The organism is Rossellomorea sp. H136, from assembly GCF_056838065.1.
The window spans coordinates 461374-576716 of record NZ_CM166371.1; the positions used below are offsets into that span (position 1 = coordinate 461374).

General features: G+C 42.7%; 112 protein-coding genes and 1 riboswitch (2 of these 113 only partly in view). Of the genes, 75 read left to right on the top strand and 37 right to left on the bottom strand.

The annotated features are described in order from the left end of the window. A protein-coding gene (gene thrB / locus ACYH0O_RS02385; RefSeq protein WP_482630974.1) for a homoserine kinase crosses the window boundary here: on the top strand, nt 1-875 show its 3' portion. It extends 61 nt beyond the left edge of the window; 875 of the gene's 936 nt are visible here — the last part of the coding sequence; its start codon lies off the left edge, out of view; it ends in the stop codon at nt 873-875. Between the two features lie 54 nt (nt 876-929). Here the strand turns inward: thrB and ACYH0O_RS02390 are convergent, their stop codons facing one another. Beyond that, entirely contained in the window at nt 930-1235 is a 306-nt protein-coding gene (locus ACYH0O_RS02390; RefSeq protein WP_482630975.1) for an AbrB/MazE/SpoVT family DNA-binding domain-containing protein, read from the bottom strand. A gap of 183 nt (nt 1236-1418) precedes the next feature. Here ACYH0O_RS02390 and ACYH0O_RS02395 point away from each other — a divergent pair, with 183 nt between their 5' ends. Genes ACYH0O_RS02395 through ACYH0O_RS02405 form a run of 3 tightly spaced genes read left to right on the top strand, consistent with a single transcriptional unit; the run spans nt 1419 to nt 5135 of the window. Next, a complete protein-coding gene (locus tag ACYH0O_RS02395; RefSeq protein ID WP_482630976.1) occupies nt 1419-2579 on the top strand; it encodes a cation:proton antiporter in 1161 nt (386 codons plus the stop codon). 60 nt (nt 2580-2639) lie between these two features. Next, on the top strand, nt 2640-3986 hold the full coding sequence (locus ACYH0O_RS02400; protein ID WP_482630977.1) for an ATP-binding protein: 1347 nt from the start codon (nt 2640-2642) through the stop codon (nt 3984-3986). A 15-nt stretch (nt 3987-4001) separates the two neighbouring features. After that, nucleotides 4002-5135, top strand: a complete 1134-nt coding sequence (locus tag ACYH0O_RS02405; protein WP_149154448.1) for a DEAD/DEAH box helicase — start codon at nt 4002-4004, stop codon at nt 5133-5135. 96 nt (nt 5136-5231) lie between these two features. On the opposite strand, the gene ACYH0O_RS02410 is transcribed toward ACYH0O_RS02405, so the two are convergent. Next, entirely contained in the window at nt 5232-6848 is a 1617-nt protein-coding gene (locus ACYH0O_RS02410) for an amidohydrolase (RefSeq protein ID WP_482630978.1), read from the bottom strand. 176 nt (nt 6849-7024) lie between these two features. Here ACYH0O_RS02410 and ACYH0O_RS02415 point away from each other — a divergent pair, with 176 nt between their 5' ends. Continuing rightward, the gene (locus tag ACYH0O_RS02415; protein ID WP_482630979.1) at nt 7025-7570 is read left to right on the top strand and encodes a GNAT family N-acetyltransferase; all 546 of its coding nucleotides are present in this window, start codon (nt 7025-7027) and stop codon (nt 7568-7570) included. 905 nt (nt 7571-8475) lie between these two features. On the opposite strand, the gene ACYH0O_RS02420 is transcribed toward ACYH0O_RS02415, so the two are convergent. Further along, the gene (locus ACYH0O_RS02420; RefSeq protein WP_482630980.1) at nt 8476-8712 is read right to left on the bottom strand and encodes a hypothetical protein; all 237 of its coding nucleotides are present in this window, start codon (nt 8710-8712) and stop codon (nt 8476-8478) included. Nucleotides 8713-8967: 255 nt separating this feature from the next. Here ACYH0O_RS02420 and ACYH0O_RS02425 point away from each other — a divergent pair, with 255 nt between their 5' ends. After that, complete coding sequence (locus tag ACYH0O_RS02425; protein WP_482630981.1) at nt 8968-11220, top strand: UvrD-helicase domain-containing protein; 2253 nt, start codon at nt 8968-8970, stop codon at nt 11218-11220. Nucleotides 11221-11388: 168 nt separating this feature from the next. Here ACYH0O_RS02425 and ACYH0O_RS02430 read toward each other — a convergent pair whose 3' ends face one another. Then, nucleotides 11389-11529, bottom strand: a complete 141-nt coding sequence (locus tag ACYH0O_RS02430; RefSeq protein WP_172655744.1) for a hypothetical protein — start codon at nt 11527-11529, stop codon at nt 11389-11391. Between the two features lie 264 nt (nt 11530-11793). Here ACYH0O_RS02430 and ACYH0O_RS02435 point away from each other — a divergent pair, with 264 nt between their 5' ends. Continuing rightward, complete coding sequence (locus ACYH0O_RS02435; RefSeq protein WP_220154057.1) at nt 11794-11886, top strand: putative holin-like toxin; 93 nt, start codon at nt 11794-11796, stop codon at nt 11884-11886. 174 nt (nt 11887-12060) lie between these two features. Here ACYH0O_RS02435 and kynB read toward each other — a convergent pair whose 3' ends face one another. Both kynB and kynU read right to left on the bottom strand, forming a co-directional pair. After that, nucleotides 12061-12684 carry an arylformamidase gene (gene kynB / locus ACYH0O_RS02440; protein ID WP_482630982.1) on the bottom strand — a complete coding sequence of 208 codons (624 nt, stop codon included), beginning with the start codon at nt 12682-12684 and terminating at the stop codon, nt 12061-12063. 25 nt (nt 12685-12709) lie between these two features. Beyond that, complete coding sequence (kynU, locus tag ACYH0O_RS02445; protein ID WP_482630983.1) at nt 12710-13993, bottom strand: kynureninase; 1284 nt, start codon at nt 13991-13993, stop codon at nt 12710-12712. Nucleotides 13994-14222: 229 nt separating this feature from the next. On the opposite strand from kynU, the gene ACYH0O_RS02450 reads away from it, so the two are divergent. From ACYH0O_RS02450 to ACYH0O_RS02460, 3 genes are all read left to right on the top strand, one after another. Further along, nucleotides 14223-15596, top strand: coding sequence for a sigma-54 interaction domain-containing protein (locus tag ACYH0O_RS02450; RefSeq protein ID WP_482632484.1), 1374 nt, complete (start codon nt 14223-14225; stop codon nt 15594-15596). Nucleotides 15597-15727: 131 nt separating this feature from the next. Beyond that, a complete protein-coding gene (locus ACYH0O_RS02455) occupies nt 15728-17113 on the top strand; it encodes a YjiH family protein (protein ID WP_482630984.1) in 1386 nt (461 codons plus the stop codon). Nucleotides 17114-17686: 573 nt separating this feature from the next. Further along, nucleotides 17687-19009, top strand: coding sequence for an aspartate aminotransferase family protein (locus tag ACYH0O_RS02460; protein WP_482630985.1), 1323 nt, complete (start codon nt 17687-17689; stop codon nt 19007-19009). A gap of 60 nt (nt 19010-19069) precedes the next feature. On the opposite strand, the gene ACYH0O_RS02465 is transcribed toward ACYH0O_RS02460, so the two are convergent. Together ACYH0O_RS02465 and ACYH0O_RS02470 are read right to left on the bottom strand one after the other, a co-directional pair. After that, complete coding sequence (locus ACYH0O_RS02465) at nt 19070-20479, bottom strand: sodium:solute symporter family protein (RefSeq protein WP_482630986.1); 1410 nt, start codon at nt 20477-20479, stop codon at nt 19070-19072. Between the two features lie 553 nt (nt 20480-21032). Then, nucleotides 21033-21884 (bottom strand): MurR/RpiR family transcriptional regulator, encoded by an 852-nt coding sequence (locus tag ACYH0O_RS02470; protein ID WP_149154437.1) that lies wholly within the window; start codon nt 21882-21884, stop codon nt 21033-21035. A gap of 309 nt (nt 21885-22193) precedes the next feature. Here ACYH0O_RS02470 and ACYH0O_RS02475 point away from each other — a divergent pair, with 309 nt between their 5' ends. The 10 genes from ACYH0O_RS02475 to ACYH0O_RS02520 all read left to right on the top strand — a co-directional run bounded on the left by ACYH0O_RS02475 (nt 22194) and on the right by ACYH0O_RS02520 (nt 31429). Beyond that, nucleotides 22194-23537 (top strand): GntP family permease, encoded by a 1344-nt coding sequence (locus tag ACYH0O_RS02475; RefSeq protein WP_482630987.1) that lies wholly within the window; start codon nt 22194-22196, stop codon nt 23535-23537. 88 nt (nt 23538-23625) lie between these two features. Continuing rightward, complete coding sequence (gene gntK / locus ACYH0O_RS02480; protein WP_482632485.1) at nt 23626-25137, top strand: gluconokinase; 1512 nt, start codon at nt 23626-23628, stop codon at nt 25135-25137. Nucleotides 25138-25278: 141 nt separating this feature from the next. Further along, nucleotides 25279-25998: a YebC/PmpR family DNA-binding transcriptional regulator gene (locus tag ACYH0O_RS02485; protein WP_149154435.1), complete on the top strand. Its 720-nt coding sequence runs from the start codon at nt 25279-25281 to the stop codon at nt 25996-25998. Between the two features lie 227 nt (nt 25999-26225). Then, a complete protein-coding gene (locus ACYH0O_RS02490; protein ID WP_482630988.1) occupies nt 26226-27497 on the top strand; it encodes an ATP-grasp domain-containing protein in 1272 nt (423 codons plus the stop codon). A gap of 43 nt (nt 27498-27540) precedes the next feature. Further along, the gene (locus ACYH0O_RS02495) at nt 27541-29505 is read left to right on the top strand and encodes a hypothetical protein (RefSeq protein ID WP_482630989.1); all 1965 of its coding nucleotides are present in this window, start codon (nt 27541-27543) and stop codon (nt 29503-29505) included. Between the two features lie 110 nt (nt 29506-29615). Then, a complete protein-coding gene (locus tag ACYH0O_RS02500) occupies nt 29616-29810 on the top strand; it encodes a hypothetical protein (protein WP_149154432.1) in 195 nt (64 codons plus the stop codon). Nucleotides 29811-29823: 13 nt separating this feature from the next. After that, entirely contained in the window at nt 29824-29985 is a 162-nt protein-coding gene (locus tag ACYH0O_RS02505; RefSeq protein ID WP_426891163.1) for a hypothetical protein, read from the top strand. Continuing rightward, the gene (locus tag ACYH0O_RS02510) at nt 29960-30178 is read left to right on the top strand and encodes a hypothetical protein (protein ID WP_482630990.1); all 219 of its coding nucleotides are present in this window, start codon (nt 29960-29962) and stop codon (nt 30176-30178) included. Before ACYH0O_RS02505 ends, ACYH0O_RS02510 begins: the two co-directional genes overlap by 26 nt. A gap of 157 nt (nt 30179-30335) precedes the next feature. Then, on the top strand, nt 30336-30989 hold the full coding sequence (locus ACYH0O_RS02515; RefSeq protein WP_482630991.1) for an oxidoreductase: 654 nt from the start codon (nt 30336-30338) through the stop codon (nt 30987-30989). Between the two features lie 14 nt (nt 30990-31003). Then, nucleotides 31004-31429, top strand: a complete 426-nt coding sequence (locus ACYH0O_RS02520; protein ID WP_482630992.1) for a DUF1284 domain-containing protein — start codon at nt 31004-31006, stop codon at nt 31427-31429. Nucleotides 31430-31489: 60 nt separating this feature from the next. On the opposite strand, the gene ACYH0O_RS02525 is transcribed toward ACYH0O_RS02520, so the two are convergent. After that, nucleotides 31490-32344, bottom strand: a complete 855-nt coding sequence (locus ACYH0O_RS02525) for a TetR/AcrR family transcriptional regulator (RefSeq protein ID WP_149154429.1) — start codon at nt 32342-32344, stop codon at nt 31490-31492. A gap of 164 nt (nt 32345-32508) precedes the next feature. Between ACYH0O_RS02525 and ACYH0O_RS02530 the strand changes: the two genes are divergently transcribed. The 3 genes from ACYH0O_RS02530 to ACYH0O_RS02540 all read left to right on the top strand — a co-directional run bounded on the left by ACYH0O_RS02530 (nt 32509) and on the right by ACYH0O_RS02540 (nt 39283). Further along, on the top strand, nt 32509-35652 hold the full coding sequence (locus ACYH0O_RS02530; protein WP_482630993.1) for an efflux RND transporter permease subunit: 3144 nt from the start codon (nt 32509-32511) through the stop codon (nt 35650-35652). 294 nt (nt 35653-35946) lie between these two features. Continuing rightward, a complete protein-coding gene (locus ACYH0O_RS02535; protein WP_482630994.1) occupies nt 35947-37263 on the top strand; it encodes an oligosaccharide flippase family protein in 1317 nt (438 codons plus the stop codon). A gap of 133 nt (nt 37264-37396) precedes the next feature. Then, complete coding sequence (locus ACYH0O_RS02540; RefSeq protein WP_482630995.1) at nt 37397-39283, top strand: cation:proton antiporter; 1887 nt, start codon at nt 37397-37399, stop codon at nt 39281-39283. Between the two features lie 25 nt (nt 39284-39308). On the opposite strand, the gene ACYH0O_RS02545 is transcribed toward ACYH0O_RS02540, so the two are convergent. Then, a complete protein-coding gene (locus ACYH0O_RS02545) occupies nt 39309-39443 on the bottom strand; it encodes a hypothetical protein (protein WP_262481601.1) in 135 nt (44 codons plus the stop codon). A gap of 74 nt (nt 39444-39517) precedes the next feature. After that, nucleotides 39518-40240 carry a TspO/MBR family protein gene (locus ACYH0O_RS02550; RefSeq protein ID WP_482630996.1) on the bottom strand — a complete coding sequence of 241 codons (723 nt, stop codon included), beginning with the start codon at nt 40238-40240 and terminating at the stop codon, nt 39518-39520. A 174-nt stretch (nt 40241-40414) separates the two neighbouring features. Here ACYH0O_RS02550 and ACYH0O_RS02555 point away from each other — a divergent pair, with 174 nt between their 5' ends. The 11 genes from ACYH0O_RS02555 to ACYH0O_RS02605 all read left to right on the top strand — a co-directional run bounded on the left by ACYH0O_RS02555 (nt 40415) and on the right by ACYH0O_RS02605 (nt 51778). After that, nucleotides 40415-42202, top strand: coding sequence for a M3 family oligoendopeptidase (locus tag ACYH0O_RS02555; RefSeq protein ID WP_482630997.1), 1788 nt, complete (start codon nt 40415-40417; stop codon nt 42200-42202). 597 nt (nt 42203-42799) lie between these two features. Beyond that, nucleotides 42800-43144, top strand: coding sequence for a lmo0954 family membrane protein (locus tag ACYH0O_RS02560; protein WP_148967341.1), 345 nt, complete (start codon nt 42800-42802; stop codon nt 43142-43144). Nucleotides 43145-43158: 14 nt separating this feature from the next. Next, entirely contained in the window at nt 43159-43812 is a 654-nt protein-coding gene (locus ACYH0O_RS02565) for a PspA/IM30 family protein (protein WP_482630998.1), read from the top strand. A gap of 268 nt (nt 43813-44080) precedes the next feature. Then, the gene (gene liaF / locus ACYH0O_RS02570) at nt 44081-44812 is read left to right on the top strand and encodes a cell wall-active antibiotics response protein LiaF (RefSeq protein ID WP_482630999.1); all 732 of its coding nucleotides are present in this window, start codon (nt 44081-44083) and stop codon (nt 44810-44812) included. Continuing rightward, nucleotides 44809-45858, top strand: a complete 1050-nt coding sequence (locus ACYH0O_RS02575; protein WP_482631000.1) for a sensor histidine kinase — start codon at nt 44809-44811, stop codon at nt 45856-45858. Before liaF ends, ACYH0O_RS02575 begins: the two co-directional genes overlap by 4 nt. Beyond that, nucleotides 45851-46483, top strand: a complete 633-nt coding sequence (locus ACYH0O_RS02580; protein WP_148967345.1) for a response regulator transcription factor — start codon at nt 45851-45853, stop codon at nt 46481-46483. Before ACYH0O_RS02575 ends, ACYH0O_RS02580 begins: the two co-directional genes overlap by 8 nt. 251 nt (nt 46484-46734) lie before the next feature. Continuing rightward, nucleotides 46735-47664 (top strand): hypothetical protein, encoded by a 930-nt coding sequence (locus tag ACYH0O_RS02585; protein ID WP_482631001.1) that lies wholly within the window; start codon nt 46735-46737, stop codon nt 47662-47664. A gap of 83 nt (nt 47665-47747) precedes the next feature. Further along, a complete protein-coding gene (locus ACYH0O_RS02590; RefSeq protein ID WP_482631002.1) occupies nt 47748-48392 on the top strand; it encodes a DUF4129 domain-containing protein in 645 nt (214 codons plus the stop codon). 23 nt (nt 48393-48415) lie between these two features. Next, nucleotides 48416-49546, top strand: a complete 1131-nt coding sequence (locus ACYH0O_RS02595) for a DUF4350 domain-containing protein (protein WP_482631003.1) — start codon at nt 48416-48418, stop codon at nt 49544-49546. Further along, nucleotides 49543-50469: an AAA family ATPase gene (locus ACYH0O_RS02600; RefSeq protein WP_482631004.1), complete on the top strand. Its 927-nt coding sequence runs from the start codon at nt 49543-49545 to the stop codon at nt 50467-50469. Before ACYH0O_RS02595 ends, ACYH0O_RS02600 begins: the two co-directional genes overlap by 4 nt. Further along, a complete protein-coding gene (locus tag ACYH0O_RS02605) occupies nt 50420-51778 on the top strand; it encodes a DUF58 domain-containing protein (protein WP_482631005.1) in 1359 nt (452 codons plus the stop codon). The genes ACYH0O_RS02600 and ACYH0O_RS02605 overlap by 50 nt, the downstream gene beginning before the upstream one ends. On the opposite strand, the gene ACYH0O_RS02610 is transcribed toward ACYH0O_RS02605, so the two are convergent. Further along, nucleotides 51770-52732, bottom strand: coding sequence for a stage II sporulation protein M (locus ACYH0O_RS02610; protein ID WP_482631006.1), 963 nt, complete (start codon nt 52730-52732; stop codon nt 51770-51772). The genes ACYH0O_RS02605 and ACYH0O_RS02610 overlap by 9 nt on opposite strands. A 104-nt stretch (nt 52733-52836) precedes the next feature. Between ACYH0O_RS02610 and ACYH0O_RS02615 the strand changes: the two genes are divergently transcribed. Further along, entirely contained in the window at nt 52837-53640 is an 804-nt protein-coding gene (locus tag ACYH0O_RS02615) for an RDD family protein (protein ID WP_482631007.1), read from the top strand. Between the two features lie 184 nt (nt 53641-53824). On the opposite strand, the gene ACYH0O_RS02620 is transcribed toward ACYH0O_RS02615, so the two are convergent. Next, the gene (locus ACYH0O_RS02620; RefSeq protein ID WP_149154416.1) at nt 53825-54112 is read right to left on the bottom strand and encodes a hypothetical protein; all 288 of its coding nucleotides are present in this window, start codon (nt 54110-54112) and stop codon (nt 53825-53827) included. A 186-nt stretch (nt 54113-54298) separates the two neighbouring features. Beyond that, nucleotides 54299-55099 (bottom strand): VLRF1 family aeRF1-type release factor, encoded by an 801-nt coding sequence (locus ACYH0O_RS02625; RefSeq protein WP_482631008.1) that lies wholly within the window; start codon nt 55097-55099, stop codon nt 54299-54301. A gap of 133 nt (nt 55100-55232) precedes the next feature. Between ACYH0O_RS02625 and ACYH0O_RS02630 the strand changes: the two genes are divergently transcribed. After that, on the top strand, nt 55233-55649 hold the full coding sequence (locus tag ACYH0O_RS02630; protein ID WP_482631009.1) for a GNAT family N-acetyltransferase: 417 nt from the start codon (nt 55233-55235) through the stop codon (nt 55647-55649). Nucleotides 55650-55812: 163 nt separating this feature from the next. Further along, entirely contained in the window at nt 55813-56046 is a 234-nt protein-coding gene (locus tag ACYH0O_RS02635; RefSeq protein WP_482631010.1) for a hypothetical protein, read from the top strand. Nucleotides 56047-56288: 242 nt separating this feature from the next. Here the strand turns inward: ACYH0O_RS02635 and aldA are convergent, their stop codons facing one another. Together aldA and ACYH0O_RS02645 are read right to left on the bottom strand one after the other, a co-directional pair. Continuing rightward, complete coding sequence (gene aldA / locus ACYH0O_RS02640; protein ID WP_482631011.1) at nt 56289-57737, bottom strand: aldehyde dehydrogenase; 1449 nt, start codon at nt 57735-57737, stop codon at nt 56289-56291. Between the two features lie 174 nt (nt 57738-57911). Beyond that, entirely contained in the window at nt 57912-58937 is a 1026-nt protein-coding gene (locus ACYH0O_RS02645; protein ID WP_482631012.1) for an NADP-dependent oxidoreductase, read from the bottom strand. 106 nt (nt 58938-59043) lie between these two features. On the opposite strand from ACYH0O_RS02645, the gene ACYH0O_RS02650 reads away from it, so the two are divergent. Beyond that, a complete protein-coding gene (locus ACYH0O_RS02650; protein ID WP_482631013.1) occupies nt 59044-59976 on the top strand; it encodes a phosphotransferase in 933 nt (310 codons plus the stop codon). A 26-nt stretch (nt 59977-60002) separates the two neighbouring features. Here ACYH0O_RS02650 and ACYH0O_RS02655 read toward each other — a convergent pair whose 3' ends face one another. After that, nucleotides 60003-60506, bottom strand: coding sequence for a peroxiredoxin family protein (locus tag ACYH0O_RS02655; protein ID WP_482631014.1), 504 nt, complete (start codon nt 60504-60506; stop codon nt 60003-60005). Between the two features lie 170 nt (nt 60507-60676). On the opposite strand from ACYH0O_RS02655, the gene ACYH0O_RS02660 reads away from it, so the two are divergent. Both ACYH0O_RS02660 and ACYH0O_RS02665 read left to right on the top strand, forming a co-directional pair. Next, complete coding sequence (locus ACYH0O_RS02660; protein ID WP_482631015.1) at nt 60677-60979, top strand: phospholipase; 303 nt, start codon at nt 60677-60679, stop codon at nt 60977-60979. 317 nt (nt 60980-61296) lie between these two features. Continuing rightward, a complete protein-coding gene (locus ACYH0O_RS02665) occupies nt 61297-62019 on the top strand; it encodes a 5-formyltetrahydrofolate cyclo-ligase (RefSeq protein ID WP_482631016.1) in 723 nt (240 codons plus the stop codon). A gap of 147 nt (nt 62020-62166) precedes the next feature. Here the strand turns inward: ACYH0O_RS02665 and ACYH0O_RS02670 are convergent, their stop codons facing one another. The 3 genes from ACYH0O_RS02670 to ACYH0O_RS02680 form a co-directional block, all read right to left on the bottom strand. Next, entirely contained in the window at nt 62167-62724 is a 558-nt protein-coding gene (locus ACYH0O_RS02670; protein WP_482631017.1) for a beta-class carbonic anhydrase, read from the bottom strand. Between the two features lie 26 nt (nt 62725-62750). Beyond that, nucleotides 62751-63284, bottom strand: coding sequence for a hypothetical protein (locus tag ACYH0O_RS02675; RefSeq protein WP_482631018.1), 534 nt, complete (start codon nt 63282-63284; stop codon nt 62751-62753). A gap of 85 nt (nt 63285-63369) precedes the next feature. Further along, nucleotides 63370-64020, bottom strand: a complete 651-nt coding sequence (locus ACYH0O_RS02680; protein ID WP_482631019.1) for a cobalamin B12-binding domain-containing protein — start codon at nt 64018-64020, stop codon at nt 63370-63372. 347 nt (nt 64021-64367) lie between these two features. Here ACYH0O_RS02680 and queF point away from each other — a divergent pair, with 347 nt between their 5' ends. The 9 genes from queF (at nt 64368) to ACYH0O_RS02725 (ending at nt 73925) form a co-directional block, all read left to right on the top strand. Continuing rightward, a complete protein-coding gene (gene queF, locus ACYH0O_RS02685) occupies nt 64368-64865 on the top strand; it encodes a preQ(1) synthase (RefSeq protein WP_034761195.1) in 498 nt (165 codons plus the stop codon). 127 nt (nt 64866-64992) lie between these two features. Then, nucleotides 64993-65892: an EamA family transporter gene (locus tag ACYH0O_RS02690; protein ID WP_482631020.1), complete on the top strand. Its 900-nt coding sequence runs from the start codon at nt 64993-64995 to the stop codon at nt 65890-65892. Between the two features lie 256 nt (nt 65893-66148). Further along, the gene (locus ACYH0O_RS02695) at nt 66149-66997 is read left to right on the top strand and encodes a YitT family protein (protein WP_482631021.1); all 849 of its coding nucleotides are present in this window, start codon (nt 66149-66151) and stop codon (nt 66995-66997) included. Nucleotides 66998-67123: 126 nt separating this feature from the next. Next, entirely contained in the window at nt 67124-68761 is a 1638-nt protein-coding gene (locus tag ACYH0O_RS02700) for a DUF2339 domain-containing protein (protein WP_482631022.1), read from the top strand. A 79-nt stretch (nt 68762-68840) separates the two neighbouring features. Beyond that, complete coding sequence (locus ACYH0O_RS02705) at nt 68841-68954, top strand: RAxF-45 family protein (protein WP_482631023.1); 114 nt, start codon at nt 68841-68843, stop codon at nt 68952-68954. Between the two features lie 229 nt (nt 68955-69183). Then, nucleotides 69184-71061, top strand: coding sequence for a ribosomal protection-like ABC-F family protein (gene abc-f / locus ACYH0O_RS02710; protein ID WP_482631024.1), 1878 nt, complete (start codon nt 69184-69186; stop codon nt 71059-71061). Between the two features lie 88 nt (nt 71062-71149). Continuing rightward, a complete protein-coding gene (locus ACYH0O_RS02715) occupies nt 71150-72130 on the top strand; it encodes an NAD(P)/FAD-dependent oxidoreductase (RefSeq protein WP_482631025.1) in 981 nt (326 codons plus the stop codon). Between the two features lie 97 nt (nt 72131-72227). Next, complete coding sequence (locus ACYH0O_RS02720) at nt 72228-72743, top strand: GNAT family N-acetyltransferase (protein WP_482631026.1); 516 nt, start codon at nt 72228-72230, stop codon at nt 72741-72743. 102 nt (nt 72744-72845) lie between these two features. After that, a complete protein-coding gene (locus ACYH0O_RS02725; RefSeq protein ID WP_482631027.1) occupies nt 72846-73925 on the top strand; it encodes a nitric oxide synthase oxygenase in 1080 nt (359 codons plus the stop codon). A gap of 38 nt (nt 73926-73963) precedes the next feature. Here the strand turns inward: ACYH0O_RS02725 and ACYH0O_RS02730 are convergent, their stop codons facing one another. From ACYH0O_RS02730 to ACYH0O_RS02760, 7 genes are all read right to left on the bottom strand, one after another. After that, nucleotides 73964-74194, bottom strand: coding sequence for a hypothetical protein (locus tag ACYH0O_RS02730; RefSeq protein ID WP_482631028.1), 231 nt, complete (start codon nt 74192-74194; stop codon nt 73964-73966). 87 nt (nt 74195-74281) lie between these two features. Further along, nucleotides 74282-74455, bottom strand: coding sequence for a hypothetical protein (locus ACYH0O_RS02735; protein WP_482631029.1), 174 nt, complete (start codon nt 74453-74455; stop codon nt 74282-74284). Nucleotides 74456-74585: 130 nt separating this feature from the next. Beyond that, on the bottom strand, nt 74586-74936 hold the full coding sequence (locus tag ACYH0O_RS02740) for a hypothetical protein (RefSeq protein WP_482631030.1): 351 nt from the start codon (nt 74934-74936) through the stop codon (nt 74586-74588). A 9-nt stretch (nt 74937-74945) separates the two neighbouring features. Continuing rightward, nucleotides 74946-75077, bottom strand: coding sequence for a hypothetical protein (locus tag ACYH0O_RS02745; protein WP_482631031.1), 132 nt, complete (start codon nt 75075-75077; stop codon nt 74946-74948). A 298-nt stretch (nt 75078-75375) separates the two neighbouring features. Continuing rightward, complete coding sequence (gene mreBH, locus ACYH0O_RS02750; RefSeq protein ID WP_034761217.1) at nt 75376-76380, bottom strand: rod-share determining protein MreBH; 1005 nt, start codon at nt 76378-76380, stop codon at nt 75376-75378. Between the two features lie 498 nt (nt 76381-76878). Next, nucleotides 76879-78537, bottom strand: coding sequence for a methyl-accepting chemotaxis protein (locus ACYH0O_RS02755; protein ID WP_482631032.1), 1659 nt, complete (start codon nt 78535-78537; stop codon nt 76879-76881). Nucleotides 78538-78559: 22 nt separating this feature from the next. Further along, nucleotides 78560-79537: a BMP family lipoprotein gene (locus ACYH0O_RS02760; RefSeq protein ID WP_482631033.1), complete on the bottom strand. Its 978-nt coding sequence runs from the start codon at nt 79535-79537 to the stop codon at nt 78560-78562. 133 nt (nt 79538-79670) lie between these two features. On the opposite strand from ACYH0O_RS02760, the gene ACYH0O_RS02765 reads away from it, so the two are divergent. Further along, nucleotides 79671-79910 carry a hypothetical protein gene (locus tag ACYH0O_RS02765; protein ID WP_482631034.1) on the top strand — a complete coding sequence of 80 codons (240 nt, stop codon included), beginning with the start codon at nt 79671-79673 and terminating at the stop codon, nt 79908-79910. A gap of 166 nt (nt 79911-80076) precedes the next feature. Here the strand turns inward: ACYH0O_RS02765 and ACYH0O_RS02770 are convergent, their stop codons facing one another. The 4 genes from ACYH0O_RS02770 to ACYH0O_RS02785 form a co-directional block, all read right to left on the bottom strand. Then, nucleotides 80077-80580: an acyl-CoA thioesterase gene (locus tag ACYH0O_RS02770; RefSeq protein WP_113968670.1), complete on the bottom strand. Its 504-nt coding sequence runs from the start codon at nt 80578-80580 to the stop codon at nt 80077-80079. Between the two features lie 92 nt (nt 80581-80672). After that, nucleotides 80673-81866 carry a NupC/NupG family nucleoside CNT transporter gene (locus tag ACYH0O_RS02775; RefSeq protein WP_149154390.1) on the bottom strand — a complete coding sequence of 398 codons (1194 nt, stop codon included), beginning with the start codon at nt 81864-81866 and terminating at the stop codon, nt 80673-80675. Nucleotides 81867-82003: 137 nt separating this feature from the next. Beyond that, a riboswitch (purine riboswitch) is annotated at nt 82004-82105 on the bottom strand. A gap of 217 nt (nt 82106-82322) precedes the next feature. After that, nucleotides 82323-82451, bottom strand: a complete 129-nt coding sequence (locus ACYH0O_RS02780; protein WP_079530789.1) for a YflJ family protein — start codon at nt 82449-82451, stop codon at nt 82323-82325. Nucleotides 82452-82748: 297 nt separating this feature from the next. Further along, entirely contained in the window at nt 82749-84038 is a 1290-nt protein-coding gene (locus tag ACYH0O_RS02785; protein ID WP_482631035.1) for an MDR family MFS transporter, read from the bottom strand. A 181-nt stretch (nt 84039-84219) separates the two neighbouring features. Between ACYH0O_RS02785 and ACYH0O_RS02790 the strand changes: the two genes are divergently transcribed. Then, nucleotides 84220-84807, top strand: coding sequence for a DUF6944 family repetitive protein (locus ACYH0O_RS02790; RefSeq protein WP_482631036.1), 588 nt, complete (start codon nt 84220-84222; stop codon nt 84805-84807). 340 nt (nt 84808-85147) lie between these two features. Here the strand turns inward: ACYH0O_RS02790 and ACYH0O_RS02795 are convergent, their stop codons facing one another. Next, a complete protein-coding gene (locus ACYH0O_RS02795; protein ID WP_149154386.1) occupies nt 85148-86380 on the bottom strand; it encodes an aminopeptidase in 1233 nt (410 codons plus the stop codon). Between the two features lie 236 nt (nt 86381-86616). On the opposite strand from ACYH0O_RS02795, the gene ACYH0O_RS02800 reads away from it, so the two are divergent. Continuing rightward, nucleotides 86617-87009, top strand: a complete 393-nt coding sequence (locus tag ACYH0O_RS02800) for a hypothetical protein (RefSeq protein ID WP_482631037.1) — start codon at nt 86617-86619, stop codon at nt 87007-87009. Between the two features lie 149 nt (nt 87010-87158). Here the strand turns inward: ACYH0O_RS02800 and ACYH0O_RS02805 are convergent, their stop codons facing one another. Continuing rightward, on the bottom strand, nt 87159-87614 hold the full coding sequence (locus tag ACYH0O_RS02805) for an RrF2 family transcriptional regulator (RefSeq protein ID WP_427597900.1): 456 nt from the start codon (nt 87612-87614) through the stop codon (nt 87159-87161). A gap of 161 nt (nt 87615-87775) precedes the next feature. Here ACYH0O_RS02805 and hmpA point away from each other — a divergent pair, with 161 nt between their 5' ends. Next, the gene (gene hmpA, locus ACYH0O_RS02810) at nt 87776-88990 is read left to right on the top strand and encodes an NO-inducible flavohemoprotein (RefSeq protein ID WP_482631038.1); all 1215 of its coding nucleotides are present in this window, start codon (nt 87776-87778) and stop codon (nt 88988-88990) included. A 203-nt stretch (nt 88991-89193) separates the two neighbouring features. Here the strand turns inward: hmpA and ACYH0O_RS02815 are convergent, their stop codons facing one another. After that, the gene (locus ACYH0O_RS02815; protein WP_482631039.1) at nt 89194-89364 is read right to left on the bottom strand and encodes a hypothetical protein; all 171 of its coding nucleotides are present in this window, start codon (nt 89362-89364) and stop codon (nt 89194-89196) included. 202 nt (nt 89365-89566) lie between these two features. Between ACYH0O_RS02815 and ACYH0O_RS02820 the strand changes: the two genes are divergently transcribed. After that, nucleotides 89567-89944, top strand: coding sequence for a DnaJ family domain-containing protein (locus ACYH0O_RS02820; RefSeq protein WP_482631040.1), 378 nt, complete (start codon nt 89567-89569; stop codon nt 89942-89944). A 37-nt stretch (nt 89945-89981) separates the two neighbouring features. Here ACYH0O_RS02820 and ACYH0O_RS02825 read toward each other — a convergent pair whose 3' ends face one another. Both ACYH0O_RS02825 and ACYH0O_RS02830 read right to left on the bottom strand, forming a co-directional pair. Next, nucleotides 89982-90167, bottom strand: a complete 186-nt coding sequence (locus ACYH0O_RS02825) for a histidine kinase (RefSeq protein WP_148967385.1) — start codon at nt 90165-90167, stop codon at nt 89982-89984. Nucleotides 90168-90215: 48 nt separating this feature from the next. Next, nucleotides 90216-91697 (bottom strand): methyl-accepting chemotaxis protein, encoded by a 1482-nt coding sequence (locus tag ACYH0O_RS02830; RefSeq protein ID WP_482631041.1) that lies wholly within the window; start codon nt 91695-91697, stop codon nt 90216-90218. Between the two features lie 177 nt (nt 91698-91874). On the opposite strand from ACYH0O_RS02830, the gene motA reads away from it, so the two are divergent. The 15 genes from motA (at nt 91875) to ACYH0O_RS02905 (ending at nt 109086) form a co-directional block, all read left to right on the top strand. After that, a complete protein-coding gene (motA, locus tag ACYH0O_RS02835) occupies nt 91875-92672 on the top strand; it encodes a flagellar motor stator protein MotA (RefSeq protein ID WP_482631042.1) in 798 nt (265 codons plus the stop codon). Beyond that, nucleotides 92647-93450 (top strand): flagellar motor protein MotB, encoded by an 804-nt coding sequence (gene motB, locus ACYH0O_RS02840; RefSeq protein WP_482631043.1) that lies wholly within the window; start codon nt 92647-92649, stop codon nt 93448-93450. Before motA ends, motB begins: the two co-directional genes overlap by 26 nt. A gap of 333 nt (nt 93451-93783) precedes the next feature. After that, entirely contained in the window at nt 93784-95175 is a 1392-nt protein-coding gene (locus ACYH0O_RS02845; protein ID WP_482631044.1) for an alanine/glycine:cation symporter family protein, read from the top strand. Nucleotides 95176-95413: 238 nt separating this feature from the next. Continuing rightward, nucleotides 95414-96364, top strand: coding sequence for an ABC transporter permease (locus tag ACYH0O_RS02850; protein ID WP_149154378.1), 951 nt, complete (start codon nt 95414-95416; stop codon nt 96362-96364). Beyond that, the gene (locus ACYH0O_RS02855; protein ID WP_482631045.1) at nt 96357-97307 is read left to right on the top strand and encodes an iron chelate uptake ABC transporter family permease subunit; all 951 of its coding nucleotides are present in this window, start codon (nt 96357-96359) and stop codon (nt 97305-97307) included. The genes ACYH0O_RS02850 and ACYH0O_RS02855 overlap by 8 nt, the downstream gene beginning before the upstream one ends. Then, on the top strand, nt 97304-98065 hold the full coding sequence (locus tag ACYH0O_RS02860) for an iron ABC transporter ATP-binding protein (protein WP_482631046.1): 762 nt from the start codon (nt 97304-97306) through the stop codon (nt 98063-98065). The genes ACYH0O_RS02855 and ACYH0O_RS02860 overlap by 4 nt, the downstream gene beginning before the upstream one ends. Before the next feature lie 20 nt (nt 98066-98085). Then, complete coding sequence (locus tag ACYH0O_RS02865) at nt 98086-99036, top strand: siderophore ABC transporter substrate-binding protein (RefSeq protein ID WP_482631047.1); 951 nt, start codon at nt 98086-98088, stop codon at nt 99034-99036. A gap of 1 nt (nt 99037) precedes the next feature. Beyond that, nucleotides 99038-99346, top strand: coding sequence for an antibiotic biosynthesis monooxygenase family protein (locus tag ACYH0O_RS02870; RefSeq protein WP_482631048.1), 309 nt, complete (start codon nt 99038-99040; stop codon nt 99344-99346). Between the two features lie 121 nt (nt 99347-99467). After that, on the top strand, nt 99468-100562 hold the full coding sequence (locus ACYH0O_RS02875) for a carbohydrate kinase (RefSeq protein WP_482631049.1): 1095 nt from the start codon (nt 99468-99470) through the stop codon (nt 100560-100562). Nucleotides 100563-100596: 34 nt separating this feature from the next. Further along, a complete protein-coding gene (locus ACYH0O_RS02880) occupies nt 100597-101514 on the top strand; it encodes a pseudouridine-5'-phosphate glycosidase (RefSeq protein WP_482632486.1) in 918 nt (305 codons plus the stop codon). Between the two features lie 95 nt (nt 101515-101609). Further along, a complete protein-coding gene (locus ACYH0O_RS02885) occupies nt 101610-104087 on the top strand; it encodes a PAS domain-containing protein (protein ID WP_482631050.1) in 2478 nt (825 codons plus the stop codon). A 280-nt stretch (nt 104088-104367) separates the two neighbouring features. Next, nucleotides 104368-105684 carry an FAD-dependent oxidoreductase gene (locus tag ACYH0O_RS02890; protein WP_482631051.1) on the top strand — a complete coding sequence of 439 codons (1317 nt, stop codon included), beginning with the start codon at nt 104368-104370 and terminating at the stop codon, nt 105682-105684. Continuing rightward, a complete protein-coding gene (locus ACYH0O_RS02895; protein ID WP_482631052.1) occupies nt 105681-106670 on the top strand; it encodes a class I SAM-dependent methyltransferase in 990 nt (329 codons plus the stop codon). Before ACYH0O_RS02890 ends, ACYH0O_RS02895 begins: the two co-directional genes overlap by 4 nt. Before the next feature lie 508 nt (nt 106671-107178). Beyond that, nucleotides 107179-108486, top strand: a complete 1308-nt coding sequence (locus tag ACYH0O_RS02900) for a lysine N(6)-hydroxylase/L-ornithine N(5)-oxygenase family protein (RefSeq protein ID WP_482631053.1) — start codon at nt 107179-107181, stop codon at nt 108484-108486. 84 nt (nt 108487-108570) lie between these two features. After that, nucleotides 108571-109086, top strand: a complete 516-nt coding sequence (locus ACYH0O_RS02905) for a type 1 glutamine amidotransferase domain-containing protein (RefSeq protein ID WP_482631054.1) — start codon at nt 108571-108573, stop codon at nt 109084-109086. A gap of 71 nt (nt 109087-109157) precedes the next feature. On the opposite strand, the gene ACYH0O_RS02910 is transcribed toward ACYH0O_RS02905, so the two are convergent. Beyond that, nucleotides 109158-109379: a DUF1128 domain-containing protein gene (locus ACYH0O_RS02910; protein WP_149154367.1), complete on the bottom strand. Its 222-nt coding sequence runs from the start codon at nt 109377-109379 to the stop codon at nt 109158-109160. Between the two features lie 166 nt (nt 109380-109545). On the opposite strand from ACYH0O_RS02910, the gene ACYH0O_RS02915 reads away from it, so the two are divergent. The 6 genes from ACYH0O_RS02915 to ACYH0O_RS02940 form a co-directional block, all read left to right on the top strand. After that, a complete protein-coding gene (locus ACYH0O_RS02915) occupies nt 109546-110040 on the top strand; it encodes a low molecular weight protein-tyrosine-phosphatase (RefSeq protein ID WP_482631055.1) in 495 nt (164 codons plus the stop codon). Next, a complete protein-coding gene (locus ACYH0O_RS02920; protein WP_482631056.1) occupies nt 110027-110446 on the top strand; it encodes a hypothetical protein in 420 nt (139 codons plus the stop codon). Before ACYH0O_RS02915 ends, ACYH0O_RS02920 begins: the two co-directional genes overlap by 14 nt. A gap of 17 nt (nt 110447-110463) precedes the next feature. Further along, a complete protein-coding gene (locus ACYH0O_RS02925) occupies nt 110464-111306 on the top strand; it encodes a YihY/virulence factor BrkB family protein (RefSeq protein WP_426892893.1) in 843 nt (280 codons plus the stop codon). 121 nt (nt 111307-111427) lie between these two features. Next, on the top strand, nt 111428-113164 hold the full coding sequence (locus ACYH0O_RS02930) for a LytS/YhcK type 5TM receptor domain-containing protein (protein ID WP_482631057.1): 1737 nt from the start codon (nt 111428-111430) through the stop codon (nt 113162-113164). Beyond that, nucleotides 113161-113883 (top strand): LytR/AlgR family response regulator transcription factor, encoded by a 723-nt coding sequence (locus ACYH0O_RS02935; RefSeq protein ID WP_482631058.1) that lies wholly within the window; start codon nt 113161-113163, stop codon nt 113881-113883. Before ACYH0O_RS02930 ends, ACYH0O_RS02935 begins: the two co-directional genes overlap by 4 nt. A gap of 334 nt (nt 113884-114217) precedes the next feature. Then, a protein-coding gene (locus ACYH0O_RS02940) for a carbon starvation CstA family protein (RefSeq protein ID WP_149154362.1) crosses the window boundary here: on the top strand, nt 114218-115343 show its 5' portion. Its footprint extends 323 nt past the window's final position; 1126 of the gene's 1449 nt are visible here — the first part of the coding sequence; the start codon lies at nt 114218-114220; its stop codon lies off the right edge, out of view.

The following is a 115343-nucleotide window of genomic DNA, read 5'->3' on the forward strand; positions in this document are numbered from 1 at the left end:
GAGCTGGATTTGATTCTCTGGGCTTGGCGTTAAATGTATTTTTAACCGTTGAGGTACATGAAGCAGAAGATTGGCAAGTGATCCCCCTTTCTTCTGCCCTCGAGGTCTTTCCGACTGATGAGACACATTTTATAGTAGAGGTCGTGAAAGAGGTGGCAGATGACTATGGTAAGAAGCCGTCTCCTTGTCACCTCTACGTGTCGAGTGACATTCCGTTAACGAGAGGGTTAGGCTCCAGCGCAGCAGCGGTTGTGGCTGGCATTGAGCTTGCCAATGCCCTGTGTGAGCTGAATCTGACACAGGAAAAGAAACTGGCACTTGCAAATCGATTTGAAGGTCATCCAGATAACGTGGGAGCATCACTATATGGCGGGTTTGTGGTCAGCTGTCAACATGATAAGGGTGTGAGTCTTTTATCGGTTCCTAATCTTCCCGTTGATGTGGTGTGCGTGATTCCTAAAGCTGAACTGAAAACATCGGATTCCCGAAATGTACTCCCTGAGAGTCTTTCCTTTGAAGAATCCGTGGAAGCCGGAGCGATTTCAAACGTACTGGTGGCGGCATTTCTAACAGGAGATTGGGAAACTGTTGGGAAAATGATGAAGCGAGACAGGTATCATCAGCCCCACCGAAGAAAGCTGCTTCCTCACTACGATGCAGTAGAAGAGGTAGCGGGACGTTTCGGGGCATTCGGTGTCGCCTTAAGTGGTGCCGGGCCGACGATCGCCTGCTTTGTAGAACGGGAAGCAAGTGAATGGCTCTCACGTCAGCTGGAACAGTCCTTCCCCAGCATGAACGTCCGCAAATTATCCATCTCCCCATCAGGAAGCAGCATCACCATCGAACAACCAAAGGTCCGTCCCTCGTCGCTTTGAAACATGCGAGGGACGGACCTTGTTTGGTGGAGGTGAAAAGCTTGGTTCGTATTGTTATTTTTCTTTTGAAATCATAAAATAATTTTCTGTTTCATTTACGATTAGGTAGTAGGATGATTGATGGGTCATGCCCATTTCTTCTCGGAGTTCTTTTGGGATGTGGACGGTTCCTTTTTCTGAGACGTAGCGCTTGTTATGAGTAGATTCTTTGACAGCTCGCTTAATATATATACAGTTGTTTTGGTAGACGAGTTCTGCAAGTTTTCCTGGAACCAGTCCAAACTGTTCTCGCCATTTGTGTGGGAGGGTAATCGTACCACTTTTACTGAATATTTTGCTACCATACTCCGTGCCCAACATGTAGCATCACCTGCCTTCACTATCATTGCTTCTCTTTTTTCCTCTTCCATAAAAAAATAAACACAATTTTAAATAAACGGGAAAAAGGTTGCGGTGCGTTTAATGAGAGGGTGTTCAGTGGAATAAAAAGGTATGAACCCTATTTTGGAGGTGTGAATCATCGATCCAATCCAAATTCTGTTTTTGCTTGTAATCGGCTACAGTGTTTTTACCATTGATAAAAAGAAAAAGAATGTTCCTGTTCCAGTAGTTTTACTTCTGTTTGGAATAGGGTTGTCGTACGTACCTGTTTTTTCTGACGTCAACTTAACGAAAGATATTATTTTTGAATGGTTTCTGCCATCCTTATTATTTATTTCTGCATATCAATTTTCAACCAAAGCCTTAAAAAAGCATGTTGGAATCATTTCTATCCTTAGTACAGTGGGGATTATCATTACGACCGTCTTGATGAGCCTGCTTTTTTATTACGGTTTGCATCCGTGGCTTTCCATTTCGTATGTAGAGGCTCTATTAATCGCAACGATCCTGACGCCTACGGATCCTGTTTCTGTTGTGTCTATATTAAAGGAATCTTCCAATCATCAGGACATAGCAGATGTTGTAGAAGGTGAGTCAATGATCAATGATGGCACAAGCATCGTGCTCTTTACAGTTGTGGCAGGAGTCTACTTTGGGGAAGAATCCATTTCAGTGCCTTCTTTTCTTTTGGAATTTCTATTGGTTTCCCTAGGGGGAATCGCAATTGGTGTGTCACTCGGTTGGCTGGCGAGTAAAGCCATCCACTTCACAACTGATTCCAGATACCAGATCATGCTTAGCATCATTCTTGCTTATGGAACCTTTTACATAGGGGAAGAGCTTGGTGTCTCAGGCGTACTGGCTACTGTATTCTCAGGGATCATGCTTTCGTATGAATACGGAAGAACAATTAAAGAACATCATTTTAGAAAGGATCTGGATGGTTTCTGGACCGTCATGGAACCGACCATTCTAACCTTTTTATTCCTATTAATAGGGATCCAGGCGACACAGTATTTGTCTTTCTCATTAATCGGGTGGATCTTCTTCCTATTTATTCTCTCCTTGGTGGTTCGCTATGTTATTATTATTGGTGTTGTCAAAATGAAAAAAACTTGGAGAAAAACGTACGGATGGAAGGAAGTATTCATATTAACTTGGTCCGGTATTAAAGGGACTATGTCTGTCGCCTTGTTACTAAGTATAGATGGACAAGGGCCTCAACTGCTCCATTCATTGACATTTGGAGTCATTCTGCTTTCTCTCATCATACAAAGCATAGGAATTTACCCTTTGACGACTTTCTTCCTGAAAGGAAAATAAGTCATCAAAGAATTTATGATAAATTGGTAAGAACTGAGAAACCCTAGGAGAAAGACTATTTTGAATTTAGGTGAACTCTCAACGATGAAACAAGCAAAAGACATTGCCTTGAAAATTTCCGTCACCTATGTGCTATTAGGCATCCTGTGGATTGTATTATCCGACTACTTTTCCATGATCATTGCTCATGAAAAACTCAGCATGTATATTTATTTTCAGCGCTATAAAGGCTGGTTATTTACACTTGTAACAGGTATGATCATTTTTTTATTAGTGTATCGGAGAACCAGTGAATTAATAATCTCAAATGAAAAGTTGAAGAAAAAAGAGAAACAGCTTCAAATCAGAAATCAGCATTATCATTCTCTATTTGAACAAAATCCGGATGCTGTCTTAGAACTTAGCCTGGATGGCAATGTGGTATCTGTGAACTCTGAAGCTGAAGGATTACTGGAATCAACTCATGAACAGTTGAAAGAAGTGAAATTCAGTAAATTTTTGGATGAAGTCGAGATGAAAAGAGTAACGGAGTACTTCTTCCAAACCTTCAAAGGCTGGGCGTCAACCTTTGAAACGACCATTCATTTAGCCAATAACAACCGGAAAATACTGCGTTGTTCACTTGTACCGATTATTGTTAATCGAAAAGTGACGGGGATATTCGCCATTGCAAGGGATATCACCCTCCATCGGGAAAATGAAGAAATGGTGATAGCATCCGAAAAGCTTTCTGTCATTGGCCAGCTGGCTGCGGCTGTCGCACATGAAATCCGCAATCCCCTTACATCCCTTAAAGGGTTCATCCAGCTTATGCAAATCAGTAATCGAATAAACCATGATCATTTGGATATCATGCTCTCTGAAGTCGATCGGATTGACTTGATCTCAGGGGAGATGCTGATACTGGGTAAACAGCAGGAGTTCGATCTGCGTCGTGAAAAACTGGATGATATTCTGAAACAAGTACTGGTGCTGATGGAAGCACAGGCTCATCTAGATAATGTATCCATTCAATATAAAAACCTGGCGGAAAAGCCCCTGTACGTATTGGGTGAAGGAAATCAACTCAAACAGGTGTTCATTAACATTATTAAAAATGCAGTTGAATCCATACCTGATAACAAGGATGGAAATGTTTCGATTACATTGGTCACCCGAGGCGATGATGCCCATGTTGTAGTGGCGGATAACGGAGTAGGCATGGAACCGGAAAGAATCGGCCATCTTGGAGAACCATTCTATTCAACGAAAGAAAAAGGAACGGGTCTGGGACTGGCCGTCTGTCAAAAGATCATTGAACGACATAAAGGACATATACACTTTCAAAGTGAAAAAGAAAAAGGAACCGCAGTGGAAATCAGCTTGCCAATCGTGGACGAAGAGATTCCTGCTGCCTCTGCCGATTAAGAAAGGACAAATAGCATGAACTCAATTTCAACCATTATCAATACCCCATCAATCCAAAAAAACTGGGAAGAATCAGGATTCACTTCTTTAACTCCTGTACAGGAGCGCGTGGTACCTCTCATTATGGAAGGGAAAGATGTTGTTTGTGAATCACCGACCGGGACAGGGAAAACGTTGGCGTATCTACTTCCAATCATCCAAGCCATTGATCCATCAAGAAAACAGGCTCAAGCTGTGATACTTGCTCCATCAAGAGAGCTTGTCATGCAAATCCACCAGGAAATCCAGAAATGGGCGAAGGGAACCGACGTAACGAGTGCTGCTTTCATTGGAGGAGCAAACATTAAAAAGCAAGTCGAGAAGCTGAAGAAAAAGCCACATATTGTAGTGGGAACAACAGGTCGTTTGATCGAATTGATGAAAATGAAAAAGCTGAAGATGCATGAAGTGAAAACCATCGTCGTCGATGAGTTCGACTTAATGATTTCTTCAGAACACATCCGTGAGGTAAAGGATATCATTAAAGCTACTTTAAAAGAGCGTCAGGTTCTATTCTTCTCGGCCACTTTATCAGACGAAACCGAGAACGTAGCGGAATCACTATTGCAAAACCATGAAATCGTCAAAATGGAAGCGAACCTGGATAACCCGAAAGTGGATCATGTGTATGTGTACAGCGAGCTGAGAGATAAAATGGAAGCTCTAAGAAGCATCTCATACTTCAAAGGAATCAAGGCCCTTGTATTTTTCAATCAACTGGAAAAGCTCTCTGAAATAGAAGAAAAACTGAAATATAAGGGAGTCGAACTGGAAGTATTGGCAGGGGAATCAAACAAGATGGAGCGTAAGCAATCACTGGACCGCTTCCGTTCAGGGAAAGTATCCATGCTTCTGACAACAGACGTTGCGGCACGTGGCCTTGATATCACAGACGTCACACACGTTGTCCATTACGACTTCCCAAGCGATACGAAACAATACATTCACCGCTCAGGAAGAACCGGGCGCATGGGAGCGGAAGGAACCGTCATCTGCCTTGTATCCAAACGCGAACTGAGCTTCCTCGAGAAACTGAGCAAAGAACTCAACCTCCCATTCCAAGAAAAAACCATTCGAGGCGGGGGACTACAAGCACCAGAACAAAAATAAGATGAATAGTGAGAGGTCCGTCCCCAGTTTTTGAGGGACGGACCTCTGTTTTTTGGCTCTGGAATTGGTGATGTCTACCTACCCCAAATTTTAACCTTATCTTTCATACACGACATTTCCATCCATGATGGTCATCCAAACACCAGTCTCCAGCATTTCCTCTGATTCTACTTCAAATAAATTCCGGTCTAAGACGACTAAATCCGCTTTCTTTCCAACTTCGATGGTTCCTAAGTCGTGTTCTCTAAAGTTACCGTAAGCAGGGGATTTCGTGTAATGCATCAGAGCATGTGCCATTGAGATTTTTTCGTAAGGGTTCCATCCTCCATGTGGTGTGCCGTCTTCATGTTTACGTGTAATCGCCCGGTAAAGACCAAGCATGGGATTCAAGTCTACAATCGGAAAGTCCGTTCCGAAGGCGATACTGGCCCTATGATTCTGCAAGGAGCCAATTGGCCAGGTGAAGCGAGCCCTCTCAGGACCCAGCCTGTCTAAATAGGCATGGGTATCCATGGACCCTGATGTCAGGTGTTCAGGCTGAATGGATGCAATGACGCCTAACTTCTCAAACCGACCGAAGTCACTTGGATCGCAAACTTCAATATGCTCGATTGTATGGCGGGAATCCCGCATGCCATTTACACTTCGGGCATGCTCATACAAATCCAGGCCCAATCGGACCGCTGCGTCTCCACATGCGTGTAGGCGGATCCTGAAACCTTCCCGGTCAGCAGCATCAATCCATTCTTGGTACACAATAGGATCATAGATGGTGCCGCCTGTTTCAGAAGGACGGTCAAGGTACGGCTGAAGTAAAAAGCCGGTATAGGTGAGGGGGACACCATCCAGGAACTGCTTCAAGCCGGAAAATTGAAGCTTATCGGATTGATACTTTTCCCTGAATTGAATACCACGCTCAAGGTTTCCGTCCAAAACATCCAAAAAATGAATTCTCGTCGTCAGTGTTCCTTTTTCCTCAAAGGTCCTATAAAAAGCTGGATCCCCTAAAGTATATCCGGGAAGAGGAAGCATGTCAGAAACAGAGGTTATGCCGTAGGATGAAGTCTTTTCCAACATCCCGTTCATCAGCCTGGTTTTCACTTTTTCATCAAACGAAAAAGCTTCAATGACATACTGAACAGCCGTCTCATACAAAAAGCCGGTCGGCTCCCCATGATGGTCTTTTTCAATCTTTCCAAAAGGAGGCTCGGGTGTATCACGGTGAATTCCTAATTTCTGAAGAGCAGCTGTATTCAGCCAAGCGCTATGAGCTTCTTCATTCAGAAGCACAACGGGACGGTGGGGAATGTACTGATCCAGAGAGTGACGGGAGGGAATAGCCTGACCTGGCCAGCGCACATGATGCCAGCCGAATCCAAGGACCCATTCATCGTTCGGGTGGTCCTTTGCAAACTGCGCAACCATTTTCGCTGTAGCTTCTTCTGAATAGCCGAATGTCAGCTGACAGAACCCCTCGAACATTGCCCCTAAAAACAAATGAAGATGAAAGTCATGAAATCCTGCCGTCACAAGGCGGTTTCCAACATCCCATGTTTCTGTCGACGGTCCTGTAAAGCTTTCCATCTCTGAGCGGGGACCAACTCCAATAATACTGTCATCCCGAACAGCCACGAACCCATCAAAGGGGGACAAAGCATTTCCGGTAAATATGGCTTTACTTACAATGATTTTATGAGCTTTATGATCCAACATCGCTTCTCCAATCCTTTTCAGCTTATTAAATCGATTGTAACCAGAATAAGGAAAGAATACAAACCAACGCTTCTCATCACGAGTATAAGATTTTATGAGAAATTCAATTTTCAAGAAGGCATTAAAAAATACAATGTTGAATAATAAAAGAGAACAAGAAGAAAAGGAGAATGATTATGCTGACAAGAACCTTTCCGGTGCTTGAAACAGAAAGATTCCGCTTAAGAAAGATGGAAGAAGAGGATGCTCCCCAAGTATTTGACTATTTTTCAAAAGATGAAGTCACTCGTTATTATGATTTAGATTCGTTTCAAGAAGAAAAACAAGCCATTGAAATCATCAACAGATGGAACGGGAGATTTCAGAAAAATGAAGGGATCAGATGGGGGATTGCTTTAAAAGAAACAGACGAAATCATTGGAAGCTGCGGTTTTCATCAGTGGGAAAAAGAACACTTTAAAGCCGAGGTGGGATTTGAGGTTCATCCAACCTATTGGAGACAAGGGGTCATGTCCGAGGTATTAAGACCGATCCTGCGGTACGGTTTTGAAGAAATGTCCCTTAATAGAATTGAAGCTTTTTATGATCCGGAGAACACGGCTTCAAAGAAATGTCTTGAAAAAGCAGGGTTTATGTTCGAAGGAATATTGAGAAAAGCGGCATTTGAAAAGGGAATCTTTTGTGATGCAGCTGTTTGCTCCCTGTTAAAAGAAGAGTTTTAAACAAAATTTAAGACGCTGCTTATGTCTATATCACATAAACAGCGCCTTAACTTAAGTAAACCTTATTCAATTAACTTTACTATCCTTTCTTACTAATACACATACTTAACATTCTTTTGAATTAATGGTATTGCATGTATTATTTAGTTTATTTTCTCCTGCCGCTGATTTTCCCACACGCCCACATGTTACGAAGATAGTTTTCACGGGCTATCTTCTTGCGTACCATGATGTTAGCATGCTTCGCTTACACTCTTCATTGGAATCATCTCCTGAAATAAGATTGCGCATTCCCGCATATCCACACATCTTGAAATCAGTTTTCACGGGCCGATCTCAAAAGCGAGATGTGATGCTGACATGCTTTGCTAGCTTACTTCATTGGAATCACGCCTTCCTTTAAAGTTTGTGTTTGTAAATCTTTTATTAATTATATATTAACAAATTCTAAAATTAATGCAAATGTTCAGAATAATCAATATAATGCGATTTGGGCTGTTTTTAACGATGAAATAGTCGGTTATCTTACTTTATCTCAATCTTTCTTGTTATTTGAAAATCATTTTTATTAGTCCTAAAAAGTACATTCTACAAAACCTTGACCGTTCCTTTCCGCTGCAGGCGCTCGCTTTCCGCGGGGCGTGAGTTGAGCCTCCTCGGGCTTTGCCCTGTGGGGTCTCAACTTTCCCGCTTTTCCCACAGGAGTCGAGCACCTTCCGCTCCAATCCACTTTGTGCTTCTTCATTATTTGTCACTTATAAGAATAAGGAGTAGAAAGACCAAACACTAAAAATCATTTAACAAAGTATTGAACGTCACTTTAAAAGCAGGCATTCTACAGAGGAACAGCACGTAGTTCCTCCCTCATTAAAAATAAATTCATGAATTGTGAGAAAAAACTGTCGTTATTCCAATCTTCTATTAAGATAGTACTTTTCCAAGTCCATTTCCCGGTTCACAAGCAGTTCCATTTCTTTGAGATGATGTGTTTCCACCACAGGATCAATGTGACACCAGTGAACTTTATTTACGAAGTAATAGTTTCTGATCTTCCTTAGGTTGACTAGGGAGTGGGGGAAAAGGTCAAATTCTGCTTTTATACTGTTGAAGCGGGTAAAGCCCCATTTTGTTAGATTCATCATTTATCACCTAATGTTCTATTACCTTTTCTATCAATATGTTAATCCCCGGGGAGCATATCTGATTTAAACAAACGTTTGATTAGTCTTTCAAAACATTTATTCTACTAGGGTTCAAGGGATTAAACAGTCGTTTAATAGTATGGACATATCCAGTATTCTATCCCTATCATCCTGAGATTGTCATTGCTATTTTTGAAGAGCTCTTGTTATGATGAGAAGGTTATGAATCGTAAAGAAAAGCTAGGAGAATGAGCTTTGAATAAAGTATTAACCAACTATTCTATTTATCCATATGAAGCGGAAAAGAAGGAAATCCCGGTAGCACCACTCAATAAGGGAGACACGACGAAACAGCTGATATCCTCCCATGAAGAGGATGCTTTTTTCTTTCGGACGATGGAGGAAGCAGGCATTCATTTGAATGCTTCTCAGATAGAGGCTGTGCGTCATGTGGTGGGCCCGTGCTTAACCCTGGCTGGTGCAGGGACTGGAAAGACAACAGTCCTCGTTTGCCGGGCAGGTTACTTGATGACTGTGAAAAATATTGAGCCGAGAAATATTTTACTCGTGACATTTACAAAGAAAGCGGCGGAAGAAATGAAGCAGAGGATTTCAAGTCTGCCGGGGACGGAAGCTGGAGGACAGGTTCATGCCAGCACGTTTCATGCCCTGTTTCTTTATTTACTTAGATCCCGTCATTACACACAAGAGGTGATCGGGAACGAGCGCTATAAACAAATTATCCTGAAGCAAATTCAGAGAGAAATGAAGATATATGATCCTTATGATGCAGAGACGCTCCTCGCAAAACTCTCTCATTATAAGTTGAATCAAAAAGATATCAGGGATCTTCCACAGAAATCCAAGTCGGAAAAAGAAGTGCGTGACATTCTCTTAAAATATGAAGAGTGGAAGCGGATGAATCATAAAATGGATTTCGATGATATATTGACAGAGGCATATCAATTATTACTTTCGAATCCTAACCTTTTGACCTCTCTTCAGCACCGTTTCCAGTACGTGATGGTCGATGAATTCCAGGATACGAATCTCGTACAATATGAGCTTATGAAGTTGATTGCGGCTCATCGGAATTTGTTCGTAGTAGGAGATGATGACCAAACGATCTACACCTTTAATGGTGCCAGAAACGAATTTATTTTGGATTTTGATGAAGAGTTCCCGGATGCAAAGGTTGTAACTTTGAAAGAGAACTACCGATCGGATGCCTATATCATCGGGTTGGGCAATAAAGTGATCGGACAGAATGAACACCGTCGTGTTAAGGAGCTTATCGCCACTAAGGTGGAAGGACAAAAGCCTCTTTATTCAAGACCGGCTACTGCAGATGAAGAGGCCGTCTGGATCACAGAAGAAATCCATCGGTTAATAGGAGAAGGATATACATATGGGGATATGACGATTCTTCACCGCACCATGAGCAGCGGGCGGGCAGTCTTTGAGCAACTGCTATTAAAGGAGATTCCTTTCACGCCTTATAATCAAAAGGATTCCCTCTTCTATGAAAACTGGACGGTGAAACCGGTGGTGGATTACTTGCGGTTATCGATTGTTCCCAGGAACTTCTCAGCCATGGAATCACTGCTGCCGACTCTATTTATAAGAAGGGACCGGGGGATGGCTCATATTCTGGAGGAAGATCGTATAGAGAGAAAGAAATATCCTCTCATCCATTTAACGACATTATCAGGATTGAAGCCGTTTCAGGTAAAGAATATAAAAGAACGGATGAAATTTCTAAAGTCGATCGGAGACCAGTCACCGGAAGCTGCGATCAAACGGATCAGGAAAGAGTTCTATCATCAATACATTGATGCCCAGGAATCACATGTGGTAACAGAACAGAAGGAACTCATTAAAGAAATGCTGGACGAACTTGAAGGATCGGCGAAGCGCTTTGATACGATTTCGAGTTTTATTACCTTTATTGATGAGATGAAAGCAAAGTATGAGGAAATCTATTCAAATCAGAGTCAAAAAAAGAACACAAACAGCGTATCGTTAATGACGATTCACCGTTCTAAGGGCTTGGAGTTCCCCGTCGTGTTTTTGATCGGTGCAATTGAAGGAAACCTTCCTCATAGCTCAGCGCTGAATGCCAATAAGCTTGAAGATAAGGTATACAAAGATCCGAATCAAAAAGAAAAGGCTTTGAGTGCAATAGAAGAAGAAAGACGGCTTGCGTATGTAGCCATCACGAGGGCGAAAGAGAAATTGTTTATTTCTTCTCCTGCCTATTATCAAGGTGAACAGCGAAAATGCTCCCGTTTTATTGCAGACTTATTTACGAATACTCCCCACACGGATCAGCCGAAGTCAAATAAAAAGGCGAGGAGTGGGAAGTTGAGTAAGATCTTGGCCTGGGTTTGCACAAATACCAAGTGCATTGCCTGGCAGCGACCGGAAACCCATGAAGATACGGAATCCAAGGTTTGTCCCCTATGCTCAAGTTCAATGAAACTGGGTGAAAAGGAAATCACTGAATAAAAAGAGCCCGAGCGTCCTTAGAGAGAGGATGTCCGGGCTTTATGCTTTGCTGATCGATCGCATTCTTAAAGATATCAACCGTTCTTTCATTTTATCAACCGTATTTTCAAGATATCGACCGTTCTACAAAAAATGACAAATTTCGCTAGCGGTCTTAAATACAAATCATCATTGCGAAAAATGATCATGATCATGAGAATCGATTTTTTTCGAATCATTTGAATCCAAAGCTTGTCTTAAGAAATAAATAAGAATACCCAAAACCATTCCAAGCATCACGACTAAACCCAAAGTGATGGTAATTCCCATTGTACCGCCTCCTTTTTTTAACATAGCTATGGTCCATTTTTTATCATTTTAAACATCTATATTGTTAGTCTATGAAAAGAAGAAGGGAATATATGCGATTTAAAACAATTTATAGACGGGATCAATTCAGTAAAAAGGAACTATTTTCTAAATATGCTCAGAATTATAGAACATACGTTCGTTTTTGTGTTAAAATATGTGTACGGTGTACATAGCTGGGTGGGCAAGAGGCAGCTCCCTTAAGATGGGAGGTGATGAGCAGGAATGATCGAAACGGCAGACGTACTACAACTGATGATTGCCTTTGGTACATTAACAGTAGCAATAATCGCAGTCACGCAACAAAAAAAGAAGTAACCCACCCACTATGACAACTGCAAGGGAAAGGTTACTTCTATCTTATTAAAGGATAAATTGCTCACGGCAATGTATACTGTCAGAGTTCTGGTGGCAGCCAGGACTCTGTATTTAAGCAATGAACTTTTCTATTATATTATACAAAATGAAGGGAAAACCTGTAAAGGAATCTTATCAAGTTCGATCCATTAAAATGGCTCGGACGGGAGATCCATCTCCTTCTTTAAGAGCGAGGGGAAGGGCTACCAATTCATACCGTCCAGGCTCTACGTGGTCAAGGACAATCCCTTCCAATATTCCGATGTCATGTTGCCGTAATGAATGGTGAGCAGTCAGCTCTTTACTATCCAATGGATCCACTGAAGGAAGATCCACTCCAATCAAATCAATCCCTTTTTCCTTCAAAAAAGGTGCGAGCTCTTTCGCAATGGGAGGAATGCGTTCAGGAAACTGCTTGGGATTCTTCCAGGCATTCGTCTTGAAAAGCACCTTCTTAACTCCTGAAAAGTCGACCTTATCCAGTAGTTCACTACTTATTTCTGCAGCATTCTCCACCGATACAACGATGGCTGGCCCCATAAACCTCTCTAATGGCAGGTCCAATATTCTCTTTCCAGCTTTGTCAAAGTGGAAGGGAGCATCGACGTGTGTTCCAGTATGAGAACTCATGGTAAGCTGACCGACATTCACGGATCCCGTTTCCTCCTTTGTCCAATTCAATGAGAAAGAAAAGGGAGTGTCCCCTGGCCAGACAGGAGTGTCATTGTGTAAAGGGCGGGAAATATCAATGATCTTCAAACGGTCTCATCCTTTCTAAAAGAAGTTACGCTACAACATTCCGCGTATTTTCAAACTTCTTATATTCTTCCTTGTCCATGATGGTTTTCAAGATTTGAATGGTCTCCCACACATCTTCATAGGAAGAATAGAGAGCCACGGGAGCCAGTCGAATCACATTTGGTGAACGGAAGTCAGGTGTGACATTGTTCACCTTCAAGGCTTTACAAATTCTTGCCGCCTCTTCATGCTTTAAACTAATGTGCCCGCCTCTCTGATCATCTTCAAGTGGGTTACAGATTGTAAACCCATACTGTGAAAGCTCTTGTTGAAATAGATCCATCATAAATCGTGTAAGCGAAAGGGATTTTCTTCTCAGATTCTCAATGCCGGCTTCTTCAAATAACTCCAGCGAGCCAAGTAAAGGAGCACTGCTTAATATATGCGGGGTCCCAATTTGGAAGGCACCTGCAGAATCTGCATGGGTCAACGTATGATCCATATCAAACTGCTTATCCTTACGGGAGCTGAACCATCCGGAAAGACCAGGTTTTTTCCCTTTATGCCTGTTATGAACAAATAATCCGCCTACACCACCCGGGCCACTATTTAAATATTTGTAATTACACCACACAGCAAAGTCTACTCCGTCATCATGTAATTGATGGGGAAGAGCTCCAATCGAATGGGCCAAATCGAATCCAATCACAATGCCACGTTTATGGGCTGCGCTCGTCAATCGCTTCATATCCAGGAGTTGTCCGCTTCGATAGAGAACGGATGGTAATAGAATCAGAGCAATATCATCCGTCATATCCCTGATGATGTCCTCTTCTCTTAATGTGTATCCGTCTCTGCTTTTTACCTGAATAAGATGTTCATCAGGGGTGTAACCTTTTAACTCCAGCTGACTTTGAACAGCGTAAATATCCGAAGGGAAAGTCAATTCATCGGCTAAGATTTTGGTGCGTTTTCCATCAGGTTGATAGAATGTAGCGAGTAACTGATGAAGGTTCGTCGTAATGGAACCCGTCACAATCACTTCTTCCTTTTCTGCCCCAACTAAAGGGGCTGTCATTTCACCAAGCTTTTCAGAATAATAGAACCATGGCTCCTGCCCATCCATCCAGCCATCGATTCCATGTTCCTTCCAATCTTCCAATGACGTAAATAACGCCTTTTCTGCCCGTTTTGATAATAAGCCTAAGGAGTTCCCATCCATATAATAGTGATTTTTCTTTATGTAAAACTCATTCCGGAAGTGGGCCAATGAATCCTGCCTGTCCAGTTCCTTAGCGTGTTCCAACGTCAACTTCTCTCCATCTGTCATCCCTATCCCACCTTAAACAGTCTTACCAAAATGATAATCTAAATGGTTCGAATAGTAAAATAATTTCTTGACCTAGTAGAATAAAAGGTATTTAATATTGAATAATCTATTCAAAAATGTATAAAAAGTCAAAAAACTTTGGTATAAATGAATTAATATAAAATTTTTCAGGATAATTATTCATTATTGAATAATTTCAAGACTTACAAAGGGGTTGCTGTCTTTGACTATAAAGAAAAAAAGTTGGAATGAAAATGAGGCGATTCTTCATTCGCTGCAAGATGATATTTTAGTAACCAATACAGATGGGATTATCTTGAAAGTGAGTGACGCAACCGGGGATATTTATAACGTGAACTCGGCAGACATGGTAGGGAAATCTGTATATGATCTGGAAAAAGAAGGGGTTTTTTCTCCGATATTAACTCCGATCGTTCTAAAAGAAAAGAAAAAAATAACGTTGGTCCAGACGAGTAAAGAAGGCAAGAAACTGCTCGTTACAGGGATTCCGGTATTCAATGAAACCGGTGAGCTAGTGAGAATCGTAAGCTATTCCCATGATGTAACGGAATTATTGAATTTGAAAAAGTATTTAACGGAAATGGAAGATGAGATGGAGAGGGTGAAAAGCGAGCTTGAAATCCTTAGGAGCCGTCATTACTATTCGGAAGGGATCATTGCCTCGAGTGATGAGATGAAAAAGGTGTTACAGATTGCCCTGCAAGTAGCAGAAGTCGATGTGAACGTCCTCCTGCTGGGGGAATCCGGTGTCGGTAAGTCCCATATAGCGAAATTCATACATAACAAAAGTCAACGAAAAGGCGGCCCGTTCATTGAGGTCAATTGTGGAGCGATACCAGACTCGTTATTTGAAGCAGAATTCTTTGGGTATGAACCCGGGTCTTTCACGGGAGCGGACCGCAAAGGGAAAGTAGGTTTAGCAGAACTCGCTGAAGGCGGCACCCTGTTTTTAGATGAAATAGGGGAACTATCTCTATCGAACCAGGTCAAAATTCTAAAGTTCATTCAGGAGAAACAATTTTATCGCGTAGGCGGTACGAAGCAAAAAAAGGTTGACTTCAGGGTACTGGCAGCTACGAATAAGGATTTAGAGGCGGCTGTTGAGGAGAAAGAATTCAGGAGGGATTTATTCTTCCGTTTGAATGTGGTTCCTATTACGATTCCTCCATTGAGAGAGAGAACATCAGACATTATTACGATGATCGATTACTTTGTAAATCATTTTTGTGAAAAATATCAGCGCCAAAGAGAGCTAGATGAAGGAGTTGTTCATCAGTTGTTGATTCAAGATTGGAAAGGGAATGTCAGAGAGCTAATGAATATAATTGAAAGGCTGATTGTGACATCTTCCAAGCCATTAATTGAAATGGAAAACCTGCCTGGTCCATACATAAAGCATAGTGCTGATATTTCAGGATTTGAGTACAATGGTCAATCATTAAAAGACATTCTTGAATCGGTCGAAGAACAAGTATTAAAGAATGCGAGGGAGAAGTATAGGACTACTACTCAAATGGCTCAAAACTTGGGAATCAGTCAACCTTCAATAGTCAGAAAACTTCAAAAATACAAAATAAAATAGTATATTGGCATGAAACTTGCAAGTAATAAGGTGAAAAGAACAGAAAGGTGAAGAAAGGGGATATTAATACGACGCATAAGTGATTCTCGAATGATTAGGGGTTATGGATAAATTTTAAAGGGGTGTTGACAATGGAAGTTGGAAAACAAAGTGTTAGTCAATTAGAAACCCGGTCAGGCAGAACGTCAAGAGAAGCAATGAAGTTTATCATTCCGTCCTTGTTAGGAGTACTGTTGTTCCTTGTTCCTGTTACATATGATGGGAACATGACAATCGGGGTCGGAATATTTGCTTCTTATTTTCAAGGGATGCTCGAAGGTGTACTGCCATTTTTCATGACAGTGGTTTTTGGTGTATCAGCTCTTATGGCTATTTATACGAAAATGTTTAAACCTCAGTGGATTGTAAACCACTCGTTCTTTAAAGGATTATTTGACGTAGGATTCTTTTGGATTGCTATTCGCGTCCTGGGTTCGATATTTGCGGTGATGACGGTAAATGGAATGGGTCCCGCGTGGATCATTTCTGACTTTACGGGAGGAACCGTATTGTATTCATTAGTTCCTGTCTTAACGACTTGGTTTTTATTTGCAGGCTTATTGATGCCCCTGCTTTTAGATTTTGGACTGATGGATTTCTTCGGTACCCTGCTGCAGAAAATCATGAAGCCTCTTTTCCAATTGCCGGGACGATCGTCCATCGATGCCCTTGCATCCTGGATGGGGAGTGGTACCGTCGGCGTACTGATTACAACGAAACAATTTGAAGAAGGCTACTACACAAAGCGGGAAGCAGCAGTCATTGCCACAAACTTTTCCGTTGCTTCAATCGCTTTCAGTCTTGTGATTGTCAGCTTCATCGGATTGGAATCAATGTTTGTTCAACTGTATGCGACAGTGGTTATTGCAGGGATAGCAGCTGCGGTCATATGCCCGCGTATTCCGCCCCTTTCCCGAAAGAAAGACACGTATTATGAGCCGGTTGGCATGCAAATCTCCGAAACCGTTCCTGAAAATGTATCCCGTCTTCAATGGGGCTTTGAAAAAGCGGTAGAAAAAGCATCAGAAGTGAAAAGTGTCGGAGAGGTAACGAAAAAAGGATTCCAGAACGTACTGGATATCTGGTTTGGCCTTATTCCTTTGGTGATGGCCCTTGGAACTATTGCTTTAATAGTAGCGGAATATACTCCTGTGTTTGACATATTGGCGTATCCGATTATTCCACTATTAGAGCTATTGCAAATTCCGCAGGCGGGAGATGCGGCTCCCGCCATGATCGTTGGTTTCGCAGACATGTTTTTACCTGCTGTAGTAGGGAGCGGAATTGAGAGTGAGTTAACAAGATTCGTCATTGCCGCCATGTCTTTGACTCAATTAATTTACATGTCTGAGATTGGTATTCTATTAATCAAATCCAAGATTCCGGTCAGCTTTTTAGATTTATTCATCATTTTTATCCAACGTACGATTATTACTTTACCTATCGTCGCTTTATTGGCTCATTTCTTCTTTATGTAAGGCTCATTTCGTTAAGTTTGTTGTTATTTTAGAGAAGAAAGTAATAGTTGATTTCCGCTACAGGATGCTCGCTTTCCGCGGGGCTGGCGGTGAGCCTCCTCGGCTTCGCCTGTGGGGTCTCACCTGTCCAGCTATTCCCGCAGGAGTCGAGCATCCTTCCGCTCCAATCAACTTTCTGAGCATGTATCCTTAATAGAAATCAATAATAACAAGAATTTTAGCAAACAAACTTATTCAAGGTGAGTAGAGATTGATTTCCCTTTTATAAAAGAAGAATTATTTTTTCTAGTTACATTGTTTTCTTGCACATCTTTAAAGCTCTGTCACAAAAATTCTATTTAAAGATGGTAAGGGGAACTGCGCAGACTTCGGTGGATTTTGGGCATGTCGAGACCACGTTCGGCTAAGCTGAGTAGGCTCATCCGAACGCTAGCTGCAAGCGGACCCGTTCTCCTCACCATCTAGCACATGCTAATTGACAGAGCCTTGCAGAGCTTATGTTAAAAAGCAACAATCCTTGAGAAAAGAACGTTATGTAAAAATTTGTCAGTCACATATATGGAGGTTACTAGAATGAAACAAACATTTGAACAGCTTATTCAAAATATGCCTAATCGTCTGGCACCCAGTATGGCAAAAGATCACCCGAACTTACCGGTAGTGAAAGAAGAGGGGTGCTATTACTACGGGTTGGACGGAAAGAAATATCTTGATTTCACCTCTGGAATTGCCGTAACGAATGTTGGACATCGTCATCCAAAAATTGTACAAGCGATTAAAGATGCAGCAGATGGGCTTATGCACGGTCCATCAGGTGTCATCATGTATGAATCGATCCTTCGATTGGCTGATGAACTGGCGGAGATTCTTCCAGGAGACTTAGATAGCTTTTTCTTTGCCAATAGTGGTACAGAAGCGATTGAGGGTGCAATCAAGCTGGCGAAATATGTAAAGAAGCGTCCATATGTTGTTTCCTTCACCGGCTGTTTTCACGGTCGTTCACTTGGTGCGTTAAGTGTCACGACTTCTAAGAGTAAGTATCGAAAGTTTATGCAGCCATCCGGCCTGACTTATCAGGTTCCATATGCGAATGAACGAGAGTGTCCAAAGGGACTTGATTCCGTTCATTATGTTGTTGAGAAGCTTGAAAAGGATTTCGAAACTCTCTTTAATCATCAGGTCACTCCTGAAGAGGTAGCGTGTGTCATATTAGAACCTGTCCTTGGTGAAGGTGGGTACATCGTTCCTCCGAAAGCTTGGCTCAAAAAAGTAAGGGAGATATGTGATCGTCACGATATTTTACTGATTTTCGATGAAGTCCAAACAGGTTTTGGACGTACGGGGAATTGGTTTGCAGCTCAAACCTTTGATGTAACACCGGATATTATGGCGATTGCAAAAGGGATTGCCTCGGGGCTTCCCCTGAGCGCGACTGTCGCATCGAATAAGCTCATGAAACAATGGCCTCTTGGGAGCCATGGGACGACGTTTGGTGGAAATCCGATTGCGTGTTCCGTTGGACTTGCTACATTAGAAGTCATGAAGGAAGAAAATCTTCTCGATAATACGAAAACAATGGGGGCTTATGCCATTTCCAGACTCGAGCTTTTGATGGAGAAACATAACGTGATCGGGAGCATTCGATCAGTCGGACTGATGATTGGCATTGAAATCGTTCATCCTCAAACAGGAAAACCAAATCAGGAAGGCTTAATGGATATTCTGGATCGTGCTTTGGAAAAAGGCGTATTATTCTATCTATGCGGAAATCATAGTGAAGTGATCAGGATGATTCCACCGCTTACTGTGACAAAGGAACAAATAGATACTGGACTTCGCATGCTGGATGAAGCATTGAGTGAGTATGAGGCTACATTGATGAGTCATTTCGATTAAACTTAAAGGCCGGATTCAAGGTACATAACTGTACCTGAATCCGGCCTTTTTACCATGACATTATGCAGTTTGTTGTAATTGAGCATCATTCTTGTTAGATGTCATAAGAGTCACGACGATCAACACAATAATGGCTAACGGAACCGCAATGACGACACTGTTTAGATCAAATGGTTTCTGAAGGACGATCTCCCAAACCAATGTGGAAACTACCCCTGCAATCATGGAAGAAACGCCTCCGGCTGCATTCACCCGTTTCCAGAAGAATACGGCTAAAACGGCCGGAGTGATGCCTGCACCATAAACAGTGTAAGCATACATTTGAACATCCAGTACACTTGGGAAGTAATTAATGATAATGAATGCTAATGCACCAAGTACAACAATGAACATCTTGGTGATTTTCAACTGTTTATCATCAGAAGCATTTGGATTGATATATTTTCCGTAAATATCATATGTCAGATTCGTTGCAGCAGACAATAAATACGAATTTCCTGTTGTAATGATAAAGGAAGCCGCTGCTGCCAAAAGGATTCCCCCGATTCCAATCGGCATCGCAATCGTCGTGGCCATTAGCGCCATTCCTGGATCGATATCCGGGAATAGAGAACGGGATGCAAAGGCGATTAAGGAGATGGCAGGAGAAATGATGATCATGGCTATAAGCCATCCAATCTGTCCTTTTCTTGATGAAGAATCTCCTTTAGATGAAGCCAGCCGCTGGTACATGTTTTGGTCACCCAGTAACAAAAATAGAGAAGGCAATAAATAACCGATCAATTGAATGATAGATAAGTTGCCCGTGGCTGACATATGGGATGCAGGGACATTTTTAACAATTTCATCCCATCCCCCAGCGATGAAGAAAATAGTGGGAACGGTAATGATTAAACCACCGACCATGAGAAAACCACTTAGTGCATCTGTTTGAGATACAGAACGCAAGCCACCGATCATCGCTAGAAAAACAATCAAGGCAGCTCCAATGGTCGTACCAAGACCAACTGACATGCCTGTTGTTAAATTAAGAATAAAACCGAAACCTTTCATCTGATAAGAAACAATTCCTACATACGCTAAGATAATAATGACACTCGAAAGATTTCGTGCAGTGGAACCATATTTTTCTTCCAGGATTGCCGAAACCGTATATTTACTGAATGCACGAATTTTTGGTGCGACGAGGTAAAGGATACCGATTCCCACAAGGGTCGGAATCATGAGCATTAAGGAAGGAATAATTCCAAAGCTGTATGCTACAGATGTTTCTCCTCCGGAAATACTTCCGCTTCCAGTCCATGTTGCAAGCAGTGTACCCATTAATACAAATGGACCAAGACTTTTTCCAGCGAGAATAAAATCATTGCTGTTGGATACTTTCTTAGACATATACGTTCCAATCCCAATCATGAGTACCGCATATATCCCAATAAACCATAATAAATGAGGATTTTGTTGTAATTCCATAAAACGATCATCTCCTGAACAGTATTTGTTCACGCGAGAGAACGTTGATTCATTTCTTAATCACAATTTTGATCACCGGTGAAAAGTTAAACACATTTTTAGCCTGAAAAGAAGGTAGAAAGGTTCTACCTGCCAATTAAAAATCTAAAGCTACCCGAAAAAAGTTTAGAGGTTGTAAGAGGCTTTGAAAATGTCTTTCGTTGTGATGTTTTTTATGAATGCTTGTCTCACGTAAAAACATTTCTTATTAACCTTAGCATAAATTCATTTCGATAAAAAATGGTTGAAAAGCTTGATTTGACAAGATTTTCAGTTGTCAATCACAAGATGGGGAAAAATGGGATTGGAGCTAAGCCTATACGGGTCAATTGGTGCAGGAATAGAAGGAATTATTTGAAATTTAAAATAAATCAAGGCGTGGAAAAACAACAAAATCAATCTTTATACCTATTTTCAAGCGTGGCTAAATAGGTATAAATGCTTATATCATCAGGTTGAGTTATAGTAAATGATGGTATTAAAAAGGTCGATCAGTTTTCACTGATCGACCTTTTTACAGCCTTTTTACAGAAATGGCTTTGCGCATTTTTCTCAGTGCATCCTGACCTTCCATTTCTCTCTGCATCATCAGATTGACATAGAGAGCATCAATTAATGTTAATTGAGCAATACGGGAAGATAGTGCTTCTGAACGATAGTCGGTTTCCTCTGACACGGTGAAGAGGGACGTATCGACCCCCTGGCTTAATGGAGATTTTGCAAAATTGGTGATGCAGATTGTCTTTGCACCGGTTTCTTTGACAATGTCAAGAACTTGGAGAATATCTTTTGTTGAACCGGAATGGGAAATGAATACAGCACAATCTTCACTCGTCATTTGGGAAGCGGTCATAAGCTGAATATGGCTGTCACTTGCAGCATGAACACGTATGCCGGTCCGAATGAATTTATGATAGGCGTCAAGGGCGATGACGCCTGATCCGCCACTGCCGAAAAATTCGATTGATCGGGCATTTGTCATTATTTCCACAGCTTTTGTAAACTTTTTCTCATCGACTACCATCAATGTGTCTTCAATGGTTTTGATATTTGATCGGAATACTTTTGTGGCAATGGTTTGAGTTGAGTCCCCTTCATCAACCCGCTCGTGTATGTCCTTAAGCCCCGTCACGATTTCTGAGGCAAGGGCAATTTTCATCGCTTGATAACCTTTAAAGCCGATTCGCTTACAAAAACGGAAGACAGTGGAATCCGCGACTCCTAAATCTTCTGCCAAACCATTAATCGTCGAATGGATGATCTCAGTTGGATTTTCAAGTATATAGTCGGCAATTTTTTTCTCGGTCACGCTAAATTGAGGATAGTGTGAACGTATACTCGCTAAACAATGCTGATGTTGACTCATAGACATCACTCCTGTAAGGGTTTTCATAATTTTATTATACAAGAATACTAGAAAAATAAAAAATAATTTCTGTAAACGGTTGCAAAAAGAAAAATATTTTTTATAATAGAGATATACAGAAAATAATTTTCCTGGTTATCTTAAACTTCGAAATGAACTTTCTTTAAGCCATTTCTGTTAAGTAGATCAGAGAGTAGAAGTTACATAGAGGAAATTGTAAACGTTTTACTTTCCCGGGTAGTCAGGATCAATCGTTATAAAAAAATCTGGCAGCCAAGCTGCCGTCATGAATGAAAGGTAGGGATAGAGATGTCTGATCAAATGCTTATTTTAGTTGCATTAGCCGGAATTTTTCTTCTATTATTTTTAGTTATCAAAACGAAGCTTCATGCTTTCGTTGCCCTATTATTAGTAAGTTTAATTGTAGGGATCGCCGCAGGGATGCCTCTTCAGGAAGTTGTAGCTTCGATACAAAGCGGAATGGGCGGGACCCTCGGATTTGTCGCTGTCGTTGTTGGTTTAGGTGCAATGTTCGGTCGTATGCTTGAAGTTTCAGGGGGAGCGGAACGTTTGGCTCAAACCCTGATTAATAAATTTGGTGAAGATAAAGCCCAGTGGTCGTTAGGTATTACAGGTTTCTTAGTAGCCATACCGGTATTCTTCGATGTCGGATTCATCATTCTTGTACCGATCGTATATGGTTTGGCAAAGAAAACTGGAAAGTCGCTATTATACTATGGGATTCCTTTACTTGCAGGACTTGCTGTAACACACAGCTTCATTCCGCCAACACCAGGACCGATTGCTGTAGCTGATTTAATTGGTGCTGACCTTGGCTGGGTTATTTTATTCGGTACACTTGCCGGTATTCCATCCATGATTATCGCTGGTCCACTTTTTGCAAAATACATTTCGAAACGGATCCATGCAGTGGTTCCGGATTATATGCAAGTGGAAGAGATCGAGTACGATAAAGAGCTTCCGAGCTTTGCAATGATTGCGTCACTTATCTCGATTCCTTTAGTGTTGATCTTATTGAATACGCTATCGGGTGTTCTATTAGATGAAGGTAATACAATTCGTTCAATCTTAACGTTCCTTGGTCATCCGTTCGTAGCGTTAACGATTGCGACTTTATTGACGTTTACATTATTAGGAACGAGACGTGGGTATTCCCGTCAGGAAGTTCAGGATATTGCGACAAAAGCACTTGAGCCGGCTGGAATCATCATTCTTGTTACAGGTGCCGGTGGAGTGTTCAAGCAAGTTCTGATCGACTCAGGTGTCGGTGAAGTACTTGGTGAAATGATGGCAGGTTCAAGCTTGCCTCCGATTGCCCTTGCTTTCTTAATCGCAATGGTGGTACGGGTTGCACAAGGTTCAGCCACTGTCTCCATGGTCACGGCAGCGGGATTAATGAGTCCATTAATTTCCACTCTTGGCTTAGAAGGGCCGGTCCTTGGCTTAATGGTCATTTCCATCGCTGCAGGAGCAACCGTATTCTCTCATGTAAATGATAGCGGATTCTGGTTAGTGAACCGTTATTTTGGATTAGATGTGAAAGATACGTTAAAATCATGGACGATGATGGAAACGCTCATCGGATTTGTAGGGTTTGCCGTAGTATTCATTATAGGGATTTTCATTGGTTAAAATAGGATAGAATATAGTGGAAGAGGGAAGAGCCATGTCGCTTCTTCCTTTTCTCTATTATTTAGGAGGAACGAAGATGTCAGAATTCATGATTGGTGTCGATATCGGGACAACCAGTACAAAAGCAGTACTTTTTAATGAAAAGGGAGAAGCGATCGATCGTCATGGGGTCGAATATCCATTACATACACCAGCACCGGGAACCGCTGAACAGGATCCCGAAGAAATCTTCCGTGCCGTCATCAGTTGTATAAAGGAAGTGACCTCAAAAACAAGTGAGAAAATCTCGTTTGTGTCGTTCAGCTCTGCTATGCACAGCTTGATCCTGGTAGATGAGAATGACCAGCCACTGACTCCTTCCATTACTTGGGCTGATAACCGAAGTGCCGAATGGGCGGATAAGATAAAAAAAGAAATGAATGGTTTAGAGATTTATCGGAGAACAGGGACTCCCATACACCCGATGTCCCCTCTTGTAAAGCTTGCCTGGCTGCAGCATGAAGAACCGGAATTGTTTTCCAATGCAGCTAAGTTCATATCCATTAAAGAATTTGTGTTCCATCGCTTTTTCGGAAAATATGTCGTAGATTACTCAATCGCTTCTGCAACAGGAATGTTTCACCTGGAAAATCTGGCTTGGGATGAAGAAGCGTTGAAGGTGGCAGGTGTTACAAAAAATCAACTTTCAATTCCTGTCTCAACGACAGAGAGCTTAGTTGGATTGAAACCCGAGTATACGGACATGATGGGCTTATCAGCCGACACACCGTTTGTCGTCGGAGCAAGTGACGGAGTCCTATCGAATCTTGGCGTCAATGCCATCGAACCGGGTGTTGTAGCCGTTACGATCGGAACGAGTGGTGCGATCCGTGCTGTAACGGACCGTCCCGTAACGGATCCGAAAGGACGTATTTTCTGTTATGCCTTGACGGATAATCATTGGGTGATTGGCGGCCCTGTCAATAACGGTGGCATGATCTTCCGTTGGGTGCGGGACGAACTGGCTTCTGCAGAGGTTGAAGTGGCGAGCCGGTTAGGAAAAGATCCTTACGAAGTTCTTACGGATATTGCATCTAAAGTAGAACCGGGCTCGGAAGGGTTGCTCTTCCATCCATATATGGCCGGGGAGCGGGCCCCTCTTTGGAACGCAAAAGCACGTGGTTCATTCTTTGGACTCGGTATGCATCACAAAAAGGAGCATATGATCCGTGCAGTGTTAGAAGGAATTGTCATGAATTTATACAGCGTTCTTCTGGCACTGGAAGAATTAATCGGAACACCGAAAAGGGTCCAGGCAACGGGTGGGTTTGCCCGCTCGAAAATTTGGCGTCAAATGCTCGCTGATGTATTTGATCAGGAAGTGGAAGTGCCGGAAAGCTTCGAAAGCTCATGTCTTGGAGCGGTTGTACTTGGAATGTATGGCAGCGGGATGATCGACTCACTGGAAGAAGTGAGTGAAATGGTCGGTTCAGTACATTCCCATCAGCCTGATCCGAAAGCAACGGAGGCTTATACGAAAATCATGCCAATCTTTATTCGCGTTCCACGTTTGTTGGAAGAAGAATATGAAGCGATAAGTGCATATCAGGAAGGGAGCTGACTCATCTGAGTCGGCTTTTTTTCAGGCAGTGGTAGGAAGAATCACTTCAACAAAAATAGTTGTTTTCATGTATAATAGAAACGAAAATACCTTTTAAGATTGAAAGTATCTATAGATAAATGTGAAAGAGAGTGAATCAATATGGGACGTAAATGGAATAACATTAAAGAAAAGAAAGCGTCTAAGGATGCGAATACTAGTCGTATTTATGCGAAGTTCGGTCGTGAGATCTATGTTGCCGCAAAGCAAGGCGAGCCGGATCCAGAACTGAACCAAACACTGAAATTTGTTCTTGAGCGTGCGAAAACATACAGTGTACCGAAACATATCGTCGACCGTGCCATTGAAAAAGCAAAGGGTGGTTCAGAAGAAAACTATGATGAACTTCGCTATGAAGGCTTTGGACCAAATGGCTCCATGGTCATTGTTGATGCCCTGACGAATAACGTAAACCGTACAGCTTCAGAAGTACGTGCTGCTTTCGGTAAAAACGGCGGTAACATGGGTGTGAGCGGATCGGTTGCCTACATGTTCGACGCAACAGCCGTAATCGGTATTGAAGGGAAATCAGAAGAAGAAGTAATGGAGATCCTGATGGAAGCTGATGTGGACGCACGTGATATTATCGAAGAAGATGAATCTGTGATCGTTTACGCTGAACCAGATCAATTCCATGCTGTTCAAGAAGCGTTTAAAGGTGCCGGTATCACTGAGTTTACAGTAGCGGAACTGACAATGCTTGCGCAGAATGATGTCGAACTTCCAGAAGACGGTCAAGCTCAATTCGAAAAAATGATTGATGCAATTGAAGATTTGGAAGATGTTCAGCAGGTATATCATAATGTTGATTTAGGTGAATAATAGAATGAAGGACCTCTGATGCTGGGCGCATTAGGGGTTTTTTTGTTGGGAGAAAGAATGGATCTTTATGATAGAGTTGGTTGCTGAGAACCTATCTCTGATTATGTCACTTTATCACTTTATTTGTCGAATAGATTGAAAATTCAGTAAAAAACTTCATTCTCCATATCTGCTTTGTTATGCTAAAGAGGAATCTGAATAAATACGTGACAAGGGGAGAGGAAAATATGGGACTAGATCAACTTGAATTACAGCAAGCAGAACAGAACGTGGATCGAAAGGAAAAAACCAAACCCTATCTAACGGCATTGATCGGTTGGAGTCTGCCGGCAATCGAAGCGTGTACGAAGCTTAATAGGCCTTTTGTCGTTGTTGGCCCGCCTGATTTTGAGGCATATGCAGAAAAACATGATATTGCCTTTATCGGCTGGGACTTCGATCGATTGAATGAAGGTTCAGATCATCTTTATAAGCAGCTGAAGGCAATGGGTGCAGAAGTAGCTGTTCCTTTGTATGAAGAGTGTGTGGAGTGGTCCGGGGCATTAAACTCCCGTTTCCGTAACGAACCACGCGTCTTCAATCGTTCTCTTCTATTAAGAGATAAAGGGATGATGAAGCGTAAAGCGCAAATTGCCGGAATCAAAGTAGGTGTATTTGAAGAAGCACGGGATAAGGAAGATGTAAGACGGTTCTTGAAACGTGTGAATGAAGCCCTTCTGAAAGTCGAAGGAGATAAGAACGATCCCATTCACGTAAAACCTCTTGATAAAGCAGGTTCTGTAGGACACCGTGCCATTGAGAATCCGGAAGATATCGATGCTCTCACTGAGTCGGAGTTTCCCCTTCTGATGGAAAGTCATTTAGACGGACAGGAATTCTCGTGTGAAGCGTTTATTCATAATGGAAAGATCCAATTTTTAAATATTACGGAGTATGTGCGATTAGGCTACTCTAATTTCGTACCAGCATCTCCTACCCTTGAAGAAAAGCGTCCGATCATCCGTGAGGCGATTCAACAGCTCATTGATGCGTTTGAGATTGAATACGGTGTTATTCATCCTGAATATTTCATTACATCCGATGGTACGCTTCATTTCGGTGAAGTCGCAGCCAGAGTCCCCGGTGGGCATATCTTTGATCTGATTGAGCGGGCTTATGGATTTAATGCATATCAAGCCCAAATCCTTTGTAGTGATCCCAATACAACTGAAGAAGAGCTTAGAGAGTTTTTCCCTTCTACAGGTGAAAAGGCAAAAGCCCATGCAGGTTGTTTAATGGTCCATCCTCATGTTAATTATGTGGAGAAGCTGGAGGTACCCGATGAACTGGAGAACCATGCCTATTTTGAAAAACATGATATGTTCAGTCCAGCTCAAGGGAAAGTAGCTCAGCGAATAGGCTTCGGTAATCATTACGGAACGATTTTCTTCTACGGGGAAGACAGTGAAATCATGAGAGATCTATTAAAGGAATACGAACAGTTTAACTTCTATATCTAATTCTCTCATTCACTGGTATTTTGATCGATAAAGGAGTTTTGAAATGGCATTTGAATTAACGTCTAAGCTGGAAGATCGATTTCTGCAAGCCCTTAATGAACTGGAGAGAGCAGCTTCATTTGCAAAATCAATGTATCAAACTGACGTCTATCAGGAAGCTCAAAGATTGTTGGATACGGATGAAGGGTTGGAGATTCTATATCGAAGCGCAAGTCGCTTTGAAAAAGCCGGGGTCTTCCAGGACGGTCCCTGGGAAAAGGCGTCCAAGCTTCAACCGCCTCTTGTGGCCGGGTCGCTTCAAGCGAAGGGGCTTCCTTCGATCATTGAAATTCTTAGTGAGTTAAGAATGCTATCCATTGCAGAAGGTCAATATGAACATCCTGATGTTTCGACTGAAATGGCAGAGGATTTTCTCAATGAAGTAATGGTTCTGAATCTGAACCTACTTTTCCCTGAAGTAACAGAAGCAGCACGGATTGAAGGTGGAGAGCAGAGTGAAAGAGCAACGGAGTTATTTCGATTTCTATCTGATAAGCTTTCCTATCAAGCGCTTACAACTACACTGATTAAAGAAATCGAACGTTTGACTGCGCAGCGCCCGATCATGGTGAAACGGACCGTGTCAATGATTGAAACGGCCAAAAAAATGCTTCATTCAGATTTAAGCGTAGCGGAACGCCTTGTTCTAGAAAAGTATGTGTCTGCTATTGAAGGTCCGTCCCTCTTAAGCAAAAGTATTTCCCAGCCGGGTGAATACCGTAAGAAGCTTATGAACTTGTCTAAGGAAGAACTGGAGAAGGAAGCTGTTGCCTTTGCCAGGTCCATGCGTGAAACGGGGCTTGTTGCTCCTCAGCATGCGATTTTACTAAGGTTCCTAAGCAGAAAAGTTCAAGACCTAGTACCTGCAGCCTTGCACTTAAATGACAAAGGAAAAGCAAACTTAGATGAACATAAGGAACTCGTCTTTCAGCTCATTAAAGTGGCAATCTTTCCAGCTACTAAGCAATCGGTTTTCGGACTCGCTCTTATGCTTGAACGGGGTGTATTATCATCATCTCCTGTATCACCGGGATTGAAAAGGCTGATTGAGCTTGATATTCGACCGGAAGTACGGAAGACGCTCCTTAATTCGTGTAAAGCAGGAGACGGAATAACAGCAAATTCTGTTCTTCTGGCCGGTGTCATCAATGTCCTCGGACAACCGATCGGGATTGGACAAGGCCTAAATCCGACTTGTCAAACAGCGCGGGGTATCAGCCTTTGGGCACAGCATGCTCCAGGATACTTACTTGAACTGATTCCACGGGCGGCAAGGGATGGAGATATCGATATTATGTTTGAAGGAACACCGGTCCATTCGAAAGAATTAAGTGGCGGGCTGGCACCTGAGCTTCATCAAGAGCTTGACCCTGTTTCACTTGTCCTTGTCCCTCATCTTGACCGTATTTATAGTGAGATGATGAGACGTGTATCTCTTAGAGGGGAAGATGGACACCGCTGGGTGAATCCGGAATTTTATGGAGATTGGGTTCAAAAAGGGTTTAGCACAGTCATTGAATCACTAACAGGCCTCATTTCAGACTATCCTGGGTTCGTTCGCCTGTTCTACGCTACTCATCATCCGGAATACAATGATGACTACGGGTTGATCTATCCGAATCCGGTCGGGATCTTCATCACAAATGTTCATGGAAAGCTTCTTGGATTCCATGCCGTTTCGATTTTGAGAATCACCCAGGATCCTAAGGACGAATACCGGATCTATTTCTATAATCCGAATAACGATGGCTCTCAGAACTGGGGGCAGGGCATCGAACCTTCCGTCATGGAAAACGGGGAACTGGAAGGAGAATGTTCTCTACCGTTTCACGAGTTTGTTTCCCGCCTATACGCCTTCCACTACAATCCTTATGAACAGGGAGATGCTTTTGCTGTGGAAAATGAAATTGTCGATGAAATCAAAGATCTTGCCCGGGATAGCTGGGGAAGGGATTATACGTGGGTTTGAAGATGAATGGTGGCGTTAAGCAGCTTAAGTTGCTTAACGCTTTTTTGAGCTGAATGAAGTTTGGATGATTCTTTTATGAGTAGCCATACTAAATAATGGAGGTGGAATAGATGAGAGATCATAAGAAACCTGAAGAGTTCCGGATGGACACGCCGTTAAATCCAGAATTCACAATGAATAACCAGCTTCGTAACCCCAGTCAAGTGTATGTTCCGGGAGAGTCAGTAGAGGAACATCATGCAATTGAGGAAGGGAACGGGTTCATTGCAGAAAAAGAAATCGGACAAGCAAATGAAAATAGTTAAGAGGTGAAGAAAGATGATGAATAAAGAGTTTCCGGTGGCAAACCTATCAGAAGGTACGTTGAATCAAGTGCAGAATATGGAGAGTGAACTTCGTCAGCAAACGAACGAAGATATTATTCTAATCGCTTATAAGAATGGTGGTGGAATGATTGAAGAGGGAAGACAAAGTGAATAAAGGAAATAAAGACATGCCCGATTTCAAACAGTTAAACGACCGTGTTATAGCAGAAGAACCAAAAGGACCGTTTCTCGCAATCAAAACCAATATGGATACGGCAGGTGTCAAGGATAATCCGTATACGTCTGAAAATGCAGATCCAGAACAAGATGAAAAATTACAGCAATTTTTTGAAGATGAAGATTTGTAAGTGACATGAGAATAAAGGTTTATAATCTTTTGTTTCATAATACAAAAAAAGTGTCAGTCATATGATTGGCACCTTTTTTATGTATGTATTTTTTAAATAGATAAAAAAGCCTTATACTAAGTATAAGACATAGTTACTTGGAAGGGAGGAATGAAAAATGTCGAGAGTAGCGTTGGTAGCAGGATCTACTGGATTGGTTGGTTCCCATTTGATTGAAATACTACTTAAGAGTCCTGAGTATACAAAAGTAATTTCATTTGTGAGGAGAAGTATTGGAATGAAGCATGAAAAGTTGGATGAACGAATCATCCCATTCGATCAGATGAAACTCCTGCCCCACGAGGAAATCGATGATGTATTTTGCTGTCTTGGAACGACCATCAAGAAAGCGCAGTCAAAGGAAGCCTTTAGAAAGGTAGATTATGAGTACCCCGTTCAACTGGGTAGGCTCGGTAAAGACCATGGAGCCAAACAATATATGGTCATATCAGCTATTGGGGCGAGCTCGGGTTCACCGTTCTTTTATAGTAAGGTGAAAGGGGAGCTCGAGGAAGACTTAATAGCGCTGTATTATCCGGCACTGCACATTTTCAGGCCATCCCTTCTTTTAGGGGAGAGAGGTGAATTCCGCCTGGGGGAAAAAGCGGGAGAAATCTTCTCCAGAGCCATCCGCCCGGTAATGGTAGGTAAGTTGAAAAAATACAGAAGCATCTCAGGGCGACAGGTGGCTTATGGAATGTACCGTGCCGCTAATGGCTCTGGCAGTGAAAAAGTAACCATCCATGAATCCGATCAAATTCAACAGCTTTAAAAAAGGGGGATTCCATGAAGAGGATACTAAGAGGTCATCATCTACTTTGTACTCACGGGTTTCAAGGCATGGGATACAGTACTGAATTCGTTAAGGTGATGGCAGACATAGTGGGAGAGATACGAAACGAGGAATTGGACTTTCCCATCCAGGTTGTTCAGTCCTTCGATGACGCCTGCCAGGCCTGTCCTCATAAGGGGGAATCAGCATGTGAAAAAAGTGCAGACTCCAATGACCATGTTCTATCGTTAGACAGCAAGGTACTTCACCATTTAGGCTTGAAACATGGTGACGTCTATATGAAATCAGCATTGATCAGTAAAACGGCACAAAAGGTAAAGCCTGAGGACCTTGATCATTTATGTGAAGGCTGTTCCTGGCTGGAGTATGGGGTTTGTAAGGAAGGGATCGGAAAGTTAAGGGAGAATGTTTTAGCGTAAAGCTACTTTCTTTATAAAATAAAAAGAAAGACCCTCATAATCAGGTGAGGGTCTTTTTCATTAGATTTTATAATAATGTCTCAATGCATTCATCAGATGCTTTAGCGTTGGGTCTTCCTCAAGGTTCATCATCATTCCTTTAATGACGATGATACGCGTATCATCCTTTTGAATTTCTTCTTTGATGACTTCCAATGAAATTTGGCTGTTTTCGTCCTCCGCTATTTCTATGGAGTCTTCAATCATATGAACAAGGGTGGATTCATTGATTCTGTTTGAAGAAGTGAAATCCTTCACCAGATCGTCCAATTTCTCAAAGGAAAGTACAGGCTGATCCCCGCTTTTTAGTAAGCCTTCCACTAAATCATCCGTACGTTTCAATATGAATCGGGATAAATAGGCAAAATCCAATTCGATCTTATCAAGCATCACCAATTCTAAATAAGAATGGAAAAAACCTTGAATCATCATGGTGATGTCCCAGAAGTAGGGCTCGATTTTTTTTCCGTAAATCCCATATAATCTTCTTTTATAATAACGATGCGTGTCCATTTTCATCTCACTGAGGAGGTCATGGATTTCATCGTTAAACGGCATGGCATTCTCTCTGATCTGCATAATGATAAACTCTTTATGTTTACAGATTTCAATAAACTGACATTCTAATTGCTTTTGGAATTTTTCATAAGGCGTCAGATTTTCATTTTCAATTTCATTTACTTTGGCTGTGATCATTTTAAAATAATATTTCATGATAGCTAACAGAAGGGCTTCTTTCGATTTGAAATATAAATAGAATGCACCTTTTGAAATCTCACACTCGTTCACGATTTCTTGCACCGAGGTGGCGTTAAATCCTTTCGTGGCAAACAGCTTAATCGATGTTTCAATAATTAATTTCTCTTTTTCCTTCATGCTTTCCTCTCCTTGATAAACTCCTTGACTCTATTATGACCGATTGGTCACAATAAATAAACCTTTTATTTTATAAGTATATTGACTTATGACTGCTCGGTCAGTTATATTAGATTGTGTTATGACTAGTTGGTCAGATAAAAGAGAGAAGGGACGAATAAAGAGTGAATAGTATTATTAATTTCGTACTCAAGAATAAGTTTGCCGTATGGTTAATGACCATCATCGTCATTATTGCAGGCTTATATTCAGGATTTAATATGAAACTCGAAACCTTACCAAACATTAATACACCCATTGTAAGTGTTACGACGGTGTATCCGGGAGCTACCCCTGAAGATGTAGCCGAAAAGGTTTCAGAACCAATTGAAAAACGTTTGAAGAATTTAAATGGAGTTAATGTTGTCAGCTCCACGTCTTATCAAAATGCTTCAGCCGTTCAGATAGAATACCAGTTCTCGAAAGATATGGACGAAGCTAAGACTGAAGTGGAAGATGCTCTTTCAGATCTTTCATTTCCAGAAGGGGTTAATGAGCCGGAAGTATCAAGACTGAGCTTTAACGCTTTCCCGATCATCGCACTCAGTGTAGCAAATGATGACCAATCACTTGCTCAATTAACTTCGACTGTAGAAGAAACGATCGTACCACAACTTGAAGGAGTGGACGGGGTAGCATCTGTTCAAGTTTCAGGTCAACAAGTTCAAGAAGCCCAAGTCGTTTTTGATCAAGAAAAGCTTGCTCAATACGGCTTATCAGAAGAAACGGTCCAAAATATGATCAAAGGTTCTGATGTGACAGCACCATTAGGACTTTACACGTTTAAAGACAGTCAGAAATCTGTGATGGTTGATGGAAATATTACAACGATCGAAGATTTGAAAGAGATGAAGATTCCTGTGACGCCTTCAACTGGCGGGTCTATGGAAGCGCCACAAGGGCAAACGCCTGGGGGGCAAACTCCTCAAGCTTCGCCTGCTGGTGAAGCAGCTGCCGGGATGAAGATCCCGACCATACAATTATCAGACATAGCTGATATAGAGTTAAAAGGGAAAGCCGAATCAATTTCAAGAACCAACGGCAAGGAATCCATCGGACTTCAAGTGGTGAAAACAGCAGATGCCAATACGGTAGACGTTGTAAACGCGGTAAAAGAAGAAGTGAAAGCTTTTGAAAAAAGCTTGAATGGGGTTGAAATCATTTCTACCTTTGACCAAGGTGAACCGATTGAGGAATCAGTCAGTACCATGCTGAACAAAGCATTATTTGGTGCCATATTTGCGGTCATCATCATTTTGCTATTCTTACGGGATATTAAATCGACGCTAATCTCCGTCGTATCGATTCCATTATCGTTGTTAATCGCAATTTTACTTTTAAAACAGATGGATATCACGTTAAATATCATGACTCTTGGAGCTATGACTGTAGCGATTGGACGTGTCATTGATGACTCCATCGTAGTAGTGGAGAACATTTACCGACGTATGTCCCTTAAAGGTGAGATGTTGAAAGGAAAAGAATTGATCCGGGAAGCAACGAAGGAAATGTTCGTTCCGATCGCGTCTTCCACGATTGTAACAATCGCTGTGTTCCTTCCATTAGGATTGGTTCAAGGGATGATCGGGGAATTATTCCTTCCATTCGCATTGACCATCGTATTTGCACTATTGGCTTCACTTCTTGTGGCAGTAACGATTGTGCCGATGCTTGCTCACTCGATGTTTAAAAAAGGTGTCGGGAAGAAGCATGTGGAAAAGAAAAGCCGTTTAGCAATTTGGTACAAGGGCGTATTAAACTGGACGCTGAACCATAAAATCATCACGTCACTCCTGGCTATCGCGATGCTTGTCGGAAGCCTGTTCCTGGTTCCGCTCATCGGTGTGAGTTTCCTTCCATCAGATGAAGAAAAGATGATCATGGCAACGTATAAACCAGAGCCCGGTCAAACAGAAGAAGATGTAAATCAAATCGCTCAAGATGCAGAAGAGTATTTCCAAGGACGTAAAGGGGCTGAAACGATTCAGTACTCGGTTGGTGGAGAGAACCCGATGAGTCCGGGAAGCTCAAACAATGCCATATTCTATGTTCAATATAGCGACGATACAGAGAATTTCTCTGAAGAAAAAGAACAAGTCATTAAAAAACTTCAAGAAACAACAGATAAAGGGGAATGGGCTTCACAAGACTTCTCCGCTAGTGCCGGCAGCAATGAAATTGTCGTGTATGTGTACGGTGAAAACCTGAAAGAAATCGAACCTGTTGTGAACGATATTCAGGCTATGATGAAAGATAAAGACGATTTCAAAAAAGTGGGATCAAGTATCTCTGAATCGTACGATGAGTATTCGTTCATCGCAGATCAGGAAAAGCTGAGTGAGCTTGGCCTGACAGCGGGTCAAATCGCCATGGAACTTGGTCAGACACGTCAGCGTCCGGTCCTCACCACCATTGAAAAAGATGGAGAAGAGGTAAATGTCTATCTAGACGTTGAAAAAGAAGAATACGAAAGTATCAACGACTTGACGGATAAAACAATCCAATCACCACTGGGTATTGAAGTTCCGATTAAAGATGTCGTTGAAGTTCAAGAAGGTAAGACATCCGATACTGTTTCAAGAAGAGACGGAAAAGTATTTGCTCAAGTGAGCGGAGAATTAAAAACGGATGATGTATCAAAAGCTTCGCAAGATATTCAAAAAGAAATCGAAGAGCTCGATTTGCCAGCCGGTATCAATGTAGACATGGGTGGAGTAACAGAAGACATCCAGGAATCCTTCACACAATTAGGATTAGCGATGCTCGCAGCCATTGCCATTGTGTACTTGATCCTCGTGATCACGTTCGGCGGAGGTCTTGCGCCGTTTGCCATTCTGTTCTCGCTACCATTTACGATCATCGGGGCATTGGTTGGACTCTTGATCGCAGGAGAAACGATCAGTATTTCCTCCATGATTGGTGCTCTCATGCTGATTGGTATCGTTGTAACCAACGCAATCGTCCTGATTGACCGGGTGATTCATAAAGAAAACGAAGGTCTATCAACAAGGGAAGCGTTACTAGAAGCCGGTGCCACCCGACTTCGCCCGATCCTTATGACAGCTATTGCGACAATCGGGGCCCTATTCCCGTTGGCATTAGGTCTTGAAGGAAGCGGATTGATTTCGAAAGGACTTGGTGTAACTGTCATTGGCGGCCTGACAAGTTCTACACTATTAACACTTGTTGTTGTGCCGATCGTGTATGAAATCCTGATGAAAATCAAAGGGAAGATCGGTGGACGTAAGCGAAAGGCAGTAAAAGGGTAAGTTGAGGAAAGCAGTCCTGTTGCGGGGCTGCTTTTTTCGTGATTTTTATATAGAGGATGGGGTATTAGTTGAAGAATGTTCACAATTTGGCGCAACAAACGACGAAAGTGCCGCAAGTTTGCCTGAGAGTCCCACAACAACCTCGTGACCATCCTCTCATTTTTATGTAAGTATCCCTTAGTAAAATTCAAAATTTTAATGTTACCCCTATGATCTGCACGCCACCACTTCACATATTACCCGGACAACCATCATACAATAGACCATCTAAAACAAAGGCAGGGTACAAAACATATGAGTTTGTTTTTAAGAGGTACATTAGTGCTGGTGGTGACGGCTTTTTTAGGTGAGTGTTTGGAGTTTGTGATCAATATGATTTTGGCTCGAGAGCTTGGAGAGGCTGGTCTTGGCTCGTATATGTCGATTCTGCCGACTGTGTTTCTGATTGTCATTTTATCAAGTATGGAGCTGCCGATCAGTCTTTCGAAGTTCTTTGCCGAACGGGAAGAAAAGTATCATCGGGGAATGCTTCATTATGCTTTTCGATTTGCGGTCATTACGACGTGTATTCTTTTAATTCTCATGATCCTCATATATGCCTGGACTCCTTTATTTGAAGGATACCACCCAGGGATTCGCTGGCTCATTTTGATTGTAATTCCCATTGTGGCGTTTACTTCGATTACGAGAGGCTATTTTATGGGAATCCAGCAGATGGGCAAAATTGCAGTAGCTAATTTTCTGCGTAAAGGAATTCAGCTATTTTTACTGGTTTCGATCTATAATTTTCTATCTTTTGGTATCAATGCGTCGATCTTCATAGCCCTTGGGACGCTGATTGCCAGTGAAGTGGTTGTCTTTGTTTATTTAATTCATGCTTACGTACTCGAGATTAGGGGTAATAGAAAGAAGAGCCATTCTACATTATCAACAATTGAAATGAGAAAATCAGTATTATCTGTATCGATTCCGACGACTGTGCTGCGGATATTCCACGCTCTCACCCATGCGGTTCAGCCGTTTTTGATCAAATGGGCGTTAGTTCTTTCAGGTATGGGGGCGCTGGAAGCGAATGAGCATTTCGGGATGCTGGCTGGAATTGCCCTTACCATCGGATTCTTCCCATCATTTATTGCCTTTTCGATGTTAATCGTGTTAATTCCGACTGTTTCGGAAAAAGTGTCATCAAAGGACCTTGATGGAATCCTGATCCATCTTAAGCAGGTAATGTGGATTACATTAGGATATGGTATTCCTGCAATATTCATATACTACTTGCTTGGAGACTATATTACAGAAACGTTCTTTCATTCTGTGGTATCGGCCTATTATTTGAAGCTGCTATGGCCGTATTTTCTTTTTCATTTTCTGGTGTTCCCACTCCAAGCCTTTTTGATCGGATTGGGATTGGTGAAGGATGCTCTCCTTCATACCATATGGTCGAGTGTATTTTCTTTTTCACTGATATACTTGCTTGGATCCCGTTTTGGAATGGAAGGAGTCATTCTTGGCATGAACGCAGGAGCTGTCCTCATTACCATGCTTCATTACTTTACGATATGTAGAGAATTGGAAACGACTCTTTGGTTAAAATCAGCAATTAAAATGTAAAATATAAAAAACAGAGGTGCCCTTTTGAACCTCTTTGTTTTGCACAAAGAGGGACAAATCTTTTATTCTGGTAACACGTACATAATATCTACTGTTATGATGGCTGATTTCATAACCTTCAAAGGAGAAAGCTATGATCGATTCTATTTTATTTAACATCATGTTAGTCGGAGTACTCGGGATCGCTTCCCAATGGATTGCCTGGAGATTCAGGCTTCCTGCCATCGTCATCATGTCGATTGTTGGATTGCTGGTAGGACCTATATTTGGTCTCATTAATCCAAAGGACGATTTTGGTGAAGTATTTAAACCCATTATATCAATGGCGGTTGCCATCATTCTTTTTGAAGGAAGCTTAAATCTTAATTTTCGAGAGGTAAAGGGATTAGGCAAGCCTTTATTTAGAATAGTCACCATCGGAGCCATTCTCGCTTGGATATTGGGTTCTCTCGGGGCTCATTATGTGGCCGGTTTATCCTGGGCTGTTTCCTTTGTCATTGGTGGACTATTTATCGTAACGGGGCCAACCGTCATTCTACCGCTGCTCAGACAGGCGAAGTTGAAACCAAGACCTGCTGCGATCCTGAAATGGGAAGGGATAGTCGTTGATCCATTCGGTGCCCTGCTTGCCGTTTTTGCTTTTGAAATCATTAATTTTTTTATAAGTGATGAAGTCACGGGATTAGCTTTATTACTCTTCTTTGCAGCTTCCCTATTTGCCGTTGTCTTTGGATGGGCACTAGGGAAATTCACTGGCTTCATTTTTGAAAATGGACATGTACCGGAGTTCTTGAAATCACCTGTTGTTTTTGCACTGGTTCTTGCCTGCTTCACAGTTTCAGATCAGATCACGCATGAAACAGGACTTTTAGCCGTCACAGCAATGGGGATGACCCTTGCAAACATGCATATCTCATCCATCGACGATATGCGTCACTTTAAAGAAAACATTTCGGTTCTGCTTATTTCTACCATTTTTGTTATGCTGACGGCATCCTTAACCGTAGACACGCTTTTACGAATCTTTAACTGGAACATCGTCGCATTCGTCCTGCTTATGCTCTTCATCGTCCGACCATTATCGATTTGGTTGTCTACAATAGGGACGGACCTCTCTAATAAGGAGAAATTGCTTGTCGGTTGGATTGCCCCCAGGGGAATTGTCGCACTGACCGTCTCTAGTTATTTTGCTTCAGTACTATTAGAGAAAGGCTTCGAGGATGCGGCTATACTGACGTCCCTGACTTTTGCTCTTGTTTTCTCTACAGTATGTGCACATGGCTTCTCCATTAAATGGCTGGCGAAAAAATTGGACCTTGCCATTGATGAAAGACCGGGAGTTATGATTGTGGGAGGAAGTAAATTCAGTACTGAATTTGCCAAAACCCTTCAAGACCTGAAGATTCCGGTTTTAATTTCGGATTCATCATGGCAGCGATTGTTTTCAGTCAGAAAAGCAGGGATCCCATTCTACCGTGGTGAAATCCTATCCGAACAAACAGAATACTATCTGGATATGACGCCTTATGAGTACATGATTGCGGCTACGGAGCTTGATTCTTACAACGCTCTTGTCTGTACGACATTTGTTCCTGAGATCGGCCGTAATAACCTCTTCCAACTGAGCCTGCGAAGCCAGCGGGACGATGATCTTGAAGACATGGTTCATACGATTGGCGGACGGATCCTCTTCCAAAACCACGTGACGTGGGAAGAGCTGAACAAACGTGTCGAACGGGGAGACGTATTTAGAAAAACGAATATTACTGAAAAGTACACCTTTGAATCTTATCTGCAGGAGCGGGATGAAAACACATTGTTGATGTTTGCTCTTAAATCTACAAGCAGAATCGAGTTCTTTACGGAAGGTGCTTCACCTAAGATTGAGCAGGGAGATGTGATTGTCAGTCTCACTCAACCCTGTAAGGAAAAGAATAAGATTCAGGAGAAACTTACGGTACAACGTGAAAAAGAAATCATAAAAGCTCAAAATGAAACGAATCAAGAAAGCGCCGACTAAGTCGACGCTTTCTTTTTGCGGAATTTTACTTCTTTCCCTTATATTGTTCCCCCAGTAACTGTTTCACTTGATTATACGTCAGCCCTGAATGCTGATTGAGTCGTTTAACCTCATCAATATCCGTTCCGGAACGAGTGACGTTTCTCTTCTGCTGGTTCATACAACACACCCCCTATCACTTAATGTAAGTCATCGGAAGGCTTCCTATACCCGAGGGACGGAACTTCGTGTACATTATGAATGTCGTGTTCGCTTGTAGACCAGGTCAAAGATGAGGATGATAATGGCGAGTGCGTAGGCAGTATAGGAATAGGTTGAGTGTTCTGTCATGTTCTTTACTCCGATACCGACAAATGCCCAAACAAACACAAGCGGATAGAGCATGTCATGCTGCCCGATGCGGGACCAGAAAGCAAGTACCGTAGCAACAAACAGTCCGAGATAAGCCCACACCATTTCCGAAATGCCGAATCCGTTCCAGCCGATGTCCGTCAAATAATACGTAATGTTCACAATCGTGGCAACCGAAATCCATCCTAAATATAGCGAAAAAGGGGCTATATCCAGGAGGGACGGACCTTTACTCTTCACCCGTCTATAAAGGGCAATTAGAGTTAAAAGAAGTCCAATCATGATAAATACCGAAACGAGAAAGTAATTGTAGTGCCATACGAATATCCATGCTGAATTCAATAAGCAGCTCAGGATGAATAGTCCGCTTGTTTCCTTATAGAGGGGAAGATTTCTTCTGTCTTTAGGGAACTGGCGGATGATCCAAATAGCGAGCAGCAGATATATCAGGCTCCAGATGGAAAAGACATAATCCGCCGGAGTAATCATGATATCGAGCCTGTCACTGATTTCCCCCGTTGATTGATTATTTAAAGGCAAAGTAACAGCCAGCGTATTCATCACAATGACTAAAGCGAATGCTAAAATATTCAAGATCAGTTTCATTGATTATCCCCCCTGTAAGTAGTGGTGTAATATACTATTCCACTCTTGTCATATTAAAAACCAAATGTAGAGAGTTAGGGATAAAGGATTAGTGAAAGATCAGGAAGGATTTAAGGAATTTATCGAGAATTAGAAATAGATAGGGACAATGAGAAAATTTATTAGGGGGACATTATGGACCGTACAAATCATACATATTCGGATGTTTGGGATTTAGATGTTTTTTTCCAAGGAGGAAGTGAATCACCGGAATTCAGAAAGCATCTCAATACATTAGAAAAAAAGAAAAATGACTTTGCAGACAATGCACTGGCATTCCATCCGCCTCAATCGGCTAGTGATGGTGACCTGGTGTGGAAGCTTATAGAAGAAGCAAAAGAAGTGATGCTGTATTTGCGTCAGGCAGGTGCCTTTGTGAGCTGTCTTGAAGCTCAAAATATGCATGACCGAAAAGCAGATTCTCTCCGCGCGGAAGTGACCAGCCTGAGTGCGGACTTTTCTTCTACTTTTACAAAGTTTCAGCAACAGCTTTCAGAGTGCAGAGAAGAGGTCTGGAATGAGCTGCTTCAGCATGATCAGCTAAGTGAAATTACCTTCGTCCTCAATGAGTGGAGACAAAGAGCGAAAGATAAGCTATCCAGCACCGAAGAGTCACTGATCCAGGCGTTAGCTGTTGACGGCTATCACGGTTGGGGACAAATGTATGACACGATCGTGGGGGCGATGGAGATTGAACACGATGGAAAAAAACTATCGGTCGGTCAGGCTAATAATCTCCTTTCAAGCCCGGATGAGCGCACACGTAAAGAGGTTTTTGGAAAATTAGAGAAAACCTGGGAACAAAATGAGGAACTCTTTGCAAGGACACTTAATCACCTGGGCGGCTTTCGCTTGAATGTCTACAAAAAGCGTGGCTGGGACGAATTGATGAAGGAACCCCTCGAGTATAATCGTATGAAGCAAGAGACATTGGATGCCATGTGGGGCGCTATTTCAAAGAACAAGCAGCCTTTCGTTCAATACCTGGAAAGAAAAGCGAAACTAATCGGGAAAGACCGACTCGATTGGTATGACCTGGACGCACCCGTGGCAGAGTCGACTAGCACCATGTCATATGATGAGGGTGCAAAATTCATTCTGAAGCAGTTCTCCCGATTTGGTGAGGAGATGGCCCAGTTTGCTGAAAAGGCTTTTGAGAACCAATGGATCGAAGCAGAGGACCGGTCAGGAAAACGTCCGGGTGGATTCTGCACATCCTTCCCGTTAAGTGATCAATCCCGTATCTTCATGACGTATTCAGGCTCTATGTCGAATGTCTCCACCCTTGCACACGAGTTAGGGCATGCGTTTCATTCCTATGCATTAAAACCGATGCACACATTGAATCGTAACTACGCCATGAACGTTGCCGAGACCGCCTCCACTTTTGCCGAAATGATTGTCGCCGATGCTGCCGTAAAAGAAGCCGAGACGAAGGCAGAAAAGATTGCCCTAGTTGAAGATAAACTGCAGAGGAGTGTCGCGTTTTTCATGAACATCCATGCCCGTTTCTTATTCGAGACACGTTTCTATGAAGAACGTAAGAAGGGGATTGTATCTGCTGATAAACTCAACGAACTGATGGTGGACGCTCAGAAGGAAGCATTCTCTGACTCCATTGGAGAAGTTCACCCGCGCTTCTGGGCATCGAAGCTTCATTTCTATATTACAGGAGTACCGTTCTACAACTTCCCGTACACCTTTGGATATTTGTTCTCGCTGAGTATTTACGCCAAAGCTCTTGAGTCAGATGAAAGCTATGAGGATAAATACATGGCGTTACTGCGTGACACAGCGGTCATGAATGTCGAAGAACTTGCGATGAAGCACCTCGGTGAAGACATCACCAAAGAAGCCTTCTGGGAAAAAGGTATCAAGCTATGCATTGCGGATGTGGAAGAATTTCTTGAGTTAACAGAATAATGCTTGTAGGGTCCGTTCCCATTTGGGGGACGGACCTTATTTTGAGTGGAACGATTGTTATTGGTTTATCGGCTGGTATTCAGAGGCTGGGACAAAACTAAAAAACCACGATAAAAAGACGAACAATAGAAGTGTAGGTTCTTCATACCGCTAATGATTTCCGTGCAAGACTACGCTTTCCGCGGGTAGCCCGTGAGCCTCCTCGGCAAGCCTGCGGGGTCTCACATAAGCTACTTTCCCGCAGGAGTCTTCGTCTTGCACTCCAATCAACCGCTGGAAACAGCTAAAATCAAATGATTCGAAAATAAATAATATACCCGAACAAATCTGCACACTAAGAAGCAGGTTTGTTCGGGTTTGACTTAGGATAAAAAACTTTTGTCAGCCTCGTCCTTTCATTTTTTTAACCGTATTTTCAATATATCGACTGTTCTTCAAAAAAACGACAAATTTCGCCCTCACCAAAACACCAAAAATATGACAAGTCCTACCTATCCTAAGCCTCAAGTCTGATACGAAAATAAAGCTCTGGCTCGTTATGGGAGATCCGGAAAATAGGTAGGATAGAGACATGAAGAAGAAAGGAGGCAACAACATATGAAGAAATTCGGATTGCTTTTAGCCGGAGGGATTGCAGCCATTGTCCTGCTTGCCAATCTGGGACCGATTGTAGGGCTCGCCATCTCTTTAGTGATCATGTATTACAGCTTTAAAGGGTTTGTGAAAACAGATTCCACAATGAAGAAAATTTTATGGGCACTGATCGGTCTTGCGGCATTTAGTGCTTCGATATCCAACTTCCCGGCGATCATCGGATTGGTTGCTCTATACGTTCTGTATGTGATCTACAAGAACTGGAAAAAAGAAGAAGTCATTATAGAAGAAAAATCATCGGATCCATTCACTAATTTTGAAAGAGAATGGTCACAATTAAAAAACTAAAGGAGAGATTACACTTGGCAAACTTATTTCAACGAATTAAAAATACAGTCATGTCCGACCTGCACGAAGCATTAGATAAAAAGGAAAAGAAAAATCCAATAGCCGTATTGAATCATTATTTAAGACAGTGTGAGCAGGAAGTAGAAAAAGTAAGTAAGCTTGTTGAAAGACAATATCTATTAAAAGAAGAATTCCAGAAAGAGTATCAGCAGGCTTCTGCTTTAGCCGACAAACGAAAATACCAGGCTGAGGTTGCATCGAAAGCAAATGAAGAAGGTCTGTATGAATTTGCCCTGCAGGAACAAAAATACTATGAAGAGCGTGCAGTCCGTATCCAGGAATCAAAGTTGAAAGCAACGAAAGAGCTTGAAGAGCTTGAAAGAAAATATGAAGAAATGAAGCACAAGCTGAAGGATATGTACATCAAGCGAATGGAGCTGATGGGAAGAGAGAATATTGCCCGTGCCCATAACAAGGTGAATCACGTGCTTGAATCGTCTTCAGGTTATAACAACCAGGCGTTCTCTAAATTCGATGAAATTGAAACTTACTTAGATCATTTAGAGCATGGTGTGAACTCCTCTTATTATCGAAATACGATCGACGCGAAGATCGCTAAATTAGAAAAAGAAGTGAAAAAAGAGGAAACGGAAGCCATTCCTTCATAAAACATGGTATTCTAATCTATGAAAACGAATAGTAACGATAAAAAAGGGGGAGCCCAAATGGGTTCACCCCGTTTTATCATCAAATATATGTCAAGGTGAGGGTTTTTTAATCCGGATTTGGGGTTTTTTAATCCGGATTTGGGATTTATGAACCGAAATGAGGAAATATGAACGGGATTTGGATTTATGATCCGGAATCCCGATATATGAACTTCTTGTCGAAAAATCTTCATTCATATAAATACATAACCAGAAAGGAGGAACCCCCTTGTTCAATCGTTTACGCTCAGATGGGATCAGCTGGATCATTTTAATAGGAACCCTTTTAATACTGTTGGAAGTATCATTCTACGATGGGGGGGTTCTCGTCTTTCTCTCGATTGCGGCCTTCTGTATCTATATTGGAAGAAAAAAGCATCCGAGTACTCTTGGAAAGATGCTGTTGTGGTTTGGAATCATAAGCTTAGCGATCAATATCTTTAATACCGTAGCATTTAAATTTTTATTATTTGCCATTCTTATATTTATCATCGTCCGTTTTGCTGATTCGAAGAAACATCCTAAATACATCACTCCGACGTTTAAGGAAACGTTCACCCAAACCAAAGAACCACTCGTCATGAAAAAGTCCGCTCTTCAAAATGAATGGTTCGGACCGAAACGGACTCCGGAAGACGTATATGAATGGAATGATATCAACATCCAGGGTGTGATCGGTGACTCGGTCATTGATATTGGAAATACGGTGCTTCCTAAAGGAACGTCCGTCGTTTCGATTCGAAACATTTTAGGCAATATTGAAATATTGATTCCCTATGATGTGGAAGTGAGTGTTCATCACTCGGTACTTGCCGGTTCAATTGAGGTTTTTGAAGAAGTGGAGCCGAAAGCGATCAATCAGTCCCTTTATTATCAAACTCCAGGGTATGATACGGCTGTCCAGCGTGTGAAGATTGTCACCTCGATGTGGATCGGGGATTTAGAGGTGAAGAGAATATGAGCACAGTCAGTAAGCAGATTGTTGCAGGAATTCTTTTTTCCCTTGGGATGGTGATCTTTTTATCGCTGTCATATTTTTATTTGTATCCCTTGGAGGATTGGTCCCTCTTATGGGAAGTAGAGATTATGGATATACCGGGAGCAGGGTTTATCCTCGTTGTAAGCATCCTTATCGGAATCGTGTTCGGCATCCGGACAGGGTTGAAGGATAAACGGCAGTTAAGGGAGATTGAAGATGCCCTGATGAATGTGGAACAGGGTCGCACGATCACATTCCCTGAAACGGCAACCTCAGAAGTGCAGCAGGTTTGGAAAAAGGTCGATGCGTTAGGGAGGCATCTAACGGATCAAGCGCGATATTCCCAAAAGCTTGCCAATGAAAAGGCAGAGGAGCAGGAAAAGAGAATCCAGGAAATCGTTTCCCAGGAGCGGAACCGTTTGGCGAGGGAATTACATGACTCGGTCAGTCAGCAGCTATTTGCAGCATCCATGCTGATGTCAGCCATCACGGAAACACCATCACCTGGACGAACGCCTCATGAAGAAAAGCAGCTTGGTATGGTGGAGCAGATGATTCATCAGTCTCAGCTTGAAATGAGGGCTCTCCTCCTTCATCTTCGCCCCGTTGCGTTAAAAGGAAAGAATCTTCAAGAAGGAATGAAGGAGTTGCTGGTCGAATTAGCTCAGAAGGTACCCCTTGATATCGAGTGGAAAATAGAAGACATGAGTCTTGATAAAGGAATCGAAGATCATCTCTTCAGAATTCTGCAGGAGTCGGTGTCAAACACCCTGCGACATGCGAAGGCGACTTCCTTGGATATTCGATTGATCAAAAGAGAATCCATCATTATTTTACGGGTAGTGGATGATGGTCAGGGCTTTGATGTGAACGAATCGAAGGTCACAAGCTCCTATGGGCTTCAGAATATGAGGGAGCGGGCCATTGAAATCGGTGGTACGTTTAAAATCATCAGTGTACCGAATAAGGGAACACGCTTGGAAGTGAAGGTTCCCGTTGTGGAGAATGAAGGTGAAAAAAATGATTAAAGTGGTATTTGTAGATGATCATGAAATGGTAAGGATCGGGGTTTCTTCTTATCTATCGGCTCAGGCGGATATTGATGTCGTCGGGGAAGCGTCGGATGGGAAAGAAGGCGTTCAGCTTGCCCTCGAGCTGCGGCCTGATATTATTCTCATGGATCTTGTGATGAAAGAAATGGATGGCATCCAGGCGACAAAGGAGATCATTAAAGAGTGGCCGGACGCAAAGATCATCATCGTCACAAGTTTCCTGGATGATGATAAGGTTTATCCAGCCCTGGAAGCCGGTGCGGTCAGTTATATGCTGAAAACGTCGAAAGCAAGTGAGATTGCCGAAGCGGTACGTAAGACGTACAACGGCCAATCGATTCTTGAACCTGAAGTCACTGGGAAAATGATGACGCGCATGAGACAAAAGACCGTTTCTCATCCTCATGAAGAGCTCACCAATCGCGAACTGGAAATCCTTCTCCTGATGACACAAGGGAAAACGAACCAGGAAATTGCCGATGAATTATTCATCGCCCTGAAGACAGTGAAAACACACGTGAGCAATATCCTCTCCAAGCTCGGAGTCCAGGACCGGACCCAGGCTGTGATTTATGCTTTTAAACATGACTTAGCTAAATAAAAAGGAAAAAGTGACCCAAAAAGAAAACTTTTTGGGTCACTTTTTCGTATAGAAAGAAGAAAGCTAGAGGATTTTCTTCCCAAAAATGGCAAGCATGAGAATCCAAGCGTGAAATATACATCTAATAAGGATTGGTGCATTTTGGTAACAAGAGAGAAAAAAATATAAAACTTTCATCAACGGAAGGAGGAATAATGGTAGAATAAGCGATATATTGTCAAATATTGAAAAAACTTGTAGGGGGATATGAAGTGAACGCAAAATTTAGTAAGCCTAAAGGGTTCGGTGAAATACTGGACCACACATTTCGATTAAGCAAGAACCGCTTTAAAGACTTTTTTCTTATTTTCCTAATTCTGTTAGGTCCTGTTTATTTACTGCAGGCACTCATTGAACTGGCAGCAGGGGTTAGCTTCTTTAGGACTGTCGGCACAGGGGAAACCTGGTTCGATGGGATTGTCAACAGCTTTTCAGGTGAATTTACGGACGAAGGGGGTCCAGAAGTAAATCTGGCAGCGGAGCTTGGTACAGGTCTTATTGGACTTATCAGTATAATCCTCGCTCCAATCGCTCAAGCGGCGATTTTATTTGCCCTTAATCATATGAGAAAAAATGAAGAATTTACGGTGAAGCTTGTGATCAAGGAGGCATTCTCCCGTTTTTGGCCGATTATCGGAAGTAGTCTCCTATTTGGAGTGATTGTATTCGGTATCGTATTTGTTCCGATTTTTACAATTGGTTTTGCAGGAGTATTCGGTGCTGCACTTCTGGAGCCGGGCGTCGGGATTGTGGTCGCCGGAGTTGTCCTGTTGCTTGCACTCGCGGTTGCTGTAGCTTACTTCTTAACACGTTGGAGCTTTTATTTTGGAGCGGCAGCCATAGAAAATGACGCACCTGGTCTCGGCAGGAGCTGGAGGCTGACGAAGAAGCGTGGATGGATCCTTCTATTATTATTCATTGTATTCGGCTTGATCGTTGGAATCGTAAGCTCGGCCTTCGAATTAACGTTCGGGTTGGTATTAGGGAATAGTGTCCTGTACGGCATGATAGTAAACGTTGTGTCTTTATTCACGTCGATGCTGTTCGCCGTTGGTTTCGGGGTTATGTTCCTTGATCTTAAAACGAGACATGACGCAGATGATTTAAATGAAATGATCGATGATTATAACGGAATCCAATAAATTCCTTGAACAATTGAAGTATCCAGTCAGGCTCCGGAAGTCTCATGCTTCCAGGCTTTTGATCTGAAAGCTAGGTGAAGAAAGTGTTGAATGAAAACAGAGCAAGGGATCAATTAGAAGAAATCTTGGATGGGGAGGAATATAAGGCCTATCATGATGAGTCTCAGGGACTGCTTGCCAAATGGTGGGGGAAGGCAAAGGAATGGCTGGCTGAGCAGCTGGAAAAACTGTTCCCTTCTCTTGAACCGACTGGCGGCGCGGCATCGGGCATCCTTATCACGTTGATTGTCATTGTAGTGGCCATTCTCCTCGTTGTTGCATTTTTCGCCATTCGAAACGGAGTAAGAAAACGGAAATTCCGTTCGAATAAACCACTTCAATCCATGAATGAGATGGAGTGGTCCTATGATAGACATTTAGAAGAAGCTTATAAACAAGAGGGGCTCAAAGATTATTCGAAAGCAACCCGCCATATGTTCCTGTGCCTCCTTTTATACTTTCATGAAAGAGACTATCTCAAAGCAAAGGTTTGGAAAACAAATTGGGAGTACTATGATGAACTGCGCAAAGTGAACCGAGATTGGGCAGAGCGATTCTACAGGCTGGCACTTCTGTTTGATGAGGTGGCCTATGGTGAGCGGGAAGTGGAGGAAGACGAGTATCTTCCCTATAAACAGGAAGCTCTAAGCTGGTTGGAGCATGAAACGGATTCACAACCTTACTCATAAGAGAAAGGAGGTAGGAAAGAGCATTGAAAACAAATATAAAGGCGTGGGTCTGGCTCACCACACTTCTAAGCTTATTTATCATCATCGGTATATTTCTTTCTCCTGAAAAGCCTAAGGAGTATCCAGCCTATTTTTCCGAGTCTCCCTCTCCTTCTGGAATAAAAGCCCTTTATACCTATTTGGAAAACGAAGGTGTTTCTATACAACGCTGGTCTTTTTCACCTGATAGGCTGCCTGCGGCTGAATCTGATCAATTACTGATTATGATAGAACCGTTTTCAATCCCTGAACAAGAAGAAATGGAAGCTTACGAGAATTTCATGAAAGCAGGGAATACGATTCTTCTTCTAAAGGATAATCCAAAAGGTATGTTTGACACGAAGACGGTCTTAATAGGGAAAGGGATGGGCGATCCGCTTATCCGTGATGGTAAAGGAAATACATATCAAACAGATCTATTATCAGACACAAGATTAGAAACGTCGGATGACGATACCGTTCTATTGGATGATCGGGATGGAACGATTGCCTACAGCTCTCCTATGGGAAAGGGTCAATTGATTGTCTCTACTTCACCGGGATGGGCAATGAACGGGAATATTCTTGATAGTGATCATCTTCCGCTGGTTCTCACTCTATTAAAAAGCGGTGGAGCCGACGGGAAAACGATTCTCGTCGATGAATACCTTCACGGGGGAGAGAGTGAGGCAAGCCTTACTAGCCTTTATCCCCAGTGGCTGTTGCTTTTAATCCTTCAATTGCTGATCCTCACAGTCCTTTGGCTCTGGATGAGGGGGAAACGATTTGGAGGTATTCTCATACCGAGGGAAGAGACGGTCCGATTCAGTGATGAACGGATCAAGGCGCTTTCAGCCTGGTACTTAAAAGGGCGCCAATACAAAGAATCTTTAGTGATTCAAGCAGGGTATGTAAGAGTTCTGTTCCAGGAACGGTGGGGAATTCCGACGAGTAAGGAATGGTTGGAATTGAACGAACCGTTAGAACGGAAATTATCAACCGTTTCTAAGAAAGAAATCGCTGCGTTTTTATCGGGGATAGGAGCTGTATTAGAGAAAGAACGCATCAGTAAACAGGAATACGTATTATGGTCGAAAAAAATAGAACTATTCAGGAAAGAGGTGGAGGATCGTTGAAACCAGAAATCACATCCTTAATGGAGAAATATGAAGAGCGCATTGTAGGACAGAGTACGAATCTTAAACTCTTGATGTCTTCCATTCTGGCAGGGGGTCATGTGCTGATAGAGGGAGTCCCTGGCACAGGGAAGACACAGATGGTCAAGACTCTTTCCCAATTACTCGGGGGAAGCTATAACCGGATTCAATTCACACCGGATTTGTTACCGAGTGATATCACGGGTAGTACGATTTACAATATGAAGGATAGCAGTTTCCAAACGATCAAAGGACCGATCTTCACAAATGTGTTATTAGCTGATGAGATCAACCGGACACCTGCCAAAACCCAGGCGGCCCTGCTCGAAGCCATGGAGGAAAAGCAAGTGACGATCCAAGGGGCAACGTATCCTCTTGAAGAGGTGTTTTTCGTGGTAGCGACCCAGAATCCGATTGAATTCGAGGGTACCTATCCACTACCTGAGGCACAGCAGGATCGATTCCTGTTTAAGCTGGACATAGATTTTCCAACCTTTGAAGAAGAAAAAAACGTATTGAAACAAGTGATCGAGAATCATTATGCGGAAAGTGTGGGGCCGGTTCTCGATATGGAAACCTTCCTTTCCATCAGAAGGGAAATCGGGGAGGTCACACTTAGTGACGCGGTGCTGGATTATATTATGCAGATTGTGAGAAAGACCCGTGAAACGGAATCGATCCGCTTCGGGGCAAGTACAAGGGCGGCGATATCGATTGGAAAAGCGGGACGGGCATGGGCCTATCTGTCAGGACGTGACTATGTCACACCTGATGATATCAAGATCGTGGCAAGACCTGCCCTTAGACACCGCATACAGCTATCTCCTCACGTAGAATTGGAGGGAGTGACCATTGACCAAGTCATCCAAGAACTTGTTGGGTCGATTCCTGTTCCAAGATAAGGGGATTTTGCCGACGGCGAAGTTGTTGATCTCGTATCTCCTATTTTCTGCCATCCTTCTTGCAGGAACGTTTATTGGACTGACATGGACACTCATTTTTGTATTGAACGGCTTATTTATCGTCGTGAGTCTCATTGACCTGACTCTGTCGCCATCCAAAAAGGAAGTAGACGTCAAGCGCCATATTCCGGATCAAATGGAAAGGGGTCTGGATTATGTCGTTGATTTGGAAATTATAAACAGATCTTCCCGTGGCATGGAGTTTCAGATCCTGGATGGTACCCCGCAAAGCTTTCAAGCATCCTTTCCCTTAGAAGGGAAGCTTGCACAGGATTCAGCAGGTACCCTTACCTATGGTGTGGTGACACCGGTAAGGGGAGACTATAACCTGACGAAGCTGTATCTTCGCTATCGGAGTTCCCTCGGTTTATGGGAAAAACAAAAAACAGTGGAGCTCCATGATGGGGTGAAAGTCATTCCAGACCTCACCGAAACGAAAAAAGTATTGGAAAGTGCTCAGCAGTTTCTACTGTATGAAGGGGTAAAAATCCGTAAGCAACAAAGCGGTTCTGGAGAATTCTCCAAGATTAGAAATTATGTGCTCGGGGACGATCCAAGAAAGATCAACTGGCGTCAAACCGCAAAGCTCCGGGAAGTTATGACCAATGAATATGAACCTGAGCATGGTAAGTACATTACGATTCTCATTGATTGCGGAAGAATGATGGGAGCGGAATTGAAAAAAGGAAACCGGTTGGAGAAGTCCCTGGAGGCGGCACTGACCGTGACGGCAGCAGCCCTTCAAAATGGGGACTACGTGTCAGTCCTTGCTTTCAGTAAAGATGTCAAGGTATATATCCCTCCGGCAAAAGGGATGCCGCATCTGCAAACGATTCTTCATCGTATATATCATTTGGAAGTAGACGCAGCCGAATCCAATTATGCTGCCGTCCTCCACTATGTTCAGACGGTTCAGAAAAAGCGGAGTCTGCTCTTATTATTCAGTGACGTACACACCTTCCTTCATGAAAACAGCGCCCTGTTTTATTTACAGCGTCTCCGGAAGCAGCATCTCTTTTTAACGATTGGGATAGAAGATGAAACGTTGGTCAACCGGATCAAGACAGAGCCTGTTGATTCTCAGCAGGCGATGATGAAGAGTATGGCTCAGAAGCAGATGCTCGTGAAGAAAAAGGAGAAAGCCAAGTGGGAAAAAGAGGGCCTCCTGATGGTGGAGGCCCGTGAAGAGAAACTGGCCGCAACGGCTGTTTCTTACTATATTGATATGATGAACCGGGGGTTACTGTAGGATCGCTTTGTTTAGTCGAAGCTTTCCGATCGTCATATAGAGAATCAGACCGATGACCGTTAAGAAGGCAACCATATATTTTGCGAGTAGCGGTATGGCAGCAGGCGTAATGAAGCCTTCGATGATTCCGGCAATCACAAACAAGGGCACCGTCCCTAGGAGCAACTGGACGGATCGCTTGGCTTGCTGCTTTAATTGGTAGCCTCGTGTGAAACGTCCAGGTACAAAGAGCTTATAGCCCATCAAGAGTCCCGCGCCGCCTGCAATAAATATGGCTGTCAGCTCAATCATGCCATGGGGGACGATGTAAGCCCAGAATTCATAGCTCATTCCCTGGTGCCAGAAGACAGCGGCCAGGGCACCTACAATGATACCGTTGTACACAAGCATATAGACCGTCAACAAGCCAAATGTCACACCGCCGGCAAAGGCAAGGAAGGCGACTTTGATGTTATTGGTCATAATGGCAGCCGACATAAGTGAAGAATCCACTTGTCCGTCACTTTTCCCTAGATTAGAAGGATCCACTCCTTGAGACATCTCAGCTGGTAAAATGGAATATAGGTGAAGAGGATCATTCACGACAGAAATAAAGGCACCGATCGCACCGATCGTAAATAAAAGCATCGCCGTGACAACGAACTTCCACTGTTCAAGTAGTAATCCGATGAATGTCGTGGAGAAAAAATGTCTAATCTGTTTTCCACTCGAGATTTGGTCTTTATATAATAGATTGTGAGACTTCGATACGAGGCCGTTCAAATAATCAGTTACTTCTTCTCCGGGAAAATAGGTTTGGCTGTAGGAAAGATTCTGGGCAGCCTTTTGATAAAGATGGTTAAATTGATCAATGGCAGGGCCCGTTGTGTTCTTCCTCTTGCGAAGGGTTCCGAGGAGATTTTCTAACTGCTTCCAGTCGTCCCTGTGCTGTTTGACAAATTGCTTCACATTCATTGTGACACCTACTTGTTCTTTTGATTTCTTATCTCTTATTATAGTAAGTTTAGAAAAAAATAGAAACCATTAAAGGTAAATTCATCCATTAGGAGGGGATTGTATTGCATGAAGAACAAGTCGATATTAAAACCCCGGAATATGTTTCCCTGCAATTCCAACCTGCAGGATTAGGCAGCCGGGCTGCAGCCCTGATGGTTGATCAGCTGCTGTTAGGAATCGTAAACGTCCTGATCGTTGTTCTCTTGTTTTTTGCGACGTCGGGGAATAATGGCATATTTAGTATGTTGGAAATCAACTCGACACTATGGGGGATCGCCATCATCGCCATCTTCTTTCTCAACTGGGGGTATTTCTTTGCTTTAGAATACTTCTGGGGTGGAAAGACGGTAGGAAAGCGATTGCTGGGGATCCGGGTGATGCAGGAAAACGGACACAGCGTCACTCTCCTATCCTGCTTCATTCGTAATCTATTAAGAATCATCGACATGCTTCCCGTCTCCTATTTCATTGGTATGGTCATGATCTTCCTGCATTCTAAGCATAAGAGGGTGGGGGATCTCGTTGCCGGAACCATCGTTGTTCATGAGCGACGCGTCAAAGGAAAACGAAAAGAAAAGGCAATCGAGAAGGAAATCCGCCGCCGCGGCTTAAGCAAAGAGAACTTAATAGTGGAAGAGCGGGAATTAAAACAGCTCGGTGCGAAAGAATGGAATCTGGTCAAAACGTACAGCAACCGATTTGTTCAGCTCCCCCTTTCAGAACGAAACCAATTAACCAAAAAGCTTGCCCTTATCCTCTATCCTAAACTGGGATTAGAGATGAAGGATAAAACGTATGAGGAGCTGGAGGATACCCTTCTCCTTTTTTACCTGGTATTAAGTGAAGAATGGGAATTTAAGTTGTAGAGAGCAGCAAAGTCTGGAGAGGGCTTTGCTGTTTTTAATTATGTGATCATAATCAAAAAGGGGGAGTGGCTCGCCCCGGGGTTATATGCAGAATGCCTTGGAGAAAGTGCGTGTGAAAAAATGTAACGGTCAAACTGAAAAGGATGATTCTCTTTGCAGAGAATCATCCTTTGTTTTTTGCAACTCACTCCATCCCGGGAGCCTTCTGGATTTCAAAAATAAGTACAATTGCAGTGATTGCATGGGCAATCAATCGGATGACCGGGAAAAAGTTTAAGAAGGAAGCCAGGATACCGAGTGCACTTCCAAGGATTGGCTGATCTTCTGACCTTGAAATATACAGCACGCTCGCATGCCAAATAGCCACTAAACACAGGAGAAAAGGAATCGCATCACCAGCAATATTGCCAAAGATCGGAACAGCCAAAAACAATTCGATAGAAAAGGATAACCATTTAATTCGTGAAAGCACGGACACACACCTCCTTATTTCAGTGTATGACTATGTGAGGGGCGTGTGCTTGTTTTGAGGAAATTGTTTTGTTATGGGATGGTTGGTCGTTGTTGTGTGCGGATTTTGCGATAGACAAGAATGGAGGATAACCACCAAAAAAAGACCACCGTCTTATCCCAAGGACAGTGGTCTTTTAAAGCATTTTTATGCCAGTAACTTCTCCACAACTTTATGCTCATTTTCATTCAGCAAGTTTTTGCCGATCGTTTCATGAACCTCTTTATTCATGCTGTCTTCCAGAACAGCGGCCTCTTCTTTATCGCCAACGAGTAAGATCCGTTCCCACTCTTCATCAACGGCTTTTTTGTCCAGGATATTGCCCAGACTTTTCCACCAGCGTTGTTGATTCGCTTTGAGGCGATTTTCGAATTCTTCCTGCTGATTGGCCTTTCCGCCGCCGCTTCCCATGCTAACGTCTGAGTGGTGGGGACCTTCATGCTTTCGCCAATCCTCTGTTTCTAAGTCGAATTCCATAAACTCGCTGGACTGAATCTCTCCAAAGGCGGAGGTGAGGATTTTGATTTGATTTTGCTGAAGAAGCACCAATCCCGTGTAAGGATATTCTTCATGTAAGGATTTCAATTGATCCAGGGAAGGATTCTCCTCCCAATAAAAATTCGTTTCAACCGGTACTTGAAGCTCGAAGGTCTCCCAAATGCCACTATCGGCTGAAGCGAAGATGATAAAGCTTCTCGGCAGTTCACGTTCTAAACTATATACATAGTTTTCTACTTTCGGTCGGATTGATTGAAGCCTTTCTTTTTCCTCGGGAGCACTTTCAAGGTATTCTTCCAGGCGGTTGAACCCGTTTTTAAGGGCAATCTTCCATTCACCGCCCTGCTGATCGTGGTCGCTGCGGTCAGTATTCAAATAAACAGTCAATAATTTATCAGGTTTTTGTAAGTGCAAGTTTTCCAATACGCTCAGTGTTTTTTTGAAAGACATGGAACTCCTCCTTATAGAATGCTTACTTTTCATATAAACGGTAAAGCCTCCTCTTAAACATTGTTTTGTAAAACAAGGGAATTGACGAAAGGACTATTATAGGAAAAAATAGGAGGGAAGGGAGGGGACACCAATGAACATAGTGAAACAGTGGATCCAGGAAGATAGTGATTATATTCGTAAGAAGTTAATCGAATACAATATGTCACAAATAGATGAGGAGACAAAGACGCCTCTGGAGCAAATCAGTTTTGTAATGAGGAACGATGAGGATGAAATCGTTGGTGGAGTGGTCGGAGAAATGTTCTGGCATCATCTGCATGTTGATTTTCTGTGGGTGGCAGATGACTACCGGCATGGGGGGTACGGCTCCAAACTGATTCACCGGATAGAAGAGTACGCCAGGGAGAATGGATGCTATCTCGTTATATTAGATACATTCAGCTTTCAGGCCCCTCATTTTTATAAAAAATTAGGGTATAAGGAATTCGGGGTCCTTAAAGATTTCCCTCAGGGCCAGAGTCAGTATTTTATGGAGAAACGATTGTAGCAACCAGCCGGGGCTGGTTGCTTTTTTCGATTGGAGGTTTCTTCTATAAAATCTCCAATATGCTTTTGAAGCCCATTTTCTTAAAGAAATCAGATAAATCATGTTTTATGTTCTTTCCATCGGGTAAATATGTACTAAATAACATACGACGGGAGAGAATAAAGTGAGCTATATTAACCAGGGTAGAGAGCGCATTCAATTTGATCGTCAGGGTAAGAAAAGGGATTTACATATACTGGAGTGCACACATTGTGAGAATGAATTCCGTTCAACGATGAATGTCAATCAAATCGAGTGCTCACATTGTTCAACATCTACAGATCCTAAATTGGAACGTTCCATTTTTAAAGTCATCGGATTTATTGAAAATCTTCAAGGGAGTGAAGTTCGTTGCTAAACAAGGACAAATTAGCCGATTTGAAAATGGATTTTAATGATATTCTTTGGATGAGTTCTGGAGTTGCTATTATTCTATTATTACTCGCTTTAGCAAATTTCTTTATCCTAGCCTAATCATATTGTGTGATTGGTTTGAAAAGTCCTGACTGTTTAGTAGGACTTTTTTTGTTGGGCGAAACTCTCCATTGAAAAAGCCTGCCCGCATTTAGGATGATAGCGGGCAGGCTTTTCTTTTGGTTGTTATCCTTTATAGTTTTCATCGTATTCAAGATAAACAACATGAGTTTCCAGGTATTCGTTAAGTCCGTGTTTTCCATCTGCTCCGCCGATTCCGGATTGACCGCGGCCAGCGTGGAAACCATTGATGGCTTCGAAATTTTCACGATTGACGAAGGTTTCGCCGTATCGAAGTTCATTAGCGGCTCTCATGATCTCATGAAGATTTTCACTGAAGATCGATGAAGAAAGGCCATATTCGGTATCGTTGGCAAGCTCCATGACTTCATCAAAACCCTTGTAAGTCATAATTGGAAGGACCGGTCCAAAGATCTCTTCCTGGATAATCTCCATATCCTGTTTTACATCTACGAGAATGGTAGGCTCGTAGTAGAACCCTTTATCCATATTGAGCGGTTTCCCGCCGGTAAGGATTTTTGCTCCGTTTTTAACGGCTTTATTGACCATTTCAGTTACGGTTTTGAGGCGGTCCTTATTCACAAGAGGTCCGATGTCGTTATCCCGGTTTGTCGGATCTCCGACTGTCGTGTTTTTCATCGCTTCGGTCATTTTACTGATGAATTCTTTTGCTACATCCTCGTGGACATACACTCGTTCCGCGTTTGTGCATGCCTGCCCGGAATTGGTGATTCTCGATGTTTTGATCTTTTCAACGGCAAGATCAATATTTGCATGCTTGGTGACGATGGCAGGAGCCTTACCGCCCAGCTCCAGGTTTACTTTTGTAATGGACTTCGATGCTGCTTCCATCACTTTTGAACCAGCCGGGTAGCTTCCCGTCAAGGACACCATGCGTACTTTAGGGTGATTGGACATTGGGTTTCCGATATCTGAGCCTCTACCGGTTACAAGGTTAAAGACTCCTTTTGGCAGCCCGACCTCGTCTATGATCCTAGCGAACTCACATGCGGTTTTTGGTGTATATTGACTTGGTTTCATCACGATCGTACAGCCTGTCACTATGGTTGGTGCAACTTTTCTGGCGAGGATGAACATAGGGAAGTTCCAGGGGACGATTCCTGCTACGACACCGATCGGCTTTTTGTAAACAAGAATGTTTTCATTCGAGCGCTCACTTTCAAGGATTTCACCTTCATATCTTAACGCCCAACCCGCCATGTAGCGGAAATACTCAATGGCAAATTCGATCTCACCCTCAGAGGCATCCAATGTCTTCCCGTTTTCTTCTGTCAGGATCTGAACAAATTGATCTTTCCGCTCTTCCAGTTTATCGGCAATTTTATATAAATAGGAAGCACGCTCCTTGGAAGGGATCTTCTCCCATGAAAGAAAAGCAGAATGAGCAGCATCAATCGCGTGATTGACATCCTCTTCCGTTCCCATCTGAATGGAAGAAATCGTCTCCTCATTCGCAGGATTGATCACGTCTAACGTATCCCCCGACGTACTACCCACAAACTCTCCATTAATATACATCTGATACTTCTTCACGATTACTCCTCCTTGTAGGACTGTTTCTTAACATATCTTCTCCTTTTCCCGTTCAATGGGGAGGGGTAAACATGGGGATGTGCAAAAGGAAGAGGGACGGACCTCCATCACTCATACCTGAACGTTGATTTATCAGGATTTAGGTGAGAATTTGGAGGTCCGTCCCTCGTAGAGTTATTTGCCTGGTTCTGCGATTTTGACGAGTTGTTTGCCGATGTTTTTGCCTTGGAAGAGTCCAAGGAAGGCGTCGGTTACGTTTTCTAAGCCTTCTGTTATAGTTTCTTCGTATTGGAGTTTTCCTTGGGAAAGCCATTGACCAAGTTCTGTTGCTCCTTCTTTGAAGCGGTCATTGTAGTCGTTGACGACAAAGCCTTTCATAAGTGCGCTTGATTTAATCAATTTGGTTTGTACGCGTGGTCCCAGATCACGATCTGTTTTGTTATAAGAAGAAATCGCTCCGCAAACTGGTACACGTGCATGTTTATTTAGTAAACTAAGGGCAGCGTCACCAATTTCACCACCAACGTTTTCGAAATAAACATCGATGCCGTTTGGACACGCTTCTTTTAACGCTGCATAGATGTTGTCCGTTGTTTTGTAGTTGATTCCTTTGTCGAATCCAAGCGTATCTGTCAGGTAGCTTACTTTTTCATCCGAACCTGCAATCCCGACGACACGGGCTCCTTTGATTTTGGCAATTTGTCCGACAACAGAGCCGACTGCACCTGCGGCACCGGATACAACCACGGTTTCGCCTTCTTTCGGCTGACCGATGTCAAGGAGTCCGAAATAAGCGGTCAATCCAGTCATTCCCAGTATACTAAGGTGAGTAGAAATAGGGGCGACATTCGGATCGATGGAGCGGACCTGCTTTTCATTGGCAAGTGAATATTCTTGCCAAGGCAGCATTCCTACAACGAAATCGCCTTTTTGGAAGTGTTCAGATTCTGACTCGACGATTTCTCCAACCGCTCCGCCAGCCAACGCTTCGTCCAATCGGAATGGTTCTACATACGACTTGGCATCAGACATTCTGCCCCGCATATAAGGATCCACGGAAAGATAAAGAGTTTTAACTAATACTTGACCTTTGGATGGTTTAGGAACTTCAATCTCTTTGAAGTTGAAATCCTCTTTTACAGGCATTCCTTCAGGACGGGCGACTAATTGAATTTGTTGCTGCTTTTCGGGTAACATCATGATTCCTCCTCATAATTTAAGCTGAAAAGTTCTTCCGATTACTTGAAACTTATCACATGGAGTTTAGGTTCTACAAAGAATAACACTTGAGAAGGGTGGGGTGAATGTGGCGAATAGTTGGGATGCGGAGGTCGAGGTCACCATTGACCAGGCTAGATTATTAATCGGAAATCAGTTTCCGGAACTTCATCCGTTAAGATTAGACATCATTGACTATGGATTCGATAATACGGTTATGAAAGTGAACAACGATTGGATCTTTCGGTTTCCAAGACGGGATATAGCCGTGAAGCTTCTGGAAACAGAAGGAAAGCTCTTGCCAATGCTCGATGAAAAGAGTCTCGGACTCCGATTTCCGGTTCCGACCTTTTTTGGAGAGCCTTCCCCTCAATACAAATGGCCCTTTCTAGGTTACCGGATTGTTGAAGGAACGATTCCATCCAGGGCACATGAGGTGGGTAGAGAAGGGAAGTCAGCCCTTAAAATGGCGTGGTTTCTAAAGAAACTTCATCTGACGGATGTTTCAGAGGCCGGGAAACGGGGAGTACCTAATGATGAATTGAATCGTTTAGATGTTAAAAAACGAATCCCGACCTTGGAAAAAAATATTCATGAAATCGAAGAACTAAATCTTTTTCACCAGGTTGAAAAGTTAAAAAACTACCTTCAGCACGTACCAAAAAAGCCATTACCATCAGAAACTACTCTGGTCCATGGTGACCTTCATTTTAAAAATATCGTTGTGAATGAGAATGGAATTTTATCAGGGATTCTGGATTGGGGTGACGTTCATATTGGCCATCGTGCCATTGATTTAAACCTCGTGTACAGTTATCTCAATCCTGCGGGACAGAATTTGTTTTTTGAAGAGTATGGAGAAGTTGAGGAAGTCGAGTTGGAGTATGCACGGTTCAAAGCCATCTACACCAACGTCGTCCTGCTACTTTACGGCTATCATGAAAAGCAGCCTCATACAGTAGCAGAAGCTCAGAAAAGCTTAGTGCTTGCATTAGTAAGAGGGACGGACCTTGGTGAGTAACACCAAGGTCCGTCCCTCTTCTGATATTATTTAACGTTTTTTTGGATATACTTCACGATTTTTCTGAGTTCATTCGCATGTGGACGGCCAAAGGGGCTCGTTTGTCTTTGCTGGTACATGGTTTGTCCTTTTTCATTCACGAGGAAGTAAGCCGGTTCACCATGTTGTCCGTGATCCTCGTAAGGGGCATCTTCACCGTGATAGAACACATCATAGGCTTTGATGGCCTCTAACTTTTCATCTGCTAAAACAGGGAAAGTTATATCCTCTTTGTTTGCAAACTCCTGCAAGTCCTCCAATTTATCACTGGAAATCGCAAGTATGTGAACATTATGTTTTTTAAAATTCTCTTTGTTAGCTTGTAACTCTCTAAGTTCCTCCTGACATACCGGGCACCATGAGCCCCTGAAGAAAACGATGAGATGCCAGCTTTGATGTTCTTTTTGATGGTCCTCAAATGAGAACGTTTCACCTGAAACTGCCGGGAGCGTGAAGTTTGGTACCGTATCATTTAATTGAAAAGTTGCCATTATTCATTCCTCCTATTGTTTTCTTTACAGTCAGATAGGCATTAGGACAATCCTAACCAGATTTAAATACATACATTATAGTAATTTATTTTGCTTACATAGAGTGTATTTCCCTTTATGTGAGAAACAAAACGTACTATTGTGCAGAGTGAGTAGAAAGGACGATGGATATGAGAAGAAATAAGACAGGTCAAAATCTGTGTATTTTCCCGGAATACAAGTGGTGCGGACCAGGATGCAGCGGACCCGGTGCCCCCATCAATTCAGTCGACGCAGCATGCAAGGCCCATGACCTTTGCTATGAGCGATACGGTCCAAGCTGCCAGTGTGATCGGATGTTCATGAGGAAGCTGAAAGATGAAATCAACCACCATAGTCGAAAAGGAAGACATGCTTTTCTTATGTATCAATATATGAAATTGCAGACGAGCGTCACGTGTCAAAGGCATCGGTGCCGGGGATCATGGATTTAGGTCGATGAGACCCGGCAGCTTTTATTTGAAGGCGGGGAATGGTACATCGTTAGACTTTACTTTGAAAGTGAATAATGAAAGGAGGGAATGGGGTAAGGTAGTTTATTGCGTCGTTTCGTTTTATGTGTCTCTTAATATAAAATGGGAAGTGCGAAAGAGAATCAACAATTCCCGGTTCAATCAGTCGAAAAAGAACAGGCTGGCGAATCAAAATAACATGGTTTAATAGATAATAAGAATAATAGCAGCACTAGGTAAAATAATATTAAGGGTTATAATTATATCAATTTCCAGTTTTGTAAGAAGGAGAGGGAAGTATGAGTCAAAAAGATGAAATCAGGCATAAGGTATGGAATCGGCTGACGGAGAATAAATTAGGCCGTTTTCCATTTCCGTTAGTAGGCAGGATTCCGAATTTCAAAGGGTCAGAAAAGGCGGCCTCTTATGTCCAGAGTATGGATATTTACAAGGGTGCTCATGTGATAAAAGTAAATCCAGATGCACCTCAGCTTCCACTTCGCGCAACTGTGTTGAAGGATGGGAAAACCTTGCTCATTCCAACACCGCGCTTAAAGGACGGATTTGTCATGATCAAGCCTGAATGGGTACCTAGGGGAGAAGAGAGAAAGGCAGCGAGCATCAAACATATGAATACATATGGTAAAGTCGTACCTCTCACAGGTATACCTCCTATTGACCTAATCGTAGTCGGTTCCGTTGCGATTCATCGTGATGGACGAAGACTTGGAAAAGGAGAAGGCTATGCCGATCGTGAATACGCCATCCTGCGTGAAATTGGTAACAACCCAGTGCCTGTCCTCACGACTATAAACAGTGAGCAGCTTGTAGTGGACGACATCCCAAGAGATTCCTTTGACCTGGCCGTCGACTGGATCATCACCGAAGAAGGTATCACAGAAACCCGCACTCCATACCCAAAACCACAAGGCATCGAATGGGACTACGTAACCGGGGACGAAATGGAAAAGATGCCGATCCTGAAGGAATTGAAGGGTTTATCTAGAGGGACGGACCTCTAATTAAATCTCATAAACATTGATATGATAGGGATTAGCTAGTAAATATTGTTGATTTTTGAGGTCCGTCCCTCAAAGTACCGTAAAAAACCCCCTGAAGGAGTAACACCTTCAGGGGGAGGTTATGCTGGGAGACTAGTAAAGGCTTTTTTAGTATCCTTCTACAACCAAATCCAGCTTTCCTGTTTCAGGGCTGATGACCAATCCGTGTACAGGAATCTTTTTATCCATTAACGGATGGTTTTTGATCATGTCGACGCTGTGGGCGACGCTTTCCTGTACTGAGCTGAAACCTTTCAGCCAGTCGTGGAGGTCAATGCCGGAGTAGTTGACGGTGCCGAGTGTTTCTTCCGCCACACCTCGTTCTTTCATTTTTTCCAAGATTTTGTGACTGTTGATGGCGCTCATGCCGCAGTCATGGTGACCAATTACGAGTACCTCGTCGGCTTGAAGCTCATACACCGCAACGAGCAGGCTGCGCATGATACTACCGAATGGATGACTTACGAGGGCACCGGCATTCTTGACGATTTTTACGTCGCCATTTTTCATGTTCATGGATTTAGGCAGAAGCTCTACTAAACGGGTATCCATACAAGTAAGAATGACTAATCGTTTGTCTGGAAACTTGGTTGTTCTGTACTCTTCGTACGAGTGTTCTTGTACAAACTGCTGGTTGTAATTAAGTATGTTCGCTAATAAAGTCATATTGTCTTCTCCTATAAATTTTATTATCACTTCACATTATGCTGAAGGTGATTTTCTATCTCTTTTATTTTATCCATAATTTCTTGCCGATTCCAATCAGAAGTATTAGAAAGCTTCAAATAAAGAGAAGACACTTTAGCCAGTACTTCTGTCAAATTAGGTTCTTTTCGTGGATACGTGGACTTACCCATGAGATCAAATAAGCCATTCATTTGTTCCGACACTTTCTTGTATTGAACGTCTTTAGAAATGACGGCAACATGGAAATATTGTTGCATATCTGAAAACTGATAGAATATATCAAACAGCTCGAATGTATCATTTTTCTTCAGATTCAATTCCATTTCACCGGAGGAATTCTTATGAATAATCCGTGCGAACTTTGGCGAGCTTTCGTCTTCTACTATAGACATGAAGTTTTCTCCAGGCTTTAAAAAGTCATAACCCGAATTAGAAGCATCCATTAAATTAAACTGCCTATCCAGTAGTAAATAAGGAATCGGGCATAAATGCAGGTTTTCCACATGATCACTCCCTTGAGAAAGGTTAATGGACGTCATTGCCCCGTTCCTCGATACAGAGGAGGTTCATGAGGGATAACATTCAGTTGAACCTTATTAAGTTTGGCTAAATATGATGAAGGAGCTAGCCTTTCTGGGAAACAAGCTGTTCAGACATATCTGTCAGATACTCATTGAGCTCTAACAAGTCATTAAAGCTTTCTACCTTTGATCTTTCCAGAAAATCCAGGGTGTAGTTTGATATCAATCGGCCGCCAACTAGAATTTCAATCTCTTGATTATACTCTCTAATCTCTTCGATGCACTCTTTCAATCGAGTCAGTTCCGTTGTCATGCCGATGGAAATCCCAATGACATGGGGCTCCCACGCTTCAATAAATGTTAAGGCATCCTTAACAGGGACATTTGCTCCCAAGTAACGGGTATTCCATTGTTTCTCTTTGAACACTTCGTTCGCAAGCTCAAGTCCTAAACTGTGATGTTCACCCTCTATACAAAATAAAAGAGCTTTAGGATGGTTTTCCAAAGCTTCTTGATGGGTAAAGACGGTAGCGAGTAAATATTTAAGGGTTGCAGTAGCTAAATGCTCATCTGCAACGGTAATTTGATTTTTCTCCCAAAGATCACCGATTCTATACATAGATGGTTTAATAATTTTCTCGTAAAAAGTAAAATTATCTATTTTTGAGTGAATAGAAGACGAATGTAATTCCATTAATGAATGCACGTCTCCCGCGAGAATAGACTTGGTGAAAGCCTGGACCAGCTGATTCATTTATGATCACTCCCAGCAAAAATACCAATTACTATATTCAATAGATAGAATTGAAATTCCTGCTACAAATTTCAATCTATAATTGGATTGACTTTCCCTATATTCTTATTTAATATAACCTCTGTAACACAAATTGTCGCTCAAGTAACTGAGAGAGGTTCATAGCATTAACCCTCTATAAAAAACTATGGTTCTATGAATCTAACATGAGATTTTCTTAAACATGTTATCCTTTAAGCGTAACAGGATAGTACAATTTTTGCAATTTACCTTCCTATTACTCCGATTCTTAGGCTAATGCTATGTCCTCCTTCATTCGAGGCACTCTGAAGGGGAGGATTTTTTACATGTCAGGAAGAAAAGACGAAGATTTAACAGATCTATCATTATTAGGAAATCAAGGAACGAATTACCTGTTCGAGTATGCTCCACACATTTTGGAAGCGTTCGACAATAAGCACCCAAATCGGGACTATTTTGTGAAGTTCAACTGTCCTGAATTCACAAGTCTCTGCCCGAAAACAGGTCAGCCGGACTTCGCTACCATCTATATCAGCTATATACCAGGTGAAAAGATGGTGGAAAGTAAATCACTCAAGCTCTATCTATTCAGCTTTAGAAATCATGGTGATTTCCACGAAGACTGCATGAACATCATCATGAACGACCTGATCGAATTAATGGATCCACGCTATATAGAAGTGTGGGGGAAGTTCACTCCACGGGGCGGAATCAGCATTGATCCATACTGTAACTACGGAAAGCCAGGTACGAAATACGAAACGATGGCAGACCACCGCTTGATGAACCATGATTTGTATCCTGAAAAGATTGATAACCGATAAGATGGGAAGGACGATTCTGCTTAAAGGAATCGTTCTTTTTTTGTTTAGCGATAAGCGAATATTTCTATTGCCGAAATAAAATTCCGGGATTATACTTGCGAAAGAGATAGTAAAAGGGGGGAGCGGGATGAAGCCGATAAACGCATCTCTTTGTGTGCTAATTGGAGCAAGTTCTTATGGGATTCATGCTTCTGTCGTGAAGCTCGGATTTGCTGAAGGCTACTCTGTTTCAGATGTAACGGGTATACAGTATTTATTTGGAGTGGCTATGTTATTCCTAGCCTTTCTTTTTACTAAAAAAATAAGGATGACTAAGACGCATTGGGTCTCGCTCTTCGGGGTCGGAATCCTTCTCAGCTTGACGGGGGTCTTTTATGGTCTCAGTCTTCATGAGGTTCCTGCTTCCATTGCGGTTGTCATGCTGTTCCAATTCACATGGATCGGTGTTTTGATTGAATCGATTTATTTAAAAAAATTCCCTTCCAATAAGAAGCTCCTTTCCGTTGTGTTTCTTTGGATGGGAACCTTGCTTGCAGGAGGGGTCATTTCTTCTGAACGTTTCAGATGGTCTGAAAATGGGATGGGAATTCTCTTCGGTTTCTTTGCAGCCATCACATTTGCCCTGTTTATCTTCTTCAGCGGCAAGGTGGCAAAAGAAGTGCCCACGATTCAAAAGAGCATGATGATTACCCTTGGCGGTTTACTTGTAGTCCTCATTGCGTTTCGTCCTTCTTTCATTCAGGAACCTGTTCAGATTGTTGAAATGGCTGACTTTGGACTACTTGTCGGCATCTTCGGAAGTATCTTTCCCGTCGTCTTTTTCGCGATCGGTACTCCACACCTCGATTCGAGTCTCTCGACGATTGTGGGAGCAGCGGAACTTCCGGCTGCAATACTCGCAGCCATGTGGATTCTCCATGAACAAGTGGTATTATTGCAGTTTATTGGCATCCTGCTGATCTTGATCGGGATTACCATTCCTCAATTTCATATGGGACCTGTCCGGAATCGGAAACAATTTGGGTGAACGAAAGCTCTCTTCCTTGGTGAAGGGAGCTTTTTTGAGTCGAAAGCCAAAAATCCTACCTTACCCCAATTTTTACCCTATTAAACCCAAACCCCATCCTCATCGTATCTGCAAACCCTTCCAATTTTCACAATTATTAAACCTTATTTTTTTGACCGGATTCCCTTTACAAAGGGTCTTGATGGGCTTTATAATCCCGTTGTTCAACTATTTACGGAAAACAAATAAAATTTTAAAGAAAAAGGAGGTTGCGGTGATGCGACAAAGAATATTTTCCTTCTTAATGATGAATCTTGGTGCATTTCTTGTTTCAGTGAATGTCCATTTTTTCTTATCGCCTAATAATTTAGCGACAGGGGGAGTAAGTGGATTGTCGATCATCATGAACGATCTGTTTCCGGGTCTTTCCCTTGGACTGTTCATGATCATGATCAATATCGTGTTATTTATCGTCGGTGTGATCTTTCTCGGCTTTAATTTCGGTGCGAAAACCATTTACGCAAGTTTCGCCCTTTCATTCTATGTTTGGTTATTAGAGAGATTTGCTCCCATGAGTGCGCCATTAAGTGATGATATTTTGATTCAATTGATTATCGGTCAATGCATTGCCGCAACCGGTATGGCCATTGTGTTCAACCAGCAGGCATCTACGGGTGGAACGGATATCGTGGCCCTGATCTTTAATAAATATTTCAATATAGATGTAGGCAGAGGTGTTTTACTGGCAGATTTATCAATCGCCATGTCCTCAGCCGTACTATTCGGACCGCAAGTCGGAATGTATGCATTCTTCGGTGTTATCCTGAACGGACTGGTCATCGATTATGCATTGCAACAATTCAATTCAAATAAAGAGATTGTGATCATAAGCAGGTACAGCGATGAGATCAAGTCTTATATTGTCCATGAACTGGGAAAAGGAGCGACGATTCATACGGCAACGGGAGCCTTCACTTCCGACGAAAAGGAAGTCATCACGACCATCCTTGGTCGCAAGGACTTTTCCAAGTTAAAAGGGTTCATCACCCAAGTCGATAATCGTGCCTTTATCACGGTCCATACGATGAATGAAATACTCGGTCAAAACTTCAAACGACTGGCATAGAAACAAAAGCTTCACCTCTCAAGAAGGTGGAGCTTTTTCTATGTCAAAAAATATTGTTCTAATTTCCAGAAAATAAAGGAAAATATTCCATTCTTCCTGTATAAATAGAAGGTAGGGGGTGGAAATATGGAGAAAGAAGAGCTTGAACGCCTGGAACGGAAAATCAGCACGCTGGAAAAAGAATTATACCTGGTGAAAAGGCAGTTGATACAAGCGAAGAACGAAAGTGAAGCGCCTGTTATTCAAAAAGCAGAAGTGTATGCAGAACCTGATAATCAATTCCCTGCTGAGGAAAATGAGCCATTCATCGAAAAAGAACCATTCGATTTTTCAGTGGAGCGCTGGCTTCCGAAAGTGTTTCTATTTGTCCTATTGATAGGAAGTATCTGGGGCTTTATGGCTGCTTCTCAAAATGGCTGGGTTACGCCCGGTTTAAGGGTGTTAACGGGAGCTGTCATCAGTATCGTGATGTATTTCTTAGGGGAGCGGTATAGCAGGGATCAGAGGAAATTATCCATCACACTGCTATCGGGGAGCATCGTCCTAGCGATTATTACGTTATTCTCAGCAAATATTTTGTATGGATATATAGGTGGACTCATCACGAATCTACTATTAATCGTCATTATTTCTGTCGGACTTTGGACTTCGCATAAGCATGGTTCTGAAGTTGTCCTGTGCTTGATCGGGGCAGGAGCGTATCTGTTTCCTTTTATTTTCGCAGGGGACGAACGGAATGAGTGGTTGTTTTACGGATATGAGTTAGTAATGTTCTTTGTGTTAATGACGTTCAGTACGGTGAAACGATACCGGATTGCCTGGAATATTCATTATTATTTACTTTATTTCTCATTGTTTTTCTTTGCGGCCTTTGGAGTAGGGGCGATGACCCTGACCGTTCTGATTCCTTTTGCGATTCAGCACGCCTATATTTTACTGTTAATTGTGCTGGGCCGCGATGAGCGGGTGAGTGCCGAAATGATTCCAGCTCTAGTATCAGGCTCATTCATCCTTCTTGGATTATTGAATGATATTTACGCAACGATCCCACTCTTTTATTATGTGACTTTCGCTTTGGTGTATATCGGCGTATCGTTTATTGAACCGAAGGAAAAGAAACAAACAAAGGATGTCCTGCTGGTCTTAGGGTTCCTGCATGTACTCCTCTTCTTATTTGAACTATTCGAATACGATTGGCGTTTTGTCTTAGTCGGCATTCAGGCTACTGCCCTTTTATGGCTTGCAGGAAGAAGGGAAAGCTACCTTGGTTTGATCGCTTCCATTCTTTTGATGATGTGTTCGTTCCTCGGAGTACTGGTAGGTGCATCCGATGATTTCTTTACGATTGAACTGCCGATTTTTGTAATCGCATTTGGGTATGTGTATCTGTTTTCCCATTACAATCAAAATGAGTCCTCTTTCTTAAACGTGTCGACAACATCGATTCAAGTCGTGTTGACAGGACTTGTGATGTTCTTCGTATTACGTTTGACGGATTTCATTGTAATCGGCTGGGATTATACCCCGCGAACAACCGCCTTCACCGTAGCGATTGCGGCTCTGTCCATTGCTTATCTCATCTTCGGTGAAAGCAGGAGGGACGCCTTTTATCGCTGGGTGGGGATCAGCTTTTTAGCTCTGGCATTGGTGAAATTCTTCCTGGCAGATCTAGTGTTCCTGGATTTCACGATCCGTGCCATGATCCTGATTCCAATCGGAGTGATCGGTCTTGTGCTTTCAAGAATTTTATATAAAAAGAAATAAACACATTGCAATAGCTTTCAGAATAATTATATAATGGTGGTATTAACTAACGTGAAATGGAAAAGGAGGTGGAATTGAGATGAATCGTTCTGTAGGATTGCGTGGGAAGTATTTAGACTATATTTACATTTGCCGTGCAATTTTTCATGTATTTGCCTTCAAGGGGACACGTATGCCCTTTTTAAGCAAATGAATATGAATACTGAACGGTAAGAGGTCTCAATTCCAATCACTTTTCTATAAAGAATCGGAAAATGGGGGCGTTTTCGCTCTCTTTTTTTATGCCTTCTTTTATAAAAGGGGAATGTGCGGTACAATCCCATTTCGATTAGCCATGGACGAGCCTTCTGCTTCCTCATGGCTTTTTTGTGATCATAACGGAACCTCTTACCTTAAAATAGATGACCGAAAGGAAGAGGAAAATGATACTATGCAGTGCACAGGAATTAAGCAAAATGTTTGGAGGCCATTTAATATTTGAGGAGTTATCCTTTGAAATCCCTGAAAGAGCTAGAATCGGTCTCGTTGGCAGAAATGGGACGGGAAAGACGACGATTTTTAAATTATTATCAGGAGTCGAATCCCCTGATAAAGGTCTCGTTCATTTAAAGAAGGGAGCCAAGGTAGGCTACCTTGCTCAAATTCCTCACTATTCGGAAGGGACAAAAGGACTCGACGTTTTACGCTCTGCGTTTTCCGATTTAATCAAGACCGGAGAGAGATTAAAAGAATTGGAATTTCAAATGGGGCCGGAGCAAGATGCTGACACCCTCAACCGTTTATTAGAGGAATACGGCAAAATTCAGGACCGATTCACCCTTGCCGGTGGATATGAAATTGATTCCAATATTTCAAAGATCGTCAATGGATTGGATATCCGTGAATTGGTGGATAAGGACTTCAATGACTGCAGCGGCGGGGAACAAACGAAGCTTTGTTTAGGCTTGATACTTTTGCAAAAACCTGACCTCCTGCTCCTTGATGAACCCACGAACCATCTGGATATCGGAGCCGTTGAATGGCTGGAAGATTTTTTGAAAGAGTATGAGGGCACCGTCGTGTGTATTTCCCATGATCGCTATTTTCTGGATAACGTGATTACGAAGGTGTATGACTTAGAGGAAGGAGAATTGACGGTTTATCATACGAATTACTCCGGTTTCGTGAAGGAAAAGGAAGAGCGTCTGATGATCGAATTTCAAGCCTATCAGGAGCAGCAGAAGAAAATAAAGAAAATGAAGGAAGCGATCAAACGGTTAAGGGAATGGGCGAATCAGGCCAATCCGCCTAATGAAGCTTTGCATAAACGGGCACGTAATATGGAGAGAGCGTTAGAACGGATGGAGAAGATCAAGCGCCCGGTTCTGGACCGCAAGAAGATGGGATTGGAGTTTGAAGAAACGGATCGAAGCGGGAAAATCGTGTTTTCCATGGATGGTGCTTCAAAGTCTTATGGAGACAAAAGCTTGTTCAGTGACGCCGATCTCCTCGTCCATTTCAAGGATCGTACCGCGATTGTCGGACAGAATGGAACCGGTAAATCAACGATTATAAGAATACTGCTGGGAGAAGAGACCGCCGATGCAGGTGTTGTGAAAATCGGAAGCAATGTGAAATTAGGTTATCTTTCTCAGCACTTTACGGTGGCGGATCCAAGTGTTCGTTTGATTGATGCGTTCCGGGAAGAGGTTCCCGTGACAGAGGGGGATGCCCGGCATATTCTCGCCAGGTTTTTATTTTATGGACCGAATGTGTTCAGGAAAGTAGGCCAGTTGAGCGGAGGGGAGAAGATGAGACTCCGCCTTGCCCAATTGATGCATCAGGACATTAACTTCCTTGTCCTTGATGAGCCGACGAACCATCTGGATATTGATTCAAGAGAAGTGTTGGAGGATGCTCTGGAGGACTTTAAAGGCACGATCCTGGCTGTATCTCATGATCGGTACTTTTTAAATAAGTTATTTAAGAAAACGTACTGGATTCATAAAGGGGAGCTCTATTTCTTTGATGGACCCTATAGCTGGGCAAAAGAAAAGCTTCCTGAGCTGGTTCCACAGGAAGTGTCTGCAGCCGTTGTGAAAAAAGAAGCACCCGCTAAAGCTGCCCCGAAAAAACCGTCGCGGACGATGGAAGAGGTGGAAGCTGAGCTAGAACGGGTTGAGGAAGAGATTTTTTCCATTGAAGAGCTGCTTCTTTCACAAGGAGATATAGACATCCTTCAGGAACTTTATAAGGAAAAAGAAGAGAAAGAGCAGAATCGAGACAAAATGTATCAAGAGTTAGAAGAATTAATGGGTTAGTGTAGAAGGGAGATGACGCTGAAGTCATCTCCCTTCCATTATTTCCAATGACCTTTGTATAATGGGAAAAAAGAGAGGGTGAGAGTGAATGTCGAAAAAAGAAGTGATCATCATCGGAGGCGGCCTGTCAGGAATCATGGCTGCCAAAACGTTAATGGATAGCGGTATAACGGATATCATCGTTATTGAAAAGAGTAGAAGTGTCGGAGGGAGACTTGCCACAAGGCGGATCCAAGGCGGAAAAGCGGATCACGGTGCGCAATTCTTCACGGTGCGTTCCCCAGAACTTCAAACAGACGTTGAGAATTGGCTCCAGTCAGGCTGGATCAAAAAGTGGTTTGGCGATCCCTACCCTCGCTACACCTCAGTCGATGGAATGAACGCCCTGGCTAAAAAACTGGCCGAAGCACTTCCTGTAGAGCTCAATACGAAAGTCTCCTCCATCCTTGATGGGAGGGACGGACCTCTGGAGGTGGAATTGGATAATGGTGAGAAGATCCTTGGGGAACATATCATCGTAACGGCACCAGTACCTCAAGCCCTTACATTGCTACCTAAGATCGAAAGCAAGGAGCTAAAGCATATCACGTTCGCTCCTTGTTTCGTAGGTATGTTCACCTTTGACCAGGAAAGCATCGTACCTGCGCCGGGACATAAGGACGAACAATTGCCCCCGGGAGTTGAACGGGTGTCGGACCATCACAAGAAAGGAATTTCTTCTACTGTAACAGTGAGTGTGTATATGACGGGGACCTGGTCGAAGAAGCGCTTTGACCTTGAGGATGACACCATTTTGGGTGAAATTCAGAAGGTTGCAGAGCTTCATCTTGGAGAGGGAAATCAACTAGTACATGCTCAATTGAAACGTTGGAAATATGCTGAGGCAGAAGAAGTTGTTCACTCTCCTTATGTGGAACTTGGAAGGAATTTGCAGGTGATCGTTTGTGGAGATGCTTTTTTAAGAGAAAATGATGAAGCGGGACGAACACGGTTTGAAAGTGCATATTTATCTGGGATTTCAGCCGGAGAGAGAGTGGCAGGAAAGCTGAAGGGGTCACCACTCTCATGATTCGTGAAGGGTTGATTGTGGGGGTCCAGTATAACCACCATATCATCAAGAAACACTAGAGGAGTACATAAATTCAATGATAAGAAGAGGAAATAAAATGAACATACAACTAAAGCAAGCGAACCCTGACCATCTCAACACCATTATGGACGTTTACTTGAGATGTAAAAAGGATCTGGATGAAAAGGGATTACTTCAATGGAATGATCACTACCCAAGCCGTGCATATTTTGAAGAAGAAATGATAAATGGAAATCTTTATGTATTCATGATAGATGAAAAAATAGCAGGATCCGCGACCCTGAATGAATGGCAGTCCCCGGAATGGTCCGAGATCCCGTGGAGATTTGCGAACGAGTGGGTGATTCATGCATTGTTTCTTGATCCCCTTCAGCAGGGAAAAGGATTGGGTAAAGTATTCATGGAGAAGTGTGAAGATATCGCTCGTGAAAGAGGGTTCGGGAGCATCCGGTTAGATGCATATTCAAGAAACACGGGAGCCAATTATCTTTATGAAAAAATGGGTTATGAGTACCGGGGATCAGTCTACTTCACTTCTAAACCAGAGGGGCACCAGGAATATCGCTGCTATGAGAAAGCGTGGGCGCTTTAAGATTCAATCCTTGTTCAAATGTACCAAGGAAAAGAGCATAGGATGAATGGTATACTTGAAGTTACAGTATGCGCTGAATAAGATAGTTGGGAAGCGATTATATTGACACAGATTTTGGATGAGGCGAGGGCCTTCATTGAGCAATGTTATCAAGAATTAAATAAAAGCGATTCAGACATGATGCTTCGCTTACAACAAATAGAAGATGAACTAAGAACAGAAGGGACCTATTCTCATACGACAGAAGAGCTTGTGCACGGAGCCAAGATGGCGTGGAGAAACAGCAATCGCTGTATTGGCCGGTTGTTCTGGAATTCGCTGAACGTGTTTGACGCACGTGATGCCTTCACTGAAGAAGAGGTGTTCGGTGCGTTAGAGCGCCATCTTGACTATGCTTCTAATAATGGGAGAATCCGTCCGACAATTACCATCTTCAGACCGTCTCAGCCTCAGCAGCCTGACATCCGATTATGGAATCATCAATTGATCAGATATGCTGGCTATGTGGAGGATGGGCAGTATACAGGAGACCCCCATTCCATCGATTTTACGAAGAAATGCGAGGAGCTTGGCTGGAAGGGGCAGGGGAAGGACTTTGATGTCCTGCCTTTCGTCGTGCAAATCGGGGACGGACCTCCACAGTGGAAAGAGATTGAAGCTCGACTTAGGTTAGAGGTCCCTCTACGCCACCCTGAATATGGCTGGTTCCAGGATTTGGGGTTGAAATGGTATGGAGTTCCGATCATTTCTGATATGGAATTAAAAATAGGGGGTATCTCATATAAAGCAGCTCCGTTTAACGGCTGGTATATGGAAACGGAAATCGGCGCACGAAACCTTGCAGACGAGAATCGCTATAATCTTTTGCCGAAAGTAGCGAGCTGTATGGGGTTGGATATGTCGAGAGCGGCAACGTTGTGGAAAGATAAAGCGCTGATCGAGTTGAATATCGCCGTACTCCATTCCTTTAAAGAAGATGGAGTCAGCATCGTGGATCATCATACGGCTGCCCAGCAGTTCCGCTTGTTTGAAGAGAACGAGAAGAGCGCTGACCGTGATGTGACCGGGGATTGGACATGGTTGATTCCGCCTGTGTCGCCAGCAACGACTCATACCTTTCATAAAGAGTACGACAATACGTGGAATTCGACGAATTATTTCTATCAGGATGCACCTTATTAAGGAGAGCTGTTTTCTGTTTCGCACAGAAAGCAGCTTTTTTAAAACGTAAAAGGCGGACGTTTGGACACTTCATAATATTGAAACCAAAACCTGAATTCATCAAATAAAACAGGACCATCGAATGTGAAATTCTCCAAGAAATCTTCAACTAATTCTGCGTCTGCATCATCCATAATGCCAGTCACATAAAGAGGCGTCTTGAATCGCTTGTATAGATCCTCATATCCATAAAAGCTGAACAGATCTTCAAGCTGTTGTTCGTTCATCATCTTCACCTTCCTTACTCATAGGATTTCTCTATCTTGTAAAAATATCCATAAAAAAAAGCAACGGATGGAGTCCGTGCTGTTTTTTTATTAATGGGAAGGTGAAGTGGTGGTACTTGCCATTCGAGCTTTCGGCATTTCATCTTGCTTTTCGGTTGTTTGCGTGGCCACTCTTTCCTCTTGAGAACTTGAACTAAATCCAGCAGAACAAGCAGAAATGGGCAATAGTACAAGCACAAGTAGTACAACCCTCATAGTATACATTATGTGAAGCCACTCCTTTCATCTTCACACTGGGGGACGGACCTTAATAGGTCCGTCCCTCTCATCTTTTCCTATTATTTTTTGTGTGTAGCGTATTTTTTCATTCCTAGTGTGGTTCCACTAGCGATGATCAGCAGGGCTGCAAGTAGGAATTCGAACGGGAATTCGTTTCCAGCAGTTCCACCCATACCGGAGTTTGGCATTTCAGAAGGCATATTGGCTTTGAATTTGTCAGGGAACTGATCAGCAAATGCTCATACGCCATACGGATTTGATCCCAGGATTTTTCGTAATCCCCAGCTGCATAGCTGTTGAATGCTCCAACCAGTTGCTCAACGTGCATTTGAAGTCCTTCTGCCAGGGCGTCAGATTTCAAACGGCCACCTGTTGCTGTTTCAAGGAATTTGGAGAATTCTGCACGATATCCATCCAGATTCTTAAGGGATTCCTCTTTCGCTGCTTCATTCTTCAGCACCTTCATCTCCGCGTCTCATGGCTTCAACCGCTGAGTAGGCATGCTCAGTAAGTGATCTTCACTATTGTGGGCTGAAACTGTACCTACAGTTGGTACTAGTAAGGTCATACTTAATGGGACCGTTAAATAACCTTTTTTCATTTTCATAATTGAATCTCTCCTTTTTTTATATTTTCATAGAACTAACGACAGAAGTTGAAACATGGATCACTTTATAATAAATATTTGTTTTTCAAGAGAGGAGGAAAAGAGGGGAAATATAAAAATGCCCGGCAGTACTGAACTGCCGGGCGAGGAAAAACTATTTTTAAATTTCTGAAGCTAACAAAATCTCTCCTTGGGGAAGCTGACTATTGGTTGTTTGAAAAAATGGTTAGTGGGGGGTAAATAGGTGAGTTTGCAGTTGATTACAAAAAAATCCCCCAAATTAATGGGGGATATCTTCTTATTTTACTTTTTGTAATTTGTGAATCACGGATAGAGAACGTCCTGTTCCGATTGCCACTGATTCTAGCGGATTAGGAGCTAAGTGAACCGGTACGACGATTTCCTGGCTTAACCAATCTTGAAGTCCGTTCAGAAGTGCTCCGCCACCAGTCAGAATTACACCGCGATCGACAATATCCCCACTTAGTTCAGGAGGACAATTTTCCAATGTCGCACGGATTGTTTCTAAGATGTGAAGAAGAGATTCTTTCAAGGCATCCTGAATTTCGTTTGATGATAGTTCGATCGTTTTTGGAAGTCCAGTAACCAAATCACGTCCACGAATATCCATCGTTCTTTCTTCATGGTCGATCAGTGCTTGACCCACTTCGATTTTCACTAATTCAGCCGTTCTTTCACCAATCAGTAGATTGTAACGTTTGCGAACGTACTGAACGATATCTTCATCCATTTGGTCTCCACCGATACGGATCGTGTTACAAGAAACAACGCCACCATAAGAGATGATTGCTACTTCCGTTGTACCACCACCGATATCAACGATTACGTTGGCAACAGGCTCTCCTACAGGCAAGTCTGCCCCGATGGCAGCAGCAACAGGTTCTTCAATAAGGGTCACGGATTTCGCGCCGCTTCCTCTCACGGCATCCTGAATCGCTCTTCTCTCGACACTTGTTGCACCAGAAGGCGTACAAACGACAACCGTTGGCTTGCGGATAGAGAATCCAAGTTTTTTACTCGCTTTTTTCATCACTTGTTTTAACATTTCAGTTGTCACGTCAAAGTCGGCAATCACACCATCTTTAAGCGGGCGTACAGCCACGATTTTCCCTGGCGTTTTTCCGATCATGCTCTTGGCTTCGGTTCCAACCGCCAATACCGTTTTATTCTCTGTGTCGATCGCGACAACAGAAGGTTCATTAAGTATAATTCCTTTATTTTTACTATAAACAAGTATATTTGCAGTTCCTAAATCGATACCAATTTCAGAGTTTGATAACATCAATATTCCTCCAACTATAAGAATTCTAGACAGTATAACCTTCTATACAGTATAGGAGATTTTTGAGGGTTATGAAGGTGGAGATATTTACCAACGACAAATTGTTACAAAGTATGACAGAAGTGAAAGCGTTTTTAAAAAAGTAAAAGTGTATGATGTGGGGTTTCTGTATACCTATAATAGTATTTAGGGACGGACCTTGATTTTTTGTTCGTTAAAAAAATTTAAACGTTCTGTAATATAGATAGGGATGTTTGGAGTAGTCGGATGGTGGTGAAGGGGTTTTTCTGGACCCACGGGTGGTCATATGGGATGGGACTTAGGTGAAAATGGAGGGGAAGGGGACTCTTGTAGCAGATTAACGTATTTTTTTAATACTAAATTTGGATATTTCCTTTTTATCTTGGGTGGAATCACAATACGAACGACCGATTCGTAGTCTAAAACAATCATTCTAACAAATGAAAAAATGCCCCACCAAGAGGCATTTTCCCATTATCAGAGCTTAAATCGCTCCAATTCATTTTTCATTTCTGCTGTCATCCCGTTCAATTTTCCTACTTGTTCATTCATTTGTTCGAAGTACCTCAACTGCTCTTCAGTAGAAGAAGAAATTTCTTCAGTTCCGGCAGCGGTTTCCTCTGTGATCGCCGAGATGTTTTCAATGGCTGCAATCACTTGGTTGGTTCGCTCATTTGAAGCATGCATGCCATTTTCAAGTTGTACTAAATTTTCGTAAATGGTCGAAACGTTTCCTGAGATGTCTTTAAACGCATGCTCTGTTACACTCATGGAGTCCACTTGCTGAGTAGAAAGGGATTTTCCCTTTTGAGAAGCTTCCATAATAGAATGGATGCCATTTTTGATATTTGCGACCATGTTCCCTATTCGTTCGGTTGCAACGGATGAGTCTTCTGCCAGTTTTCGGACTTCCTGGGCAACGACGGCAAATCCTTTTCCTGCGTCCCCGGCTCTGGCTGCTTCGATTGCAGCGTTTAGTGCTAAGAGATTTGTTTGATCGGCAATTTCCCTGACAGCATGGGAGGCATGTTCAATTTCACCGGTATATTGGGCAAAATGTTCGATGGAATCCATGATGGATGAAGAAGATTCAGCGATCATTTCGGCAAATTGCTGCTGTTTATTTAAGGATGCGCGACCATGCTCAACCGAATCCAATGCCACTTTACTGCTAGCGGATGATTCTCCGCTTTGTCTCACATTCTGGGCAAAATCATCACCCATCATAGACATTAAAGCAGCCGTTGATTGGATGTCTTCAGAGATGGATTGACTTCCTTTTGCCAATTCTTCAGTCGAAACCGCCACCTGGTTGCTGCTTTCTGCCAAACTCGTCATTTGTGAGCGTACATCCTGGGTGAACTTCTCTACATTTGATCCGATATCATGGACGGATTGAACCGTACTCCGCAGATTCAGAACCATATGGTGAAAAGCCGTTTGGAGTTTGTCCACTTCAAATTTACTGTTTTTCTCTTTAACCGATTCAACTGAAATCGTTAAATCACCATTGGCCATCTTTTCAGCGTTATTCACCATAATGTTTAAAGGCTTCACAATTCGCTGTGTCAATAAGGTAGATGCTGCCATAGAGAGGATGATGGTTAAGATGAATCCAATCACTGACACCCATACAATAAATTCAATTTGCCTCTTGTTTTCTTTTAATAGGTTTTGATACCAATCATTTGTTTGGTTCGTTAATAGATACATATCGTTCAGGACTCCGGAGATGCGGATCGACTGGCGCTTGATCTCCGCTTTGTTCATTTCGCTGAGAGCTGCATCTGAGGCAGTCTTCAAATCTGTGAATTTCGTCTTGATGGATGAAAGAGTTTCTTGCTGATTTTTAACTGTCAAAAGCTTGTTCAAATCTGAGATCTGCGTAGAAGTTTCTTCCAGAATACCTTCTACCATTTGTTTGTTTTCTGCTGTTGAATTGACGGAGTAATTGGATAGTGCCTGCTTTGCCACAACGAGATCTCCCCGCAATTTCTCTGTCTCGAGAAGAACTTGTACATCTTCATTTGCAGAATTTTGAAGAGAAATCAATTGAGAGACGATGTACCCAATGATTATCGTCGAAAGGATCAGCGGGATAAGTCCCAAAATCAGTAAACGTTTTTTTAATGCCATGTGAATACTCCTTAGATGAGATTTATTGCAATTTTATCGTAATGTCCCCAGTGATGATTTTGTTTTTTGCGTCTTCTAATTGTTTTGTTTCTTCAGGAGACAAGCTAGTGACACGAATGGGGGCTAATCCCACTCCATCTTCCTTGAGACCAAGCTCATAGGCTTGTTGAGTTATTTTTTGACTTGAAATGAGTTCTTTTGTAATGTTGAAAACCGCGTTATCCACTTTTTTGACCATGGAGGTGACAACTGATTTTTCGGCAATGAAGTATTGATCTGAATCAACCCCTCCAGACAAAATGCCTGCGTTTTGCGCAGCCTGAATCGCTCCAATTCCTGTAAAACCTGCGGCAGGATAAATAAAATCGGCGCCTTGCTTCATCTGGTTCTCGGCTATTTTCCTGCCAAGCTCAGCGTCACCAAAGTTGTCGGCGTTGTCTTTCAATACCTTTATGGAAGGATTGATGTACTGAGCACCTTGTTCAAACCCTTTTTCAAAACGTTGAATAACAGGAACGTCTGCTCCGCTAATGAAACCAATCGTGTTACTTTTTGATTTCATAGCTGCCACCATACCTAGAAGGAAGCTGCCTTCATGTTCTTTAAACGTAATCGATGTAATGTTATCCACATCTGAGAATCCGTCTATTAATAAAAATTTCTGGTCAGGATTTGCTTTTGCAACCTTTTCAATCGCATCTTGAATGGAAAATCCAAGGCCGATCACAAGCTCATGCTTCTGATCGACAAGCTCCTGAAGTGCTTCTTCAAAGTTTCCATCCGGTGCTTCTCTATAATCAAATAAAATACCTAATTCATCACGTGCCCTTTCTAATCCTCTAAATGCTGAATCGTTAAACGATCCATCTCCAAGCCCTGTGTCAGAGAGAAGAATTCCAATACTCTGCTGCTTTTCTATACTCGCTTCTTCCGTCATGGGTGAGGAACATCCCGCCACAACAAGCATGACAAGAAGAAACATGCTGATTAACTTTTTCAAACCGTTACCTCCAAAAAAATATTGAGACATTTCACATGTCCGTACCTCTGTATTATCGGAGGGACGGACCTATTTTGAAGGGGAGGAGGGAAAAAAGTGTTGTGGGAGTGATTGGAGTTTACGGGGTGAGTGTGTGATTTGGATGATATTCACCATTACCTGGTGGGGAATCGTAATTGATATGATCGGAAAAGGGGGAGGGGATGAATTTTGGACGGTAGAGGAGAAGTGTTTTAGATATCGAACGCAAGATATCAGCGGAATTTACATTTTATCAGCGAAATTTTCGATATATCAGCGAAATCGTACCGTTTATCAGCGGAATTCTATATATATCAGCGAATGGCTAATTCGCCGTATTAATGAAGACTAGGAATTTTCGTACGATTAATAAGAGGAAGGAGAACGGATTCCAGTATAACGGCGAAAATTCCATTATAACGGCGAAATCTCACTTTTAACGGCGAAATTCCAGATATATCGGCGAACGGACTCTTCCCAAAAAAAATAGAGATGCTCTCTTCAAGCATCTCCCTTCATCAATACGCTTTACGGAAAAACTCCGCAAGTTCCTGACTATGTTTTTTGCGTGCTTTACGGTGCTCGGCACGGTTCTTCGCGGTTTCGTTCAGCCATTTTTCTTCTTCTGTTTCCGGGACGACTTCCGCAATGACGGCGGGTTTATTGCCTTCTAAAGCAACAAAGGTTAAGAAGGAGATGGCTGCCACATTGGTTTCTCCTGTTAAAAGCACCTCTGAAGTGACCTTCACACAAACCTCCATGGAGCTGCGTCCGGTATATGTGACCATCGCCTCCAAAGTCACAGCATCCCCGACTTTGATGGGCTGCAGGAAGTCGACGGAATCTGTTGAAGCCGTTACGACGGGCTTGCGGGCGTGACGGGTAGCGGCAATGGAGGCCACGTCGTCTATATAGGCCATCAGTTTTCCACCAAACAATGTACCATGATGGTTGGTGTCGGGTGGAAGAACGTGGGTCGTTTTACTTGTTTTCGTTTCTTTCATGAACTTTTTTTCTCTCAATGAATTCACCTTCCGTTGTCAATGTGAAAAAAGATTGCTACCTTATACTATTCACTAAAGGGGGTCGGAAGAAACATAATCACGAGAAAAAATTATAGAAATATACTAATGATAATGGCCGTTATGAAGCTCGCCAGTGTGCCGGCTATGATGGCCTTCAAGCTTAACTTAGAAACCATTGGACGCTGTGTCGGCTCCAAAGAACCCAAGCCGACAATCAATTGACCGATCGAAGACAGGTTCGCAAAGTTACAAAGGGCAACGGAAAGAATGGCAACGGTTTTGGGTGAAAGATCGTTCATCATTCCTGAAAGTTCTTTATATGCGACAAATTCATTCACAGAAAGCTTCGTCCCGATGATGGAGGCAGCACGGAACGCTTCATCCATTGGAATACCGACGAGTAGTGCCAGTGGATAGAACAGGTAACCGAAGACCGTGGAAAGACTCATATCAACAGCACCGAGTAATCCGTTGACGAGAGCAAGGATCCCGATAAACGCGATGAGCAGTCCACCAATATTGATGGCAAGTTGTGTACCACTAAGGGCACCTTCGGAAATCGCTTCGAATACGTTTGTATGAGTGGTTTTTCCTAACGAAATATCTCCATTCGTCTTGGAATCTTCCGTTTCTGGTTCGATGATTTTGGCAATCACAAGAGAGACGATAGGTACACTAAAGACGGATAGAAGAAGGAATTTCATGTCGATTCCCATCAGAGAATATCCGATTAATATCGCTCCACTTGCTGAAGCAGTTCCCCCAACCATCACGGCAAAAAGTTCAGAACGCGTCAGTTTTTTTAAATAAGGTTTAATCAAAAGGGGAGCCTCTGCCAAACCAAGAAAGGAATTTCCGATTGCATTAAACGACTCAACCTTTGTTGTCCCAAGGATTTTACCCAACCCGATTCCGATATATTTTACAAAAAACGGGATGATTCGTAAGTAATAAAGAGCCGAAATGAGTGCAGAAATAAAGATGATCGCACCCAGAACATTGATTGCGAAAACAAATGAAATGTTCGTTCCCTTCTCAAAAAATCCCCCGAACACGAACATGATCCCTTCATTACTGTAGTCGATGACTTTCTGTACGCCTAAAGCAGCTTTTTTCAAAATGGTTTGTCCGAATGGGACTTTTAATACAAACAAGACAAGAAGGAATTCCAGGCAGATCCCGATGATGATTGTGCGCCATTGAATGCTTGAGCGGTTGCTGCTCAACAGCCATGCTAAAAATAGAACTCCAAGTAATGATAAGATGCCATATACTAAACTCACAATACCAATCCCCCAACATGTAATCTTCAACGAATCCTCAGGTTTACGTCGTATGATGTCTGACCTCTTGAAAATATAAAAAAAGTGCATGAAGACATTCTCTAAAAAATAGGGAAAGTCTCCATACACAAACAGCATATAGAAAAGACTTTCCTTATAGTCCGGCACTTTACGGCTGCCAGGTAGAGACTTATGGTCCATATCACCATAGATATATAAGGAATTCGTATGAAGTTGATTAGAAATATGTTTTCTACTCTATCACACGATTGAAGACTATCACAATAGTTTTTTTGAAAAGAAATGCATGGAAAAACGTGGTGATACTATTTCACTATTTTAACAAAATTCCAAAAATAATAGTTCTTACAAACTGCTGAAATAAAAAAGAGGGACGGACCTTCATTCCTATGACCTGGTCATAGGAATCGAGGTCCGTCCCTCTCTTGTGTCTTCTTATTTTGTACGTTCTAACAGGTTTGCAAGAACGTGTTTTTTGTAGGATTCTACTTTGCGTTCTTCGTAGCGGCGTACTCCCGCTTTTTTTAGTTCTTCTACGTACCAGCCTTTGCTTCCGATATGCATTGAAATATACATCCTTTCTTTGCGTAGTATTGATTGGAATCTCCGACTAGCTCTTTATGGAGCTACGTTAAGATTGCTTACGGTTGTACATTGTAACATCTCATTTTTGATGAAAAAAGGGGGTAAAGGGAATTTTTTGGATTCATCCTTTTCTGAAAATTCTTTTGTGGAAAATGAAGATTCTTCAGACATCGAGTTCAACCTTGATCTAAATACAATGCTACAGTCTGACGATGAAGGTTTAAGTTTAGGACTGTAAAAAGAAAAGGAATGACCCGCAATGGATCATTCCTTTTTTTATTGAACAGCTTTCTTCAATTCCAGTTCTTCTTTTTCAAAGCGCTCGAACATAATGAAGAAAAGTCCCGCACTCAATAGAGCAAGGATCGCCAGGGTGATAAACGTCCAATCATACCCTACATAAAGTGAGAGAGTGATGGATAGAGGTGCGATCGTTCTCGCGACTGTGAAGCGAAGGCTGGCTGCGGCAAAGTACTGCCCCCGCATATGATCCGGTGCAAGCTTTGAAACGAAGCTTTGCTGGATACCTGCTGTCATGAGCTCTGCGAATGTGAACACCGCCATGGCTATCATAAACATCCAAACCGAGCTTGTTTGTCCAAACATAAAAATTGAAACGGCGTAGATGACAGAGGATAGGATGAACACATTGCGCTCACGAAATTTCGTAATCCATCTCGTGATGACCACCGTAAGAAGGGCAACCAGGAATCCATTTTCAGATAAAATTAACCCGAATACCTGCTCACTCACAAGGGTCAATGACCAGTCCCCGAAGCTGAACAGAGTGGCTTCATCCATCACATCTTTAATATATACGGGAATCAGCAGGTCCAATTGCATAAACGTTTGACCCACGAGAATCCCTGCTAATATAAATAATAAAAACGTTTTGTCTTTAAAAATAACACTATAATCCTTCATCTGATCCGATATCACACTATGCCAGGCTTTCTTTTTTCCTTCTGTCACTAATAGCTTACTTGTGTCTCGAGGTGCTGTTTCCCTCGTCATTTTATATAAAAGAAGAGCTAAGAACATGCAAATAAGTGCAGCGGCAATTAATAGCTCGAAGCGGTAGTGGACATAGAAAATCCCGCCCAGTATCGGTCCTACGACTACTGCGATATTTATGGACGTGTAGAAGACGGCAAACACATGACTGCGGTCCTTTTCATCCACTACATCGGCGACCATCGCCTGACTTGCGGGCCAATAAAACGACCCAAATACCCCTACCAAACTAAAACAGATAAAGCCGATCATGGCTGAATCGAGCCAAGGCGAACTGGCAAATCCAAAGATTAAAAAGGCAAAGCCTTGTCCGAATGCAGAGAACACCATCATTCGCTTACGCCCAAAGCGATCCGCGCAATAGCCTCCCATCAGATTCGCCAGAACGGCGAATACCTGCGAAAGAACCAATAATAATCCTGCCGTTTGCTTTCCGAATGACTCTGTAAAATAAATCGTCAAAAACGGAAAGAACATCCAGAACGTAATGTTGATCGCTGCTTCCCCAAACAGCCGGACCTTTAAATTACGGTCCCAATCCCGAATTCTCATCTATATTCCTCCCCTCATGAAACGCTAGATGAACTAGAATATCATAGCCCGATAGGACAAAATAAACAAGACTGATTTACTGGTATTTACAAAATATTTACTCAAGGAATAGACACGGATAAAGATACCATTTGTAGCTAATTGAATACATTAAAAGTATGGCAGGGGAAAGGAGCGGTGGGTGGAGTTGATCGATAGGCTTATCCTTATTACTGGTGCTTGGACGCAGGTGATCGGAACGGTGATTGCAGCAATTGGCGAAACCATGGTCATACAAGAAGAACGATATAGTCAAGAGCCTCTCGGATTTCGGTTGGTCTCCATCGGAAACGGGTTTGAAGCGGCAGGAAATGCCCTTCAAGGGGTGGGAGCGGAAAAGCTCTCGGACGGTTCGTTTGGAGAAACGATAAGAGTGATCGGTGATTGGATTCAAGCTTCAGGAAACGTAACAAATGTCACAGCAGCTGAACTCCAATTCGCAGGAAGAGAAGTGGAAGGATTGAATCTTGATATATTTGGAGACACTGTCCAATCCTTAGGGGCAGGACTGGAAGCCTATGGGGCCACGTTGGGTACTCGGGAGTTTTCAGATCTTCTTGCAGCCGGAAATTCACTTCAATCCCTTGGTGCAGCAATTGAAGCGATAGGAGAAATATATATTTTAAAGGAAATGGAGGATATCGGATTGCAAATCACCGCCTTCGGAAGCTATGCCCAGGCAGCTGGTGCGACGATAGCAGCCATTGCGTTAACGAAGCAGTATGGGTGAGCTTTTTGACCGAAAGAGGAGAATTGTTTGGAAATGAGCTAATAACATAATGAAAGGAAGGTAGATAGGTTCACGGGGGAAAGATACACCGATTGAAAGGGGAGGATTGCGTCTTTTTTCAGGTTTTTTGCGTCAAAATATAAATTTACGCGTCTTTAATTTGATTTATGCGTCGTTTTTCAAATTTATACGTCCAAATTTCAATATATGCGTCTTTTTCCAGTTACACTCAATAGATTGAGCGCTCAGTCAACCGTTCTTCTTCCAATTCCGTCCTCATCTTCATAAAAAATCCCAAAAGGCAGCCAAACCACCTTCTGGGATCCTACACAGTCAAATCTTAAAACGCCCAACCGCCATCGCGGAATACTGCTTCAGTCGAGCCGTCTTCTTTCACTCCATCGATGTTCATTTTGTCAGAACCGATCATGAAGTCAACGTGAGTGATACTGTTGTTCAAGCCGTTTTTCTCAAGCTCTTCTTCACTCATTTTCTTTCCGCCTTCGATACAGAATGCATAGGCATTTCCGATTGCAAGGTGGTTTGATGCGTTCTCATCGAATAATGTGTTGTAGAATAACACATTCGATTGAGAGATTGGGGATTGATGAGGGACAAGGGCGATTTCCCCAAGGTAATGAGATCCTTCATCTGTGTCTACAAGGCGCTTCAAAATTTCTTCGCCTTCCTCAGCCTTAACGTCCACAATACGGCCGTTTTCGAATGTAATCGTAAAGTTATCGATCACATTTCCACCGTAGCTAAGTGGTTTCGTGCTTGATACCGTTCCGTTCACACCTGTTTTTAATGGAACCGTGAATACTTCTTCCGTTGGCATGTTTGCCATGAAAGTGGTTCCTTGTTCGTTCACACTTCCAGCCCCTACCCACAGGTGGCCATTAGGAAGCTCGATCGTAAGGTCCGTCCCTGGTGCCGTGTAGTGAAGCTTTTTGTAGTTTTTGTCGTTCAGGTATTCCACTTTTTCGTGCAGGTTTGCGTCGTGATCCTTCCATGCCTGGACAGGGTCAGCCTGGTCTGCACGGACTGCTTTGAAGATGGCATCCCAAAGTAAATCCACTTGTTCTTCTGCAGAAGCATCCGGGAATACTTTTGCAGCCCAATCTTTAGAGGGAGCGGCCAGTACGCACCAGCTTACTTTGTCCGATTGAATGAATTGACGGTATTTGGACATTGCTTTTCCAGCTACTTTCTGGAAGTTTGAGATACGATCTGGATCTACCCCTTTAAGCAAATCAGGGCTTGAAGACACGATGCTCATGAATGCAGCTCCGCCTTCAGCAAGCTCTTCGACTTCTCTTGCTTTCCACTGAGGGAACTCCTGGAATGCTTCGTCTGGAGCAAGATCATATTTCGTACGGTTCACTACATCATCATTCCAGTTAACGTAGACGTGCTTAGCCCCAACTTCATAGGCTTTCTTTACTACAAGGCGAACAAATTCCGCAGAATCGATGGACGTGTTGATGACCAGGGTCTGGCCCTTTTGAACATTGACACCGACTTCTACAGCAAGACTTGCATATTTCTCAAGATTTTGTTGGTAAGTAGACATATGTATTCTCCTTTTTTCAGAATGTTCTATTACATTCTTATTGTATCAGTGCGGGCACCGTTTGCAAGTGTTTACACCCATCTTTCTATCGTATGCGAAAGAATGGAAAAGTATTTGTTTCGTGCACGATGAAAATGAACGTTCTGTGGCATCGAAACAAGAAACATAGCGAACCACGGGGCAACTATACTATAATGATTGAAGCAATACTCCAGATAAAGAAGGGGGAAGAAACAGTGCCGTGGAATGTCCTTTTATTACGAATGTCCGCCATCTATGGGTTTATTGGAGCATTTCTTGGGTCTCATATGGCAGGAGCCGGATCGTATGCGTTTAAGCCCATTCATGCTCATATTTTAGTTGTCGGCTGGTTAAGCTTATTTGCGTATTCATCCTATTATCGTTCCTATCAAGTGCCGAAATCTTCAAAACTGGCATTTGCACATGTTTGGACTGCGATCATCGGTTCGATCGGATTAACCGTTGGAATGTGGATGTACAACTTAAATCCATTCAACCTGCCAGGAAGCTTCACGATGGTCTTCTATATAGTAGGAGGAAGCACGTTATTACTCAGCTTTTTCTTATTCGTGTTCATGACATTTAAATATAGTGAGAGTAAGAAGTAGGAGATGGGCCTGTTTTCAGTTGGAAAACAGGCTTTTTTGAATGGGTTTGAATTAATTGTGGATAAGTTATACCTGGATAAAACGTGCCTGACTCTACTCCATCCCAAACAAAAAACTCCTCCCATTGAAATGGAAAGGAGTTTTCATAACTAGGTGGAAGCTTCATCCTGCTGCTCTTGAAATAAGAACCGGTAGTCCATCGGGTTTTGGATCAAATCGGCCAGGGTGTATTCATCAAGGACAGAGAGGTAGGCGTTTAACGCTTTTCCTAGTACATGCTTTAGTCCGCAGACTGGAGTGATAACGCAGCTGTTGTTTTTGGCGTCAAAGCATTCGACAAGATGGAAGTCTTCTTCTGTGGTCCGGACAAGCTTTCCGATATTTATATCTTCTGGGGATTGTGCTAGTTTGATACCGCCGTTTCTGCCGCGGATCGTTTCAATCAAACCGTTTTTCCCCAGTTCATACGTCACTTTCATCAGGTGATTCTTTGAGATGCTGTAGGCATCAGCGATTTCTTTTATATTAGAGAGTTCCTCTTTTGGTTTTGATGCCAGAAAGATTAGGACTCTCAGTGAGTAGTCAGTGTATAAAGTTAGTCTCATTTATCTCACCTTTCCGATCCGATACATTTATTATACAGAAGGAAGCATGTTTGTGTCTAAATGTGGCTGTTTTGTTAAAGATGTATTTTGTATATTGCTTTATGGTGAAAAGAGAAGTACTCTAAAGATGTATTTAAAATATATCTTTAGAGGTGACCAACATGCTATCTCAAAAAACCATTGAAATCGTGAAATCAACTGCGCCTGTGTTAGAAGTCAAAGGAACGGAAATTACGTCCACTTTTTATAAAAATTTATTTACTAATCATCCGGAATTACTAAATATTTTCAATCATGCCAATCAGAAAAAGGGCAGACAACAAACCGCATTAGCCAATACGGTATATGCAGCTGCGCAGAACATCGATAAGCTCGAGATGATCCTGCCGGTTGTAAAGCAAATCGCTCACAAGCATAGAAGTTTAGGCGTTAAGCCTGAGCATTATCCGATCGTTGGCGAGCATTTACTTCAAGCCATCAAGCAAGTTCTTGGAGACGCAGCGACAGATGAGATTATTGAAGCATGGGGAGAAGCATATGGTGTCATCGCCGGGGTATTTATTGATGTAGAAGAAGAGATGTACCAAGAAACGGAGAATATAGACGCCGGATACAGAGACTTTAAACCGTTTATCGTTACAAAAAAGGTAGTGGAAAGCGATTGTATAACCTCTTTCTATCTTCAACCACAAGAAGGGGTCAATGTCCCAACCTACATGTCGGGTCAATATATTTCTGTACGGGTGACCATCCCTGGTGAAGAGTTCACCCATATTCGTCAGTACAGTTTATCAAGCGCGCCAATGGTGAATCTCTTCAGAATTTCTGTTAAAAGAGAAGCAGAATTTGATCCTCAAGGGAAGGTGTCAAATTTCTTACATGACAAAGTAGCCGTAGGAAGTGAGATTGAAGTCAGTGCACCGGCAGGGGATTTCTTTTTAGCGGACACCGAATCACCTGTTGCTTTTATAAGTGGAGGTGTCGGAATCACTCCTATGATGAGTATGCTTGAAACGGTAGCGAGAACGAAGCCGGAACGCCCAACTGCCTTTATTCATGCGAGTAAACATGAAGGGGTACATGCCTTTAGAAAAGATGTCGACGGTTTAATGGAAGAATTAATGAACGGAGAAGCGTGCTATGTGTACGAAAATCCCCGTGACGAATCACAAAGTCATTTTAAAGGATATGTGAACAAAGAAATCCTATCACAATATGTAGATGAAGATACGGAATGCTATGTGTGTGGGCCGGTACCATTTATGAAAGCTGTCATCACAACATTGAAAGAAATGGGAGTTCCTGAATCTAACATTCACTTCGAGTTCTTTGGACCAGCGATGGATATATCGAAGAAGGAAACCGTGAGTGTGTAGAAAGCGGTTCGGAAATTGTTTTGAAAATAAAATCGGATAGTTGAAAATTAATAGTCCTAATTTGAAAATAAAATCGGAAAGTTAAAAATAAAAGGGATGAAATTGAAAATAAACTAAGTTTTCACCCCTTTCACATCTTGATTTTCCCCCGATTTCAGCCAACCAAACGGAAAAACGCCAGGATCTCCTGGCGTTTCTTGTATTTACAGACGATGCTCGTCCTCATCCACCCGGTTTTTAAACGCTTCCTGGGTCACAATCAGTTCTTCATCCCCAGCTGCATCTTCTGAGTGTTTTCCCTCTGGTGCACTATACTGAGGGAAGTTGCCTGGATGTCCTTTTTTCTTTGATTCGAACGATTTTCCACGTGCCATGTCAGCCACTCCTTTTCATCCGTGATACAGGTAGTTTTTCCAGCTCATACGAAAATATGTGAAGAGGAATTGTCAGAAAATAGACGTATCTTAAGCATTCAAACCTGGAGTCTTTTGGATATACTATTGGTAACAAGTGGCGAGTGATCGATACGTCAAAGACCAGCCGCGTCCACTATAGTTTGGAGTAGGAGGGGTAGAATTGGATTTTTCGATGATCATGTCCGAGCAAAGGATTAAGAAGGCTTATGAGGATGGCGACTTTAAAGAGCTGCCGGGTTTTGGTAAACCGCTTAATTTAAACGATGATTTAGGAGTGCCCCAGGAGTTGAAGATGGCCCATCGGATGATGAAGAATGCAGGGTATACAACGGATGAAATGAATGTGAAAAAAGAAATGATGCGTATTGAAGATTTGTTACGGGTATGTGATGATGACCTGGAGAAGCAGGAGCTGGAGAAAAGCCTGAGTGAAAACATGCTCAAATACAACGCGATGCTTTCAAAGAAAAGAATTAAAACGAATGGTTCTTTATTTAAAAATTATGAGCATAAAATAGAAAATAAGCTCCTGAGATAATGAAAACACCACTTTCGACAAGGAAAGTGGTGTTTCTTTATTTCTTCTCGGGTTCATCTTTAAATAAGAAGAATGAGATCACTCCGGATAGGAGGGCCGCTCCAATGATGATCATGGTTTTGGCTTCGGAAGGAATCTCAGAGTATCCTTTGCCGAGCATCCAATTTGCTACCACGGCTACGATAAACATGATGGGAATCATCATGATGATTCTTCGTTTCAAGGTGCCACATCCTTTAGTACTCTAATGATGCTTTTAGTTTATCATAATTTACACCTCGACACTGCGTTGAATTCGTTCGGCACTTGTGGCGGTTTCTTGAACATATTGAGCAATCATACAGTTATCACCATGAAGGGTTTCAATGGTAGCGCTGATTTCCTCGAGTCCTGCAGAGGTTTGTTGAATGACAGCTGCAAGCTCTTTCGTCGATAGCTCAGCTTCTTCTGTTTGGCCACTTACTTCAGATGCCGTAGAAGTTAAGATTTTGAACTCGTTTGTCAGGGAAGCAAGCTTTTCACGCAGTGTCGTGAAATACTCTGTTACTTCACCGGTTGCCCCGACGTTTTCATCCAGCTTTTCTGAGCTGAGATTCATGATTTCGACTGCAGATGAGTTCACTGAGTTAACGGAAGCAAGATTGTCGTTAATACGAGTGGCAGTGTTTCGTGTAATCTCTGCCAGTTTCCGAATTTCATCGGCTACAATACTGAATCCCCGCCCGGCTTCCCCTGCCCTAGCAGCCTCGATTGATGCATTTAAAGCGAGCAAATTGGTTTGATCCGTAATGTCTTGAATACTTCCAATGAACGTATTTGTTTCTTCAATTTTACTTGTTAATTCGCTGAACGTTTGACGAAGGCCTTCAATAATATTCTTCAATTCAATCATGTTTTCCTGCAAGTAAGTGACACGTTCACTGCCTGAAACAGCAATGGAATTCGCTTGAGTGGAATGGACAGTGAGATTGTTTGAAAGCTTGGAAACCTCGTCCATTTTACTCATCGTTGTCTCGGAAAAGGCAGCAATGTTGTTAATTTGATCGCTTTGTGTGACGCTTCCTGCTGATATTTCATTTACAGCCGTTCTCATTTCATCGTGTGAGACGAGGTGCGTTTGTATCTGCTCGTTGATTTGATGAATGCTTGTAGAGATGGTCGCTAATTCTTTTTGTAGGAAGTTTCGTTGATCTTCTTTTTTCATGGTTTCGCTTTCTGTCATTTTGATGAATTCTTGAAGTTGCTTGAATTGATTGCGGTTCAAGTGGATCACCACTCCAAGGACCGTCCCCAATAGTACATATACAAGCAAAGCCGGAATGAATAATTCTGTGAAAATCGGGTCGTTTGCAGGTGCAAGAGCTCCATTTAAGATGAATAATGCGAGTCCGGACCCGTACCCGATCCCGAAGATCACTGGATTAAAATGAATCGCACTGATGACAGCTAAAAATAATAAGATGACTAATTCATTTGGATTGGACCCTTCTAAAAAAAGCCAGATTCCGATGATGGCATAAACAGTAGGAATGCTGAAATAAACAAAGGAATGTGGCTTTTTCAACATTAATTGCAGCACAATGAAGTATGCAGCCAGAATGATGATCTGTGAAGCGAATACCGTTACGGTAATGATTCCTGACTCATTTATGATGGAATACGTGAGGGCTGCGATCAGGCTGATGGAATATGTGATCAGGAGCAGCAGGTTTTTTCTTTTACTATCGACTTCTTTCAATTGCTTTGGGGTCATGACGGTTCTCTCCTTTAGTATAAATACCTATATATTACATATATCGACAAAAACAGTTAGTGCTTCATAACGGTTTACGGTAATTTATAAGAAAATTTTGAACGCTTTTATCTCTCAATAATTAGAAGTTCCATCCGATATTAGTAGTAGACTACGAAGAGTAAGGTGGAACGATCGATGGATAAGACGTCTTTGATAGGAGTCATTTTAGGATTGATAGCGGTTGGAGTGGGGATGGTTTTCAAAGGAGTAAGCCCTGTTGCCTTGCTGAACCCTGCAGCCATATTGATTATTTTACTTGGAACAGTGGCAGCGGTGACCATTGCTTTCCCAACCCATGAAATTAAAAAAGTACCGAAGCTATTCGGCATACTGTTTAAAGAACAAAAACTGCAGGACCCGAAACAAACGATTCAATTCTTCTCCCAATTGGCAGACCTTGCCCGAAAAGAAGGACTGCTTGCACTCGAGGCCAAAACCCAGGAAGTCGAGGATCTTTTTTTGCGGGACGGACTTTCATTAGCGGTGGATGGACAAAGCGCTGATTATATACGGGATGTGCTGCATGAAGAAATTGATGCCATGGAAGAGAGACATAGTGCGGGGGCGCTCATCTTCACACAAGCGGGGACCTATGCACCGACCCTCGGCGTACTTGGAGCGGTGATTGGACTTATTGCGGCCCTCAGTCACATGGACAATACGGATGAACTTGGTTACGCCATTTCTGCGGCCTTCGTTGCAACGCTTCTCGGTATCTTCACGGGTTACGTTCTTTGGCACCCATTTGCCAACAAGCTGAAGCGCAAGTCAAAGCGTGAAGTGCAGATGAAAATGATGATGGTAGAAGGGATCCTATCGATCATCGAGGGAGAATCGCCACGGGTGATCGAACAGAAGCTGGCGTCCTACTTACCGGCAAGTGAACGATTATTGTTGTTAAAGGGGGATGAGGATGAGGATGAGGCGGCGTAAGAAGAAACATGACGACGAGCATATAGACGAGTCCTGGCTGATACCTTACGCGGATTTGCTAACACTGTTACTGGCCCTGTTTATCGTGCTTTATGCGTCAAGTTCAGTGGACGCTCAAAAATTCAGGGAACTCTCCCAGGTGTTTAGTGAAATCTTCACCGGTGGGACCGGTATGATGGAATATCCCAGTCCAGTAGCACCTCAGCAGTCAAGCGATCAAGATAGCAAACAGGCAGCATCTTCAGGGAATGATGAAGAAAAAGAGAAGGAATTAGGTAAGGAAGAGCTTGATAAGCAGGCATTTCTGAAGGATCAGGAAGAGTTAAAGGAAATTCAGGAAAAAATAAATCAGTATATCAAAACGAATAATTTGGAGATTCAATTCGTTACGAAGCTTACCGATGAAGGATTGCTTCTCACGATACGGGACAATGTGTTATTCGCCTCGGGATCAGCCATTGTCCAAGGAAGTGACCTGAGCGTGGCGGGGGAATTATCTGCGCTGCTTGAAATGAATCCTCCAAGGAACATTATCATTAGCGGTCACACGGACAACGTGCCGATCAGTAATGCGGAATATGACTCCAACTGGGAGCTTAGCGTCATGCGGGCAGTCAATTTTATGAAAATCATTTTGGACAATCCAAAGCTTGATCCCCAGTGGTTCAGTGCAAAAGGATTCGGAGAATTTGAACCGATTGCCGACAACACTACATCAGAAGGCCGTGGGCAAAACCGACGGGTGGAAGTGTTGATTCTGCCCAGGGTATCAGAATAAGAAACAGGATCTGCAGTCAGAAGTTGGCTGCAGATTTTTTTATTGGTCAGAAGTTGCCGTATTTCCGGGGAAATGAACGGGTTTTGTCGAATGAATGGTCTTTGGTTTTAAGCCAAAAAAAATCCTCAGCCTTTCCCATTTTTAAACAAAATGTTTCACACCACTAAATTTAGGGAAAAGTTTGAAAAACCATTTAGAAGTTGTGGCTAGTTTTTCTGGAAAAGGGTCTCATATAGGAGAACAAAGGCATTATACATACGTTTGCACGATCATTTACGTCTGCCCAATCAAGAATTCCTTAGCCACTGCCTCTACTAAAAAGGAGGAGCACGATTGGATACGTTTTTTGACATCATAGGTAAAGTTTCGGCATGGTTATGGGGGCCTCCATTAATCATTGTCCTGGGTGCAACGGGTTTGTACTTAACATTTTTATTGAAATTCATACAATTTCGCTATCCTCTGTACATATTTAAGCAAACGATAGGAAGCGTTTTTAAGAAGCCAAAAGGCGAAGGAACGGTGACGCCGTTGCAGGCCTTGACGTCGGCTCTATCATCCACCATCGGGGCAGCGAATATTGTCGGGGTACCGGCAGCGATCATGTTTGGTGGGCCGGGAGCTGTTTTCTGGATGTGGGTGATTGCCTTAATTGGAATGGCCCTTAAGTTTTCCGAGAGTGTACTTGCGGTCCGCTATCGTGAAAAGAACGAAAAGGGAGAATATGTGGGCGGTCCCATGTATTACATGACGAAAGGGTTAAATATGAGATGGCTCGGTGTATGGTTTGCCTTTGCCCTTATGATCGAGCTGATTCCAAGTGTGATGGTGCAGGGGAATGCTGTGGCATCCACGGTAGAAGAAACATTTAATGTAGATGGACTTATCACGGGCATTGTCGTTGCCCTCATCGTTGTATTAATCGTATTTGGTGGCATAAAGCGTATTGGTAAAGTGACGGAAATCTTTGTACCGTTCATGGCTTTGATCTATGTAGGAAGCGCATTGGTCATTTTATTTATGAACATTGACGCTGTTCCGGAATTCTTCAGTCTGATTTTGTCGAACGCATTTCAACCCATGTCTGCAATGGGTGGGTTCGCCGGGGTAGCAGTTGCTGAGACGATCCGTTGGGGATTTGCCCGAGGGTTATATTCCAATGAGGCAGGACTAGGAACGGCACCGATTGCCCATGCGGCGGCACAAACCGATCATCCCGTCAGGCAGGGGCTATGGGCAATCGTTGGAATCGTGATTGATACGATCATCGTTTGTACAGCAACGGCCTTCGTAGTATTATCTTCAGGGGTCTGGACTGCTGAGAATGCATTGGATGATCCTTCAGCACTAACAACAGAAGCTTTCTCTAGTTATTTCGGGGAATTTGGTGGAATCCTCGTTACGATTTCATTGATTTTCTTCGTATTATCGACGATTATCGTCATCGTCTTTTATGGAGCAAAGCAGGCAGAATTTCTATTTGGCTACAAAGCAGCACAAGGGATCAAGATTGTTTATACGGTTGCGATTGTGCTTGGTTCAGTTGGTGCAGCAAAAGTCATTTGGCAATTCCTTGACTTAGCCCTTGCAGCGATTTTAATTCCGAATATCATTGCAGTTCTTCTTTTAAGTAAAGAAGTGAAGAGGCTTACACATGAATTTTTTACCTCGGATGATTATTACTTGAAAGACACTGGCAAAATAAAAGAAAAGAAAATATCATAGTCCAAAAGACTTGATTTTCCGAGAGGAGGAGCAAGTCTTTTTTTTGTGAAATTCTGGCTGTATTGCGTATTTCGACCCGCATTTCAGTTGTGGATGATTATGGAATTAGTGATAATCATTTTCAATTAGTTGTTGACTCTACTTGAAACCTTATTGTAATATAGGTTTGTATTAATTGATAATGATTTTCAGTATCAATGATATTCAGTGAAAATCAATGAAAGTTTTGGGGATAGTCATGAAACAACGTTACCTTTTTATTACACTCATCTTGATGTCACTCCTGTCTTTATTTGTAGGAGTGAGCCATATTACACCGATGGATTTACTTAAATTTCAATCCGAAGAGACACAGATTTTTCTCATCAGTAGATTACCGAGATTGCTGGCGATCTTACTTGCTGGTGCGGGAATGAGCATTGCAGGTTTGATCATGCAAAGCTTGAGTCGAAACAAGTTCGTATCCCCTACGACAGTGGGAACCATAGATGCTGCCAGGCTTGGGATCCTTGTATCGATGATTGTGTTTGTGAATGCCTCAATACTTGAGAAGATGATTGTTGCCTTTGCATTTGCGTTAGCCGGCACGCTGCTTTTTATGCAAATACTCGATCGGATCAAGTTCAAGGATGCAGTCTTTATCCCCCTTGTCGGGTTGATGCTTGGGAATGTGTTATCTTCGGTGACGACGTTTTTTGCCTACAAGGCAAATGTGATTCAAAATATGGCGGCTTGGCTGCAGGGTGATTTCTCATTAATCATGAAAGGTCGATATGAACTTTTATACATAAGCATTCCCATTATGATCATTGCTTATCTTTATGCGAATCGATTTACTGTCGCCGGGATGGGGGAGGACTTCTCAAAAAACCTCGGTGTTTCTTATCGCAGAATAGTGAATATCGGTCTCGTGCTGGTTGCGCTCATTACGGTGACAGTCGTATTGACTGTCGGGATGATTCCATTCCTGGGATTAATCATACCTAATATCGTTTCCATCTTTAAAGGAGATCACTTACAGAAGACATTACCTCATACCGCCATACTTGGAGCCATCTTCCTTCTTGTCTGTGATATTTTGGGTAGGGTCATCATCTACCCTTATGAAATTTCGATCAGTTTAATGGTTGGGGTCATCGGCAGTGCCATCTTCTTATACCTGCTGGTAAGGAGGAAGGCATATGCGTAATCGTTGGAAAATGCTTATTTTACTAGGGATTTCTCTATTATTCTGTAGTATTTATTTATTTTACGAGCTAAATGGAAGCTATGATTATGCACTGCCTCGACGGGGGATGAAGGTGCTTGCCATGGTCATTACGGGAGTCGCGATCGCCTATTCAACGGTCGTGTTTCAAACGATCACACATAATCGGATTTTAACACCGAGTATTATGGGGCTTGATTCTCTTTATCTCCTTCTACAAACAGTAATTATCTTTTTCCTGGGATCGGATCACATACTTGTCATAAACAAGAATATAAACTTCTTATTATCCGTTACAGCTATGATTGTATTTGCTCTTATCCTGTATCAATTATTATTCCGTCATAGTAATCAGCCAATCTACTTTTTATTGTTGATCGGAATCATCGTGGGTACATTCTTTGGAAGCATCACCACATTCCTGCAAGTGTTGATTGATCCCAATGAATTTTTAATGGTTCAGGACAAGATGTTTGCGAGTTTCAATAACATTAATGCAGATCTGGTTTGGCTTGCCCTTATCATAGTCACCATCGTGATGATGATTGGCTGGAGAAAGATCCATTACCTGGATGTCATGTCATTGGGAAGGGAAATGTCCATTAATCTGGGTGTACTTTATGATCGAATGGTGCGTCGTATGCTGGTGATTGCGTCTGTACTCATTGCTGTTTCAACCGCCCTGGTCGGGCCGATTACCTTTTTCGGTTTGATCGTGGCGAACTTAGCTTATCAATTTTTCCGGACCTACAAACACAGCATTTTCATTACCGGTGCGAGCTTGATGAGTGTCATTGCCCTCGTTGGCGGACAGTGGGTGGTAGAACGGATCTTCACGTTTTCAACAACTCTAAGCGTGATTGTTAACTTCATCGGAGGAATGTACTTTATATATCTTTTGTTAAAGGAGAGTAAAGCCAAATGATACACATTCGAGGGCTGTCCAAGTTTTACGGGAAAAAGCTGGTCGTTGAAGACGTGACCGTCACGATTCAGCCTGGTCAAATCACTTCGTTCATTGGACCGAATGGTGCCGGGAAGTCGACCCTTTTATCAATGGTAAGCCGTTTGCTCGATTCAGATAGTGGTGAAGTCTTATTGGATCAGGACGATCTCAGAAAAATGAATTCAGATGATCTTGCCAAAAGAGTCGCGATATTAAAGCAATCCAACTTTCTTAACGTCCGTTTGACTGTGAGGGAACTGGTATCGTTTGGACGATTTCCTTATTCGAAAGGCCGATTAACCGAAGAAGATGAGAGGGCAGTTAACCAGTCGCTGGACTATATGAATCTGGCGGACTTAGAGGGGAATTACCTAGAAGAATTATCCGGGGGGCAAAGGCAGCGGGCTTTCATTGCTATGGTCATTGCCCAGGATACCGATTATATTCTCCTGGATGAACCCCTGAATAACCTGGACATGAAGCATTCGGTCCAGATTATGAAGATTCTGCGCAGATTAGTAGATGACCTGGGAAAGACGGTCGTCATCGTCCTGCATGACATCAATTTTGCCTCTGTGTATTCAGACAGAATCGTAGCGATGAAAAACGGAAAGGTCATTAGAGAAGGTTCAACAGATACCATCATACAGACCCAAACATTAAAGGAAATCTATGGTATGGATATTCCTGTGCAACAGATGAATGACAATCGGATTTGTGTTTATTTTAATTCATAAAAAAAGAGGAGAAAATGAAAATGAAAAAATGGTCATTTATAAAAATATTACTTACAGTCTTACTGGTATTGGCAGCGTGCGGTTCCAAGGAAGAATCAACGACAGAAGCGAAGAAATCCGGTGGAAATGAAGAATCAAAAGAAATCACAGTAAAGCATGAACTTGGCGAAACGAAAGTTAAACAAAACCCTGAAAAGGTAGTCGTGTTTGATTTCGGTGTCCTTGATACGTTAGATGAACTTGGAGTGGAAGTAGCGGGAGTACCGCAAGCAACCATTCCTCCATACCTGGAAAAGTACAGCAGCTCAGACTATACGAACGTAGGAAGTTTGAAAGAGGCGGATTTTGAAGCGATCAGCTCGATGAAGCCGGATGTGATTTTCATCTCTGCACGCCAATCGGAAATGTATGAAGAATTCGCAAAAATCGCTCCGACTGTGTATGTTCAAACGGATTATACAAATTACATGGAATCGTTCACAAGCAACATGGAAACCATTGCAGAAATCTTTGATAAAGAAGATGAAATGAAGAAGGAATTAGAGGATGTTCAAGCGGAGGTCGACGGCATTAAAGAGAAGACTGGAAGCCTTGATGACAAAGCATTGATCTTGATGGGGAATGAAGGAGAAGTAAGTGCATACGGACCGGGATCACGTTTCGGAATTCTTCACGATGTATTTGGATTCAAGCCTTCTGATGAAAACATAGAAGAATCCACTCATGGACAAAATGTGACGTTTGAATATGTATTGGAACAAAACCCTGATGTACTGTTTGTGATCGACCGTGATGCTGCATTTGATCCAAACGCAAGCGTCAAAGATTCAATTGAAAACGAACTTGTACAAAAGACGAACGCCTACAAAAAGGAAAAAATCGTGTATCTGAATGGTGGCCCATGGTACCTTTCAGGAGGCGGACTTCAATCGATGAAACAAATGGTTGAAGATGCGAAAGCAGGTTTATAATATGTTTTATCAAATAAAGAGACTGCTAGTGAAAGAGGGAACATCATCAAAAGTGGTTGAAAGGTTTTCTGGTGAGGGATTAATTGAAAAACAGCCAGGGTTTATCGACTTAAAGGTCCTCGTCAAAAAAGTACGCCGCGGCGATGAGGAAGTGATTGTCATGATTCAATGGGAATCGGAAGCGGATTGGAAAAATTGGGAGAAGAGCCCTGAGCATATTGCAGGTCATAAAGCGAGTGCTGGCAAGCCTAAACCCGATCATATTCTTGAATCGAGTCAACATGTTTATGAGGTAAAAGCAAATAAATAATGAAAAGAAGTGTCCTGAGTTATATCGGGACGCTTTTTCTTTTATTTTCCTTCTTGTCTAAGTTTAAACAAAAGTTTAGAATATTAACAAAAGTTATTTTTCTTTATAGGGGTGGGAGCTTGTGAACGAAAAAGAAAAGCTTTTGTTAGCTTATATTGAAGATAACCCGTTTATGACTCAACAGGAATTGTCCGAGCGAAGCGGGATGTCACGATCAGCGGTAGCAGGGTATATTTCGAATCTGGTGAAGCAGGGGAAGATCCTGGGGCGTGCGTATGTTATTCCAAAGAAAAACGGGATCACATGCATCGGGGGAGCAAATATCGACCGGAAGCTTCAGTTGGACGGTAAGTTTATTCCTGAAACCTCAAACCCTGCGAGAACAGAGCAATCCAGTGGCGGCGTGGCACGCAATATTGCCGAAAACTTAGGCCGGTTAGGAAAACAAGCCAATTTGATAACGGTTGTAGGAGAAGATACGGAAGGAAGCTGGCTTTTATCTCAAACGAAATCGTTTGCCGATGTATCTGCATCCCAGCGACTACTAAATGAAGGCACCGGGGCATACTCCGCCATACTGGATGAAGAAGGGGAAATGCTGTTTGCCCTGGCTGATATGAACATTTATGAAAGCGTTGACATTGGCTTTATTGATAAGAGGTGGGGAATGATTTCTTCATCGGAAATGGTGCTGCTGGACACCAATTTTCCAGAGGATGTGCTCAAGTATACCATCCGCAGATGCCAAACGGAGGGAGTGCCGCTTACGATCATCCCGGTTTCCGAACCGAAAGTGTTGAAGCTGCCAACATCATTAGAAGGGGTATCCTGGTTCATATGTAACAAAGGGGAAGCGGAAACGTATTTAGGAATGACGATTGAGACAGAGGGTGACTATTTTAAAGCGGCCAAAGCCATCACTCAAAGAGGGGCGGAAAGGGTTGTGATTACCCGGGGAGATCGAGGGTTAATCTATTACACTACTTATAAAGAAGCTAGAGCCGTTTTACCTCCCAAGGTTGAAGTCGCTGATGTGACCGGTGCTGGAGATGCCCTTGTCGCGGGAATATTATACGGTTATTTAAAAGGATCCGATACAGACGGAGCCTGCCGGATCGGAGTGATCTGCTCGTCCATTACGCTGAAATCCAAATTTACGGTAGCACCTACGCTGAACAAGACCAAGCTTCAACAAGAGTTTAGTCATTATTACTGAATAGGGGGAAATATACGTGAATATCAACTCATATATGGAATACTCGCAGGAAGTATCAGAAGCCAGAAAGACAGGAAAGGCGATTGTGGCATTGGAATCAACGATTATTTCTCATGGAATGCCTTATCCACAAAATGTGAAAACCGCCCGTGAAGTGGAGGATATCATTCGTTCAAAGGGGGCAGTGCCGGCTACGATTGCCATCTTAAACGGTAAAATTAAGATTGGATTGTCTCATGAAGAGCTTGAATATTTAGGACAGGCGACGGATGTGATCAAGGCAAGCCGCCGCGACATCCCTTATATCCTTGCTTCAAAAAAGGACGGAGCGACTACGGTTGCTGCTACGATGATTTGCGCCGAGCTTGCTGATATTTCCGTTTTCGTGACTGGAGGCATTGGCGGTGTTCACAGAAATGCAGAAGTGACGATGGATGTTTCGGCGGATCTTGAAGAACTTGCCGAGACGAACGTGGCCGTTGTCTGCGCAGGCGCAAAATCCATTCTGGATATAGGCTTGACGATGGAATACCTGGAAACGAAAGGAGTACCTGTTTTAGGATACGGAACGGATTCCTTACCGGCCTTTTACACACGAAGCAGCCCTTTTTCAGTGAACTATAAAGTTGACACACCCGAAGAGACGGCAAATATATTAAAAGCGAAATGGGATCTTGGACTAAAGGGTGGCGTGGTGGTAGCAAACCCGATCCCTGCCCAGGATGCACTGGATGAAAACGAGATGAATAGTATCATAGAAAGGGCATTAAACGAAGCAGAAGAACAAGGGATTGCCGGAAAGGAAGCAACGCCATTCCTCCTGGGGAAAGTAAAAGAACTAACAGACGGAAAGAGCCTTACTGCGAATATCGCACTTGTAAAGAACAATGCTCTTGTAGGGGCGGACATTGCGGTTCATTTTGCAAAGCTTGCTAAGGTAGAAACCTTCTAATCTTGTGAAAATTAGTGAAACCTGGGCAGATGGTATGCCCGGGTTTTTTATATGAAATATATTGACCGTTTATATGTTTGAAGAGGTAGGGTAAAATGGTGGTAAATAACGTTACGAAAAAGGAAGGTACTATGGCTGATATGCAACCCTATCATGCATTGAGTGTTGATTCGATTCCAGTCCCGGCTGCAATAATAGATGTGAAAGGCCAATCTTTCATAGAAGAGAATGAAGAATGGAAAGGATTGACCCTGCAAGAAGATAATCTTCTTCAGAGAATGTTAGAAGAAAAGAATTGTTCCATTCGCTTAAATCATTATAACTACACTGTTAAACGTAAACAGATAGATGAACAAAAAGAATTAGTAATGATTGTTCCAGAGGCCTGTGGAGAGAAGCACGTTTCTCATGATTATTCGAATAACTCCCGCTCGGCCATATATGAGTCTCTTATTTTTAACACCCCGACTTGTGTATGTATCCTTGATAACAAAGGGAAAGTAGTGGAGATGAATCAATCCTTTCAGGAGCTGTTTCATATTTCAGATACCGTTCTGGGTGAGTCTCTGTGCAATCAAACACCCCTTCAGAATCGATCCTTTATCACTTTAGTGATGAACGGAATAAGGGGAGTGAATACAACCGGGGAAGAAGTAACCTTCATAATGAATGAGAAACGGAAGATTACATGCAATATTACAATCTCCCCGGCCAATTACAAAAGTGATGGAACTGTAGACAGTGTCGGAATCATCCTTCACGACATCACGGAGAAGAAAAACTATGAAAACGAACTGGTCTCATTGAAAGCGGAACTTGAGAACACGCTTCGGCTCCAAAAGACGATCACCTATAAGATTAATAAGAGAGACAATGAATTTGTGATCGAAATGGCGGCAGGGGAGCTATTGAAAAAATTAAACCTGACTCCATCAAAGGTGATTGGCAAAACCATTGAAGAAGTATTTGATTCCCATCACTTAGGGAAGATCCAACCTAAACTAAAGCGCATATGGGAAACAGGGGAAGAGTTGACGTACGAGGATGAATACAAGGATTTAGAATATATCGCCTCCATCGTTCCAGTGGTAAAAGATGGAAAGGTAGTGGAAATCATCTGCTCCATCTCAGATATTTCCCTGATCAAAGATATTCAGAGAAAACTGATCGAAAGCGAACAAAAGTATAAGTCGATTGTGAAATATAGCCCTGATAATATTTATATGGTTGATACAAAGGGTATCATCCAGGAAGTGAACCCGGCTGTGAAAAAGCAATGGAATCATATCTCACCCTATATGATCGGCAGTCACTTCAGTGAATTCATAGCAGAAGGCAGCCGTCAAAAAGCCATCAATCACTTTGAAGTCGCCCTTAATGGAGAAGCTTCAAGATTTGTCACCACCTTCGAAAATGGAGAAGGTGGCAAAAGCCATGTAGCGGTCACCAACATCCCGATCCGGGTCAAAAACAAGGTCATCGGAATTTATGGATTTGGACAGGACATCACAGAGAAAATGAAGATGGAAGAAGAATTAAAGGAAGCGAAAGAATTACTGGAAGCATACTTCGAGCATGCCGGAGATGGGATTGTCCTTTTAGATCCAGAGGGTAGCGTATTAAAGGTCAATCAGCAGTTTGAATCTATGTTCGGTTGGAATAAGGATGAAATTACAGGACGAAAAATCACCTTTATTCACCAAGAAGAACAGGTAGGACAATTCAAACAGAATTTAATGACCATTAAGGCCGGGAAGCGAATAAAGGATTATGAAACGGTGCGGTACCGAAAAGACGGAACCCCGATCGAAATTGCCTTTAACATGAACCCGATCTTAAATGACGATGGAAATCTGATTGGTATTTCAGCCATCATCAGGGACTTATCTGAGAAGAAGCGAAATGAAGACTTACTGAAGAAATCAGAACAATTAGCGATGATCGGACAGCTTGCAGCAGGAGTGGCTCATGAAATCAGAAATCCGCTGACAACACTGAAAGGTTTCCTTCAATTGATGAAAGAAAATGCGAAAGATGACTTTTACTTAGGGGTCATCCAGGGAGAGCTTGATCGAATCGAAATCATCACCAATGAATTTCTGGCTTTGGCGAAACCAAGAGCCGTTCAATTTTCCCTGACGTCCTTAACGACCCTGTTAACAAGCTCTGTCGAATTCATTAAGATGGAATGCCTGAAGCAAGGAGTCGATGTGAGGTTCTCTGTGGAAAAAGCGGAAATTTATTGTGATTCCCATCAAATGAAACAGGTCATTTTAAATGTCATGAAAAATGCCCTGGAAGCCATGCCGAGTGGGGGTCTCCTAAGTGTTCAACTAGAAAAAGAAGATGGTTATGCGAAAATCTCCATCCAGGACAACGGAAATGGAATCCCGCCGGAGCGCATGAAGCATTTAGGAGAACCGTTCTATAGTACTAAAGAAAAAGGGACTGGTCTCGGATTGATGATCTGCCAAAAAATCATCAAAGAGCACCACGGCTCACTATCGATTCAAAGTAATGTAACGGAGGGAACGACCGTCACGATCTTACTGCCGAGTGCAAATAAGAAATAGTGGAAACTCCATGATGAGAGGGAACTCTTGTTGTGGAGTTTTTTTATTTCCTCGGCTATTGTCGAATTGCCTACAGGGAATAATCCGACAAAAAATGTAAAATTCTGAGAGGATTGAATCATGAAATGCTGATATTTTCCGGGAAATAGTACATTCTACAAATTTCTTATATCTCTTTTCGTTTTTAAGAACCTGTCTATTCATGGCGATTGGATGGAGCACATCGCCAAGTTTCAACATCCTGGAAAAAGGTTAAAGAGAGAGAAAGAGGTGAGGAGAAATGAAGACGAACGTCTTTATTAGTGGTGGAGGAATAGGCGGTCTGACACTCGGCTTGAAATTAGCACAGTGCAATATAGACGTAACGGTTGTGGAACGGTTACCAGGTCCAGGTTCCGTATACAAAGGCGAACTCCTCCAGCCAAAAAGCCTGGAAATATTTGATTCTCTTGGGGTCATTGACTCCGTATTTGAAAACGGCCATATCATTTCCGAATTGGAACTCATTGAATTGAAAAATGCGAAAACAAAAGCGGACAACTCCACGATGAGCTATTCGATTCTTCCCAGTCGATATCCTTATTCACTAATGATTCATCATGAAACGTTAAAGGAGATTCTACGAAAAAAAGGGCAAGAGTATCCAACATTTCATTATCGATCGAATACAATCTGTAAGAAAATAGAAGGTCATACTGTGATCATCGAGGATCGCGAGACGAAAGAGGCTCAAGAGATTCATAGTGATTTCATTATCGGGGCGGAAGGAAGAAGCTCTGTCACCCGTGACTATATGGAAGTGGATGTGAAGGAGAAAAAGTACAACCATCATTTCTTAACGGTGACATTTCCACGGCCCAAGGAAATGGTGAAGGGACGTATCATTTCTACATATCAATCATTCCTGGGTCTGTTCCCGTTACCAAACGATGAAGTACGATCCGTTTATCTCATTCCAGCAGGGGAATATAAAACGCTCAGGAAAAAATCGATATCAGAGTTTCATAAGCTTTATAACCAAATGTGCCCGGATCTCGATGGGTACGTGAACAAAATTGAGGACTGGAAGAAAATCCAGTTGATGGTTCCATTGAAATATCATGCGGAAACCTACGTGAAAGACCATCTTGCCCTGATTGGAGATGCGGTCCACACGGTTCACCCCATGGCAGGAGAAGGAATGAATATGGCGATACAGGATGGGAGTATTCTTGGAGAATTGCTGTGTGATATGTATTCTGCCGGTAAATTAGATCCGGTTAATCTGGAGTGGTACCCAAAGGTCCGGAAAAGAAGGGTTGCTCATCAAATGCATCTCAGTCATTTATCAGCCCTCGTATACTCGTATCCGTATCGCCCGGTTGGCTGGCTGAGGAATAAGAGCCTACAGCGTATGGAAAGGGACTCGATCTCCCATTATAAGCAGATGCTGAACATATCCGGTCTCGGCATGTGGAGAGAAACCCTTTACGACCGGATGGTCCAGGGGGGAGTGCTCCCAATCAGAAAGGATTCGTTAACAGAAGAAGAAAAATTCAACACAAAATTTACGGAAGTCCAGGATTATCCCTGGAAAGGAAAGGAGGCACTACAATGATCGGAGAAATGGTGAAAGTATGGCGGGCAAGAACTTGGATGAAAAAGAATGTGCCATTTCTGTATAGCTGGCATGCTTATGTAGGGTATGAAATGGATCTGTTTGACAGTTTTACAAAGCCTGCCTCCATTCAAGAAGTTGCGCTTGCTAAAAATATCGAAATGGACCTTCTTGAACAGTGGGTTGAGGTCGGCATCACCATTAAGCATATGAAGCGGGTGGAGGATGAGAAAGTCACAACAAGGAACCGCTGGAGGCTGCCCACTTCAAAGAGAGACCCACACTCATCAGGTATTTTGTTGAAAGAAATGATGGAGCTGCACATACCTGCCTTGTTGTCGTATCCTCAATTATTGCGCAATCAAACGAAGCAGCATTTCAACTCGGATATCCATGGATCGACTGTAGCGAAAACCTCCATATTATTAGAACGCTTTGCCTTTCCGAAGGTGCAGAAGGCGATAAAAAAATACAATGTGAATTCTATACTGGACTTAGGCTGTGGTGAAGGCGGGTATGTGAAAAGAATAGGAGACCGCCATCCTGATAAGAGAATGGTAGGGATCGAGATTCATGAGGCCGTTGCAAAGGCTGCAGAAGAGTCGCTCAGTGACTATGAAAATATTGAAATCCTTTGTAAGGACCTGCATGAATATGAGCCGGGACAGCTATTCGACATGATCATGGCCAATAATCTCTTTCACTATATCGATCCATCAGAGCGCCTGCCATTTTTCGAAAAAGCATCGACGTGGCTAGGAAAAGAAGGATTGTTCTTTGTTCTGACCCCTATGCAAAAGTCAAAGCACGGGCAGCAGTTTTCCAGCGCCTTCAACAGCTTCTTCATGACATTTCAGAACCTGTATCCAATTCCGTCGCAGAAGGAGATGGATACATTGGCCGGTAAAACAAATTTCAAAGTGGAGTCCGTCGAACCGATCGTAAAAGAAGGGGGATGGTATGTAATGATATTCAGGAAGAACTGATCCTTTTAGCGTGGATTGGTTTTATTGTTTGGGTATGTGGTGTTGGAGTGTGTGGCAGAGGTGTATGTCGGTTCGTGTCGTTTTTTCCTAAGTCGATAATAAAAGTGCCGAAGTCGATAATATATGGGGCAAAGTCGATAATATAATCTGAAACTCGATAATATAAAGTGGAAACTCGATAATATAAAGTTTCGCATCCGCATTGAAGTACCGCATCAATATACATTTGTCCCTTTTCCGAACCAATATCAAACTCGAATAATAAATAACACCGTTGAGGGTGCAATTCTTAAGGCAAATCAATCAAAATAATTCAGCAGTTGAATCTCGGGTATTTTAACAGTCAAATTCCGTTTGATAATCAACTGTTAAATATCAAGCGAAATTCAACAGTCAAAATATTCACACAACGCACACATCCGTCACAATTATTTTCACTAAAAAGGGTAATCACCCATCATTTTAGGGTAAAAATAGAAAGATGATTACAATTGTGGAGGAGAGCAAATTGAGAAGACAATATGTATATGATTGTATCGGTATTGGGATTGGTCCGTACAATTTAAGTTTGGCGGCGTTGATGGAGGAGAAGACAGATCTGAAGGTGAAGTTTTTTGATCAGACTCCGGAGTTCCAGTGGCATCCGGGGATGTTGATAAATCTGACGGATCTGCAGGTGTCGTTCATTGCGGATTTGGTCACGTTTGCCAATCCACAGAGCCAGTATAGTTATTTGAATTATTTACATACCCATAATCGTTTATATAAATTTTTCTTTTTTCAAAAATTTGAAATGCCGAGGCAGGAGTACAATGATTATGCCCGCTGGGTGGTGAGTCAGCTTAGCTGCTGTCAATTCCATAGTGAAGTGATCGGGGTCACGGATGAAGGCGACTGCTATAAGGTTGTGATCGATAACCGATTGACCGATGAGCGTGAGATCTATTATGCGAAGCATGTGGTGATGGGCACGGGAAGCAAGCCGTTGATTTTAGACGGAATGGATGGTCTGCCGGATGGGGACGTCCATCATACGAGTAAGTATCTGTTCCATAAAAACACGACGATGGAAGGTTCCTCGATTACGATTGTCGGGTCCGGGCAAAGTGCTGCCGAGGTGTTCTTTGACCTTTTAATAGAACAGAAGGATCATTCCTATCAGCTGACATGGCTGACCCGTTCCGAAGGGATTTTACAGCTCGAGTCGTCGAAGCTGGGACAGGAATTCTTTGCCCCTGACTATGTGGATTATTTTCATGGACTCACGTATGAGAAACGGGTGGATGCATTAGAAACGTTGGATCAGCTCAGAAACGGGATCGATCCGGATACACTCAATAATATTTACAACATCCTTTATAACCATTCTGTCAGTGATAGCTCTCCGGACATTACGATCCAGCCATTGACGGAGGTAAATAAGATCCGGAAAGAGGAGGATCAGTACGTCCTGAATTGCCGTCAATGGCAGGAGGATCGTGACTTCTCATACCAAACGGATAAGGTGATTCTAGCGACGGGTTATAAGCCGAATATTCCCAAATGGTTTTTTGATGAGTTCGAAGACAAAATCGTCTGGGAAGATGACAAGATGTATAAAGTCTCCCGGAATTATAAGCTGGAATTTAAAGAGAAACCGGATCGGGATCACCATTTCTACACGGTGACAAACCTTGAGCATTCTCACGGTGCCGGGGCTACGAACCTGGGATTGGCTGTTGATCGAAATATTCAAATCATCAATGACGTCGTAGGTGAGGAAGTATATAAAGTGCAGCGGAATACGATCTTTTCTCAATTCACGATGGATAAATAAGGGAGTCGTGTTTGAATTTATGCACAAAGGGTAAAGTACATGTGTGATAAAAAAACAAACGATAACTAGGAGTGTTTCAATTTTATGGCTAAAATAGCAACGTTAATGACAGACATGTTTGAAGACGTAGAATTTACAGATCCTGAAAAAGCGTTTAAAGAAGCGGGTCACGAAGTTGTGACGATTGAAAAAGAAAAAGGAAAATCAGTGAAAGGGAAGCAGGGCGATGCAACGGTGAAGATCGATGAGAGCATCGATGACGTCAATCCTGCAGACTTTGATGCCCTATTATTACCAGGCGGTTTCTCTCCGGATCAGCTACGTGCAGATGACCGTTTTGTGAAATTCACGAAGCATTTCATGGATGAGAAGAAACCGGTATTTGCGATTTGCCATGGGCCACAATTATTAATCACGGCAAAAGCACTGGAAGGACGAAAAGCGACAGGCTTCAAGTCCATTAAAGTAGATATGGAATATGCAGGTGTGACGTACGAAGATAAAGAAGTCGTCGTATGCGGCAACCAGCTTGTGACAAGCAGGACACCGGATGATCTTCCGGCATTCAACCGTGAATCACTGGCGCTCCTTACTAAATAGGACAAGTAAATGAAAGGGGACATTCCCCCAAGGTATTTTGTACCTTTTGAGGGAATGTCCCCTTTAACATATTATTTGCGCAGGTTACCCATTTCTTCAATGATCGCAGTCATTTCACTCGGGCTGAATCTGTCCTTGCGATCGACCATTACATAAAGGTCGTGAAGATCTTCATACATTTCTTCATTGAAATCTTCAGGCTTTACGGCACCGGCATTGACTATTTTTAATTTTTCTTTAATGACAGTGACCATGAATTCAATATTTTCCGTTGTGTTTTGTGATAAATCCATATGGAATCGTCCTTTCTAACGTGCATTCATTACATTTATCTTTCCATGATTCATTCACCCTGTCAACATAACTTCCACCTGAGAAGGATTTTTTTCGGAGAATGTTTTACACTATTAAGGAATGGGAAATGAGTAGGTAAGTTAAAACGTAAGGAGAGGCTCGTTCATGGTATCTGTGTTGTTTGTATGTTTGGGAAATATTTGTCGGTCTCCTATGGCGGAGGGGATCTTCAGGGCAAAGGTAAAAGAGGAGAATCTGGATGGGATGATTGAGGTTGACTCTGCAGGCACAGGAGATTGGCATGTTGGGAAGAAACCCCATGAAGGAACTTTAGCCATTCTTAGAGAAAATAATATAAAGAGTGGAGGCTTGCTGGCGCGACAATTTCAAGGTGAAGATAAGAAATATGATTACATAGTGGCCATGGACACTTCAAATGAACATAACATGAAGAAGATCCTTGATAGTGATCACCACGGAAAGGTGTTTAAGCTCCTGGACCTAGTGGAAGAATGCAGGGAGAAAGATGTTCCCGATCCATACTACACGGGGAATTTTCAAGAAGTGTATGATTTAGTGGAGTCCGGCTGCAGCCAATTATTAGAAAAAATTAAAAAGGACAATCAATTGAAGGAGGGTAATACATATGGGAAGCAATAAATTTTTCAAAGGGGTTTTGTTAGGTGCCGTAGCAGGGGGTCTTCTTTCCCTGCTGGATAGAACGACCCGTCAAGAAATGGGGACATCTTTAAAGAACAGCGGGAATTATATTTCAACGTACTCAAAAAATCCTCAAAGACTGGTCGAATCATCGAAGGAAGTGTATGAGAAATTACGAACGACAGCCGATCAGGTTAGCAGGGATATTCAATTCATCAGTGAAAAAGTAGATGAAATCAAAGGGATGACTCCACAGGTGAAAGAAATGATCGAGGAGACGAAAGAGACCTTTGAAGACTCTTCCGAAGCATATAAGGATACGTTTTCAGAGCGGGAGACATCAAATGAACTAACAACTCAGGATGAAGAGAGTCAACCAATTGCGTCTTCATTTAAAGGGTATTAACGAAACGGGGTGAGAACATGTCGGATGAGACGGTCAAAGGAGGATGGAAAGGATTTTCAAAAAGTCTTTTCTCAAATATTAGTGCGAATGATGTAACGGGGTTAGCCGCGCAAATTGCCTATTACTTTCTTTTATCGCTCTTTCCACTGCTGATTTTTATCGTGACACTCTTGCCATACCTTCCCGTAGAGCAAGGGGACATCCTGGGTCTGGTCAGGGATTTTGCTCCAGGGGAAACGATGTCCATGATCGAGGAAACGTTACAGGACATCATGTCGAACCGGAATTCCGGTTTACTGTCTGTCAGTATCATCGCCACGATTTGGTCGGCTTCCAATGGGATGAATGCCATTGTGAAAAGTTTAAACCGTGCCTATGATGTAGAGGAAACAAGATCATTCATTGCTACCCGTCTCATGTCTATATTATTGACTTTAGCCATGATTCTTGTATTTGTCGTAGCTCTTTTACTTCCGGTGTTCGGAAAACAGATTGGCCTATTATTATTTTCTCAATTCGGATTTTCAGAGCAATTTTTAACAGTATGGAACGGGATTCGCTGGGCGATCAGTCCCATCATCCTCTTTATTATTTTCGTTGGGTTGTACTTTTTTGCTCCGAGTAAACGGATTAAATGCTTAAGTGCGTTCCCGGGGGCGATTTTTGCTACGCTTGGCTGGGTACTCGCATCCTTGGCGTTTTCTTATTACGTCGGAAGCTTTGGGAATTATTCAGCCACATACGGCAGCATCGGAGGGATCATCGTCCTCATGATCTGGTTCTACTTAACGGGAATCATCATCATGATCGGCGGAGAAATCAATGCATTGGTCACGATTAAAGATAAAGATTCGTGTTAAAATAGGGGAAATCACTCCCCGGACATAGTACAGGTTCAAGTAGGGGAAGATTCTATTAAACATTCGTGTTTAAGGGGGTCTTCTTTTTTGATGTGAAATAGAAAGCGAGGTGGAGCTTTTGTTGATAGCTGCAATGGTCGAACGTCTTGGTATCATTGTGACCATAGCCTTTATCATGACGAGGATCAGTTTCTTCCGTCATTTAATCGAGAAGCGGACCAATGTGAAGAAAACCCAGACACTGCTCCTCATCCTGCTGTTTGGTTTCTTTGGGATCGTAGGTACATACACAGGATTGATCGTGAATCCATTTCAAGAGGAATATACAAAATGGCAGTGGCATCTTCAACAGAATGAAGCGATCGCCAACTCCAGGGTGATCGGTGTCGTGGTCGCCGGGTTACTGGGAGGCCCATGGATCGGACTTGGAGCTGGATTGGTCGCTGGAGTACACCGGTATTTTCTCGGCGGATTTACGGCATTCTCGTGCGGGATCTCGACGGTGTTAGCGGGATTACTGGCAGGGTGGATCGGGAAGCGGGAAAAGAAGAACAGGCTTGTTTCCCCTCAAAAAGCGTTTTTAGTTGGTTTTGTTGCAGAAGGGATGCAGATGCTTCTCATTCTTCTATTATCTAAGCCATTTGATGATGCTTATTTACTCGTTTCCGACATCGGCTGGCCGATGATTCTTGCAAACGGGGTCGGAACCGGGATTTTCCTGTTGATCATTAAAAGTGTTTTTTATGAAGAAGAGCGGATGGGAGCGGTTCAATCCCAGAAAGCATTGAGGCTGGCCGATAGCACGGTGAAATATATGCGAAAGGGATTAAATGCAGCCTCTGCTCAGGCAACGTGTGAGATTCTGATGAGAGATGTGAATGCTCTGGCGGTTTCGATTACGAACACTTCACATATCCTGGCTCATGTCGGATTAGCCTCGGATCATCACCAGCAAGGACGCCCGATTCAGACCGAGGCGACGAAACGGGTCATCGAAACGGGAGAGCTCATGAAAGTGGGAAGAGAGGATATTCAATGCGACCGGAGTGGATGTCCATTGGGAGCGGCAATCATGGCGCCTCTTTTAAAAGGGGATGAAATTGTCGGAACGCTTAAATTCTATTTTCATTCGGAAAAAGAAATCTCGCCGATCCTGATGGAATTAACGAAGGGGATTGCGACCCTGCTTAGCCATCAGCTTGAACTGGCTGAAATCGATACCCATAAAGAGCTTGCGAAAGAGTCAGAAGTAAAGGCGCTACAGGCACAGATCAATCCGCATTTCTTGTTCAATACCATCAATGTCATCGTGTCGTTGACAAGGATCAATCCCGATAAGGCGAGGACTCTGTTGATTTCACTATCTCAATTTGTGCGTCAGAACCTGACAGGAAGCACGAAATCCACCTCGACCCTTAAAGAAGAAGGACAGCACGTAAAGGCCTATCTCGCCATTGAAGAAGCACGTTTCTTTGACCGGCTGGAAGTGGTGTATGAGATTGACGAAGATGCCCTGCAGGCGAAAGTCCCTTCGATTACCCTTCAGCCTCTTGTAGAAAATGCAATTAAGCACGGGATGAAGAATGTAGAAGAAGGATTTGTGTTGAAGATTTCGATTTCGCTGAATGGTGATGAGGTGAATGTTCGTGTTGAGGATAACGGTGCGGGAATCGGTGAAGAGAGAGTGGAGAAGCTATTACTTGAACCAGTAGAATCACAGTCCGGTACAGGTATCGGCCTCTATAACGTGAACAAACGATTGAAAATGATGATGGGGAAAGAAGCAGGTCTATCGATCACTTCATCAATAGGAAACGGGACCGCTGTTGTATTTAAAGTAAGGAGTGAGGAAGGATGAAAGTCGCCATTATCGATGACGAACCATATAGCCGGGAGGAAATGAAGCATCTCTTAAGCGGTTATTCATGGGTGGAAGTAGTCGGAGAAGCAAGCTCCGCTGAAAAGGGATTGGAAATCATTTTAACAAAAGAACCCGACGTCTTAATTCTTGATATTGAAATGCCGGGCATGAGCGGGGTCGACTTAGCGGAAGCCCTGCAAAAAATGAAGCACAAACCGGAAATCGTCTTTGCCACTGCGTATCCGGATTATGCCCTTAAAGCGTTCCGGGTAGAAGCCGTTGACTACTTATTGAAGCCATTTGAAGAAGATCAGCTCGCGCAAACGATGGAACGCTTGAAGAATCTTTTGAAAGTGGAAGTGAAAAAGCAGAGCGAGAGTCCCTCGATGGGGAAACTTGCGGTTCAGGATGAAGACAAAATTGTATTCATCAGCCCGAAGGACATTCTATATATCTTCCGAGAAGAGCGAGAAACCTTTATTTGTACGGAGAAAAAGAAGTATACGTGCCGCTTGCCGATCAAGGAATTGGAATCGAAGCTCAGTACATATCCTTTTTTTCGGGTCCATAAAAGCTACCTCGTTCAGCTGCCATTCGTGGAGGAGCTAATCCCTTGGGGGAGTGGCGTGTATCAGTTGAAGGTTCATGGAGCGGATGAGGCGATTCCGGTGAGCAGGAATTATGTGAAGGAATTGAGGGAGCGGTTGGAATTGTAGGTGAGTGTGGTTTTTTGATTGTTTGGTTTGTACCAGATATATTTGATGTTGATTGTACCAGGTACAAGTTAGTGGATTTGTACCTGGTACATAAACGGTTCATAGTACCTGGTACAATTTTGGTTTTGGGTGCCTGGTACAAATCGAGCATTCGGTGCGAGGCACCAAACCAGTCATCTGTAACAGACACCATATCTTCTTTCCCTGCACATAAACCCTCGCTCAGAACATCTTAACCCCAATTTGCAACATCTTAAACAGAATGTGACGAAACTGTGAATATGCTTGCTATAATGAAAGCGTATTCATAAATGAGCGAAAGGGGATCATAAGCATGGTTACATTTCTGGTCTCGATTGTTGTATTAATTATCGGTTATTTCACATATGGAAAATTAATTGAAAAGATTTTTGGAATCAATGAAAGTCGTTCGACTCCAGCTTATGCGAAGGCGGATGGAGTGGATTATGTACCAATGAAGACGGGTAAGAACTCTATGATCCAGCTATTGAATATCGCTGGTGTAGGACCCATTTTCGGTCCGATCATGGGGGCACTTTATGGACCTGTCGCCTTCCTTTGGATCGTACTCGGAGCGATTTTTGCCGGAGCGGTTCATGATTACTTAACGGGAATGATTTCGATCCGTAACGGTGGAGCTCATTTGCCGGAGCTTGCAGGACGCTTCCTGGGCAAGACGATGAAGCATGTGGTAAACGCATTCTCGATTCTATTACTCGTGCTGGTGGGTACGGTTTTCGTTACAGCACCTGCAGCATTAATCGCTAATCTAACGCCAGCCTGGATTTCTTTAGGTGTCATTATTGCTGCAATCTTTATTTATTATATTGTCGCAACCCTGTTACCGATTGATAAAATCATCGGTAAGGTGTACCCGCTTTTCGGAGCACTGCTTGTCATTAGTGCAGTTGGGATCGGTGCCGGATTAGTGATTACCGGGGCGGATATTCCCGAGATCAGCTTAACGAATATGCATCCAGAATCAGTAGCGATTTTCCCATTATTATTCTTGACGATTTCTTGTGGGGCACTTTCAGGGTTCCATGCCACACAATCACCAATCATTTCAAGAACGACTCAAAATGAGAAGAACGGACGCAAAATTTTCTACGGTATGATGATTCTAGAAGCGATCATTGCGATGATCTGGGCAGCAGCTGCCATGAGCTTATTCCAGCCGGGTGAATTGAATGCCATCCTGAAAGAAGGCGGACCTGCAGCGGTTGTAAGTGAAGTATCGATCCTTATGCTTGGATCAATCGGTGGAACACTCGCCATCCTTGGAGTGATCATTCTTCCGATTACGTCAGGTGATACTTCATTCAGAAGTGCGCGTATGATCATTGCCGACTATATCAAAGTAGGACAAGTGAAAATGTCCAGCAGGCTTTGGATTGCGATTCCATTGTTCGTAATCTCAGTCGTGTTGACACGAATCG

Excerpts from the sequence above, each read along its gene's own strand:
- ACYH0O_RS02805 (WP_427597900.1), bottom strand. The coding sequence starts at position 87,614 with ATGAGACTAACTTTATACACTGACTACTCACTGAGAGTCCTAATCTTT.
- ACYH0O_RS02910 (WP_149154367.1), bottom strand. The coding sequence starts at position 109,379 with ATGGATTTATCACAAAACACAACGGAAAATATTGAATTCATGGTCACT.
- ACYH0O_RS02690 (WP_482631020.1), top strand. The coding sequence starts at position 64,993 with ATGAAGCCGATAAACGCATCTCTTTGTGTGCTAATTGGAGCAAGTTCT.
- ACYH0O_RS02610 (WP_482631006.1), bottom strand. The coding sequence starts at position 52,732 with ATGAATGTGAAGCAATTTGTCAAACAGCACAGGGACGACTGGAAGCAG.
- ACYH0O_RS02415 (WP_482630979.1), top strand. The coding sequence starts at position 7,025 with ATGCTGACAAGAACCTTTCCGGTGCTTGAAACAGAAAGATTCCGCTTA.
- ACYH0O_RS02550 (WP_482630996.1), bottom strand. The coding sequence starts at position 40,240 with ATGAAACTGATCTTGAATATTTTAGCATTCGCTTTAGTCATTGTGATG.
- ACYH0O_RS02560 (WP_148967341.1), top strand. The coding sequence starts at position 42,800 with ATGAAGAAATTCGGATTGCTTTTAGCCGGAGGGATTGCAGCCATTGTC.
- ACYH0O_RS02475 (WP_482630987.1), top strand. The coding sequence starts at position 22,194 with ATGTCTGATCAAATGCTTATTTTAGTTGCATTAGCCGGAATTTTTCTT.
- ACYH0O_RS02540 (WP_482630995.1), top strand. The coding sequence starts at position 37,397 with ATGATCGATTCTATTTTATTTAACATCATGTTAGTCGGAGTACTCGGG.
- ACYH0O_RS02715 (WP_482631025.1), top strand. The coding sequence starts at position 71,150 with ATGTCGAAAAAAGAAGTGATCATCATCGGAGGCGGCCTGTCAGGAATC.
- ACYH0O_RS02855 (WP_482631045.1), top strand. The coding sequence starts at position 96,357 with ATGCGTAATCGTTGGAAAATGCTTATTTTACTAGGGATTTCTCTATTA.
- ACYH0O_RS02740 (WP_482631030.1), bottom strand. The coding sequence starts at position 74,936 with ATGAAGGTGCTGAAGAATGAAGCAGCGAAAGAGGAATCCCTTAAGAAT.
- ACYH0O_RS02890 (WP_482631051.1), top strand. The coding sequence starts at position 104,368 with ATGAAGACGAACGTCTTTATTAGTGGTGGAGGAATAGGCGGTCTGACA.
- ACYH0O_RS02665 (WP_482631016.1), top strand. The coding sequence starts at position 61,297 with ATGAGTCAAAAAGATGAAATCAGGCATAAGGTATGGAATCGGCTGACG.
- motB (WP_482631043.1), top strand. The coding sequence starts at position 92,647 with ATGAGGATGAGGATGAGGCGGCGTAAGAAGAAACATGACGACGAGCAT.
- ACYH0O_RS02700 (WP_482631022.1), top strand. The coding sequence starts at position 67,124 with ATGGAGAAAGAAGAGCTTGAACGCCTGGAACGGAAAATCAGCACGCTG.
- ACYH0O_RS02895 (WP_482631052.1), top strand. The coding sequence starts at position 105,681 with ATGATCGGAGAAATGGTGAAAGTATGGCGGGCAAGAACTTGGATGAAA.
- gntK (WP_482632485.1), top strand. The coding sequence starts at position 23,626 with ATGATTGGTGTCGATATCGGGACAACCAGTACAAAAGCAGTACTTTTT.
- ACYH0O_RS02580 (WP_148967345.1), top strand. The coding sequence starts at position 45,851 with ATGATTAAAGTGGTATTTGTAGATGATCATGAAATGGTAAGGATCGGG.
- ACYH0O_RS02465 (WP_482630986.1), bottom strand. The coding sequence starts at position 20,479 with ATGGAATTACAACAAAATCCTCATTTATTATGGTTTATTGGGATATAT.
- ACYH0O_RS02755 (WP_482631032.1), bottom strand. The coding sequence starts at position 78,537 with ATGGCATTAAAAAAACGTTTACTGATTTTGGGACTTATCCCGCTGATC.
- ACYH0O_RS02495 (WP_482630989.1), top strand. The coding sequence starts at position 27,541 with ATGGCATTTGAATTAACGTCTAAGCTGGAAGATCGATTTCTGCAAGCC.
- ACYH0O_RS02880 (WP_482632486.1), top strand. The coding sequence starts at position 100,597 with ATGGAATACTCGCAGGAAGTATCAGAAGCCAGAAAGACAGGAAAGGCG.
- ACYH0O_RS02795 (WP_149154386.1), bottom strand. The coding sequence starts at position 86,380 with ATGTCTACTTACCAACAAAATCTTGAGAAATATGCAAGTCTTGCTGTA.
- queF (WP_034761195.1), top strand. The coding sequence starts at position 64,368 with ATGTCAGGAAGAAAAGACGAAGATTTAACAGATCTATCATTATTAGGA.
- ACYH0O_RS02780 (WP_079530789.1), bottom strand. The coding sequence starts at position 82,451 with ATGCATATCGGAAGCAAAGGCTGGTACGTAGAAGAACTAAAAAAAGCG.
- ACYH0O_RS02655 (WP_482631014.1), bottom strand. The coding sequence starts at position 60,506 with ATGGCAACTTTTCAATTAAATGATACGGTACCAAACTTCACGCTCCCG.
- ACYH0O_RS02535 (WP_482630994.1), top strand. The coding sequence starts at position 35,947 with ATGAGTTTGTTTTTAAGAGGTACATTAGTGCTGGTGGTGACGGCTTTT.
- ACYH0O_RS02555 (WP_482630997.1), top strand. The coding sequence starts at position 40,415 with ATGGACCGTACAAATCATACATATTCGGATGTTTGGGATTTAGATGTT.
- ACYH0O_RS02870 (WP_482631048.1), top strand. The coding sequence starts at position 99,038 with ATGTTTTATCAAATAAAGAGACTGCTAGTGAAAGAGGGAACATCATCA.
- ACYH0O_RS02485 (WP_149154435.1), top strand. The coding sequence starts at position 25,279 with ATGGGACGTAAATGGAATAACATTAAAGAAAAGAAAGCGTCTAAGGAT.
- ACYH0O_RS02785 (WP_482631035.1), bottom strand. The coding sequence starts at position 84,038 with ATGAGAATTCGGGATTGGGACCGTAATTTAAAGGTCCGGCTGTTTGGG.
- ACYH0O_RS02905 (WP_482631054.1), top strand. The coding sequence starts at position 108,571 with ATGGCTAAAATAGCAACGTTAATGACAGACATGTTTGAAGACGTAGAA.
- ACYH0O_RS02435 (WP_220154057.1), top strand. The coding sequence starts at position 11,794 with ATGATCGAAACGGCAGACGTACTACAACTGATGATTGCCTTTGGTACA.
- ACYH0O_RS02490 (WP_482630988.1), top strand. The coding sequence starts at position 26,226 with ATGGGACTAGATCAACTTGAATTACAGCAAGCAGAACAGAACGTGGAT.
- ACYH0O_RS02915 (WP_482631055.1), top strand. The coding sequence starts at position 109,546 with ATGGTATCTGTGTTGTTTGTATGTTTGGGAAATATTTGTCGGTCTCCT.
- ACYH0O_RS02850 (WP_149154378.1), top strand. The coding sequence starts at position 95,414 with ATGAAACAACGTTACCTTTTTATTACACTCATCTTGATGTCACTCCTG.
- ACYH0O_RS02735 (WP_482631029.1), bottom strand. The coding sequence starts at position 74,455 with ATGTATACTATGAGGGTTGTACTACTTGTGCTTGTACTATTGCCCATT.
- ACYH0O_RS02430 (WP_172655744.1), bottom strand. The coding sequence starts at position 11,529 with ATGGGAATTACCATCACTTTGGGTTTAGTCGTGATGCTTGGAATGGTT.
- ACYH0O_RS02865 (WP_482631047.1), top strand. The coding sequence starts at position 98,086 with ATGAAAAAATGGTCATTTATAAAAATATTACTTACAGTCTTACTGGTA.
- ACYH0O_RS02525 (WP_149154429.1), bottom strand. The coding sequence starts at position 32,344 with ATGAAGGAAAAAGAGAAATTAATTATTGAAACATCGATTAAGCTGTTT.
- ACYH0O_RS02470 (WP_149154437.1), bottom strand. The coding sequence starts at position 21,884 with ATGAGTCAACATCAGCATTGTTTAGCGAGTATACGTTCACACTATCCT.
- ACYH0O_RS02830 (WP_482631041.1), bottom strand. The coding sequence starts at position 91,697 with ATGACCCCAAAGCAATTGAAAGAAGTCGATAGTAAAAGAAAAAACCTG.
- ACYH0O_RS02520 (WP_482630992.1), top strand. The coding sequence starts at position 31,004 with ATGAAGAGGATACTAAGAGGTCATCATCTACTTTGTACTCACGGGTTT.
- ACYH0O_RS02925 (WP_426892893.1), top strand. The coding sequence starts at position 110,464 with ATGTCGGATGAGACGGTCAAAGGAGGATGGAAAGGATTTTCAAAAAGT.
- ACYH0O_RS02625 (WP_482631008.1), bottom strand. The coding sequence starts at position 55,099 with ATGTCTTTCAAAAAAACACTGAGCGTATTGGAAAACTTGCACTTACAA.
- ACYH0O_RS02515 (WP_482630991.1), top strand. The coding sequence starts at position 30,336 with ATGTCGAGAGTAGCGTTGGTAGCAGGATCTACTGGATTGGTTGGTTCC.
- ACYH0O_RS02645 (WP_482631012.1), bottom strand. The coding sequence starts at position 58,937 with ATGATGTTACCCGAAAAGCAGCAACAAATTCAATTAGTCGCCCGTCCT.
- abc-f (WP_482631024.1), top strand. The coding sequence starts at position 69,184 with ATGATACTATGCAGTGCACAGGAATTAAGCAAAATGTTTGGAGGCCAT.
- ACYH0O_RS02410 (WP_482630978.1), bottom strand. The coding sequence starts at position 6,848 with ATGTTGGATCATAAAGCTCATAAAATCATTGTAAGTAAAGCCATATTT.
- ACYH0O_RS02420 (WP_482630980.1), bottom strand. The coding sequence starts at position 8,712 with ATGATGAATCTAACAAAATGGGGCTTTACCCGCTTCAACAGTATAAAA.
- ACYH0O_RS02885 (WP_482631050.1), top strand. The coding sequence starts at position 101,610 with ATGGTGGTAAATAACGTTACGAAAAAGGAAGGTACTATGGCTGATATG.
- ACYH0O_RS02720 (WP_482631026.1), top strand. The coding sequence starts at position 72,228 with ATGAACATACAACTAAAGCAAGCGAACCCTGACCATCTCAACACCATT.
- ACYH0O_RS02675 (WP_482631018.1), bottom strand. The coding sequence starts at position 63,284 with ATGACGTCCATTAACCTTTCTCAAGGGAGTGATCATGTGGAAAACCTG.
- ACYH0O_RS02920 (WP_482631056.1), top strand. The coding sequence starts at position 110,027 with ATGGGAAGCAATAAATTTTTCAAAGGGGTTTTGTTAGGTGCCGTAGCA.
- motA (WP_482631042.1), top strand. The coding sequence starts at position 91,875 with ATGGATAAGACGTCTTTGATAGGAGTCATTTTAGGATTGATAGCGGTT.
- ACYH0O_RS02460 (WP_482630985.1), top strand. The coding sequence starts at position 17,687 with ATGAAACAAACATTTGAACAGCTTATTCAAAATATGCCTAATCGTCTG.
- ACYH0O_RS02545 (WP_262481601.1), bottom strand. The coding sequence starts at position 39,443 with ATGAACCAGCAGAAGAGAAACGTCACTCGTTCCGGAACGGATATTGAT.
- ACYH0O_RS02730 (WP_482631028.1), bottom strand. The coding sequence starts at position 74,194 with ATGATGAACGAACAACAGCTTGAAGATCTGTTCAGCTTTTATGGATAT.
- ACYH0O_RS02575 (WP_482631000.1), top strand. The coding sequence starts at position 44,809 with ATGAGCACAGTCAGTAAGCAGATTGTTGCAGGAATTCTTTTTTCCCTT.
- ACYH0O_RS02670 (WP_482631017.1), bottom strand. The coding sequence starts at position 62,724 with ATGACTTTATTAGCGAACATACTTAATTACAACCAGCAGTTTGTACAA.
- ACYH0O_RS02695 (WP_482631021.1), top strand. The coding sequence starts at position 66,149 with ATGCGACAAAGAATATTTTCCTTCTTAATGATGAATCTTGGTGCATTT.
- kynU (WP_482630983.1), bottom strand. The coding sequence starts at position 13,993 with ATGACAGATGGAGAGAAGTTGACGTTGGAACACGCTAAGGAACTGGAC.
- ACYH0O_RS02680 (WP_482631019.1), bottom strand. The coding sequence starts at position 64,020 with ATGAATCAGCTGGTCCAGGCTTTCACCAAGTCTATTCTCGCGGGAGAC.
- ACYH0O_RS02860 (WP_482631046.1), top strand. The coding sequence starts at position 97,304 with ATGATACACATTCGAGGGCTGTCCAAGTTTTACGGGAAAAAGCTGGTC.
- ACYH0O_RS02660 (WP_482631015.1), top strand. The coding sequence starts at position 60,677 with ATGAGAAGAAATAAGACAGGTCAAAATCTGTGTATTTTCCCGGAATAC.
- ACYH0O_RS02630 (WP_482631009.1), top strand. The coding sequence starts at position 55,233 with ATGAACATAGTGAAACAGTGGATCCAGGAAGATAGTGATTATATTCGT.
- ACYH0O_RS02405 (WP_149154448.1), top strand. The coding sequence starts at position 4,002 with ATGAACTCAATTTCAACCATTATCAATACCCCATCAATCCAAAAAAAC.
- ACYH0O_RS02455 (WP_482630984.1), top strand. The coding sequence starts at position 15,728 with ATGGAAGTTGGAAAACAAAGTGTTAGTCAATTAGAAACCCGGTCAGGC.
- ACYH0O_RS02390 (WP_482630975.1), bottom strand. The coding sequence starts at position 1,235 with ATGTTGGGCACGGAGTATGGTAGCAAAATATTCAGTAAAAGTGGTACG.
- ACYH0O_RS02505 (WP_426891163.1), top strand. The coding sequence starts at position 29,824 with ATGATGAATAAAGAGTTTCCGGTGGCAAACCTATCAGAAGGTACGTTG.
- ACYH0O_RS02815 (WP_482631039.1), bottom strand. The coding sequence starts at position 89,364 with ATGGCACGTGGAAAATCGTTCGAATCAAAGAAAAAAGGACATCCAGGC.
- ACYH0O_RS02745 (WP_482631031.1), bottom strand. The coding sequence starts at position 75,077 with ATGAAAATGAAAAAAGGTTATTTAACGGTCCCATTAAGTATGACCTTA.
- ACYH0O_RS02500 (WP_149154432.1), top strand. The coding sequence starts at position 29,616 with ATGAGAGATCATAAGAAACCTGAAGAGTTCCGGATGGACACGCCGTTA.
- ACYH0O_RS02935 (WP_482631058.1), top strand. The coding sequence starts at position 113,161 with ATGAAAGTCGCCATTATCGATGACGAACCATATAGCCGGGAGGAAATG.
- ACYH0O_RS02705 (WP_482631023.1), top strand. The coding sequence starts at position 68,841 with ATGAATCGTTCTGTAGGATTGCGTGGGAAGTATTTAGACTATATTTAC.
- mreBH (WP_034761217.1), bottom strand. The coding sequence starts at position 76,380 with ATGTTATCAAACTCTGAAATTGGTATCGATTTAGGAACTGCAAATATA.
- hmpA (WP_482631038.1), top strand. The coding sequence starts at position 87,776 with ATGCTATCTCAAAAAACCATTGAAATCGTGAAATCAACTGCGCCTGTG.